Below are 115,343 nucleotides of genomic sequence, written 5' to 3' on the forward strand. Positions count from 1 at the left end.
ATAATAATAAATGAAATGATCTGCAAGATCGTAAATGCCAAATAAAGCCATGGGGATAATGACCAGCCCGGATAGGCCAGAACGACGAGCAAGCACTGCTTGACGATGATGAGCGGTATTGCTGTAATGAGCAAGCGATAAATTCGTTTATTGCGATAGCTGACGTAAAGCCTTACTGACATAAAAAGCATTAAGATGAGAATGACGATAACTGCCGAGGATGAAAGCAATTGACCGTTCGGGCCTGATAGCCATTGTGTAATTGACATGAGTTAACCACCGTTATCTAGTATTGGTTGCAGCAGCTTTACAGAAACATATGTTCTAATATATCATGTTTTACGGTGTACGAACAGCTGAGGATAGACGTTTTATGTTGAAAGGATGGGACACATGAATATTTTACAAGCATTGTTTTTTCCACCGGAGCAGCCGGGCGGAGTTTCTTCCATGATCCCGTACATTCAGGATAGATTTATTAAGATGGGTTGGCAGATGGAATTGTTCTCCTTGCCTAAGCGCGTAAGGAGCAAGGGACAGGACGAGGTCGTATTTGAAACCTTTGACCATACGGTCTACAGCGGGAATACGATGGTAGACAAATATATACAAACCTATAAAGACTACGTATGGTGGACAAAAATGCGCATCAAGAAGCCGTACGATATTATACATGCCCACCATCCGATTGCCGCGCTTGTCATGAAGCAGCTGTTTCCTGATACGCCGCTTGCGGTGACGATTCACTCCAGCTATGAGCGCGAGCTTATTTTGAACGGGAAAATTAAAGAGGGCGGACCGGAGCATCAGTTTCTAATGAGCATTTATGGCGAGCTAGAGGCGAAGGCGGATCATTTGCTGACCGTTTCCGAGTCGTTCCGTACTTATATCTCTCCGCACATTAAGCATCCCGAAAAAATTAAAGTGATTCCAAACGGGTTTGATGAAAAACGATTCAAGCCGATCGCCCATGAAAATGCAGTAACGCAGCTGATTACAGTGTGCAGGCTCGTTCCGGCGAAGGGACTTGACGTGCTGCTTCATGCTTGCGCGGAGCTTAAGAAGAAAGGCCATCCCTTTGTTCTTCATATCATTGGAGACGGTCCGATACGCGAGGAGCTTGAAGCGTTAGCGGTGAAGCTTGATTTGTACGACGATATTATCTTTTACGGCTACATGCTTCATCCAGAGGAGTTCATGCCGTTCTTCGATGTGTTCGTGCTGCCATCGCGCGCGGAAGCATTTGGTTCCGTGTTCGCGGAAGCGGCGTTATGCTGGCTAGCGCTCGTCGGGACGAATGTAGGCGGCATAGCCGAGCAAATCGATGATGGCGTCAATGGATTGCTTGTACCGCCCGAGGACCCAGTAGCGCTTGCGGATGCCCTTGAGAAGGTCGTGACAGATCCGACCTATCGATACAATTTGGCAAGAGCAGGCTGGGATAAAGCGAAGAAGGTCTACTCGCTGCAACGGGTAATCGCACAGCTGAAAAAAGTTTATCTCAATATGAAGCCGGAGTAGCGGTTCATTTTAAAACGGAATAGGCGGTTATGGGATGACGGTATCTTTTCGATTCATTCATGCAGCAGATTTGCATTTGGATAGTCCGTTCCGCGGGTTAGCGAAGGCACCGGATCACGTGAGAGAAGCTTTGACCGAATCGACCTTCGCTGCGCTGCGGCAATTGACGGGAGCCGCAATTCGCGAGCAAGTGGACTTTATTGTATTAGCCGGCGATCTGTTCGATGAGGCAGATCGCTCCCTGCGGGCGCAGCTTATGCTCGTTCGAGAGTGGGAGAAGCTGGAGGAGCATGGCATTGCGGTGTTTATTATTCATGGGAATCATGATCCGCTAAATGGCATGCGGGCTGCTCTTAAGCTGCCGTCTAATGTGCATGTGTTTGGAGCGGATCAGATGGAATATAAGCCGGCTTATCGCAGAAGCGGAGAGCTGGCTGCTTTTATTTACGGCAGATCGTACGGCACGCGGATCATGACTGAAAATATGGCAGCACAATATCAAATTCAGCCGGAGGCGCCGTTTCATATTGCGCTGCTGCATGGCAACGTTGACGGCGATGGTTCGCATGACCCTTACGCGCCATGCACGCTGGACGAGCTTATCGGCGGCAAAGGCTTCGATTATTGGGCGCTAGGCCATATTCATCATCGCAGAGTACTGCATACTTATCCGCATGTCGTTTATTCCGGCAATACGCAGGGGAGAAATCCGCGCGAAACAGGGGCAAAGGGCTGTTATATCGTTGATGTGTCTGCTGCAAGGGCGACCGAGCTGACGTTTTTGCCGCTTGATGAGGTGCGCTGGCTTGAGCATAGCTGCTCTATTGAAGCAGTTGCTTCAGAGCAAGAGCTATTGCAGCAGCTGGATATGGTCATAGAGCAAGTGCTGGCAGAAGCCGAAGGCCGCTCTGTCATGCTTCGGCTTACGCTTACCGGGCGCGGCACGCTGCATCAGAAGCTATCAGATCCTGTGGTCGTTCGGACGCTGCTAGAGCAGCTGCAAGAGGGTAGGCCTTATGCATCCGGGGAAGCCTGGGTGCTGGTGCATGGGCTTGAGGCAAATACGGGAGCCGAGCTGAACTGGCTTGAGCTGGCTTCGGAGGACAGCTTCGCCGGTGAACTATATCGATTGAGCGAGAAGCTGGCAGATGACGAAGCGTTGTGGCGTGATTTTGCGAAGGATGCGCTTGGTACGATTGCGGGGCATGCGAAGCTGGGCAGGCTTATGCAGGGCAAATGGGACGAGCTGCCAAAGCGCTGGCTGGAGCAAGCGCAGGAGCTGACGGTGGGGACCCTTCGTGGCAACGATCGGGACTAATGATGCCAAGCCGGAAAACTTATACGATAACCTTTAGGAGTTGACGATGCAGCATGAAGCTAATGAAGGCTGAGATTGACGGTTTCGGGCAGCTGTTCGGGCGGCAGGTTCCGCTTGATGCGCCGGTAATCATCGTGTATGGTCCGAATGAAGCAGGTAAAAGCACGGTTTTTGGCTTTGTACGCTCGATGCTGTACGGCTTCGCCAAACGCGGGCAGCCAAGCGAGCGGCAGGAGCCGGTGAATGGCGGCAAGCATGGAGGCCGTCTATTTTTTGGCGATTCGCAAGGGAAACAATATGTGGTTGAACGTTATGCGGCTGATGGATCAAGCAAGCTAAAAATTCGTGAAATGAGTCGAACGACGATTGATGGCAGCGGGAAAAGCTTTTTGGAGGATGCTGAAACGGCTTTTGCAGAAGAGGTATGGCTAGCGCAAACGGACTTTGAGCGGCAATTTCTTGGCGGGGTCAGTGAAAGGGTATACCGCCAGCTATTTGCAGTAACGCTCTCCGAGCTTCAGGAGATTGGCGCTTTGCCCAGCGATGAGCTCGGACGTTATTTGTACCAAGCGGGCTGGGACGACGGCAAGACGATTGCGGCAGCGGAGAAGCGGTTAGCTGCAGAGATGGAATCGCTTTTTAAGCCACGCGGGACGAATCAGCAAATCAATCAGCAGCTTAAGTCGTTCGAGCAGCTTGAAGCGGCTCTGCGGAAACGAGCTGATGCTATAACTTCATATAACGATTTGGTGCATCAGACCTCGAGGCTGGATGAGTCGCTGCGCGCACTTGAAGAGGAGTTGCCCGCGCGCGAGTCTCGGCAAACGATGCTGAACAAAGCTTGCTCGGTAAGACCGCTTTGGATGCGAAAGGAGAAGCTGCTTCTTGAGAGGGAAGGAATCGCCTATGCAGCGCGGCTTTCGGTGCATGCGGAGAAAAGCTGGGAGGAGCTTCTACGGCTTAGAGCGGAATACCGCGAGGAGATGGAGAAGCATCGCCAGAAAGCGCTGCTTATGGAGCTTCAGCTGGAAGCGATTAGCTTTGATGATCAGCTTATTCGGCTTGGAGACGAAACGGAGGTATTGCTTCAATCATCGGAGAGCATGCGCAAGCTTGCTCAAGATAGCGCTGAGCGGGAAATGGAGCTCCGTGAGCATGATGAGATGATCGCGAGACTCGTTACGAGCATCGCGCCGGAGTGGACGGAGCGGCAGCTTAGAGAGCTTCAAGTGACGGTTGCCGATCGGGACTATGTACGAGAGGCGAAGCAGCAGGAGCTTGAGCAGTCGCGGACGGAAGAACGATTCGCTGCCGAGCTTGAGACGCTAAGGCAGCAGGAGCGGGAAGCGAGCATGGCCTTGGAGGAAGCGAGGTCGGCCGCTGAACGGGATGAGGCTAGGCGCGAGCAGGCGGGCGGCGCTGGGTTTGTGGTGCTGCCGCGTACGCGGGATGCGCTGAAGGGGGCGTGGAACGCCCTGGATAGCGCGCTCCGCGAGTGGGAGCTCGAGCGGGCGCGCACTGCCGGCGCCGCCGGGTCCGCGAGCGATAGCGATGCGGGCGGCGCGGCAGCTGCGGGCCGGGGCGGAGCCGGCCCGCTTTGGGCTGCAGCGGCTGGCGCGGGCGGTGCCGCGCTTGCGCTGTGGTTTGCGGCGGCGGATAAGACGGCCGGCGGCACGGTGTTTGCAGCGCTGGCGTTAGCGGTCGCAGCGCTTGTGCTTGCAGCTGCGGCGCTGCTGCGGAGCCGCGGCGCGGAACAGGCGGCGGGCAGCCACAATAGCCGGCGCGGCAGAGGGCTTGGAAGCTATGCCGTCGCTGATAATAGAGCGGATTATCTCGCATTAAGCGAACGCGAGAAGCGGATCTATCAGGCGCTGGAGGTTATGGTGCGCGAGCCGCAGGAAGCTGCGGCATCGCTGCTTGCCGCGAAGCATCACAGCTCGGCTGAGCATGTGCTGGCAGCCGAGCAGGCGCGCACGCAGCTGCGCGCCGCAGTCGAAGCCCGCGATGAGGCACTCCAAAACAGCGAGCGCCTCATCGACAGCGCCAGCGAGCTCGCCCGCCGCCTAGAGCGGCTGCGCGCGCATGCCGCAGGCCGCAGCGAGGCGGCTGCCGCCGCTGCGCAAACCAGACAAGCCCTCGCCCGGCAATGGGCCGGCTGGCTTGCAGCACGCTCGCTGCCGGCGGGCATGTCTCCGGCAGCCGCGCTCGAAGCCTTTGACCTTGCCGAGCAAGCTTTGCAGCGGCTGCAGCAATACGACCGGCTGGCGGCGAAGCAAGCCGCAGCAAGCAAACAGCTGGCCGCTTTCGCTAAGCAAGCGGCCGACTTGTGCGGGCATCTCGAAGAAGCAAAGGCGCAGCTCGCCGCCGACCCCGCGCTCGCACTTCGGCTGCTGCATGCCGAGATACGCCGGCATGCAGCAGCGAAGCAGGAGGCGCGCGGCATCCTCGCGCGCCGCGATGAACTGCACATGGCGATGCAAGCGGCGGACTCCCGTCTGCAGGAGCTGCATGCCCAAATCGCAGCGCAAATAGAGGAAGCCGAGCTTACAAGCGAAGCGCAATATGAGCTCGCCATTCAGCATCGCCGCGATTTGCAGGAGCTGGAGCTTGAACTGTCCAAGCTTACGCTTGAAATGACGGCGGGCTTATCGGAGGAGCGGGTTTTTGAGCTTGAGGAGCTTTTCAGAACGTACGACGAAGAGCAGCTTCAAGCGCTGCAATCGGAGTCAAGCTATGAGCTTGAGGCGCTTGAGCAGCGGAAGCGGGAGCAGCTTGAGCAGCGGGGAAGCTTGCGGCAGTCGCTCGAGCATCTGCTTAAGGAAGAGGAGCATCAAAAGCTGCTCTCCGAGAAGGAAATGACGATTGCGAAGCTTGCGGCGGATACGGAGCGCTATGCTGTGCTTTCTATAAGCGCCGCGTTAATAAGCAGGACGAAACGCATTTACGAGGAAGAGCGCCAGCCCGTCGTGCTTCGGAACGCATCACGTTTGATTTCGAAGCTGACGGACGGGAAATACATTCGGGTGCTGACGACGCCAGGAGAGCCGGGCATACGGCTTGAATCATCGGATCACAAGCTCATCGACAGTGCGATGTTAAGCAGAGGGACTGCTGAGCAGGTGTATTTAGCGATGCGTTTCGCTTTGGCGGAGGAAGCCTCGCAGGGAACGAAGCTGCCTCTTATGCTGGACGATGTGTTCGTTAATTTTGACCTGGGCCGGCTGCAAGCTGTGACGAAGCTGCTCGCCGAACTGTCAAGCGATAGGCAAATGATCGTGATGACCTGTCATGAACATGTTAGAGATGCCATGCTGATGCACTGCAAAAATGCACGGCTCGTGCAAATGTAGCTACATAAATAACGGCTTCTCTTAGCTATGCGTTACACGTTTGCGGATAATCAAGATAAGCCAGCCAAAGCTGATCAGTCCAAAAATAGGATAAAGCGTCGATAGCAGCGGGCCAAAGCCGATTTGGCTGGCTACATAACAAATCGCGAGTATAAGCAGGACAATTAAGCTGCGTGCCCATTTCAACCGTTCATGGAGTTGGAGGGTGAGGCCGTAGATGTCAGCGATAAGCGTCGTAAAGATCTCTGCGAAAATAATAAAAACGTAAATGAACTGAACGCTTGGCCCCAGCTGCCTTGCGATCCCGCCCATCGGAATGGCAAATTGCTGAATGCCCGGCATGTGAACGGATAGGGCGATATGGCCAGCCAGCAGCATAAAGCCGATGCCGATCCCGCCAACCCATGACCCGGCAATGATTACTTTGCGATCGCGAATTTCTGCGCCAAGCGGTACGAGCACAGCCTGCGACATCGAGAGGTTAAAGGCGGTGTACAAAAACGGTGAAGCCCAAGCCGCCCAAATCGAATGGTCGCTTGAGAGCGTAATGAACTTGTCCGCACCCGGCGTTCGAAAGGTGTCGATAATAATGAGGATAGTGAACAAAAGCATCACGGGAACGACAATAGCATTAACCGTTAGGATGGCATTCATTCCTTTGCGCAGCAAAAAGTAGCAACCAGCCATCGTAATAAGCAGGCCTGATTGATAGGATATATTCCAATGCTCATAAAAAATCGTACCGGCTCCAGCGAGCATAACCGCTGTTACGCCTAGGAGCACGACGAGCATGAAATGGCTGATGAGTCGCCCGTATCTGTCGCCGAACAACGCTTTGTTCAAGTCCTCGTAAGATTTTGCTCTTATTTCGCTGGCAATGAGCATCATCTTGGTGCCCAGCCAGATGAACAGTACGGTAGTCAAAGCAATCGTGACCGTTCCCCAATAACCGAAGCGGGTAAAAAACTGCAATATTTCTTGCCCGGTGGCAAACCCAGCTCCTACTATTGTGCCCATATAGGTTGAAGCGATTTGCAGCACCTTTCCTGTACGTTTCCACATCGTCTACCGTCCTCCGTTCGATGACCCTCTATATAAGAAGGTATGTCCAATGGGGGACAGGCATGACTTTTTTCAAAATTTTAGGATAAAGAAACGCCATCATGAGGAGTTAGGACATGTCGATGCTCATTGCGATTGCTGTATTTGTTACGTCATTAGTATTAATACTGATAAAACCAAAGGGGATTAACGAGGCGTTTGTCGCTTTGGCAGGCGCGGTCTTGCTGTATGCCGCTCAGCTTATAAAGCCGGAGGATGCAGCTTACATTTGGAGCTTTGTTTGGAACGCAACATTCTCGCTTATCGGCATCATGTTATTTACGTCGCTGCTCGATCATAACGGTTTTTTTCGCTGGGCAGCGCTGCATCTCGTCCAACGCTTTCATCACCGGCAGCTTGTCCTTTTTATCGGTTTGTCGCTGCTTGCAGCCCTTGTTACCGTATTCTTCAATAATGATGGGACGATCTTGATCATGGTGCCGATTGTGCTGGAAGTAACGGCGCTGCTCGGGCTTTCGCGCAGCGGGAGGCTTATTTTCCTGTTAGGGGTAGGTTTCATGGCGGATACGGCGAGTGCGCCGCTCATGATGAGCAATTTGACGAATATTTTGACAGCCGACTTCTTTCACATCTCGTTTGGAGAGTATGCATCCCGCATGCTGCTGCCCGGCTTAATCGCAATTGTTGCCACCGTAGCTGTGACGGTCGCCTTTTTTAGGCAACCGATCAAGCGAGAGGAGACGAGGGAGCTAGCGCCTGAACGGTTCCCGAAGCCTTCCTCCGCTATTACGGATAATCGATTGTTTTATTTATCATGGCTTAACATTGTCATTATGATGATTGGATATTTAGGATCGGAGAAGATTGGAATTCCGGTGGCGGCTGTAGCGCTTGGATGCGCTGCGGTGCAGTGGATCGCTTCGGCCTTAGCGGGAAAAGCACCCTTCAAGCAAACGATAGGGCGGGCGCCTTGGCTGATTATCATCTTTGCTCTGTCGATGAACTTAATCGTTTACAGCTTGCATGTGCATGGGGCGACGGCATGGTTTCCAGCCGTTCTTGAACAGATTAACGAGAAAGACGAGTGGAGCGGCATATTTGGCTCGGGCCTATTGTTTGCACTGCTTGCAGCAGCGATCAATAACTTGCCGGCGGTACTCATTTCCTCCCTTGCGATTGAACAGGTGAACGGTCCGGACTATTTGCCTTATGCTAGCTTGCTAGGAACATCCGTTGGGGCGAAGCTTACGCCAATCGGCTCGCTTGCGACATTGCTTTGGATCCAGCTTGCCCGACAGGGAGGCATCTCCATCAGCTGGCGTGAATATACCAAATACGGACTTCTTCTTACGTTTCCGATCTTGCTGCTCGCCTTGCTAGGCCTATGGGTGCTTGATTGGTCTTAGACGTTAGTGAAGCGCAAGCAGCTTTATCGATACGATTTCGTTATGTACAGGGTCAAGATCAAGCTTTAGCAGCGCTCCTTTGGCCTTGTAGGTCAATAGATAGGTCGTTTGCTTATCGGGCTTTCCAAGCGAGCTAAGCGCTGTCTCAGGGTCATCTCCAATGTGAAGCCCGCCCAGGCCAGCTGAGATGCTTTTGTCGAAAACCTCGATGTATTGGACTTTCTTGTTCGTATTGATGCCAATGGCAAAGCCCTTGTATTCCAGCACTTTAATGGCTTCGGCCTCTTCTTCAAGCTGGTAGCTGTCAACGGGTTTGCCAAAAAGCTTATTGACTGCGGCATCGCTGCTGCCGATCGCTATGCCATTGAGCTTTGGTTCCTCGGCGTTCCAAGCTGCGTCCTCGCTTGCGGTTTTGACCGTTGCTTTCGTATCTTCTTTCTTGCGTACCGTTGATGTCTTAGCGCTCGTATTGCTAGTCGTATCGGCAAAGTTGGAGTGCGGCTCATCCGTTTGAAGGTCATTGTCAACCTGTTCGGAATACGTTTTCTGCGGGCTGTTTGGCTCATCATCCTCTTCGGCTTGAATCGGTGTTGCGTTGCCCGTATAATCGGGTGGAGCTGTCACTGCACTCTGGCAGCCAGCGAGCAGAAGGACAAGCGCTGAGGTAGCCGCAAGCATCGCTGTTTTGGTCGTTTCTTTTTTCTTACGAAGCATGTTCTGCACTCCTTTCGTTATATAACAATAATCGGCAACTATATGGATAAATGTTTGAAAAAAGTCTAGTTCAACAAGCGGATAATCGCTACCAGTTTAGACGTGAAATGGTGGGAAAAGTTGCACTTTTTTACCGTAGATTAGAAATTATTCCTTAGATATACTTGGATGATAGGTTGGTTTCAAGCTAACCCCTTCAAGAGGGTTGCACTTTTTGCCTGACCTATGGTACGTTAACGAAAAGGATTTTGGTGGAGGTAATGAAAGATGGAAAGCTTAAAACAACGCATTTTAGCAGAATCGTCCGTATTGTCGAGTAACGTGCTGCGGATGGATGCTTTGATCAACCACCAGGTCGACCCTGCATTGACGATGGAAATGGGACAAGAATTCGCAAGGCGCTTCGCAGAAGAGCATATTACGAAAGTCATTACGGTCGAATCCTCAGGCATTCCCGCTGCTTATGCAACGGCGTATACGCTTGGAGTGCCGCTCGTATTCGCTCGGCGCAAGAAGACGTTGATCGCAGACCCAGACGCATATTTGGAAAGAGTACCTTCCTTTACAAAGGGAATGGTTACCGATATTATGGTGTCAAAACAGTTTCTAACCGCAGAAGACCGGGTACTGTTTATTGATGACATTATTGCAAATGGCGATGCTGCACGCGGACTCATTAAAATTATCCAGCGTTCGGGCGCAACCTTAATCGGTCTTGGCGTAGTCGTCGAGAAGTCATTCCAAGCCGGCGGGAGAGCTTTAAGGGAACAAGGCATTCGAGTGGAGCCGCTCGTCCGTATTTCATCGCTAGATAACGGTGAAATTACATTTGAGTAAGATGTTCCAGTACAAATGCCCTTTTCCGAGTCGGCATTATCGCTTATAATGATACAGAAGTGATCGAGGGGAGGCACAAGTTATGGGGGAAATGTCTGCAGAGTTTATGTATGCGAAGCTTAGCGACGCGAAAGTCCACTTTGAGCGTGCACTAGATTGCAAACATACGGAATTTGATGATTTGTATCCTTATATGATTGAGCATCCGCAGTTTTTCTGGTACAAACGCTATGTGGCGTGGTCGGAGCTGCTAACGATTGTGAAGCTGTGTGACGAATTATCCATTGAATGGCGGGATCAATTCACTGACCGCCAGAGCGAATATATCGGCAAGCGTGTAATGTCTTCACGCGTGCTGGATGAGTGGTACGAAACCAATGATGCAAAAGAGCATGCAGGTTAATTGAAAGAACAGTAGATGGAGTGAATCATTTTTTTATAAGTTGAATGGAGCCTCAATGTGATGCGCGAGCATGCATTGAGGTTTTTCAATACAGACTTGGCACCATTTTAGGATCGGGAGGGAAAAGCAGTGGTAAGCGAAGAACAATTGGACCAATTCCGCGTTAGCGGCGTGACAGTGAGAGTCGTACGGGACGCGATGGAAGCAAATGATGTGCACGGCATTGTAGTGGCATGGGACGAGTCCTCCGTTGTGATTCGACGTCCTAGTCGCCGAGTGGTGAAGCTGAGCCGGATTTATAGCTACGCTCCGGCATCGGAGGAACGGGCAACGCCTTTTGAGGATGCTACATAAAAAGAGATTGATGTTTTGGGGCCATTCGATTTTAGGATGGTCTTTTTTTTGTTCAGTTATAATGACTATTATTTTTCTTCAACTTCCATCGTTCGACATATATAATCTAAGTATGATCCTTGTAAACGCGGATAACTAAAGGTGGAAGCAACCTATATGGTTGTGGTTATAGAAGCCAGGTATGCGCTCTACATAAGTAACGAATGAGGGGGAGCTTATTCTAATGCGATATGAAATTAAACAGAATATGATTGAACGAAATTGGGATATCGTAGCTGGCCGGAAAGAGATTTTAAAAGGAATGGCTGATCAGAAATTTGCCGAGAAGGTAGCTGAAGAATTAAATAAAGCTTACGAGCAAGGCAGTGCTGACAGAGAGAATATAGATAAGAAGATAGATGATGCGATAAAAAATATTTTTTTCTAAGCGTTGATGTATGAAGGGATGGGATGATAGGACGGGTGCGGCTAATTAAGCGGCGCCCTCAATAATTAAGTGAATATGCAAGCAACAAAAAACACTCGCTATTATGATTTGCATTTCATAATAAGGAGTGTTTTGAATTTACAATATAAAGTCAATCATTGACCATTGGATTATACATCGTCTAAAATAGTTTATAATGCTTTTTTTTAGGATGCGGTCGAGAGGACTCGAACCTCCACGGCTGTTACACCACTAGAACCTGAATCTAGCGCGTCTGCCAATTCCGCCACGACCGCATATTTTGTTTCAACAGAAAATATCGTAGCATGAATAAGGTGGAATTGTCAACAATATTTTATAAAAATGGGGGAAAATGCAGTGAAGCAATTAGAGCAAAAAATTTTGGAGGAAGGAATCGTCCTAAGCGGAAATGTATTGAAGGTGGACTCCTTTCTCAATCATCAGGTTGATCCGCAGCTTATGCTCGGCATTGGTCAAACCTTTGCTTCATTATTTGAAGCACAGGGCGTTACTAAGGTGCTAACGCTGGAATCCTCAGGCATTGCGCCGGCAGTGATGGCTGCGCTGACGATGAATGTGCCGCTGCTGTTCGCACGCAAACGCAAGTCGCTGACGCTTAAAGACGATCTTTATACCGAGAAGATATACTCATTCACGAAGCAAGAGGAGAGCGAGGTAACGGTGTCGCGCAAATTTATGGCTGCGGAGGACCGCGTGCTCATTATTGATGATTTTCTTGCTAACGGTGATGCGGCGCTTGGACTAGCACGGATCGTAGAGCAAGCAGGCGGAACGGTTGCGGGAATTGGCATCGTTATAGAGAAAGCATTCCAGCCCGGACGCGAGAAGTTGATTGAGATGGGCTATCGCGTGCATTCCTTGGCACGCGTCGCTTCCTTGGAGGACGGGAAAGTTACATTCGCTGCTGAGCCCGCTGCGCAAACCGCGTCAAAAGATTGACAATTTTAACACCGTGTAACTATAATGCTTACAAGGCAACTGGCTTAAGCCGCAATTTTTGCAGGCTGCAATATTAATTATTTTTGACGGGTGGTGAGTGCGTTGACTAGCAATCGATTTGCGGTAGCGGTCCATATTTTGACGTTATTGGAGACGAACAAAGCAGCAAGGCTGACTTCAGATTATATTGCTGGCAGCGTAAATACGAACCCTGTCGTCATCCGCAGAATTATGGGATTACTAAATAAAGCTGGTCTCGTCACAACGAGCGCTGGCGTAGCCGGAGCTGTCCTGAATAGAGCGGCGGCCGAAATAACGCTCCTCGACATATACAATGCCGTCCATAACAATGGGCAGGATGAATTGTTTGCTATCCACGAGAAGCCGAATCCGGCATGCCCGGTTGGCCGCAATATCCAGTCATCGCTGGAGATTGCATTTAACGAGGCGCAGAAAGCGATGGAGGATAAGCTGGCAGACATTACGCTTGCTGCCATTACGGAGGATGTCGCAGGCAAAATATAATTTTGCAAGAGAGGCCTGATTTGGGCCTCTTTTTTTTGCCTCTCGACATCTTTCATTCGATGATATTGTCATGATGGACGATTGTTTCCTAATAAGTTTCTTGTTTTCCGTATATTTTCCAGTCCCTTCACAAACAATGATAATAAAAGAGTGAAGGGTGTGCAGCAATGGGCAGACAGCAAGAGTGGGCTAACGGCCGCAACGAGAAAAATGGATTTGGAAAGAAGGAACGCTTCCTCATTAAGACAGCTGTTGCTGCTATATGTATAAGCAGCTTAACCCTAGCAGGAAGCGCTGCCGGGTATGAACGAATATTCGACCAGCCTTCACCTGGGAGCATAGCTGCTGCTGCCGAGAAGCAAGAGCCTCGGACCGTTGCCATCGTGATCGACGACTTCGGCAATGGGATGAACGGAACGGCGGAAATGATGAAGCTTCCGGTTAAAATTACCGCCGCTATTATGCCCTTCATGCCGACGACAAAGCAGGATGCAGAGGAAGCGCATAGGCTCGGGCATGATGTGATCGTTCATATGCCGATGGAACCGAATAAAGGGCTCAAAAAATGGCTGGGTCCCGGCGCATTGACGACGGATTTGAGCGATGCGGAGGTTCGCAAGCGCGTAGAAGAAGCCATTGACAATGTGCCGCATGCGATCGGGATGAATAATCATATGGGCTCGAAGGTGACGGCAGACGAGAGAATGATGCGAATCGTGCTTGGCGTATGCAAGGAACGGGGCTTGTTTTTTCTAGACAGCCGGACAACCTTTAAGACGGTCGTGCCAAAAATTGCGGCAGAGCTTGGCGTACCGCTCGTTTCCAATGATGTGTTTCTTGATGATGTCTATACGGTCCAGCATATTTCAAAGCAAATTGGCGTGCTTCGCAAACATTTGGAACTGCATGCCAGCTGCATCACGATCGGACATGTTGGACCTGCGGGCCTGAAGACGGCAGCCGTCCTTCAGCAGTCCATTCCTGCGATGCAGCAAAGCGTACAATTTGTGAAGCTGACTAAGCTCATTCCGGGAGTTTCAATGAACGATCCACTTATACTGCCTAATCCCTGAAGCGATGGCGGACGCAACCTCCTGCTGACGCTTCGGATCGGTCAGCATCGTGCGATCTCTTTCGCTGCTAATAAATCCCATTTCTACGATAACGGCTGGCTGTTGAACGCGTTTAAGCAAATAAAACGGCTTTCCTTCCCTTGGAAGGAAGGCTGTATTTTGCTGTCTGTTGAGCGCATCCTGAATGCAAAACGCGAGTAAAGAGCTTTCTCCGCTGCTCTGATGCAGAACAAGCGGCCCTTGCGTGGAGCTTTTTTTCGACCAATTGACATGCAGGCTTACGAGAAGCTCGCTTTCAATTTCCTGGGTAAGCTGCTCGCGCTGCGATAAGTCCCTGCGATGTCTGGAGCGTGTAATATGCCAGCGGTTATCGTCACTTAATGCGTAGTCGCCTGTACGATTAAGCACTGCAGGAATGTTTTGGTTGCGTAAAATAAAATATAGCTTGCGCGCGACAGCTAAATTAATATCCTTCTCCAAAATATCGGCAGATGAAGCCCCGCCGTCAATGCCGCCATGACCAACGTCAATAATCACGACCGTAGACGGCAAGGCCCAATCTTGATCGGTTCCTACTGGCAGCAGGGGCCAAGCTTGAGCGCTGGATGAGCTGTTAAGAGCTGCAAGCCATAGCACGATTAAGCCGAGGGCTATTTTACGAAGCATAATAAGGTTTCCTCCACATCACTTTGACTTAGTGTTAGCGTGGCTGTTTGAAGGAAAACTCATGCATGTTTACATTCGAAACCTGCAGGGCAAACTTATAACATCATCTTATACGGACTTGGAGAGGGGAGCGGGACATATGGCAAAAGGCGATGAGTACGTGAAATTCGTTACGGAGCGGTTCGTAAACTATATGGAGACGCCGAGGGAGGAACGTAAGCAAATAAGAACGTCAGCCAAAGCGAGAAGAGAGCCTTGGCTGACGAGATGGTTTGGTTATGGTCCAATGAGTATTATGCTTTGGTGGCGCGGCAGGGCTGAACGTCATCGGTAAAAATGACCAAGCTCGATTAGTAAGGTTAATGGGATATAACGGCGGTCTGAGCCGTTCTCGTCCGCCTCGAGCGCAACGTATATAGGTCCGGTGCTCCATTTGTTATATCCGACAACCGACCACACATACAGCATTTGACCATCGAACAGCTCAGCGGTGTAGCGGAGTTGTTCTTTGTTGTTCAGATGGGCAAATAAATCGGAATAAGAGCTCGAACTTAAGGGCATGGGCTGCTTGGTCAACCATGGCAGCTTAGCAAATGCATTAAATGATGGCAATGTTACCTGTTTCAAAATCGTCGCTTTATCTGCTGCCAGCATCTGTCCCGTATTTTTAAGTTTCATTGCCGAAGCGGCAGCCCAGTCACTTGATTGAACGGGCAGCACCTCGCCGCTTGCTGCATCCGTATAATACGTATCCTTATCCGCGGTTACCTTCCAAGCTGCCAGCAGCGGGTGCACATATAGCGCTTCGGTTTTGGAGGCAGGCTTAAGCAGCTCCAGCTGCTTCATGGATCTAGAGAGTATTTGCTCATCAAATAACGGGTGCGTGCTTGTCCCATATTCGCCTAGTTGATATCCGCCTTTCTCAAGGGCATTCACGACGAGGTATCCTACTGTATCCTGATTTTGCTTCACAAGGACAAGCCAGCTATGAGTACCCGGGCCAATTGGCGATACGACAAGGGATGACTTCTTCCAAGCTGCAAAAGAGGGCGAAGCGGCAAGCTCGTCCACCCAACGCTGCGCTTGCTGCTGAACAGGCTCGTAAGCCGTCGCGCGGTTTGCAATGGCTGCCGCAGATTGCGGCTGTAAGCCTCCGGCATATAGAACAATAGCGGTTAACACGCAAGCCGCTGTAAGCTTAATAAATTTTCTCCGCATCATTAATCACCTCTATGCTATTGTAAGGGACATGCTTTAAGAAGGCTGTTGCAACCTGTCGCGATAAGGCGGACCTGCGACCGCCTTTTTTTGACGTATCAATGGGGAAATCGTCTAATTACCGTTAATCGATGCCTTCGAGATGAAAGATGCCGCAGTTAATGGCGGACGCAGTCACACGAGGCTCGTATTGCCATCGGATTTCGGCTTGCCGCTGCTCGAATTGCTCCTTGATAGCCGGCTTGTTTTCTTCAAGCCCGTTCTTAATAAGCGGCTCGTAGTATCCGCTTATCCGCTCAAGCTCCTCCTCCAGCCTCGCAGTAGCGCTTTCCGCCCAGCTATAATCATAGCTGCGAAGCTTACGCTCCAGTGCTTGCTCGACGATGCCAAGTGCCTTGTTAAAGGAGATGCCATTTTTCGTAATATGAATATTGGCAGGCAGGCGCGGCGTAAGCTTGTGGTTGAGCAAGCGATCATAAAAAAGCTCCACGCAATGGCCTGTCGCAAGTGAAACGCCATAGCAATGAATTTCCTCGCGCTTGCGGTCGCAAGCGAATTCGACCCGCATATTGACGCCTAGCCATGCAGTATATGGTGTCGAGGAAAAGGGATTGCTGCTGCGCTTCTCCGGCTCTTGGAACAAATAAACAAAGCTGCCCTTCGCTTTGGCTGCGTCAAACAGCATATCCAGCTTGCGCGCGCCAAAATACAAATCCTCGCGCGGTACGCGGGCAGGCGCGGCAAGGCTGCCGTGCACGAAGCCGAGCGAGCGGCCGAGTGCGGCGTTTGCCGCTGCATCCTGGGCCGTTTCGCCTGCATCTTGCTGAACGGAAGCGGCATCGATCTTCTTCAGCTCTTCAGCGGCGTCATATTTGTTCTTATCCGTTACAAATAGGAAAGTCATCGTCTCCGGCTCGGCGCCGACCCGGTCGACGAAGCTCCAATAATAGGGGCGATTCGTAAGCTCGCGATCAGCGTGAGGAGAGAGCTTAACCGTAAAATGATTGGGCGACTTCTCGAGTATCGAGCACTCCGTTGCTTCTAAATAACGATTGACGAATTTGTGCACCTGCTTCTCGTTCATGGCTGAACCTCCACCGTTTGTCCAAGCGTATCCAAATTGACGAGCAGATTGGGACTAGCCGGCAGCGGATTTTCACCTGTGATGACCTCATCGCGAATTCGGCTAAGCGAGGAGCCCAAATGATTGATCTTCTGCTTTAAATCCGTTTCATTGCCGGCTTCCAGAAGCATGCGCGCAAGGCGCTGCTCAAGGGAGCCGTCGCCCTTCTCGAAGCGCTCCAATATGTGATCCAGCTCCCCGATCACAAGTTCGAACAGATTGATTTTTTCGTGCAAAAGATTGACGATATGCTCTTCGATTGTGCCGATCGTGCAAAGATTGTAAATTTTGACGTCTTCCTTCTGCCCAAGACGATGTACGCGGCCTATCCGCTGTTCCACCCGCATCGGGTTCCAAGGCAGGTCAAAGTTGATCATATGGTGGCAAAATTGCAGATTTATGCCTTCGCCGCCAGCTTCCGTAGCGATCAGAATTTGGGCGCGTCCGCGGAATAAATCCATCATCCAATCCTTTTTGCCGCGGTTCATGCCGCCTCGATAAGGGACGGCGACCATGTTTTGCGCACGGAAAAATTGCAGCAAATATTCCTGGGTTGCCCGGTACTCGGTGAAAATGATGACCTTGTCATTCATTTCTTTGACGAGCTCCATCGCTTTTTCCGCTTTCGTATTCGCTTTGATATTGCGTATTTTTTCAACAAGCTCCCAAATTTTCGGACGCATCGGAGAGTCCTCCGACGTTTTCTTGAAGAGGTTGACCAGCGTCAAAAATACGGCATCGCGGCTGCTGCACACTTCACGCTGAAGCGTAACGAGGGAGAGCATGCTCGATAAGTCGCCGCCGCTTTCCTCATAGCGCTCCTTAACAAATCCGGTAACCGCATCGTAGAGCGCCTTCTCTTCCTCCGACAAGGTAAGCGGTATATTTTTGACAAAACGTTTCGTGAAATGGATGCCGCCGTCTCCGCGCCGATTGCGAATCATGACGCCGGACAATGCTTCCTGCAGCTGGTCTTCATTTTTAGGAAGCCGCTTGTCGACAACAAAGTTTGCGGCAAAATCGCTTTGCCCACCGAGCTGGCCAGGCTTAAGCAGCGTAATGAGATTAAACAGCTCGTCCATATCGTTTTGGATCGGAGTAGCCGTTAGCAGCAAGCAGTATTTTTTGCGCAGAAGATTGGCGAACTGGTAGTTTGTCGTTTTCTTGTTCTTGAGCTTATGCGCCTCGTCGATAATGATTAAATCGTAGTCGGTGCCAAGGACAAGCTCGCGATGAGGATCGCGCTTAGCAGTGTCGATAGAGGCGACTACAACATCGTAACCCCATGTATGCGCCTTCTTCTGGGCAACGGCCGATATGCCGAACTTCTGATTCAGCTCACGCACCCATTGAAGCACAAGAGAGGCAGGAACGAGTATTAACACACGTTTCGCAAGTCCTCGCACAATATATTCTTTGAGAACGAGCCCGGCTTCTATCGTTTTGCCCAGACCGACCTCGTCGGCAAGTATGGCGCGGCCGCCCATTTCATGCACAACCTTGCGCGCCGTGCTGATTTGATGCGGCATCGGCTCAAAGGAGGGCAGTGATCTTAAACATAGCAATTGCTCGAAGCTCTCGATCCGCTTCGCTTGTTCAGCCTCAATTGCGAGCTGGTATAACGTCCAATCATCCCACGGCCCGTTTTTTGTAAGACGATTTTGCAGCTCCTCAAACCATGTGCGGTCACACTGCAGATCGACTAAAGGATGAAGCTTGCGCGTTACGATTGCTGTGCCGGCTTCGGCTGAGGCAGCCTGCGGCGTTGTTTGGAATGTCATCTTGAGCAGCTCCTTCCGCAGTAAAAGGGATAAGTTGTAATCAGTATTGCCTTTTCATCCAATAATAATAAGAAGGCGATTAAAAAAGAGAATGGACAAGCAAAAGAGTGAGAGAGGCCATGAAAGCGGCGAAGGCTGCTATATTTCGCCAAAAATCAGTCTGAAAATCAATATGTAGTATTGTATAATGATTAAATGACACAATATATTGTGCTATTCGCATATAATTACGTACATATGCCTACAGCGCGGGAATCCGAAGGAGGAAGCGGCAGTGATGGAGACGTCTAACGGGAATCGGCTTGAGGGACTAAGCGAAAAAATATTTTTGGATCGGTACGCCTGGAAAAATGCAGATACGAGCAAAACGTTAGTCGGCGATATCGTACTCGTTCTGACGAAGGACGATCCGAAATTTCCGGCGAAGGAAGTGGGGGAAGTAGTCGCGCGTGAAGGAAATAACGTTACGGTTAAGCTTAGAAACGGGGAGGTTGTCGAGTCCAGCGTAGAGAAGCTGACGCTTACGATTGAGAAGACGCCAGCGGAGATGTGGGATCGCCTCGCGGGTGCGATGGCTTCCGTCGAGACTAGCAATGAGAAACAGAAGGAATGGCATCAGAAATTCAAATATATTTTAGATGATTGGAAGCTAGTGCCCGGTGGGAGAATCGCGGCGGGAGCAGGCGCAAGCGAAGAGTTGACGTTGTTTAATTGCTACGTTATTCCTTCGCCTAAGGATAGTCGGGGCGGCATTATGAAGACGCTCAGCGATATGACGGAGATTATGGCGCGCGGCGGCGGCGTGGGGATGAATCTGTCTTCGCTGCGGCCTCGCCGGGCTATCGTCGCTGGGGTAAATGGATCGTCGAGCGGCGCCGTATCATGGGGAGGGCTGTTCAGCTACACGACGGGGTTAATCGAGCAGGGCGGCAGCCGCCGCGGCGCCTTAATGCTTATGTTAAATGATTGGCATCCAGACGTGCTGGAGTTCATCACCGTCAAGCAAACGATGGGTCAGGTGACAAATGCGAATTTATCCGTTTGCGTAAGCAATAAGTTCATGAAGGCTGTAAAGGAAGATTTGGAGTGGGAGCTTGTGTTCCCGGATACGAAGGAATCGGATTACAATGAGCTGTGGACGGGGGATCTAGAAGAGTGGCGGCGGCTTGGCAAACGGATCATCCCGTACAAGACTGTACGCGCTCGGGAGATTTGGCATGCCATCATCGAATCGGCGTGGAAATCGGCAGAGCCTGGCGTCGTCTTTATGGAGTATTACAATCAAATGTCTAATAGCTGGTATTTTAATCCTATTATTAGTACAAATCCTTGCGGTGAACAAGGCTTGCCAGGCTGGGGCGTTTGCAATTTATCTGCGGTGAATCTATCGAAGTTCTATGATGAGAAGGCGAATGACGTCGATTGGGAAGAGCTGGCGCGAGTGACGCGATGGTCGGTACGGTTTCTCGATAATGTAATCGACAAGACGCCGTATCATTTTGAAGAAAACGAGCGGAATCAGAAGCTTGAGCGCCGAATTGGGCTCGGAACGATGGGGCTGGCGGAGCTTATGATTAAGCTGGGCGTCCGATATGGCAGTAAGGAATCGTTGGCATTTTTAGATAAACTGTATGGTTTTATGGCTCGCGAAGCTTACTTGGCGTCGACTGAAATTGCAGAGGAGAAGGGCTCATTCGAAGCCTTTGATGCTGACAAATATGTGCAGAGCGGGTTTATGAAGCATATGATTGGCGCTTTTCCGGAGATTGGGGAAGCTATTGCCGATAAAGGCATGCGTAATGTTACCGTCATCACCCAGGCGCCTACAGGAAGCACGGGAACGATGGTCGGGACCTCTACGGGGATCGAGCCTTATTTTGCATTCGAATACTTCCGCCAGAGCCGGCTTGGGTTTGATCAACAAGACGTGCCCATTGCTGCGGACTGGAAGGCTAAGCATCCGGGCGAGGAGCTTCCCGATTATTTTGTAACGTCGATGAGCTTGTCGGCGGAGGATCACATTCGCGTTCAGGCTGCGATCCAGCGATGGGTTGACAGCTCGATCTCGAAAACGGCCAACTGTCCGGCGGATTTTACGGTAGAGGAGACAGGCAAGCTTTATGAGCTTGCATTCGAGCTTGGCTGCAAGGGCGTAACGATTTACCGGGATGGCAGCCGCGATGTACAAGTGCTCTCAACGAAGAAGGAAGATTTTGTAGAAGCTAAGGCAGCTGAAGCGCTGCCTGATTCTGCTGCTTCGGCGGAAGCGGGCAGTGACGAATATTTTGATGCGGATTTAGTCGAGGCTGTTGTTCCCGCAGTTCCAACGGAGCTGGTGGTCGATAAGCAATACAAACGGAGGCCGCAGGTGCTGCGAGGTGCGACCTACAAGGTGAATACGCCATTTGGCATGGCTTATATTACGATTAATGACTTGAACGGCACGCCAGCCGAAATCTTTTTGAATGTTGGCAAAGCAGGCTCGGATGTTTTTGCAATGGCTGAGGCTTTGGGCCGCGTCTGTTCGCTGTTTCTGCGATATGGCGACCATGGGAACAAGGTGAAGCTGCTTATCAAACACTTAAAAGGGATCGGCGGATCAGGAGCGATCGGTTTTGGCGTCAACCGGGTGGAGTCCATTGCCGATGCGGTAGCCAAATCGCTGGAGCTGCATCAAGCAAGCGGCGAGGAACAGGCAGTGACGGTTGAAGGAGCAGCGGGTTCAAACAATCTAGCTTTTGAAGAGACAGCCAAAGGCAGCTTGCCTGAGACGCATCCGCCTATGGATATGACTTCGCTGGACCTTTGCCCTTCCTGCGGCTCTGCTTCATTAATTAATATCGAGGGTTGTAAGCAGTGCAGCAATTGCGGGTATAGCAAATGTAATTGATGGTGAATTAAAGTTACGGCTTAAAAACAAATGTTGATGGGGAACACGAAGAAAAAGTTTCTTAATAGCTGCATGCTGCTGGACAAAAGCCTGACCTCTCATGAGGTCGGGCTTTATTGGTTAATTAGTCACGCTTGGGACACTAATTTGATTAAACTAATTGTATGACCAAAGTATATATATGGTCACCGGTGCACCCATGGTAAAATAATGGTCACAGTAGTCCCTAACCCTAATTCTGACTCGATCTGAATCCGTCCGCCATACATTTCGATCAGTTGTTTGCAAATCGACAATCCTATGCCTGTCCCTCTTTCCTTTGTTGTAAAGAAAGGGTCAAATATACGGTTTGAAATGTCCTTCGGGATTCCCTCGCCATTGTCTTTAAACGTTAGCATTATTTCATTTTTCTGCGTGACGGTGGTGGCTATTACATCTATGCTGCCTCTAACTGTGGTGAATGAATCAATGCTATTTTTTAAAATGTTGAGGAACACTTGTTCAAGTTGAGAAGCGTTTCCAAACGTGTGCAATTCTTCTTTGGAATAATCAACGGAGAGAACGATATCATCGCTAAGTATGAGTTGATTCACAATGTTATTAACTCTATGTAAAACCTCTTTCACATCAAAAATATTGCCGTCATTTTTTGAGCTATCGCCTCTTCGGGCCAGAACAAGAAAGTCCGTTACAAGTCCGTTTAAGGAGTCAATTTCTTTAATGGTTATGTCTAAGTATTCTTTTAATTCATCAACCTTGATTTCAGGCTCACGAAGTCTATGACTCACAAGCTGAGCAAATCCTTTGATCGATGCAAGTGGATTGCGTATTTCATGTGCCATACCTGCTGCCATTTGTCCCATGACTGCTATTTTTTGTTCATGCAAATGGTCAATCTGTTTATTTTTATTTGACAAATAACCGCGAGCAAACCCTGTAAAACGGGTCCAGTTGCATTCCATTAATCGATTATACAAAAACAATAGATGAATGGAATCATCCACGATCCCTTTAATAATTTTGAACATAATATTCTGAGCCGTTAAGTTTATGTCCTTGCTCATTTCCAGGATGATATCAACATGATCACCGAATATTTCTGCAGTAAAAACCCCTTGCTCAAAACCTTCTTGTTCTAATGTATTCAGATATACGATGTAATCCGAAGAACTCCAGAACAATGCTTCTATCATATGCATCAATGTCGTCCTAAATACTGAATCTAACAATTCCTTATGAGTCTCTATGAACCAGGCGGACTCTGAATTTTTTAAAGTTACGGAATGAAAATGCGTTTCTAGAATCAATGGAATAGATGGGATTAATAATGAACGCAATCTATTTTCGCTATACGCCATTGTCGTCCTCCCTCTTTGTTAATGGTCTATATTTCTATAAAGAAATGTAATTTCCTGCTATATAAACGGGTTGTTTTTAGGAGATGGAGACTACTGGGTAGCGTTGGCCATACTTTAAGAGGTGTTAAATGAGAAGTTGCGGAAAAAGTTGAACTCTGACTGAGGCTACACTAATTGCTTATGGGGAGCTACCGTCGGGATAGTCCGAATGAAGTCCGCGCAATAGCGGACTTTTTTAATTATCAAAATAAGTTAACCAACGGGCAATTAAAATGTAATCAAGATTGATTGCGGAGTATCATCTGATTCAGCTCGAGCAGTGACCATAACTTATCAGCAATCTCCTCTACAGTACAAGGCATTGCATGGGTAAACCACCATTCAATCACTCCGACAATCGCAGAACTCAAAAATTGCACGAAAATATTTTTACTCAGCGCGAGATTCCGATAAAGTCTTTATTAGAAAATGCGTTTCAACAGGTTAAGTATAAATTAGTATATCATGATGATATGGATGCTTGGCTCAAAAGTCATATCGTCCCTATAGGAGCTTTGCACTCTGTTAGTTTTCTTTACGACGGCGATTTGAAAAAAGCATCTAAGGACAAGGCGCTCTTAAAGCAAGCTATATCCGTAATGGATGAGGGGTTTCAGATATTAGAAAAGCTAGGTTATACGATCACACCAGCAAATCAAGCTAGCTTCATTCGAAAATACAGACAGGGTTCATATTATGCTCTGAAAATAATTCATCATTTACCGTTTATGAAGTGGATTGATGGATCTTTTGGAGAAATTGCAGCATTGTTTGATTCGTTCGATAAGTTGAAACAACGTGTAAACATTGCGACTTCCAATTGGGACGAACTGAAAAAAAAGCTAGTTACATATCCACGAGTGGGTAGAAAACCACGCAGCGTGGTTCTTATTTTATTGATGAATGTATGCCATTATATTTCTAGGGGTGATTGGATGTTTACTGAGTTCAATTTGACGGATGACCGCCCAGCTCATATCCAGGTTAAGGAATACATGAAACGTTTAATGACAATAGGTGTATTGCAAGCGAATCAGAAACTTCCGTCCACGCGTGAACTCAGTTCATTGTTGAACGTCAGTAGAAATACGGTAGTTAGCGCTTACGCTGATCTGCAAGACGAAGGGCTTGTGTATGTAGAAAAAGGAAAAGGGAGCTATGTTGCTCAAATGTTGGGCGAGGCCGTAACTGCACCATCATGGCAGTTTAATTGGAAGCAAAACATTAGTGACCAAGCAAAGATTGCTGAAGAACTGGATCTTATCAAGCATGGAATACGCTCGAACAAAGGGGAAATCAACTTTACCAGTATCGCACCGGATGAAAAACTGTTTGATCTGGGCAATGTCAAACGAGCATTTTTGGATCGGATGTCCATTGAGGGTGAAATCATCTTAAACTACGGATATGCGCAGGGCTACAAACCGTTAATGGATTATTTGCTTCGATACATGGAGAATAAAGGGGTTAATCTGGAGGGTAAGACAATCCTGATTACGAACGGTTTTACAGAAGGGTTAGATATCATTTTGTCGGCTTTAATCCAAAAAAATGGGCGTGTCATTTGCGAGAATCCTACTCATCATGCAGCCATTAAAATGTTCAAGATGCATGGATTGGAGATTACGGGAGTCGAGATGGAGCAAGACGGGATCAATCTTATGGAGCTGGAGAGAGAATTGTCAGAACGTCCGTATGATTTAGCTTACCTTGTGCCTTCTTATCATAATCCAACTGGCATTGTGATGTCTCCCCATAAACGAACGGAAGTTATCAAGCTGCTGCATAAATACCAAGTCCCGCTCATCGAAGACGGTTTCAATGAGGAACTGAGGTATTCAGGATCCCACGTTGCCCCTTTAGTTGCTTGCAATGGTAGTGGAAACAGCGTCATCTATATAGGCAGTTTTTCGAAAATCCTTTTCCCTGGCCTCCGGGTTGGATGGGTCTTGGCCGACGAGGAATTAATTGATTATCTGGAAAGCGTAAAGAGAGCGCGAAGCATTCACACTTCTACGCTAGATCAATCTTTGCTCTATCAATATCTTCATAATGGCAACTTCGAGAAATATTTAAAAAAAGCCAAATCTGAATACAAGCGAAAGTGTGAATTAGTCATTCGGTGCTGCAAAGCGTTTATTCCGTTAAAGCGTCTTTCAGGCGACGGTGGACTTCACGTGTTTATAGAATTCGATCATAACTTTGATACCAATGACCTGTTAGAACGCTGTCGTCACAAAGGGGTCATATTCACACCGGGAACCATTTTTTTTACGGACAACGAGGGCCATCATACTATGCGCCTTGGATTCTCACGAGTTGCAGACGAGGATATTGTAAAAGGGCTTCAAATCATAGGCGATACAGCTAAACAAATGATGAGGGAGGCACGGCAATGAGAGTTGGTGTGATTATGGGGGGTATTTCATCGGAAAGAGAGGTATCCCTTATGACTGGTCGAGAAATGATTGCTAATTTGGATAGAGATAAATATGAGTTGTATCCGATTGAAATCAATAGTAAAGATGAGCTCGTAGAAAAAGTGAAAAACATGGATGTGGCGTTGCTTGCGCTTCATGGAAAGTATGGTGAAGACGGTACGATTCAAGGAGCGCTTGAAACGCTGAGCGTTCCTTATACCGGGTGCGGCGTTTTATCGAGCAGTCTTTGCATGGATAAAAACATGTCCAAAAAACTATTTCGCAACGAAGGCATCCATACCCCTGATTGGATCCATTTGGGCAGTGCAGATGAATTATCCATTGAAGACGTCGAACGACTGGGATATCCGGTTATTGTGAAGCCCAATTCAGGCGGTTCGAGCATAGGAATTAAAGTGATAAAAAACAGAGAATCGTTAATAGCCGAGGTGCATGAAGCCTTTCAATGGGATGATGAAGTGTTGATTGAGCAATATATTAGAGGCGAAGAGATAACCTGCTCCATTTTAAACGGAAAACTTCTTCCCATCGTCGCTATTCGGTCTCAATCTGAATTTTTTGATTACTCTTCCAAGTATGATGACGGCGGGGCCGATGAACAAGTGATCCAATTGCCTCCCGATACTTTCGAGCGAGTCCGTGCTTCTGCGCTAGGCTGCTATCAAACATTGAAATGCAGTGTTTACGCCAGAATCGACATGATGATTAAAGATGGAATTCCTTATGTAATGGAAGTGAACACATTGCCTGGCTTGACGAAAAATAGCCTCCTGCCCAAAAGTGCCAAAGCTGCGGGTATTTCATTCAGCCAACTGTTGGATTTGATCATTAAATACTCACTTAAGGAAAGAAATATATCAAAGAATAGTGCCTTATAACGATAGTTAAATATTATAGCGGCAGCATACCTGGACCGGGACGGCAAAGAGCATGCCTGCTTTATTTTTCTGAAATGCGAACCTAAGCACAAAGCAAGCACTGCCGGGAGACGAAAGCGTCGTAAAGATAAAAAGAGCAAGCGCTGCGACAGCGTTTGCTCTTTTTATTGAAATAACGGGAAGAAAGCATAACAGATCCCGATATTCAATTAATGGATTTCATCAATAGACCGTTTTTTTACGATATCCATCAGAAAAACTCCTAAATCATCATAACTCATTGCATCTAACTTCGCTTTGACAGCTTCCGGAATAGTCTCTATTTCACAAATTCCTTTGATAATATCCATTACCAATTCAACTCTATTTTGATTCCGGTCCTTCGTGTCCATGCTCATTCATTTGTTCTCCTGTTCTAGATAAATGTCCTTCTCTCTTGGCATACCTATAGCGTAAAAAGATGATTGCCGATTTTTTTGGTGGCTGTACGCGAATTGAACCAAGTCGATTTGGAGATAACCGGATTGAAGTAGAACAACGCATTGCCGGTCGGGTCCATTCCTTTCACAGCAGCTTTAGCCGCCTTGAAAGCCGTTTGATTCGGAATAAGCCAGTACTGTCCGTCTTTTACGGCTGAGAAAGCATTTGGCTCCATAATGACTTCTTTTACTGTATTCGGAAACTTGGAAGACCGGAGGCGATTCATTACGACCGCACCGACCGCCACTTGACCTTTATATTCTTCCCCTCTGGCTTCGGCATAGATGACTCGCGCTAGCATGGAAAGCTCTTTTTTGTTGACCGACAATTTTTTGAGCTTCGCCCAAGTTTTCGGACCTACAACGCCATCACTTTGGATCCCGTTATTTTTTTGAAACCGTTGGACGGCGCTGAAGGTGGCCTTGCCAAAATTTTTATCGATGGGCAAGTTGTAATATCCGACCGACTGAAGTCGGAACTGCAGCTCCGGAATATCCTCTCCCTCGCTGCCGAGTTTCAACACAGGTGAAGCATCTGCTTTGTGATTTGTTGCGGTGGCGGTAACTAGTACTAGTAGAGCGAATAGAGTCAGAAGTCTGTACATGATGAATAAATCCCTCCGTGTGCGAATAATAGGAAAATTATTGAATGGCTTAGAGCGTTTATTCTAGCACAGCATGAATAGGATAATCTTGTTAAGATTTTCTCATATACATCGCCCCCTGAAAGAAGGGAAATGCATCGAATTATTATTATATTTACGATGATGGACTACTAATTTTTGGCCTAATCCATTGTTAGGGCCGTTTCATCAACGGTGAGACAGTCCCTTTTTTGTTACAGCAGGTTATATGCAAGGGATTAAAAAAATCTACTTTCGGTAGAGGATATTATGGCGTTTGCGGAGAATATTTTTACTACGATTCAAATTAATGTAATTTATGAGGTCGAGAGAGCCATATATTTGTAAGCAGCAGCTTGTAAGTCTATATGCACGAACAAAATATATCATTGCTGCAGCCCTAAAGTTAAAGCGCTTAAATTATTTAAAAATAGAGAAAAATGATACGTTATCTAACTTTAGATGCCTTTATAACAAATCAAGTAATACGTATAGTTGAAATAGGAATTGATAAGAAAATGCAAATATGTAAATAAAAACAAATTAAAAGAGAGGAGAAAAGCTTTAGTGAAGATTCAGAAGAAGAAATGCGGGCATGTCAAACGTGCATCGCTTTTCTTCGATCTTTCTTATTAATTCTGATTTATTTAAAAACGATTTTAATCAACAATAAGTGAAAAAAACTGGAAAAGAGGTGTTTAGATGATTCATCGTAAAAGATGGTTAGCGCTAGCCGTGAGCATTTGTTTAACCATCACTATGTTGCCATCGTTTGGATTAGCAGCTCCCGGACCTGTGCCAAGTCCTTGGAAAGCTCAAAATATTGGGTCACCTGCAATTCCGGGAAATGCTACGTTTGATCCTGCCAATGGCAAGTTTTCAGTAAGCGGCGCCGGAACGGATATTTGGGGAACCAGCGATCAATTTAATTACGTTTATCAGCCTTGGACGGGCGATGGAGCCATTATAGCGCTTGTATCTTCACAAACGAATACGAACGAATATGCCAAAGCCGGCATATCGATCAGGGAGTCATTAAATGCAAATTCCAAGCATGTGGATTTGCTGCTTACCCCTAAAAACGGTTTGGCGTTTCAATACAGATCGGCCACAGGAGGCACTACGAAAGACGTTAAAGCAGCCTCTACCAGCCCTTATTGGATTAAGCTGGAGCGCACCGGCAATCTCATCAAAGGTTATGTATCCAATAATGGTCTTAACTGGGGTGACTTAGGAAGCGCAACGGTTGCGATGAGTAATTCCTTGTTCGTTGGTTTGGCGGTTTCAAGCCATAACGTCAATGCTTTAAGCACGGCTACCTTTGAAAATGTAAAGGTCAATAACAGCGGGGATGTATATCCACCCACCGCTCCGACGGATTTGAAGGTAGGAAACATAACGAACGCAAGCGTGGGCATTTCATGGACAGCATCGATCGACGATGTAGGAGTGACAGGGTATGACGTCTTTAAAGACGGTGTATTAACACAAGCTAATGTGCCTGGAACAGCTTATACTTTCACTGGGTTAAAAGCGGATACGAGCTATAGCTTTACCGTCAAAGGAAAAGACGCAGCGGGGCAGGTTTCCGCAGCGAGCAGCCCGCTTGTAGTGAAAACCTCGTCTTCGAATGACACGCAAAGCCCAACTGTTCCAACGGGTTTGAAGAGCACGAGCAAAACGTCTTCAAGCGTTAGTCTTGCATGGACGGCAGCTACGGATAATGTTGGCGTATATCAATATGAGGTGTTCAACAACGGGGCAATTGCAGCGATTGCTTCAAGCACTTCCGTAGTTATCAATGGATTGAATGCGAACACGACGTACAGCTTTACAGTGAAAGCAAGAGATATAGCAGGCAACATCTCGGCAGCCAGCAGTGCGCTGTCCGTGAAAACCAATGCAGCTTCAACGGAGCCTTACTCAGTGCAAGTCGTAGGCAACAACCTAGAGGTTCCATGGGCGCTTGACTTTGCGCCGGACGGGCGAATCTTCTTTACAGAGCGCAACAGCGGAAGAATTCGCGTCATTGTTGACGGTCAAGTCAAATCCACACCGGTCATCACACTTGGCGCACCATTTTACTATATGCCTAGAAGTGAAGGCGGATTGCTTGGCATAGCCGTAGATCCGGATTTTAATAAAAATCATTATCTCTATGTATACCACACGTATAGAACGAGCAATAACCAAGTTAAAAACCGCGTCGTTCGACTGGTTGAAAAAGATAATAAGGCAACGGTGGATAAAGTGCTGATCAGCGACCTTCCTGGCGCAGTTTATCACAACGGCGGCCGCATCAAAGTCGGACCGGACAAAAAACTGTATTTTGGCAATGGTAACTATGGTCATTCAGAAGAAACGCTTAACTATCTTGGAGGAAAGATCTTCCGCCTGAATCTAGACGGTTCGATTCCAAGCGATAACCCGTTTGGACCAAACTCGCCGATTTTCAGTCGTGGACACCGCAATCCGCAAGGAATTGCTTTCCAGCCTGGAACGAACCGCCTCTTTGAGTCGGAGCATGGCGAATCGTCGCATGATGAAATCAACTATGTCGTGCCAGGCGGCAATTACGGATGGCCGAAGTTTGAAGGACCAAACCATAATGGCACGGGAATTACGGCGCCGCTCATTTACGCGCAAGGCACAACGTGGGCGCCATCGGGCATTACGTTCGTAACGAAAGGCCCGTGGAAAGGCGATCTTCTTGTAGCCAATTTGAAGGGCAAACAAATCATTCGGATGGGTATCGTCGAGAAAAACGGCAAGCCAACGATCAGCAGCAGCAATTTGAGCTATTTGTACAAAAACCAATATGGACGCATCCGCGATGTCGTGGAAGCGCCAGATGGCTCCATCTACTTTGTTACCAGCAATAACGGCGATAAAAACGGAGACGGATCACCGGACAAAATCGTTCGTTTGGTGCCTAACTTTTAATTGGATCGCGGAGGGAGGTGAAGTTATGTGGGTTAAGCCAAGCTATAAGGTGATTGATGTTTGTGCTGAAGTGACTTCTTACGCTTCTCAAAAGTAGCAGCTGCGTGCCGGAGAAATCCGGCACTATTCTTTATTGGAGGTCATGAAGATGCTTGTGAAAGTGTTGGGATCGGCGGCTGGGGGAGGATTTCCACAATGGAATTGCGCTTGTTGCTACTGTAGCCGTGCTAGGGAAAGAGATTCAAACGTGAAAGCGAGAATGCATAATGCGCTGGCGCTTAGCCTAGATGGGCAGTCGTGGTATTTATTGAACGCGACGCCGGATATTCGGGAGCAGATCGAGGCACATTGCACCTTATGGCCAGGCCCAGGCCTGCGGGATACACCCCTATTGGGCGTTCTGCTAACCGATGCGGAGCTAGATCATACTCTTGGACTCTTAAGCTTAAGGGAAAGCGCGGAGCTGGAGATTTATGCGTCAGCCCCAGTTTTGCATGCGCTTACGCATGCGTTTCCAGTCCGCAAGGTGCTAGAGCCATATGCAAAGCTGCGCTGGCAAGAGGTGAAAATGGGCGAGCCTCTATTCCTATTCGGAGGAAATGTGGTCATACGTCCTTTCTATTTAGGCTGCAAGTCGCCCCGTTACGTGGCTGCTTGCGGCAGTATGGAGAATGACTGGATGAATCGCGAATGGGTAATTGGCTATCGCATCGAAGATCTATTATCCGGCGGCGTTGCGGTCTATGCACCGGGCATAGAGTCTTGGACCACTGAGTTAGAGCAGAATTTGGCGGGCGCACATACTATTTTTATAGACGGAACCTTCTGGCAGGGAGATGAGCTTCGAAATCTGGGCATCTCCGAACTAGGAGCCGCTGATATGGGGCACATCCCTATCACGGGTTCTGATGGAAGTTTGCAAAAGCTTATTTCAATGCCCGCTTCCCGTAAAATCTATATCCATATCAACAATACTAACCCGGTCCTCGACCAAGCTTCCATCGCATATCGCAGACTTCAAGAGCAAGGCATAGAAGTAGGTTACGATGGCATGGAAATGGAGGTTTAAGATGAAAGAGGCATGGTCTAAAGAAGCTTTTATGATGGAACTTAGAAAGGTTGGGGAGGCGCGTTATCACGATAAGCATCCGCTGCATTTGCGCATGCATGAAGGGAAGCTTCTGCCCGCAGAACTTCGGGCATGGATAGCGAACCGATTTTATTATCAGAAAAATATTCCCGTTAAGGATGCGATCGTTCTCTCTAAGCTTCCAAGCAAGGAGGATAGGCGGCTATGGCTCCAGCGGATTATCGACCATGACGGCCGCGAGGGAGACGAAGGCGGAATTGAAGCATGGATTCGATTAGGGGAAGCTGCGGGCATCCCGAGAGAGGATATGGTGAATGAGCGTTTGGTTATCCCGTCTGTTCGGTTTGCGGTCGACGCTTACGTTAACTTTTGCCGCAATCAGCCTTGGGTTATTGCTGTAGCGTCATCTTTGACGGAGCTATTCGCGCCCATTCTGGTTTCGCAGCGCATTGCCGTGTTTGAAGAGCTGTATCCATGGATTCGCCCCGAAGGGCTGGCCTATTTCAGAGGAAGGCTGCATCAAGCGCCTCGTGATGCGGATCATGGCTTGGAGCTGGTGCTGCGCGAGTGTACAAGCCGAAGGGAGCAGGAGCTCGCGATCGCTGCGCTTTCCTTTAAATGCGACGTGCTTTGGGCCATTCTGGATGCGTTAAGCTGGTCAGCGCCAAGGGAGGCGGACCATCGGCATGAGCAATTGGGGGTTGTCTGAACGGCCAAGGCTACGTCCACCGGCGCGTGTCAAATACGACCAAACCCGCCAAACGGATTTATTGCTAATTCCTGAGCGGATTATCCACCTGAATGGCACGGCGGGCGCTATCCTTCAATTAGTGGACGGTAAGCGTACGGTCTCACAAATCGTTGATGAACTGCAAGCCAAATATAATCAAGAAAGTCTGCAAGCGGATGTGGTGGAGTTTCTGTCACTTGCATCAGAGGAGGGCTGGATTGAGCGATGAAGGTAAGCGCGCCGTATGCCTTAACTGCAGAAATGACACATCGTTGCCCGCTTCAATGCGGCTACTGCTCGAATCCCATTGATCTGCAAAAGCGCGAGAATGAGCTCCCTACCGATGATTGGCTCAGATTGCTGGAGGAAGCGAGCGAGCTTGGCGTTGTGCAGGTCCACTTTACCGGCGGCGAACCGCTATTGCGGACTGATTTGGAGCAGCTCATACGAAGGGCACGCGACTTGGGCCTTTATGTAAATTTGATTTCAAGCGGCGTAGGTCTCACGGAAAAAAGAATGCACAAGCTTACGGAAGCTGGAACTGACAGCATTCAGCTTAGCATACAAGCCTCGACGGCGGAGCTTGCTGACCGAATTGGCGGCATTAAGGCGCATGAGATCAAGCGGAAAGCGGCTGAAATCATTCGTTCCGCCGGCATGACATTGAATATGAACGTTGTGCTGCATCGTCATAACTTGCATGAAGTTGAGGAGATGATTGCGCTTTGTGCTTCGTGGGGAGCAGAGCGGCTAGAGCTAGCCAATACCCAATACTACGGATGGGCGCTCGCAAATCGCGACGATCTTATGCCTGCCAAGGAGCAGGTTATGGCGGCAGAAGCCGCATTTTACCGGGCGAGAGAACGGTATGGCAAGCAGATGGAGCTAATCTGGGTACTTCCAGATTATCATGAAAACCTGCCAAAACCGTGTATGGGCGGTTGGGGTAAGCTGTCCTTGACGATTTCCCCAAATGGCATCGCATTGCCGTGCACGGTGGCCGCAAGCATTCAAACCTTAAGCTTTGAGTCTGTCAAGGATCGCAGTCTATCATGGATATGGGAGGAATCGGAATCGTTCCAAACCTACCGCGGATTCGATTGGATGCCCGAGCCTTGCAAATCCTGTGATTTGCGCATTCAGGATTATGGCGGCTGCCGCTGTCAAGCCTTCCTGCTGACTGGCGACGCCAAGAACACGGACCCGGTATGCGAGCGATCTCCCCATCATCATCTCATTACAGAAGCAGTTGCTGTTACCCGCTTATCTCATATTTCTTACCGAGAATAGATGAGGAGGAGCCCCTTGATGAGAATATTCGATGCACACTGCGACGTGCTGAGCAAGCTGCTAGCGAACTCGGAGCTGGACTTTGTGAACGAGGCTAGCAAACTGGATGTCACATTAGAGAGGATACGTGAATCCGGCATAAGCGTTCAAAATTTTGCGATCTACTTATCGGACAAATGGCCGACCGAATTCCGGTATGTACTCGAATGCGTGGATCTCTTTCTTCGGCATATCGTCTCCCAGGGACGCTTGGATTTTATTCGTTCCAGAGAAGATTTGCTAAGGGTTGCAGCAACGGAGCGATGCGGAGCATTGCTGTCGCTCGAAGGGGTTGATGCGCTCCAAGGCAACCTGGCTTATTTGCGTATCTTATTTGAACTAGGTGTACGAAGCATCGGCATTACATGGAATGATGCGAATTGGGCTGCTGACGGGGTGCTTGAGGGGAGAGGAAGCGGGTTTACGGCAAAAGGGCGGAGCCTCGTCCAAGCGTGCAATCGCCTGAATATGATTTTGGATGCGTCGCATCTCTCCGAACGTGGTTTTTGGGAGCTAATGGAGCTCTCCGATAAGCCATTTATCGCTTCACATTCCAATGCGACCCAAATAAGCCCGGTGCTGAGAAATCTGCGGAATGAGCAAATTGCTTCGCTAATTAAGAAAGGGGGCGTAATGGGAATTACCTTTGTGCCTCCGTTTGTTCAAACCGAAGAGCCGGTTACGATGGACAAATTGCTGCTGCATTTGGACCATGTATGCTCGCTTGGCGGCAGCCGGCATGTTGGGTTTGGCTCTGATTTTGACGGGATGGATCGCTGGCTTATCGGTCTGGAGCATGCGGGAAAGTACGCCGGATTGATCGATTTGCTGCTTAAGTATTATCGTGAGGAGGATGTTGAGCATTTTATTTATAAAAATTGGTATAACTTTTATTACGAGCATCTCCCTGGGGCAACTATGGATTTAGAGGCTGGACATTAAGAAAGGTGGGAAGTTTTTGTATAACATCCTTTTTGTAGACGACCCATCGGAACTTTACAGCGCCATGTATACGGATTTTCCATGGGGTCAAATCGGATTTCAGATTGTAGGACAGGTCAGCAACGAGCAGGAAGCGCTGCAGTGGATTGAAGAGAAGGGGAATATTGACGTTGTATTTACGGACATCCGAATGCCGGCACTAAATGGGGTTGATTTGGCAAGGGAGCTTTATGAGCGAAAGTCGGGAATAAAAGTGATTTTTCACAGCGCGTATCGCGATATTGATTATGCCTATTACGCTATTTTATACGGAGTACGTGAATATTTGATTAAACCGGCTCAGTATGAGGCACTTATGAATGTGATTACAAAAATCCGCATGGAACTGGAGGAGGATGGCTCAAGGACAGCAGCAAAAAGCTTATTGAAGGAGGCGGAAGTGAAGGATGCCCTGAGAGGCAACGGAAAGCTAGTGCAAGAGATTATTTCTTATGTGGAGCAGCATTACCAAAACGTTAGTTTGGAATGTGTGGCAGGCCATCTCTATATGAACGCCAACTATTTGAGCCAATTGTTTAAGCAGCGGACAGGGAAAACATTTTCCGATTTTGTCATTAGCGTAAAAATGGAAAAGGCCGCGTGGCTGCTTCAGGATTTTCGAATCAAAACGTATGAGGTGAGCGAAAAGCTTGGCTACAGCAACGCAAAAAACTTTTCCCGCACGTTTAAACAGTTTTACGGCGTTACGCCGAGCGAATTCAGGAATCGATAATAGAGTCAAAGTAAAGTCCTTGATGATGAAATAAGCAAGGCGCGGCAAAAAAGGGATATGTGCATTCATATCCCTTTTTGTTGTTTTCACCTAATTTTTATTCTCCAGCAAGGCAGCAGGATCGGTATATTGTCCATTTTTGACGATTGAAAAATGCAGATGGGTGCCCGTCGATTGGCCGGTACTGCCCATAAGTCCAATAAGCGCACCGGACTTCACGGCTTGTCCTTCTTCTACTACCAGCTTAGACAAATGACGGTACTCGGTTTGCCAATTATTATTATGCTCGATGATTACGGTAATGCCTTTTGCTTTGTCGTAATCAGCTTTAATAATGATTCCATCTGCGGCGGCATTCACTGCCGTTTTCTCGGAATTGACGATATCGATCCCGTCATGCAGTCTTCTTTAAGCTGTTTGGCTGGATTTGATAGTCATATGATGTGGAAATTTGACCGTCAGCGGGACTGCTGAACGTTAGTTTACCATCAGTTGCCTCTGCTGTGCCAGCCGCGAAGGCGGATGGCAATGACAGCATCGCAGCGACAATAAGGATAACAAGACCGATCAGGGAGTAACGGTTCTTATTGTGTTGGAATGAACGAATCATAATAATTCTCCTTGCGATTTGTTTTTTATAGCCAGAGAAAGGAGTGCTGGCCGATAGCATCCGCTCGGCAGCTCCGATCTCCAGCATGTTCACAATACAGGCTGCGTACGTTTCCTTAAGCGATGATGAACGAAGCACGCTTGCATCGCATGCCATTTCTTGCTCGAGCCGCATTCGGTATAAGCCGTACCAAACGACGGGGTTGAACCAATTGCATAGACTCATAGGCTTGAAAAAATCCAAAAAATATTTATTTTAGATCAAACCGATCGTCTCTCCCCAGCGTTATCTCTTCATGTAAAGACCATAAAGGAGGAATTAATAATGCTGACACGATTAAGGAAACTGTTTTTGATTACTGCGATGTGCGTGACATTTGTCGCTGCTCCGCTTGGCTCGGCATCTGCAGAATCTGCGTCTGGCATTCAGTCCGATGCCGATAAAGCATTTGAGCTTGGACTGCTTATCGGTGACGGCAAGGGTGTTGATGCTGCTTATTTGAATAAAACGTCAACCCGGCTGCAAGCTGCTATCATCTCGCTCCGTCTTAATGGAAAACTGAAGGAAGCGCTAGCTTTTAACGGAAAAACGACTTTTGCAGACGCTAAACAGGTGGGTAAAGCAAATCAATCTGTTCTGGCTTATCTCAAGAGCAAACCGGAGCTAGGCTGGCAGGGCTCTGGCAACAATCTCTTTGAACCAAGCGCTGCGATCAGCTCCAAGCAATTTTACAAGGTCATTTTGGAGAACCTCGGATATAAATCCGGAACAGACTTTACATACCAACAATCAGAGGATTTCGCAGCGTCGCATGGCCTGAAGCAGATTGCCGGCAAAGCGTCATTGCAGAATACGCATCTAGCAACCTCACTCGTAGAAGCGCTGTCTGCCAATACGAAAAGCGGCAAGCCGTTTTTTGATACGCTGCAAGCAAGCGGAGTCCTTGCATCCCAAGCTTCCTTGCCGCAAGGCGAGCGAATCGGGCTAGCGAAAAACGACAAGCTGGGTACTTATTTTACGGATAAAAACGGCCGTACGCTTTATTTCTTTACGAAAGATGCGGAGAACGTGAATTCCTGCCAAGGGGATTGCTTGAAAAATTGGCCGATCTATTACGATGCTAATTTGCAGCTGCCGGCTTGGCTTAATAAAGCTGACTTCGGCGTTATTACCCGTACAGACGGCGCGAAGCAGTTAACCTACAAAAATTGGCCGCTCTATTATTTTGCGAAGGATAGCAAAGCCGGCGATGTGACGGGTGAGGGAGTTGGCGGCGTATGGTTTACAGCGAAGTCTGATTACGCGGTCATGCTTGGCACCTCGAAGGAAGCGGGTAATTATTTGACTGACGATTACGGCAGAGCGCTTTATTATTTTGACAAGGATACAGCGGGTAAAAGCGTATGCGAAGGCAATTGCTTAGTGAATTGGCCAGCATATTCATCCTCTAACGTTAGTGTCCCATCTACGGTTAAAGGTACCGATATCGGAGCGATTACCCGTCCGGATGGAAGCAAGCAAGCTTCTTATAAAGGCTTCCCGCTCTATTATTTTATTAAAGATACGGCGCATGGCGATTTGCTAGGGCAAGGTGTCAACGATGTCTGGTACATCGTAGATCCTGCCAAGTTTAATGGCACAGCTGCTTCAACGGCACCCGTTGTACCGACTACGCCAACAACACCGGCTGCTACGGCTAAGACTTACAACATTGACATCAAGGAGTACTCGTTCGGAAAGGAAGCACTTACTATAGAAGCAGGCTCGAAGGTTACCTTTACTAATTTTGATGAGATGAAGCATAATGCGGTAGCGCTGGATGGCGCATTCTCGACTCCATTGCTGGCAAAAGGAGAGTCCTATACGGTAACCTTTGATAAACCAGGCACTTATAATTATTTTTGCGAGCCGCATAAGTCATTCATGACTGGGCAAATCATCGTAAAGTGAGCGTGAAGACATGCGAAAAATAACTTATGGATGCTCGCTGCTTTTCCTGATGCTACTCATCTTATCCGGCTGCGGGGCTCAGGCAAACGAGCCTGCCGCTCACAATGAAATGGCTGTGACAGCTACTCCGACAAGCTCAAGCGCTGCTGATGAGAATGCTCAGGAAACGGAAGAAGCGGCGAATACGGCCACTCCATCAATTAGCCCAACTGAGGCTGCAACCCCGCCATCGGAGAAACCGGTTAAGACGGAAGAGCCGAAGGAGACGGAGAAAACGGCGGCAACGCAGAAGCCCGCTGCTACGGAGAAAGCGATAGAAACAAAGCAGCCCAAGGCTACAGCAGCGCAGCCTAAATCTACGCCAAAGGCACCGGTTAAGACAGAAGCCCCGGTTCAGCCGAAAGAGACTGAGGCAGTAACTGTCCACACGGTTGAGATTACGAACTTCGCTTTTTCCCCGGAGAAGCTCGAAATATCGCAGGGCGATATCGTTAACTTCATTAATAAAGATGAGGTCAAACATACGGCTACGGCGGATGATGGGCAATTCGATACCGACTTATTAGCTCAGAATGCGAGCAAGAAGGTTACCTTCACAGATGCCGGGGAGTTCGGCTATTATTGTACGCCGCATCCCGGTATGCGAGGGACGATCGTCGTGAAGGAAAAATAATAGGTTTAGTTGAGGAGCAGCTGTTTGATATGCTCCCCCTACAGTAGACAGGTGAAATAATAAAACCTGATTACTGTAAGGGGAGCTTTTTCATGGCTAAAGGAAAATATAATGCACTAGAGAAACTTACGATTCTCGAAGAAGTGTCAAATGGGGAAATTGGTTTTTTAGCTGCGACTAAGAAGTATGAGATCAACAAAACAACGTTGATGAAATGGCAGCGTCGCTACAAGCTGTATGGCTATGAAGGACTGGAGCACCGTACACATAATCGAAGTTATAGTGCAGAACTTAAGCTCCAAGCGGTGAAAGATTACCTTGAGGGTGTATGGTCTAAGTACCAGATCATCGATAAATATAAGATTGCAAGTACAACCCAGCTCTCCAACTGGATTAAGAAGTATAATAGTCATAGCAGCTTAAAAGCCTATAAAGGGGAAACAAAAGCTATGACAAAGGGTCGCTCTACGACGTGGCAGGAACGGATAGAAATTGTCCAATATTGTATGACTAATCAGCATGACTACCAAAAGACAGCGGGACAATTTCAGGTCTCCTACCAGCAAGTATACCAATGGGTGAAGAAGTTCGAGGATCGCGGTCAGGATGCATTAAAAGATGGCCGTGGAAGAAAGAAAGCCCCGGAAGAGCTAACGGAAGCCGAACAACAGAAACTTAAGATGAAGCAGATGGAGTACGAAATGGAGCGCCTTCGGGCGGAAAATGCATTCTTAAAAAAGTTAGAGGAACTCGAAAGAAGGCGACGCTAAGTCAAGTAAGACAGGAGACAACCTACCTTGCTATTCAAGCGCTTCAACAGGAGGCATCAATGTGTATTCAGCTTCTCTGTGAAGTTGCTGGAATTGCACGCTCAAGCTATTACAAGTGGTTAAATCGCACACCTAGTTCTCGTGAATTAGAGAATGAACAGTTGATATCGTTGATGATAAACATCTATGAGAAAGTAGAACGTACCTTTGGATACCGTCAATTAACCTTACATGTGCGTAAACAAACTGGGAAAAAGCTCAACCATAAGCGTATATACCGGCTAATGAAACTAAAAGGTATGCAGTCCGTCATCCGCAGGAAGAAAACGAAATATGTACGCTCCACTCCACAGCAAGTGGCTGAAAACCTGTTAAACCGTGAATTTCAAGCCACTGAACCAAATGAGAAGTGGGTGACGGATGTGACCGAATTCAAATATGGACATGGTCAGAAAGCGTATTTGAGCGCTATTCTAGATCTCCATGATAAAGCCGTCGTCTCCTATGTATTGGGGCATTCAAATAACAATCCGCTAGTATTCCAGACTTTAAAGCAAGCCCTACAAGCAGCTCCAGGAAGCAAACCCATGCTTCACAGCGATCGTGGATTTCAATACACCTCACTGGACTTCAAGAAGTTATTGGACCAAAACGAGTTGTCTCAGAGCATGTCCCGAGTTGGTCGTTGCATCGATAACGGACCAATGGAATCTTTCTGGGGAACTCTAAAATGTGAGAAGTATTATTTACACACGTACGAAACCTTTGCGGACCTTAAGAGAGACATCGAAGCCTACATCTATTTTTACAATAACGAACGATTACAAGCAAAATTAAACGGCCTCAGTCCTATGGAATTCAGGAGTAAGGCCGCTTAACTGTTTTTATTATTTGTACTGTCTACTTGACGGGGTGCTGTTCAGTTCTAGGCTGCTCTTCTTTCTGATAACATAAAGAAAAACAAGCCTGTCGTGGAGGCGCTATTCGATGCTTAATCTTACCGATCAAGAACTGATGCAGCTCATTAAAAGCGGTAAAAATAAAGCACTTTCCGTTCTTTATGACCGATATGGTGCTTTGGTCTATTCCTTTGCCATTAAGGCGGTACGGGATGAGCCAACTGCAAGAGATATTTCACAGGCGGTATTTATGCGCTTATGGACAACGGGATCGGATTACGACCCAGATAAAGGACGTTTTACGAGCTGGCTCCTAACGATAACCCGCAATATAACGATGGATCATCTTCGCAAGCAAAGAAGAGATGCCTCAGGTATAGTTCAAATAACGGAGGAACGTTTCAATGCATTGCCTGATCAACTAGGCTTGTCTCCAGAGGAGCATGTCGTCAGGCATTCCTTAAGGGAGCAAATTCAACAGGCATGCAAGCATTTATCGAATTCGCAGCGAACGCTGGTCGAGCATTTTTATTGGCAGGGGTACAGCTTGGCTGAACTGGCGCAGCTGTATGACCAGCCTCTCGGGACGGTCAAGAACAGACTGCATCAAACGTTAAAAATATTGCGTAGGCATCTTGCAGCAAAGGGGGATCTTTAAATGAATGACGGCTTTTACGGCATCGATTGCGATTTCATACTCGATTATCTTTCTGGTTCTTGCTCCGAAGAGGAAAAGGAAGCATTCGAACGTCATTTGACTTATTGTGATTCTTGCAAGCAAGAGCTCGCCGAACTGCAAATCGTATGGGAGGAGCTTCCCCTAGATATGGAACGAATTGAGCCTCCGAAGGATTTAAAGGAGCAGATCATGGCGGCAGCCAAAGCGTCGCCTAAGCGCCCTATAGCATCGAATAAATGGAAGCTATGGAAGACCGTAATGGCGATGGCTGCGGCAGCGCTGATTTTTGTAAGCGGCTCGCTATGGGGAAAACCTTTATTCAACGGAAAGGATACGCGATTGCAGACGATCGAGAATGCCTTATTTGCTCCCGCCTCCGAAATCGTGCAAATTAATATGCTGAAGGCGGAACCGAGCGAGAGGGAGCATGCGTATGGGATCGCGTGTATTGTTGACAATGGGAAGAGCAAACAATTTGTTGTGTATGTGTTCGGTGCCGAGCCAACCAAAAATGAGGAGGCTTACCAGGTTTGGCTTCTCCAAGACGGCAAACGCACGAGCGCAGGCACGTTCCGAGTTGATGAGAAAGGAGTCGGTCTGCTCGCGATGGCGATAGAATCAGAAAAATTAACCTATGATAGCATCGGCATCACATTGGAGCCTGACGAGAAGGGCGATCAGCCGCGCGGGACTAAAGCTTTTGGGACACAAGCCGGTCCCTATTCGGTAAATACACTATAGCGATAAATCGAAGCCGCCTTGGATCAAGGCGGTTTTGTTTGTGCCGAGGGATATGAAACTATTATTCTATAAAACAATCAATTGTCTAGTTACGAATGATAGATTCTCTACATATGTTGTAAGTAGCTTCTAAGAGGAGGTAATACGCATATGCCAAAAGGAAAGAAAAGCGCACAAGGAAAGTCATTAGGAAACCGTACAGGTGGTAACCGTACTGGGGGCAACCGTACTGGGGGCAACCGTACTGGGGGTAACCGTACAGGAGGCAACCGTACAGGAGGCAACCGTACAGGAGGCAACCGTACTGGGGGCAACCGTACAGGAGGCAACCGTACTGGGGGCAACCGTACAGGAGGCAACCGTACAAGAGGCAACCGTACAGGAGGTAATCGTACTGGCGGTAATCGCTCAGGCGGGAACCGCAGCGGACATCGATCAGGTGGAAGAGGACCTGGCATTCGCCCTCTAAATCAAGCGGATTCCGTGCAAGAAACACAATAACGGCATGCAAAAAGCAGCTTGTTCCTCTTTGGAGGATCAAGCTGCTTTTTCATCGTTACAGCAAAGTAATCTTAGCCCTTTCCCTTACGGGTCATTTCCGCTAGGTCATCCCACTGCTTGCTCGTAACCTCAGATAAGCTGTTGAATTGCCCTGCGCCTTGCAGCCATTCGCCGCCGTCAATCGTTACAACTTCGCCGTTCATATAGGATGCAAAGTCTGAAATGAGAAAAGCGGCCAGATTAGCAAGCTCCTCTTTGTTTCCCACCCTCTTTAAGGGGACGCGGCCGATCATTTTCTCTTCCAGCTCAGGTGTAGGGGCGAGGCGTGACCATGCGCCCTCAGTGGGGAAAGGTCCTGGCGCGATAGCAACTTGACGGATTCCGTAGGGTGCCCATTCCACTGCAAGTGACCTCGTTAACGCAAGTACGCCAGCTTTCGCTGCTGCGGACGGTACGACATAACCCGAGCCCGTAGAGGCATAGGTCGTAACGATGTTCAGCATCGTGCCGCCTTTTCCTTGCTCAATCCACCGTTTTCCTACTTCCAGCGTCGTATAAAAGGTGCCGTGCAGCACGATATTCAAGACTGCGTCTACCGCTTTTGGCGAGAGCCGCTCCGTAGGGCTAATAAAATTGCCGGCAGCATTGTTAACCAATATATCCACATGCCCAAAATGGTTCTCTACTGCCGTTATCAGTTCGCTTACTTGAGCGGGGTCGCGTACATCACAGCATTTGTAAAATACGGCGCTGGTCGCAGAGCTCATCTCTTCGGCTGCTTTGGCAAGCACAGCCTCCCGCCGACTGGCAATCGCGAGATTCGCGCCAAGCGAAATAAACCGCTCGCCCATGGCCCGGCCAAGCCCTGTCGCTCCGCCAGTTATGAGTACGACCTTGCTTTTTAATAGATCAGTGGAAAAAGGCTCCATACGCTCACTCTCCTCTGAATCAACATCGCTTTATTTCTTTAATCATATCAGCAATAGCTGATCGTTATGCCCGTACGCGATGTGAGGACGGATATTTTCAGATAGGAGCTGCGATGAAACCCGTCAACAAGCTGTTTTAAGCCATATACCTTCCAATAAAGCCGGTTACCTTTTGCTCATAGGTTTGTTTGTCGGTGGCGTAAGCCATGCCGTGGCCCGCATCGGCAACGATATAAATTTCCTTCTCCGCTGTGCAAGCTTCGTACAATTTCCACACCATTTCGGTTGGCACAAACGTATCCTCGGCGCCATGAATAAAAAGCATAGGCAGCTTGTTCTTCTTCAGTTGGGACAAAGCCGATGCCTCATTAAAATGATAGCCGGCTTTTAATCGGGTCAACAAGCTCGTTGCCGGCAAAATGGGGAAGGCGGGCAGCTTGTAGATTCGCTTCAGCTGGTACAGGAGCTGATCATGGACGGAGGTGTAGCCGCAATCCTCTACAATGGCTTTGACTTGTTTAGGAACGTCCTCGCCGCTTACCATCATAACGGTCGCTCCTCCCATGGAAATGCCGTGCAGAACGATCTGCGCACGATCGCCAACAACCTCTGCGACCTTGCGAATCCAAAGCAGGTAATCCTTCCGATCGGGCCAGCCGAAGCCGATATAATCGCCTTCGCTGCCGCCATGTCCCCGGTCATCCGGCATGAGCACATGGTAACCAAGCTTCTCATAATATAATTTGGCGATGCTGCCCATCTCTTTTCCTTGCGAGGAATAACCATGGGCGAGTATGACAGCCCGAGTGGTTGGCGCTTTAGCCGCAAGGTAATAGCCGACGAGTGCCAAGCCGTCATCTGATTTCAAATGCCACGTCTCGTACTCTTGGCTCTCCACCCATTCTACCCCCATAGGTTCTACAGGCGTAGGCTGTATCTTCTCGGGGAATGCTTCGGCGATCAAATTATCCGTACTATTGCTGCCCTGAATCTGGGCTAAATCCGCGTTGTCGCTCAAAAACGCCTTGGAATTTCGTTTTATGGCAACATGATAGAAATAAAAGCTTACAGCAACCAAAATCAATAGCAGCAGTAAAATCAAGCTGCCCGTCCCAATCCATATCGGGCGGATACTCAGCGTCATAGCGTTTAACTCCTTAGGGTTATTCTGGAAAGCGGTACAGCTATTATTAAAAATAGCAGGCTTGCTGCTGTGATGCAATGATATGCCGGCCAATGGAATAGGTATGGCTGCTCGGAACCTATGGAAATAAGGCTTAACCCGGAAAGTCAAAACCTAAGCGAGCATGAAAGGGAGGCCGCGTAAGTGATCTCCTTGTTTAATAGATGAATCATTTCTATAACAGATCCTAAATTTTCAAATTCTTATTATTTTTTTAACAGACGGTTGATAAATAACGAGTAACATTCAAGGTGGATTAAAAATAGAATTCTCATGGAGGGTATACCAGAATGAACAAATCAATGAAGGGTTTACTGGCTACAGGGCTTTCACTTGCAGTGATCTCAACCAGCTCGCTGCTGATGGCTGCTGATTCGCAAAAGTCGCAGGTGAAGAAATCAGACTCCAAAAATATCATCGTACTGATCGGCGATGGCATGGGTCCTGCACAAGTATCCGCAGCTAGACTGTATTCAAAATCTGTACTTGGTAAACCACATCTTACATTGGATTCCTATTATGTTGGACAGGCGACTACATATGCGGATAAAGGCGAGGATGGCGACAAAATCGTATCCGGTGCTATTACGGATTCAGCGTCTGCAGGTACAGCCTTCGCAACGGGAAATAAAACATATAATGCAGCTATTAGCGTATCAAACGAAGATGTTTCCAAGCCTTACGCATCTGTAATCGAAGCGGCTGAGATGAACGGCAAAGCGACAGGTCTTGTTACGACAGCGCGGATTACACATGCTACACCAGCCGTATTCGGAGCGCATGTTCGCAGCAGAGACAATGAAAGCGCGATTGCATCACAATATTTGGACAGCGGCATTGATGTGCTCTTCGGCGGCGGCGAGCAGTTTTTCCTCAGCAAAGACGAGAAGGGAAAACGTGCGGACAAAAGCATCATCAAGGATTTTACGGCAAAAGGCTATAAAGTAGTAAAAGACAACAAGTCGCTTAATGCTTTGACTTCAAAAAATCAAAAGGCAGTGGGACTATTTGGTTCCTCACATGTTGCTTATGTGCCAGACCGTACAGAGAGCACGCCTAACCTTGCCAATATGACGAAAAAAGCGTTGGAAATTTTGTCGGCGGACAAAGACGGTTTTGCCATTATGATCGAGGGCGGCCGAATTGACCATGCCAGCCATGCAAACGACTTCCCAACGACGATTCAAGAAATGCTGGATTTTGATGCAGCCGTTAAAGTCGCGATGGAATTTGCTAAAAAAGACGGCAACACTTCCGTTGTGGTTACTGCTGACCATGAGACAGGCGGACTTTCGCTCTCCCGCGATAACATTTATGAATTAAACATCGACTTGTGGAACAAGCAAAAGCATTCCTCTGAGTTTTTAATCAATGCTTTGAAAGATGCGAAAACGATCGACGACATCAAAAAAATCGTAAGCACGAACACGTGGATCAACGATTTGTCCGATGAAGAAGCGCAGCAAATCTTGGACGGAGACGGTTCTTCATACGGCAGAGAAGGCGGCTATAACGCGGTCATCTCGAAGCGGGTTCTGGTCGGCTGGTCTGGTCATGGACATTCCGGCGTTGATGTAGGCGTATGGGCATATGGACCGATCGCGAGCCAAGTGAAAGGCCAAATCGACAATACACAGATCGCTTTAGCTTCAGCAAAAGTAATCGGCGTAGATTTGAAAAAAGCGACAGCATCGCTGCAATCGAAGCATCTGTATCCGAAGTTCAAAGTGAACCGCGACGGCGTCGTTTTGTACCCTGCCGAAGCGTTGGCGAAAGCGCTTGGCGGTACTTATAAATCAGGTAATGGCCCTAGCACGCTGACTAAAGGCAAAAATACAATTGAAATCAATAAAACGAGCTTAGCTGTAAAAGTAAACGGCAAAGCTGCTGCTTACAAAGCGGATCTGGATAACGGCAAGTTTTATCTTCCGCTTGAAGCATTTAACAGCTTGACTGGAACGAAGATGACTTGGGACAGCTTGTCCGAGCGCATCGTTCTAAAGAAATAAGCGGTTCTTAATAACAATGAAAACAGGGGAAATCCGTTTCCCCTGTTTTTCCATTAGGAGTGAGATGAATGATTGCTATCGAGCAGCTAGCCAAAGGATTTTCCATTAATGGAGAAACGATTGCTATTCTCGATATTCCGCGTTGGCATGTTGAAGAGGGCAGCAAGATTGCGATCATCGGGCCAAGTGGTTCCGGCAAAAGCACCCTTTTGCATATGATCGGCGCTCTATTGAAGGCTGATACGGGTACGATTCATGTGAATGGCGTGGCGCTTCATGAGCTTTCGGAATCACACCGTGATCAATTTCGCGCTCAGCATATTGGATATATTCTTCAGGACTTTCATCTTATACCGTCCCTTACGGCTAGGCAAAATGTAGAATTGGTCATGAAAGCATCGATGAGCCGCAAGGAAAAAGCGGCTGAACTAGACCAATGGTTTGAGCAAGTAGGCCTTAAAGACCGTATGCAGCACCGGCCTTCGCAATTATCAAGAGGGCAACAGCAAAGGGTAGCGATCATTCGCGCATTGATTAACCGCCCATCCATTTTACTAGCAGATGAGCCTACAGGGAGCTTGGACTGGGAAACAGCAGGCGAAATCACCGATATTTTGCTATCGGAAGCGGTTTCCAAACATACGACGCTGTTGACGGTGACTCATGACCTCAACCTCGCTGAACGATTCCCGGTTCGACTACATATTCAAGATATCAACAAAGCGTACAAGAGCAATCCGAATGTCAAGCATCCCATTCAAAAGGAGAGAGCCGTATGACGCAGTGGACGCTTATTTTCCGAAACCTGGCGCATCGGAAATTTCTTTCCCTTCTGACGGTTATTTCGGTTACTGTTACGGTTGCGTTGCTTGTGTTTCTTATTCTATGCCAGGCTAGCGTCGATGAAGGAGCCAAAAAAGGCTATGGCCCGTTTGAACTCGTCATCGGGGCTGATGGGAGCGATTCGCAGCTCGTGCTCAATACGTTTTATCACGTTGGCGCGCCAACGGGCAATATTCCGCTCGATGTGCTGAATCAAGCCAAAGAGAATGATCAAGTCATGAATGCTTATGGCATGACAACAGGCGACAATTACAATGGATTTCCCATTGTTGGCATAGAAGCCGAATATTTTTTTACGCGCTACGGAGATCAGAAGCTGGCTTCAGGCAAGCTTTATCAAAGCCTAGGTGACGTAGTCGTTGGCGCGCATGTTGCGAAATCGCTTAATCTCCATGTCGGAGATACGTTTAAAGGCGGGCATGGCGTAATCGAAGAAGCAGATCATTCATTTGAAGAGGAAGAAAGCGGTCATCATGATGCGCATGAAACCTTTGCATACCGGATTACCGGTATACTGCCTTTTCTAAACACGCCTGATGACAGAGTGGTCTTTACAACGATGGAGTATGCATGGGCAGTTCATGGGGAAGAGCAGTCACATAAAGAGGTGACGGCGATCCTGATCAAGCCTAAATCGATCGGCGGCTTGCCGTTAATAAAGCAGCAATACGAAGCGATCGATAACGTGCAGGCTGCTTACACAAGCAAAGCAGTGGCGGATGTGCTAAGCGTAGTAGACAAAGGGACGGAAATGATCAGCTTGGTTACCGTGTTATGCATGATTTTAGCTTCCATTTCGATACTGCTGTCTCTAACTGCCGCTGCTAACGAACGGCAAAAGGACGTCGGACTGCTGCGGATTATCGGCAAATCAAAACGTTTTATATTTATGAGCTTTATCGGAGAGGGATTAGTGTTAGTCAGCTTAGGTTTGCTTATTGGATTGGCAGCGGGCCATTTATCCGGCTTCCTATTTAAAGACATCCTGTTTGAATATACAGGAATTCAAATCAAAGCTTTATTGTTCAACGGGCAGCATGTGCTGCTAATCGTTGGCACGATTCTATTTGGATTGCTGGCTATGCTCATCCCATCATTCAAAATGTACCGGATAGATCCTATGCAATTATTCAGAGCTTAGAGGTGATAACGATGAATAAACGTCTAGCGGCTGCTCTATTAACGCTGGCGCTGCTTGCCGGGTGCGGCAACCCTTCAAAGCAGCAAGAAGAAGCCGGCTCATTCGCCATGAACAGCGCTGCATCCACTCCGGCTGCGGGAAATGATGAGGCTGTCGCTACCGAGGCAGCTAGCCTAGAGTCAAGTGAAAAAGAAGTTGCCGTCGTTGCAAACGAAGCAACAAACACGCCTTCTGAAACTGTCGTTCCTGATAAAACAAAAGCTGCAGCATTGCCTGATGAAGGCAAGAACATAGCCGCTTCCGTTCCAGCTGAGAAAAAAACGCCTGCTGCAACAAAGCCGCCTGTCCAACAAGAAAAAAAGCAGAGCGTGCCAGCCAAAGCGGCAGACAAAACGCCAGCTAAGCCACCAGCTAAAACGCCGGTATCAGAATCTAAGGAGCCTCTCAAGGAAGCAACGGACGATGCGAAAAACGTTCCTGCAGCAGGAAAGAAAAATAACGGAAGTGCCGAAATTTCATGGTCCAAGTTTTTTGACAACGAGGATCAGACAACGCCGTCCGATCAATTCTGGGATCTTAGCGGCAGCAACGTGGAAATCAACGGATATATGGGCGAGGTTTTATCGTTTGAAAACAACTGGTTTCTGCTGATTCCAAAGCCAGGCGCAGAATGTCCTTTTGACAACGGAGACGAAACGTATTGGAATAAAATTATGATTGTTTTTGTGCCTGAGGGTACGAAGTTAAGACATCACACAGGCCCGTTAAAAATTTCCGGCAGGCTGGATGTCGGCATTAAAATCGATGAGTCCGGCTATAAAACGATGTTCCGTCTGTATGACGCTTCATTTGAAGAAATAAAGGAATAGTAGACCGCAAAAAAGGAGAAGGCGAGCAGGAGCCTTCTCCTTTTTCATTAACGCAGGTTTAGCTTTTGATTAGGATCGTATCGCTTGCAGCGTTCCATTTGACGGTGGCGCCAAGCGCTTCCGTCACGAAGCGGAGCGGGACAATCGTTTTGCCCTGATCATAACGAGGCGCTTCCGCAACCTGCTTCGTTATTCCGTTGATGGTTGTCTGACGCTTATTTTCCTCTAGCAGGATGGTCGTTTTTCCTTTGCTAATCGTTATTTTGCCGGAGTCGTAATTCACCTTCGCTCCCATTGCCACGAAAACGTCGCGCAGCGGTACAAAGGTTGTTCCATTAATGATAATTGGTGCGGCTTTCAGCGGAATGTAATCATCATTTAGTTGAACGGAGAAGCTCTTTATTACAGCTGCAGGCTTGATTTCGGATAATGTTTTTTTGGGTGCGGCTCCTTGGCTGGCAGAACCATACTTAGCATCGCCCCATGACCATACCGTTCCCCTGTTATCGAGCGCAAGCCCGCTATTGGCTGCTCTTGCTTCCAGATCCACGATACGGCTTAAGCCTTTGATTTGAATCAAATTGCCATTGTCTTCGTGATTCCAAATGGAGCCATCCTGATGCAGCGCTAAATTATAATTGGCGTCGAACGGAGCTGCAGATATTTTGATGAAGCCGCCTTTAGACTTTCCGGCAGTGGGTTCGTAGTAACCTACGGTTCCGTCTTTTCGAAGCAATAAAAGGCTGCCCATATAATCATTGTACATTTCCGAGACAGCGACAATGTCTTTGGTTGCCCAGGGCAAAGTATCCTCACCCATACGCACATTGTCCCAATACCCCCAGCGATTGACGCTCCCGTCTTCTTTTACTATTGATATATTGTTTTGCGATGCCGCGATTGCTACGATGCCTTCGCGTTTAATCAATCCGGGAACATATGCTTTCTCCTCATCGGGATGCTCTTCAAAGGCATTGCAATAGCTTTGTTTAAAAGTGAAATCAGAACGTGTCATCGCCGAGATGCAAGTGCTGCCCCAGATCCATGCGGTATGATCCTTAGCCAAAGCAACATGAAAGGAACCGCCGCTTGCGATAGCGATTACGTTTTTTAACCCTTTAACCTGCGCAGGCTCATGGTTTAAACTTGGCTTTTGCTTATCCGTGGTACCATTTCCGAGCTGGCCAGATTCATTCGTGCCCCAAGTCCATACGGTGCCATCTGATTTCAGTGCGATGTTGCCCACTTCGGCTGAGACAGCTCCCGGAATTTTGGGGCCGCGTTTCGCAAGTCCATTTCCTTCCCATGTCCAGATCGTGCCGTCCGACTGAAGCGCCAGATGTGATTCTAGCATCGAATCTATATCGATAATGCCGTTTAACGCGGTCCCTTTCAGCACCGTATCCGCCGGATTGGCGAAGGCGGTATGAACCTGCATGAAACAAATAGAGAGAAGCAGAAGCGTAAGTCCTGTCCATTTCTTTAATGCTCTCATCCTGTTGGCTCTCCTTCTCACGTGTTAGTAGGGTATTAATAGTTAGACGTAAGCAGATACCGAAAAGTTATTTATACCGTTAAAAATAAACGGCTGCATAGAGGATCAGATGTTCTTTGCCAAAAAATAGGTTATACTAGGCTTGTTCAGCATTTATTCGGGTCTTATAAGGGGTAATCGGGGCATGGAAATTGTAGAAGCAACTATCTCGTCCATTCAAGCCGCTTTGGAAGCAGGGGAGCTTACGTCACGTGAGCTGGTCCTGATTTATTTTGACCGAATCGCATCCCATGATAAGGATGGCCTAACGATCAATTCGGTGCTTGAGCTTAATCCCGATGCTTTATTTATTGCTTCTGCCTTAGACAGTGAACGAGCAGCTCAGGGTCCAAGGGGTCCGCTCCATGGCATCCCGATACTGCTTAAGGATAATATAAATACCGGCGATTTGATGCATACGAGCGCAGGCTCGCTTGCGCTTGCGAACAACTATGCAGGCGAGGATGCTTTTATAGTGAAGCAGCTTCGCGAAGCGGGCGCTATTTTGCTCGGAAAAGTGAATATGACGGAGTTTGCCAACTTCATGACGGACGGGATGCCGTCTGGATACAGCTCGCGCGGCGGACAAGTTTTAAATCCGTACAATATTTCGGCGCCAACCGGCGGTTCGAGCGCTGGCTCTGGCGTCGCGGTTGCGTGTAATTTTTGCATGGCATCAATCGGTACGGAAACCTCGGGCTCGATATTGAATCCGGGTAATCTTAGCTCAACCGTAGGCATTAAGCCGACGGTCGGGCTTGTGAGCCGTTCGGGCATTTTGCCGCTCTCGAACAGTCAGGATACAGCAGGTCCGATGGCAAGAACGGTGACCGATGCCGTGCATGTTCTTAATGCGATCGTGGCGCATGACGCGAATGATGCAGCGATGGGGGCAGGATATTGGGGCAAGCAAAAGGACTATAGCGTATTCCTTGATCCGCGCGGTCTTGATGGAGCTCGAATCGGCGTTCCGAGAGATTATTTTTTTGAGGAGCTAACGGACGAGCAGCTTGCAATCTTCAACAGGGCAGTGGAGCTAATGCGGCAGCACGGCGCGATCATTATAGATCCGGCTGACGTTCGGACCGCTCGCCAAATCAAGTACTCTTCGGTTGTGCTCAACGAGTTCAAAACCGTACTGAATGCTTACTTGTCCAAGCTGCCTGCAGGCTCCAAAATTCGAACGCTGAAGGATATCATCGCCTTTAACAACGAGCATCCAATCGAAACGCTTAAATATGGTCAAACGACGCTGCTTTCTGCCGAAACGACGACTTCGGGAACGATGACCGAAATTACGTATATTCGCGATCGTGCTGCCGATCTCAAATTGTGCAAGGACGAAGGGCTGGATGCAACGATGAAGGAGCATCAGCTGGACGCGCTGCTATTTCCGGCTGATTTTGGAGCAAGAATTACGTCCCGCGCTGGTTATCCGTCCATAGTCGTTCCGGCTGGCTATACGGGCAAGGGAGTACCGTTTGGCGTCACGTTTGCAGCGAGGGCGTACGAGGAGCCGGTGCTCATTAAGCTTGCATATGCCTATGAGCAGCTTAGCTTGGTTCGCAAACCGCCTTCCTTAAAGAGCTTCATTTAATAGAGGTAAAAAAAGGAGAGGGAGTCTGCTTTCTTGACCGTGCTACAACGACTAGGATGGACAAAAAGAAGCTCCTGGCTTATGATCAGCCGGGAGCTTCTTTATTAGGTTAGCCTGCTATTTCTTCGCTTTGAAGTGAACAACCGCGCTATAAAGCATTTTTTCGATTTTAGGATTAAATACGGCATGATGGCTGACGTGGAACACCTCTAACAGCAAGCCTTTATTATTTTCAATTTGCTGGTCGATCTTAAGCTCCAGCGTTCTCAAATCATATGCCTCAAAAAATTCAATCTTGTTTTCAATCAAATCTAACCGGAAGTCCATTCGAGTAGCTCCTAAACATAGATTTATTATCTAAATCTATTATACAGGCATATTACTTCGCCCACAAAGATTCAATTTCCTCAAGCGATTTTCCTTTCGTCTCCGGCACAACCCGCCAAGTAAACAAGCAGGCGAGCAGCGCCATGCTTCCGTAGATCCAGAACGTCGCGGCAGGTCCCGCAGAGCTAAGCAGCGGCGGAAATGACTGTGAGACGAGATAATCCGCCGCCCAAAGCGCCATAGCAGCGATAGCCGTCGCTTTGCCGCGAATGCGGTTCGGGAAAATCTCGGACATAATGACCCATACGACAGGTCCAAGCGAAATCGCGAAGGAAGCGACGTAAAGCAATATAAAAATGAGAACGAGCGGGCCATCGGCATGTCCGGTTTGAAAGGCGATGCCAATCACGAGCAAACAAATGGCCATCGAAGCCGAACCGACGAGCAGCAGCGCTTTGCGTCCAACCTTATCAATCAGCCATAAGGCGACGATGGTGAACAGGAAGTTGATAAAGCCGACCAGTATCGTTTGAATCAAAGAGGCGTTTGTGCCGGCGCCCGTTGCTTTAAATATTTCAGGCGCATAATACATCACCGCATTAATGCCTGTAACCTGCTGGAGCACGGCAAGTCCTACCCCAACGATTAGAGCTATTCGCAATGAAGGGCTGAACAGTTGGCGGATCGAGCCGCTTTCCTGCTCGAAGGACTGTTTGATGTCGAGCACTTCTTGTTTGGCAAGCTCTTCGCCATGGATACGCAATAAGATCGGGAGTGCTGACGCCGCTCGTCCTTGTTTAATCAGCCATCTCGGGCTTTCCGGGACAAACAGCAGCAAAATCAAAAAGAGCAAGCCGGGAATAGCGCCTACGCCGAACATCCAACGCCAAGCAGAGGCTACAGCCCATGCTTCATCGCCCGAGCTGGATATCCATAGATTTACGAAGTAGGTAAGGAAGATCCCGGTTACGATTGCAAGCTGGTTAAGCGCAACAAGCCTGCCTCTATATTTAGCGGGAGCAATCTCAGCATTGTAGAGCGGGCAAAGGGTAGAGGTAATGCCAATTCCGATGCCTCCAATAATGCGAGCGATAATAAAACCGGAGAAGCTGTCCGGAAGCGCTGAGCCGATCGAGCTAATAATAAATAAAATAGCTGCTGTGATGAGCACTTTTTTTCGGCCGAAACGATCGCCTAGAACGCCTGACATGGCGGCTCCGACGATACAGCCAATGATTAAGCTAGAGACAGCCCAACCCACCTGCAGCTTGGATAAGTCGAACCGATCCTCCATAAATCCAACGGCACCCGATACTACTGCGGTATCGAAGCCAAATAATAATCCGCCAAGCGCGGATACGATAGAAACAAGGGTTACGAACTTCATGCTCACTTGTTCTTTTTTGTTAATTATCGCCGTTCCCAATTTCTTTTTCTCCTCTCTGTCAAACCCATCCTGCATTCAAAACGAATTTCATTATATCACGCAAAATGCGTGTCTCCGCGGGTAAACTCCTTCACTAATCAGTGTTGTACACGCATTAATTTTGGGCTATGGATGTACGGTGGCGCCATTTTGGGAAACTAGCATTTTATTGGCCTGACGAACACAAAAAAGTCCATGTCGATGCGACATGGACGCTGTTAGATCCATTTATTTGGTTTGGCTGCGGTAGTCGGAAGGGGTGACGCCGGTCACTTTTTTGAAGACGCGGCTGAAATAATTGGGATCATTGTAGCCGACCTCAAAGCAAACCTCCTTTAGGCTCAGCTCGCCTGAACCCATTAACGCTTTCGCTTTATCAATTCGCAGCGCAGTGACATAGTCGATAAATGTGGTGCCAACCTGCTGCTTAAAAATTTTGCTGAAATAGTGGGGATTAAGATGTACGAAATCCGCGACTTCTTCTAGCGAGAGGTCTTCTGAAAATCGGCTTTGAATATACGTTTGCGCTCGGTCTAGAACCGTTAGGGTCTGCTGCTCGCGCTGCTCGCGAATACGCTGCATGGCGGAGAGGACGTAAGCGTCCGGGATCGCTTCAGCGCTCGCCGGAAGGCTCATTTGAGCGGATGCAGAGTTGCCTGTTCCTTGCTTTAATTCGTCGAAGTGGCAGACGCTGCCGCATTGTTCAAAATAATTGGAGGCAAACACCGCTTCAAAATAAGATTTACGCAGTCCTTCCGCGCCAGAGCGCGTTTGTCCAATTCCGATTAATAGATCAACCTCCAGCTGCCGGGCGGCTGCCGCGCATAAAGCTTCCCCGAACGCGGTGGTCGTCTCCTTCCATTCGGCTTCTGTCAGCGCAGCGGGCTTGTTTATGAAAATCGCCATATGGCGGTCGATCAACGAGCTTACGATGCTGGTCGCCGCATTGGATTTGGCAAATCCTCTAATCGTGTCGTAAATTTTATGCTTGGGATCTGTTTTGTAGCGTTCGGGAAAGGCGATGACAATCGCACAGCCTTGCCCAAGAGAAAAATTAAGCCATTCAGACAATTGCTCAATATCGGTGTAAGTAATATGATCGAGCATAAACATCATCGCCAGCTCGTTTTCTGCCAAGGGCAGCAATTGAGACAGCCTTTGCCTGAGCTCCAGTTCTTCCGAACGTTTCTTTTTTTCCTGCGCGAGATCCTCTAAGAGCCGATTAAGGGTTTGAACGACCTGCTCGCGATTCGCAGGTTTGATTAGATACTCCTTAACGCCTAACGTTAGCGCCTCTTTGGCATAAGCAAAATAATCATAAGCCGTCACCATGACGAACTGGGTCTCCGGCAATTTGTTTTTTATTTCGCGTATCGCTTCAAGCCCTTGAATGCCTGGCATATTGATATCCATCAAAACGATATGCGGACGATGCTCCTCAGCCCGCTCTATCGCGATACGCCCGTTCTCGGCATGAATGATCTGAAAGGTGTTCGGCAGCATCCTTTCGATGATCCACTCCAAGCCTTCGCGCTCAAGCGCCTCATCATCCGCGATCAATAGTCTGTACATGAATGGGTTCAACCTCCTTTTCCTTCGGAATTCGAATCGTAACCTTGGTTCCTTGGCCAAGCTTGCTTTCTATTTCGATCAGCTCGTTTGCGCCATAAAACAATTGCAGCCGTTTAAACACATTTTTGGTACCGAGTCCCGTAGATTGTTTGCTGCTTGCGTCAGATTCGAGGCGCATCAAGGATTGGCGAACTTCCTCGGTCATCCCGCTTCCATTATCTGCTACGGAGATGTGCACGCCGTCCGGTCGCCGTGCGATTTCAAGCCGAATGCCAGCGCCGCTCTCCATTTGCTCGATGCCGTGCAAAAAAGCATTTTCAACGATGGGCTGGAGCGTTAGCGCGGGAATAGGCTGCTGCAGCGCAGATGGATCGATATCCATCACCAGCTGGATGCGATCGCGAAAGCGAGCCTGCTGCAGGATGAAGTACTCCTTCACATGGGCAACCTCATCGCGCAGCGTGACCGGCTGATCCAGATTGCGTAAATTGTATCTGAGCAAATTAGACATGGAGACGATTAGATCGCTCGTTTTCTCGGCTCCTTCGAGAAGCGCCAGCTTGGACAGCACGTTCAGCGTATTGAACAGGAAATGCGGGTTGATTTGGCTTTGCAGCGCCTGCAGCTCCAATTCCTTGACAAGTCGGTCCTTCTCTAGACTTTCTTTATCCTTCTCGATCAATAGGAGCAGGTCACTCGACATTTGCTCGAATGCGCCGGTGAGCAGGCCAAGCTCGTCATTGGGGTGCTGTTGCCCCGGACGGGTACTTTGCTGTAATTGACCCTTTGAAATTTGCTTCGCGCGCGACACAAGCCTGCTGACAGGAGCGGTGATGCTGCGCGAAATCCATATGGCAAGTAAAATGCTCAGCATCGTGTTAGTGATGAATACGGCTGCACCGAGCAGATACATACGTTTGTTTTCGGTTTGAATTTGCCCGTAGATCGGTTGATAGATGATTAATTCCATATCGACCAGCTGCTGCCCGTCCTCTCGAATGAAGCTTACCGTTTTCTCTGCTTTTTCGTATTGGGCTAATGACGCCATTGAGCTTTCGGCTGATACTGCCGCGAAGGCGGCTTGCTGCTGCTCTAAAAACGTATCGAGCAAATGCGTATAGCTTGTTATGGCAGACGAGCGGGCGGAGGTTGCTTGCTGAGCGGGCAGCTGGGCGCGAAGCTCCATTAAATGATTTCGATTTTGCGTATAGAGCTTATGATTAGTATCGGTTGGATTTAGCAAATAGCTGTGAAGCGCTCCTAAGCTGTTCTCGGCAGTCTGTGCGGACTGGTTGTACAAGAGGAGGCGATCCATCATTTGATTATAGCCTTGTTGAACCATTTTTCCACTTTGGAACAAAAAGAAGGTGATCAGATTGACGAGCAATACGAGCAACGGGATAAAAACAAGCAGCTTCGTACGAATGGTCATCGGCTTGTTTCTCCCGTTGCAGGATTTAAGGTTTGGCTGCGCTGGACAGTCATCTTCGTAAAATGCTGCTCGGGAAGCTCCGCGCCATGCAGGAAATCATTCAGCAGCGAAATAGCATCATAACCCATGTTATATGGCTGCTGGACGATGGTAGCTTTGATCTCCCCGCTGCGGATACGCGCAAGCGTCTCCTCCAAGGCGTCAAACGCAAAGATTTGCAAGCCGCTATCCTTCGTTCGCTCAGCAGCCTCGGCTATGCCGATGCCATCCAAGGCGCTAAGTCCAACCATATAATCGAGCTGTGGGTATTTATGCAGCAGCTCCTCGGCTTCACCGACAGCCTGGAGACGAGAAATATTCGATGAACGAACCTCAACCAGCGTCAGTTCAGGGAACTTAGCGATTACCGAGCGAAGCCCTTCCAGCCGCAGCTGCTGATTAGGCGCTTGCTCGTTTCCGATGAGAACGGCAACCTGTCCTTTTTGCGCAGCGGCATCGGCAACGAGACCGCCCATTATTTTACCGGCAGCCAAGTTGTTTGTTCCTACATAAGAAAGCCTTCGGCTGCTCGGCTCATCCGTATCTATCGTAATGACGGGAATATGCCGGCTTACCGCTTGATTGATCAGGTCCACGAATTGCGGATCGTTTATCCCCTGAACGAGCAACGCATCGGCTTTGGCCGCGATGGCTTTCTCCAGCAGCTTGATTTGCTCATTCGGATTTATGCGAACCGGTCCCGTATATTCAAGCTGCATCTCGTATTTAGAAGCAGCTTCCGTTGCGCCTTGTTCAATCGAACGCCAATAAGGATTATCGAGCTCTTGCGAAATGAGAACAACATGGTAGGGGGCTTTCTTGCTGGCTTCGTTTGCGAGTATCGGCTGCAGCAGCTCGCGAATTCGCAGCGTCGAGAACAAAAAGCTTATAAGTATGCAGGAGAAAATAACAAATAGGACAGCGATTCCAATATTCCATTTTCGGTTGGGCATGATACAGCTCCTTAGAACGTCCATTTATAATGGATCATTATACAAGAACCAGCTTGCAATCAAAAGTTGGGGCGGAGAAGGCGGATCTTTCAGGTATACAGGCAATAAGAAAATCATTATAATTTAGTAAAAATTAGGAGGAGAAAGTATGGAGCTGTGGTCTTATCCGATAGGCAAATTTATTCGGGAGGAGCATGCAACCGAAGAGCAGCGCAGAAGCTGGATTCAGGAGATTGCCCGCTTTCCCGCAAGGCTTCGATTGACGGTGCAAAATCTAAATGAAGAGCAATTGCTAACTCCCTATCGGCCTGGCGGCTGGAATGTGAAGCAGGTCGTCCATCATCTGGCTGATAACGATATGAATGCTTTTATTCGTTTTAAAAGAGCTTTAACAGAAGAGGCTCCGCTCGCAGGTACCTACAACGAAAAACTATGGGCTGAGCTAAACGACTATCATGAAACGCCAATCGACACGTCATTAATACTGATCGATTCGCTTCACCAGCGATTTGTCATTTTGCTCCGGCAACTTACGCCTGATCAATTCCAGCGCAATTTTGTAAGTCCAACGCATGGCAAAATGAATTTAGCTGCCGCAACGCAAATATACGCTTGGCATGGGCGCCATCATGCCGCTCAGATTGATTCATTAATGGAGCGAATGGGCTGGGATAACGGATATCATGCTTTTAAGAATGGATGAGGCAGTGTTTGATTAAGAAAGAGCTTCGCTAAGGCGGGCTCTTTTTTTCTTTTAGTGGAATTGAAGCTTATTGAATGAATGAGGCTTTGTGATTAACCTTAAAGTTATGAAATGAGCTGATTTGAAGGGGTTTTCAAAGTATTTGTTGACAAATAAGTTAATGAAGGCGTATTCTTGTTACGAAATGATTGTTTTTATGATTTATGATTAACTTTTGTGTTAATTTAAAGAAAACAAAATGATTAAATAACATGAAGAGAGGCTGCGTGATAACAATGGCTTTAAATACGGTAAACGATAAGCAGGTCAGCATCCCCCGTTCTGAATATCCACGTCCCGATTGGCAGCGTGCTGATTGGTTGAATTTGAACGGAACTTGGTCCTTTTCGTTTGATCATGAGAATAAGGGACTACAAGCGGATTGGCAAAAGTCGAAGGGGCAGTCCTTGCACTCCGAAATAACGGTGCCGTTCTCGTGGTCAAGCCCACTATCAGGTATCGGAAGCAACGATAAAGGGATTGCCTGGTATCACAAGGAGATCGAATGGGCACCGGCTACAGCAAACGCTAGAGTATTTCTTCGTTTTGGCGCTGTCGATTATAAGTCTGACGTTTGGGTGAACGGGATTTCGATCGGTTCGCATGAAGGCGGTTATGGCAGCTTTGAATTTGACGTAACAGAGGTTTGGTCATTGGAGGCAAGCAACTCGGTCGCGGTTCGAGTCGAAGATTTTGACCATAATTATCAAGCGCGCGGGAAGCAAGGCTATGGCGAAATTCGCGGAATATGGCAGCCGGTATGGCTGGAGGCACGTCCTCAAAGCTATGTTCGCGAAACGAAGTTTCATTCGAAATTAGACGGAACCGTTGAAGCGAGCACAACCGTCATTGCCCATAGTTCCGGAGCAGCGCAGCTATCGTTCTCATTTGCGGAAGGCGCTGTGACTCATCAAATCGAGGCGGAGCTGGTGGAAGGCAGCAATACGGTCAACACCGCTTTCGTTATTTCTGACCCTAAGCTGTGGAGTCCCGAATCTCCTTATTTATATGAAGGGGAGGTCAGCTTGACTAGCGACGGACAGACGGATGCCATCCGCACTTACTTCGGCGTGCGCGAGATCGGAACCGCGATTGTAGGCGATCACAGCTATCGGTGGATCACGTTAAACGGCAAACCCATTTACCTAAATGGTACACTGGATCAATCATTCCATCCAACGGGTTATTTTACTTATCCGACTGACCAAGAGATGCAGGATGAAATTTATCTCATGAAACGGCTGGGCTTAAACTTTGTCCGCATCCATATTAAGCCTGAGGAGCCGCGCAAGCTGTATTGGGCAGATAAGCTAGGCATCCTTGTCATGGAAGATATGCCGTGCTTCTGGGGAGATCCGGATGAGAAGGCAAGAAGCTCATACGAGAGCGAAGCGCGTGAAATCATTGATCGCGATTATAATCATCCATCCATATTCTCTTGGGTGATGTTTAATGAGACATGGGGCTTGAAGACGGAGAGCGAGGCGGCTTCGCTTACGACAGACACTACCCAGCCGAATAATTATTTGACGCAAACGCAGGAATGGGTACGAAGCATGTACCGCTGGGCTAAGCAGGCTGATCCGACCCGCATTGTGGAAGATAACTCGCCATGCAACTACGATCATGTAGAGTCGGATATTAATACTTGGCATTTTTATATCAATGGTTATAACGAGCTTCGCAGCCATGTTACCGACGTGGTGGAGAAAACGTACGCTGGCTCTACCTTTAACTACATTGGCGGCAACACGCAAAGCGATGCGCCACTAATGAACAGCGAGTGCGGCAACGTGTGGGGAATCGAAGGCGGCGCAGGCGACAGTGATCTAGCATGGCATTACCGCTATATGATGAACGAATTCCGTCGCCATGATAAAATGTGCGGCTTCGTATTTACCGAATTCCGCGACGTCATCAATGAATTTAACGGCTATTACCGTTTGGACGGAACGGATAAGCATTTTGGTTACGAATGGTTTGTGCCCGGCATGAGCGTGGCCGATTTGCATTCGCCAGACTTTATCGTCATTGATGCTCCGCCTTGCCAGACGTTGGATGCAGGCTCCTTTGTGAACATAGAACTGCTCCGTTCGAGCTTTGCGGATCGTTATCATGGCCAGTCGCTTCAGCTGGAATGGGAGCTTTGGTACGATAATCTAGGCATCCGAGTCGTTTTGGATTCGGGCAGCGAAGCCATCGAATGGAATGGCTACGGCGTTAGCCCGCTTGCCTCTTTATACTCGCAAATGCCTAAACAGGATGCGGTTGCCGTACTTGCGGTTCGTCTCATAGCACCGGAGGGCACAACGATTACTCGAAACTTTATAACCTTTGATGTTCGCAGCAGCAAAACGAATGGGCATTATGATGTCGATGGCAAAATCGTTAGCGTTCCGGTAGCGAGCTTCTCAGAGAGTGAGTGGCCATACAGCTGGAATGCGCTAGGGGAGCAGAAGGCAAATGGCGGAGAGTCGGGCTACTTTACTTATGATGTTCAGCTTCCGTCCGTATCCGAGCAACCGGTTATCTACGATATCGAGCTGTTTTTCGAAGCAAGCTCGAAGCGTCTGCTGAAACGCAATCTCGGGGAGAGCGTACTGCAAAAGCTGGACATATCCTTCATGCACGGCGCGCTGGCTGACCCTGAGTACAATATGAACACTTACTACATGACAGATACGCAGCGGCATGAATCCAAGCTTGACGTACTTATCGACGGCGAGCTAATCGAGTCGATTCTTCTCACGGATAATCCGGCTGACAGCCGCGGCGTGCTGTCCTGGCATTATCAAGCTGCAGCGAACAAGCTGGAGGAAGCAGGCTCCTATGGCTACCTGTGCAACGTTATTTTGCCAAGCACGGTAACTGCAAAGCTGAACGCCAGCCGCAGCTTTAAGCTTCAACTGGCAGCAGAGCAGGGCGGATTGGCGCTATATGGACGCAATGCAGGACGGTACCCGATCGACATCATCGTTCATATTAAAGGTTAATCGGCTTTTTATCATGTAAAAGGAAGAGACAGCTTCGCGCGAGCTGTCTCTTTCTGTTATGGCCAGCTTTACTGGAGACAACTAACGGAAGATAGAAAATTCGCTAATTTGTTCATGGTTAACATGAAAATAAAGCGGAACTATGATATAAAGGAATGGAAGAAAACGAAAGGGGGGTACATATAGATGGGAGTTCCTGCTGGCGTTTGGATTTTTGCGGGCATTATCGTCGTGTTGCTCACTTGGCTGACGTTATGGATCACAAAAAAGGCTTATTCCAAAAAATGGGATGAATCAGATACATAGTATCCGCTGATGAACGAACGAATGCCTAACATAAACGATACAATAGGCTCCTTGGCAATCAGGCAGAGGAGTCTTTTTGTATGAATAATCAAAATGATTCATTAAATCTGGGAATTCGTGTATAATGTGGTTGATCTTTTTATTAAAAAGGAGTGCAACCGATTGAATCCCTATGATCAGGCTCAGCAGTTAATACATAAGAAAGAGAACCGCTATTATGTTTATGCGCTTATTTTTAGTATCGTCGTTTATTTAGCATTGTTTCTATCGATCATTTTTATTTTTGTTATTCCTATTCTGATCGTGCTCCCGCTTTTCGCACAGGCGATTATGCTCGCAACCATTCGCACGAATGGGGTGCGGATTACGCCGCGGCAATTTCCGGAGGTATTCGAAATTACGCAAGAGCAATGTATAAAGATGGGGTTTGCTACCGTTCCTGACATTTATGTAATGGAATCAAGCGGCGTACTAAATGCCTTCGCCTCGCGTTTCTTCGGAAGGAATATGGTCGTCCTGTATTCAGATCTATTCGAAATTCTTCAAACGGGCGGGGAAAAGGAGCTGGCATTTGTCATTTCGCATGAGCTGGCGCATATCAAACGCAATCATTTAACGAAGCAGCTGCTCATCATTCCCGCATTATGGTTTCCGTTTATAGGTGAAGCCTATTCCCGGGCTTGCGAATATACTTGCGACCGAATGGCGGCTTATTATACCGATGATGCAGAGGCCGCCATGAATGGGTTGACGATTATGGCCATTGGCAAAACCCTTTACAAGAGAGTCGACCGCGAGGAATATTTACAGCAGAGCAGTTATGAAAAAGGTTTTTTTGTGTGGCTTTCCGAGAAGCTTTCGACTCATCCGCCGTTGCCAAAACGAATACATGCCATCCAGCAGCATGCTGGCTTCTCAAGCGATATTGTTTTTAGGTCTTCGCGCTTTGGCGGACTCATCGCTCTAATCGCTGTGCTGGTTGTGGCGGGGGCCGTTACAATCGGGATTACTTTCTCCAAATCGATTGACACCTTTTTTACGAGTACAATTGGGGAGACGCCTTCGGCTGAGGAACTGCTTGGGGCAGCCGCAGATTCGGATCTGAAGCGAGTTCAAGCGTTGCTGGCTGCTGGAATCGATCCAGATACAACAGACGAAGAGGGCTGGACAGCGCTAATGTGGGCCGCCCAGCTTAATGAAACGGAGATCGGTGAAGCATTAATAAACGCGGGCGCTGATCTGAATTTGGTAGAATCGAGCTATGAAGAAACGGCGCTTACGGTTGCCTTGTATAATGGCAGTTTAGAAATGGTTGCGCTGTTGCTTGAAGAGGGGGCTTTTCCTGATTTGCAGGATAGCACAGGGTGGACGCCACTTATGACAGCAGCATCAAGCGGTGACTTGGAAGCTGCAAAGCTATTGCTAAAGGCCGGGGCAAATCCGATGAAGTATGATGAGTCAGGTTATACGGCTGAGGATTATGCGTTAGAAAATGGTTTTGACGATATCGTGCTGCTGCTTCACGAAGGCAATCAAATATAAAAAGCAGCAAAATACAAAAAAAGAAGCTTGATTGCTCAAGCTTCTTTATTCTATGTATAACGTTTCGATATGAGTGTGCTTGATGGTCGGGACGACACGATTTGAACATGCGACCCCCTGGTCCCAAACCAGGTGCTCTACCAAGCTGAGCTACGTCCCGCTAAAAAAAGATGGTGCCGTCGAGAGGACTTGAACCCCCAACCTACTGATTACAAGTCAGTTGCTCTACCAGTTGAGCTACAACGGCACGTCGTATTCGTTAAACACAAGATGTATTATTGCATATAACTTGTACTGATTGCAAGTGTTTTTTTTTAAACTTTTTTTGAGAAGGATGATTAAGATGAAAATTATCGTTGCTCCCGATTCCTTCAAAGGTTCCAGAAGCGCCGTTCAAATCGCTGCTTCGATAGAAGAAGGCATCCGCCATGCATTTCCGGACGCTGAAATCATTAAGCTTCCAATGGCTGATGGCGGCGAAGGCACGATGGAAATTATCGTTCAGGCTACTGGAGGCAGCTTTGTAACCGTGCCTGTTCATGATCCGCTAGGCCGCACCATTCAAGCCAGATATGGCATAACGGGGGATGGGCATACGGCAGTGATCGAGATCGCGGAAGCGTCGGGGCTTGCCTTGCTGCAGCGTGAAGAGAGAGATCCGCGAATAACATCGACATACGGTACTGGCGAGCTGATCCGGCATGCCTTGCTGTCAGGCTATCGACAGTTTATCGTTTGCTTAGGCGGCAGTGCGACCAATGACGGCGGTGCCGGCATGCTGCAAGCGCTTGGGATGAGATTGAGCGACGCGGAAGGGAATGAGCTGCAGCAAGGCGGTATCCACTTATCAAAGCTCGCGGTCATGGATGATTCCGATTTGGATAGCGGCATAAAAGAGAGCAGGTTTATTATAGCAAGCGATGTACGCAACCCCTTATGCGGTGAAAATGGCGCATCCGCTGTTTACGGTCCGCAGAAAGGCGCTAGCCCCGAGGTCGTAAAAGATTTAGATCAAGCATTGGTACATTACGCGGATATCATTCACAAGCAGACGGGTGCTATAGTGGCAAGCTTACCTGGCAGCGGCGCAGCAGGCGGAACAGGAGCCGCCTTGTTAGCTTTTTTTGATGCTTCTATGCAAGCAGGCGCTCGCTTAGTGATGGACAGCATCGCCTTTGATAAGCAAATACGTGATGCCGATTGGATAATTACGGGCGAAGGCCGATTAGACGGGCAGACCGGGTCCGGCAAAGCGATAGAGGCCGTATGTGAGGCAGCAGCCTTGCGGAATATCCCTGTTATTGCGGTATGCGGTTCTATTGAAGCGGATGCGGCATATACAACAAAGCTTGGCTTGCGTGCGTGTTTCTCGCTTGTTCCGGGCCCATGCACCGTTGAAGAAGCGATTGCTAAGGCGGATGAATGGATGCGAGAGAGGATGATCCATATTTTCAGCTTGCTTAGGACCAAATAATCGGCAAGGATGGCTATAACCTTTTACGTACATAAATCATTATAAAAAAGCAGCCCTTGCGCGTAGCAAGGGCTGCTTCTTTTGTTGATTGTTAGGTTAAGCGGTTTCGCCTTCGACTGCGTCTTCGTTTTGATGAATAAGCATTTCGACCTTGCGAATCCGGTTTTTGCTCGTTTCACGAATAATGAATTTATAATTTTCGAAAAAATGCTCCTTGCCCGGCTTCGGATCAGCTACTTGGCTGTAAAGCCAGCCGCCTACCGTATCGACATCCTCTTCCTCGAAGTTCATGCCGGTTAAGTCACTCAACTCGCTAAGCGATACTTTACCGTCAAGCAGGTAGCAGTTGTCTGCAAGCTGTTCGATTTCCTTGCGCTCGTCGGCATCGAATTCATCTCGAATTTCGCCAACGATCTCTTCCAAAATATCTTCGATCGTAATGAGACCGGATGTACCGCCGTATTCATCAACGAGAATGGCGATATGAACGCGTTCCAGCTGCATCCGTTTCAATAACATTTTAACCGGGGTAACCTCAGAGACGCTAAGCACCGGATGAACGAGCCTCTTAAAATCCAGGTCACGGTCTGTTTCATATTCAAGGAAAAGCTGCTTCGTATTGATCATGCCGACGATGTTATCTTTGCTCTCAAGAGCGACCGGGAAACGCGTATATTGTTCCTTGCGAATAATTTCCATGTTATCAGCTAACGATTTGTTTGTGTACAGGCAGATCATATCGGTGCGCGGCACCATAATTTCTTTAGCCAGCAGCTCGTCAAAAGCAAAGATGCGGCTCACATATCCGTATTCTGTATTGTTAATCTTTCCGCTTTGGTAGCTCTCATTAAGAATGATTTGAATTTCTTCTTCCGAATGCGCTTCTTCATGCTCCGTGGCAGGCTTCAAGCCGAACAAGCGAACCAGTCCGTTAGCCGAGCCGTTAAGCAGCCAAATGAAAGGATATAAGATCTTGTGGAACAAAATAATCGGTTTTGCGGTTAAAAAGCTAATGAACTCCGCTTTTTGGATCGCCCATGTTTTTGGAGCGAGCTCGCCGACTACGACGTGCAGGAACGTTACCGAAAGAAATGCGATTAAAAAGGATAGAATATGACTGATGTCATCATTTAAGGCAAAACGTTCAAACAAGGGTAAAAGCATTTTTTCAACTGTTGGTTCTCCCAGCCAGCCAAGCCCGAGCGCTGTGATAGTAATACCTAATTGGCAGGCTGACAAGTAGGCATCCAGATTACTCGTAACCCGTTGAACGGCAAGCGCGTTCTTCCGGCCCTCAAGCACTAACTGATCGATCCGACTGGAGCGAAGTCTAATGATGGCGAACTCCGTTGCGACGAAAAAAGCAGTTAATAAAATAAGAAGAGCAATCATGAATAAATTGAATCCTATACCCATTTTCGTTTCTCACTACCCTTTTATATTTATATTTTTGTTATTCTTATGATCTACTATAACGAATGATTACAGGTTATGACAAACGCCATTTGCAACGGTAACAGCCTTATATGCGCTTCTAGAGCGATTTTACGAGATGGAAAAGCTTATTCTCATTGATTTTCGAGCCTTTACAAGTGTCATTCTCCGGCATATGATGAGTTCATATGAACTTGAAATTCAGAATGTATGACGAAAGCGCGAGGAGGAAGCGATATGGAGTCCTTTACGCTTACTCGAAAAGAGATGGCTTGCTTGCTGCTTGCTTTAGATGGAAAGTATAATCTGAAGCCGCTGCAAGTGCTGCAGGCCGCATGGACGAAGACGCATCAATATGATTTGGAAAAGGGAACGGGGCTGCCCGCATTTCTATCCACGCTGCTGCCGCCGATTATTGAGAAGCTAATTAAAGGCAATGAGCTCAAAGGCTTTTCGCTGCATGAAATTGCTGCTCTCGGCCAGCTGATCGAATATTCGAATCTGTCGATTACCTCCATGCAAAACTGGGTAAAGCGAGATTTCAAACCTTATTTCGACTGCCCGAAGGCGGGCAAAAAATATTCTCTAAACCAAGCAGCGTTATTGTTTATTATTGATGATTTAAAGTCAAATCTTGATTTTGAATCGATACGCAAGCTGTTTGAGATCGTATTTAAGAAGCCTGAGGATCAAAAGGATGACCTAGTTGGACCTATTGAATTATATGCATCCTATACGAGTATGTTTGAGGAATTGGACGCGAACAACGATCAGCTGCTTGATATTTCCGGCCACTTGAAGGAACATCCCCATCAGGATTCATTGACCGAGCATGTTATTCGTTCATCGGCGAACCAATTTGCAAGCAGATTGCCTAATTTAACGGAGAAGCAGCGCGAAGCTGTGCGGAATATATTGCTTGTCGCAGTCATTTCGATACAAACGTCCTATTTTCATTCCCTGTCAAGGCGATATTGCAATGCGACTTTATTTCTAAATCCGGAATAAATTAGTTCAAAAGGGATATACACGTTCACTATAATGTCCTATAATTGTTATGTTATAGGTATAACAACAACAGATAAACTGAAAAAGGCAAACTTGTCGAAAGGCAAGGACGCAAAGTTATGGGCCTAAGGTGCTATCACTAAGGCTGCCAGACCGCCGGAAGGATAATAGCTATTAAAGCTGTCCGCCTCCTGGGGCTGGATAGCTTTTTTTTGTTTTTTTCAGAAAACAGAGGAGAGAGAAACAAATGATTTTCAAGAAATGGCTGGAGAGAGCCGGGAAATTAACAAAGAGGTTGAACACAAAAAAGATCACAAGCAGGCTGTTGATCATTTCCGCAATCATTACCGTTTTTAATTTAGGATCAGGCATTTTCATTTATGTGCAAAATCTTTCAGTTGGCAGCTCGGTTAAGGATGCGGAGCAATTGTCAAAGGTGGAGCGCAATTATCAAAACATTTCGAACAAATTGCTGAACGGGATGCTGCTTTTGGTCGATGTCATTGAAAACGGCGACAGCGATTTGGAGGCTATAATGAAGGATCTGCAATCGTTGCCTCCGAAAATTGATGATTTAGAGAAACAGCTTATCGAAATGGATAAAAAATACCCGCCAAAAACGGATAACGGCGCGAAATATGCCAATCAAGTCGGCGTCATTCGCCTTGCGTATGACAACTTGATGAAAACGAATACCGATGTTTCCGGACTGTCTGCGGAAGAGAGATCGCTTCGGATCGGCAGCTTGATTAGCGTCTATACGGTAATCTTAAGCTTCTCCAACGACATCATGAATGAGAGGCTGACGGCCGATACCGGAACGACCCAAAACAACTTAAATAGCGACGTATCAAGCGCAAACATAATCGTGCTGGTCAACGTTATTTTGCTTGCAGTGCTTCCCGCGATTATGATCTTCGGCGTTACGCAATCGATCAAAACGGGACTGCTTGGCATTACGAGACGCATTCGCGCCTATGCAAGCAATGATTTTACGAGTCATGAAAAGCTGGTGCGGACGGATGAATTCGGACAAATCGATGAGGCTCTGGCCGAAATGGGCGACAATCTGCGCGAAACGATTAAAGCGACGCTGCAGGTGAGTGAATCTGTCCTTCTTGTATCGCGCAATATGGATACGATGATCGGAAGCAACCGTCAGGCATCTGAAGATGTGAAGGGCCAGGTCGATCTCGGCAGAGAAGTATTGCTATCGCAATATGATGACGCATCCTCTATTTCGGCTGTAACAGAGGAAATCTCGGCAAGCTCCCAGCAAATTGCGGCATCAAGCGAGTACATAAATAACGATATGCGCCAAATGAAAATATCCTCTCAGGACGGTTCGAAGCAAATGGCGGGAGTTGTCGTCATGGTGAATGAGACGGTTGATCAATTCTCGAAGCTGACGGAAGCTTTTGAGACGATGAATGACCGCTATAACAATGTATCTAAGTTTTTGAATGGCATTCAGGACTTGAACACGCAAACTAACCTGCTTTCACTTAATGCCTCCATCGAATCCGCAAGAGCGGGCGAGCACGGAAGAGGTTTTGCAGTTGTCGCGGAGGAAATTCGAAAGCTGTCCAGCCAGACGGATTCTATCTCCAAACAAATTACGAAGGAATTAACGCTCATCCAAAGCGATGTGGCGCTCAGCAGCAAAACGATCGGCAGCTTCTCTAATGTCATCCATTCGACGCGCCAAGCGTCTGAAACGGCGAGCGGCACATTCCAAACGCTGGAGTCCCAGAGCAGCGTGCTGTCGGATCAAATGAGCGAAATCTCGACTGCGATCAACGAGATTACGGCGGGCATCGCTCACATTGTAACGGCGGTTGATAAGCTGCTGACTACATCCTCGGACGTAAATGGGAAAATGGAGCATATGAGCGAGCTCTCCGTTAAGCAAAATGACATTTCCGATGAATTGCGCACGCTTGCTGAGAAGCTGACTCATTCTTCTCAGGATTTGAAAGAAAAAGCATCTGTATTTACAGTATAATTAAGGATTTATTGTTCCATTTGACCGTTCAGCCTTGTGCTGGGCGGTTTTTTTATGTCATTTCAAGCTCTTGGATAAATCACCAATTTGTGACGTAAAAGAGGGATAACCTAGTGAAATGCCGAATTGAATGGTGGAATTAAACAAATAAAATAGAACCTCTATGGGGGATACGATGAGCAATTTGAATTTTCAAGTTAATTTACAAGGCATGATCGAACTTCTTTCCAAACATTTATATTCGAATCCCGGCGTATTCGTAAGGGAATTGCTGCAAAATGGCGTTGACGCCATAACGGCGCGCAATCGGCTTGGCCATCGATTTGACGCCCGCGTTACGATAGAGCTGTATGCTTCACGCACGATTGCGGTTCATGATAATGGAATTGGCTTAACTGAATCGGAAATCCATCGTTTTTTAGCCCAAATCGGAAGCACCTCGAAGCGTGAGGAGCTGGATGCAGCGGATGATTACATCGGACAGTTTGGCGTAGGATTGCTTTCCTGCTTCGTTGTCAGCGGAGAGATTGTTGTCATTACCCGCTCTGCGCTTGAAGGGGATACTCTGGAGTGGAGAGGGCGGCCAGACGGAACCTACTCCATTCGCAAGCTTGAGAAGGATGCGCCGATCGGAACGACTGTATTTTTAACGAGTAAGGAAGGTTATGAGGATTACTACGAATGGGATCGATTATCGGAGCTGATGACACATTACGGTGAGTTTCTGCCTGTTCCGATAGAATTATCCGAGCAGGACGCCAACATAACGATTAATAAAGATACCCCTCCTTGGTTGATGAATAAACAAGAAGCGCTTGAATTTGGCGAGTATGAAATGAATCAGAACTTTGTGGACGCTATCCCGTTAAAATCGGTCATTGGCGAGCTTGAGGGCGTTGCCTATATTCTGCCTTATGCCGTTAGCCTGCAAGCGGAGAAGAAGAATAAAGTTTATGCGAAGCGAATGCTGCTCTCGGACCAAATCAATAGTTTGCTGCCGGATTGGGCTTTTTTTGTTACCTGCATCATCAATACCAATGGGCTAAGGCCAACGGCGTCCCGTGAAGCTTTTATGGAAAATGAGCTATTTTATACGGTAAAGGATGAGCTGGGCGAATGCATTAAGCGGTATTTGATCGAGCTATCTGAGACTAATTCGGACGTGTTCGAAAAAATGGTCCGGATCCACTATAACTCACTTAAAGCGATGGCGGCCGAGGACGAAGAGCTTTACCGACTGTTTATTGGTTCCTTATCCTTCGAGACGTCGTTTGGCATGATGAAGATGAGAGACATTTTGGCGCAAACCCGACAGATCATCGTCTCCTCTACACTTGATGAGTTCAGGCAAGTCGCGAGGGTAGCTAAAGCGCAAGAGGTGATGGTTATTAATGGCGGCTATGTGCATGATTTTGAACTGGTGCGCAAGCTTTCCGAGCTTGATGAGAACATCGAGGCAGCCGTGCTCGACCCGATCAATTTCTCTAATTATTTTCAAGATGTTTCTGCTGGAGAGCTGGAAGTCGTTCGCTCTTTTTTGGAGCTGTCGGACCGACTGCTGGCCCCGTATCAATGCAGAAGCGTAGTAAAACGCTTTGAGCCTGCTGACTTAGCGGCGCTGTACAACACGAATGATGAAGTGAATTTTTTGCGCATGGCTGAGCAGACGAGGGAAGCGGCGAATGATTTATTTGCAGACATTGTTGATGTCGTCATTCATGAAATGCATGAGCTTCCAATGGCCAGACTTTGTTATAACTTCAACAACCCGCTTATTTATAAGGCGATGACTAGTCAAAATGAAGACATGCAGAAGTTATGCATTGAGACCGTGTACACACAAGCCTTGCTCCTTGGCAATTATCCACTAGGTCCGGAGGAGCTGAAGCTTATGAACCAGTCGTTCCTGCAAGTGCTTGAGATTGGACTTAGTCAGGCAGGTGAGAGCAGGTCATGAAGCAGCGATATGATCAATTGCGAAGCGATGCTTGGAGTTTGCCTGAAGGGAAGCAGAAGCTTGCGGTGCTGGAGGAAGCCATTCGAATTGCTGATCTGTATATGTCCACAGAGGATGCCTACCATGCCCGCATGTCCTATTCATCGTCTGCGCTTGACTCCGGGTTTCAAGAAAGATTTCTCGTGTCGTTTGCATGGTGCCTGACGCAGTTTGAGAAGGAGCCGTCCACGTATTACAGCTTCTCAATCATTTGGCATTATAAATGGTTTGTTAATCAGATATGGCGTTTTCCGCAATTTGGTGCAGCCCAAATCCAAGCCGTTATTGATGATTTCAAGGCAAAATGCCTACAATACGGTCACAGCTTGCGTCCCTATTATCAAACCCTTCATCGATATGCGTTATCCCGTGGCGATATGGAAGCTGCCCAACTGAATTATGACCTATGGCGTAAAACGGCAAGGGATGGCATGTCAGATTGCAGCGCTTGTGAACAGAACGGCTTTGGTTATTATCACTTCACAGCTGGCAGATATCGACGCGGGTTGCAAGCGATGAGACCCATAATGGATGGCCGAATGACTTGCAAATCAATTCCGCAAAATACGTACAGCCATCTTCTGCTCCCATTGCTTGAGACCGGGCAAGCTGAAGAGGCGATGAAGATAGCGAAAAAAGGTGCGCGATTGCTGAAGGGACCAGGCTATTTAGAAGAATACGGCAACTTTCTCGCTTACTATGCGGCTACGGACATCCATAAAGCGGCAAAGTGGTTCGAGCAAACATTCGCTTATGCCGTGGAAACTAAAGTAGGATGGGATCGTTTCTTATATATGAGCTCGGCGCAAGCTTTTCTAATGAAATGGCATGGACAAAAACGTCGCAGAAAGCTGAACGTGGGCAGCAAGATTACTTATGAAATGATCGAGCAAGATGCTAAGTCATTAGCGCATGCTTTTGATAGGAGAAACGAAAATAATTATTGCACGGAGCTGCTAAAACAGAGAATGAAGCAAGTCCAAAAGTTGAGCAACAGTTAACCCATCGGTTGACGGAAAGCAAATGGAAGTGGTTCAATTGAACTAACGATTTTAAGTCATCAGAGAGGCAGTGGCACATTTATGTTCAAGCAATTTATGAAAGCCGCAAGGGTAAGGGTCATTCCGGTCATGCTTATTCCGGTGGCGCTTGGCGCTCTTGGGGCTTATGTTTGGGATGGCATTTTCAATCCATTATTATTTGTCATTACGCTAATTGGCGCGGGAACGGCCCATTTGTTCTCCAATATGATTAATGATCTGTGGGATTATTACAATGGTACGGATACAGCCGCTCAATCGACAGAAGGGGCGATTGCGACAAACTCCGGTTATTTGACCAAAGGGACTTGGAGCATTCGTACCTTTGCCGCCGTTACATGGGGGTTGTTCGGCATTGCGGCGATCTGTGGCGTTATTCTCAGCTTGCTAAGCGGATGGCCCGTGCTCGTATTTGGCGTACTTGGGGCGTTGATCGCTTATTTCTACGTAGCGCCTCCGATCCAGTTCGGCTATCGCGGCAAGGGGTACAGCGAGGTGGCTATCCTCCTTTCCTTTGGCGTGCTGCCAGTGGTTGGCGCCTATTTTGTGCAAACGTCGCATCTTGATTACAGGGCCTTGCTCTTGTCGCTTCCGATTGGGCTTCTTACGACGCTCATTTTGTTCAATCATCATTTCTTGCACTGGCAGGCTGACAGGCAGGCCGGCAAGCGGACTTTAGTCGTCGTATGGGGCGAGCGGCGTGCACTGTTATTTTCAAGGGTGCTGCTTGCGCTTGCCTATTTCTCGCTTGTGGTGAGCGTAATGGCGGATGCTCTTCCTATCTATGCCCTTCTTGCTCTGCCTACGGCGATCCCGCTCTATCTCGTTTACGGAAGGCTCTCTTCCCATAACGAATCACCTGCCTACTTGCCGCTGATGGGAGCTTCCTTGCAAGCAACCGTTCGCTGCGGCGCTATTTTAATCGCTTCTTTAATAATCCAAGGTCTCATATAACATTAACAACCAAGAGAGAGGTCATGACGATGGACAAGCAAGTGATATTAGGTGATTTTCATACGATATTAAATGAAGGGGAAGTATGGAAAATCGGCGGTTTCCCGCTGCAAGACGGCTCCTTCTGGCAATACCGCGAGCCGAATGCAGTCGTTATCGTCCGCAACGGAATGCTGTATGTTCGCGCTCCGCTCAGCCGCTCGAACGATCAAATTCAAATTCTCGATAATGCCAAACATATGTATTATTCAGCCGAGCCCGTTGCCGTTCCAGAGGCAGGCGAAATCAGCTTCGAGCTGCAAATACGCGCACGTTCCCAAAATACGGCGCCGAACGATTTGTATGACGGCTTTGTATCATTAAACCTTCTTGATTTCTCTACAGGCGGAGCTTTGGATTTCTTCGCGGGGAATGACAAATACGCAAGCGTATACGCCGTGCTGCCTTTTCCAGGGGTGAAGGTGCCGGAGACGGACAAAACCCGTTATTTTTGCGTGTTTAAGGAAGATACGGATTTTGAGGCGAGAGAATTTAATACGTATAAGATTACGTATAATCACGCTGGGGACGAAGTTGTTTTTTATGTGAATGGCCGCGAGGTGCGCAGAGAGCATAATGTGCCGGTTAAATTCAATCAATTTACGGTTGCCCTCGGCATTATGACGGAGAAGGATTTGTCGCCGGAGGGCAGCGTGTCGGTGCACGGCCAGACGGTCATTGCCGAGTGGTCTCCCATTACGATCGAAATAAAAGAGTAAGCTGTTGTGAAGGAGCTGCGATATGTTATTCGTTCTTGTTGCGTTGTGGGCTATTGCGGCCATTATTTGGCTGTCAGATCGGCAAGCATCCATTAATCATTGGTTAGGCGCCGTAGCATTTAGCGGAGGGGCGGGGGCGCTTGCTGCTGTCCTTGATCTGCAATGGCTTCCTGCTGCAGCGGACGCGGGAATGAATGAGGTAGCGCAGCAGCTCCTCTACCGTTTGCAAGCGGTCTCTTCATTAGCCTCCTATTACGGTTTGCCTTATTCCTTCGCGCTGTTTGCTGTTGCTTACCGTCCGGTTCGAATGACGAAGCGGCTGCAGCAGCTGTTGCCATTGTTGCTGCTCATACCGATCCTATTATGTATAGTGTTCACGCCTTTCTATACAGAATTGTACCCGATCTCCTTCAAAATAGTAGTCTGGTGGGCGGTGCCCTATATTCTCTATGGCGCGGTGCAAATACTTCTCAAGCGGCAGCTGCACGCGTCCTTCTCGCGCACGCATTGGATCATTTGCTCGGCGGTTCTGCCTCCGGTTATGTTCTGCATGGTTATGAATTACGTGCTGCCAAGCTTCGGGATGCTGCGCATGTGGGTTTATAATACGTGGATTGTTGGTTTAGGGGTAACGGTATTCGTCATTGGGCTGTTCACATACGGCTTTATGGGTGTGCGGGTTAATATCGACCGGAGGAGATATGACTCTACGCTTCGAGCGGTCACGTCGGGAACGGCCATTCTCAATCATGCGATTAAGAATGATGCCGGCAAAATGCGGCTGTTCTCGGAGAAGATGAAAGCGTACGCCTTAGAAACAAATCAGCAGGAGCTGCTTGCCGATATTGAAACGGTGCTTCATGCCTCCCGCCATATGCAGGAGATGCTGCAGCGCGTTCATCGTCGGACGGAGGATTTAGTGCTGCGCGTCGAGACAACGGATTTGGCAGTGTTAGTCGAGCAAACGATAAAGGGGTATGAGCCTGCCCTAGGCAATATTAAGCTGCATACTTCGCTAAGCGAGGGCTGGAGCTGCCGCGTCGATCCGGCTCAGGTAGGCGAGGCGCTTGGCAATGTCGTTTCAAATGCTTTAGAGGCAATGAAGAACAAGGGAGAGCTGTATATCCAGCTCAGCGAGACGAAGCGAGAGCTCGTTATTGAAGTGCGTGATACCGGTCCCGGCATGGTCAAAAGCGAAATGGCTAAGGTGCTCGAACCGTTCTATACGACAAAAAGCGGAAGCGACACCAATTTTGGCCTTGGCCTTCCCTATGCCTATCATGTGATGCGCAAGCATAAGGGAATGCTTGATATGCGAAGTAAACCAGGTGTAGGCACATCCATCTATATGACGTTTCCTAAACGAAGCGTTCAAGCGGCAAAGACAGTAGTAATGGAAGCGGAAAGGAGTGAAGCCCATGGATAATATTCGGGTTTGGATCGTTGAGGATGATCCCGACTGGCTTCGCGGCCTCGTGGCCTATTTGAACAAGGAGCCTGATATCGAAGTAGTCTGGACGTCGAGCAAAGCAGAGGACGTAAGGCAGGCGCTGCTTGCCGGCAAGCAGCAGCCGACGCCAGCGGACGTTGTGCTAATGGACATTATGCTGGATGGCCGTCCGGAAGGCGTTCTGCTCGCCGAGGAGGCTGCCGCAGCCACAGGCTCGCGTGTCATTATGCTTACCTCTATGGAAGAGAAGGAGCTCATCTTCCGTTCGTTTCAGGCAGGAGCAATCGATTATCAAATCAAGTCCGATTTTGAAAATTTGCCTGAAGCCGTAAGGTCGGCTTTCCGGAGCCAGTCGCCGATCAACGCTGCTGTGGCGGAGCGGATGCGTGAGGAATTTCGCAGGCTAAAGCTGCTCGAGCGCGAGTTCGAGGTTAAGAAGCTGGGCGATCTCATCACGCCGTCGGAGCTACAATTGCTTGATTTGATCGATCAAGGCTATACGCAGCCGCAGATTGCCGACAAGCTTGTCGTTTCGATCCGCACAGTCAAAAACCACGTTAATCATATTTTAAAAAAGCTGAATTTAACCGGTTCGCGAGAGGCGGCTAATAAAGCGAAAGAAATGGGCTTATTTCATAAGAAAAATGACGAGGATAGTACCATATAAAGTTGGTACTATTTTTTTTATGTCATTTTTTTCAAAATGAAGGGGAAGGGAGGGGTTAAGGATGGCGTTTGAAATGTTTTCGATTGCCCACTTTGCCGGTTTGGCCGCAGCTGTGATCCTATTTGCAGGCATTATCGTTTTTCGCAAACAGATGAGGGAGCCGGGCGTGAATCGAACCGTGCGTTATGGGCTGGCGAGCTTGTTGATCGTCTGCGAAGCTTCCCTACAGCTATCCTACTTGCTTGAGCATCAATGGGATGTAGGCTCTTTGCCCTTTCAGCTATGCAGCCTAATGGTTTTGGTCAGCGCGGTGTTGCTGTTGACGAATAGAAAAAAGCTGAATGACATCGTTTTTTTTCTAGGGAGCATGGGCGCGCTTCAGGCACTGTTAACCCCAAACTTAGATGAAGCCTTTCCTCACTTCCGTTATTTTCATTTTTTTATCGCGCATATTGCAATCGTTGGCGCTGCATTGTTTATACTTGCTGTGGAGCGATACCGGCCGACTTTTCGATCCGTAATGCGTGCAATCATTTGGCTGCATGTGCTTGCCATACCTGCGGCCATTACGAATACGATCTCAGGCACTACTAACTTTATGTTTTTGGCGCAAAAGCCAGGTACCGCATCTTTGCTTGATTTGCTGGCGCCATGGCCATGGTATTTGCTGCAGCTGGAGGCCATTGTTTTTGCCTTATGCATGCTGTTATATGCGGTCATATGGCTTCTGGACCGTTGGTTGAAAAGAGAGGGACAGACAGCCCGGTCATAATTACTTTTCGCGATGGGGATAATGAACGGGTCTGGCTTGACAACCTATACGATATATAATAAAGTTACTAAAGTTAAGTAATTAATTATAGCTTTCGATTCGTGCAGCTAATTTTTATGACACATGACATTTGAGAGGCAGGAGAAACAATGACATCAGAAGCATTTTTGGACGCAGTCAAATCAAGACGCACTTTTTACGGTATTAGCAAAGAGGCAGTTATCTCTGACGACAAAATTGTAGAAATCGTGCAAGAGGCGGTTAAGCATACGCCATCCTCCTTCAATTCACAAAGCGCGCGAGTAGTTGTATTGCTCGGCGACAATCATGATAAGCTTTGGGATATTGCAACGAACACGCTTCGCGCTATCGTTCCGGCAGATCAATTCGAGGCGACTGAGCAAAAAATGGGTTCTTTCAAAAGCGGATACGGAACGGTTTTATTTTTTGAAGATAAAAACGTGGTTGACGGCCTAATGGCAAGCTTCCCTTCTTACGCGCAAAACTTCCCGATCTGGTCGCAGCAATCCTCGGGTATGCATCAGCTGGTTGTGTGGACTGCGCTTGAGAAAGAAGGCTTTGGAGCTTCGCTGCAGCACTACAATCCACTAATTGATACAGAAGTGAAGACAACTTGGTCTTTGCCTGATTCATGGCAGCTTGTTGCTCAAATGCCTTTCGGCAAACCAACGGCAGCACCTGGCGAGAAAGCTTTCCAACCGATCGACGAGCGCGTAAAAGTATTTAAATAAGCTTGAATGACAGATGGCGATCCTATGGGTCGCCATTTTTTTATATGAGGTGGTTAAATGCTGGCGCTGGAATTATAATTTACATACGAAACTATGGCGAGTGGAGATAGGGGAGAGCAATTGATAAAAGCAGTATATTTTGACTTGGACGACACCTTGTACGACCAGCTCCAACCGTTTCAGCTGGCGGTGCAAAGCACGGATTTGATCCACCATATCAACGAACAATTGCCTATAGAAGATCTATATAGGCGCATAAGGCGACATAGCGATCTTCTGTGGGAAAAACATATAAGCGGGCAAATGACGCTGGAGCAGCTCCGGATAGAGCGGACGGTTGCGGCGTTTAATGAGCTCAGCATAAAAGTAAAGGATGAAGCTGCTTTGCAGCTGCAGCGGAATTACGAGCTGGAGCAAACGCGCCTAACGCTCAGAGACGGCGCTGCTGCTTTGTTTGAGCAATTGAGAGATGGCGGCATGGATATCGGCTTAATTACGAACGGTCCCACCAAGCATCAAATGAACAAAATAAAAGCGCTGGAGCTTTTAAACTGGGTAGACGAGAAGGCTGTCTATATTTCGGATGGAATCGGCATGGCGAAGCCTGACCCCGACGTCTTTCATCATGTTCAGCAGCGCGCAGCCTATCTGCCAGAGCAAATGGTGTATGTCGGAGATGCATGGCATAACGATATTGCGCCTTCCTCGCAAGCGGGTTGGTCTCCTATATGGCTGAATCCAAGAAGGCAGCAGCCAAATGCTTCGGACAGCAACGTGAAATATATGGAATGTCGTGCCCTAAACGAAGTCATGCCGCTGGTCATGGCGTTAAATAATAGGGATACTGGCTGTTTGCTCTAAAAACATGTACAATAAAAACCGATATACTTAGAGTAAATACGACTACATACTTGAAATCGTACAGCTAGGAGGAAATCATGAGTATTGACCCTCGGATTATAAAAACGTTACTGCAGCTTCAGCTTTCTCCGAGCCTGGATTTGCAAGCCGCATCAAACCCCTTGCAAGCAACGACCGGCGACGGCTCTGGTTCCTTATTTGATACGTTATTAAATCAATATATGTCAGACATCTCATCTGAAAATGGCGCGTCAGCTCCGATTCTTCCGGCAGATGCGCTTGCACAGCTTTCTTCGCTGAACGGCCTGCCGAACGTTTCTTACATCGGTTCTGGGGATACTAACCGCACGCCAAGCGAATATGACGAGCTGATCCAGCTAGCCTCCGCCAAGTACGGCGTAGATGCTGCCTTGATCCAAGCGGTCATCCAGACCGAGTCCGGCTTTCGTCCGGATGCAGAGTCCGGTGCAGGCGCAAAGGGCCTTATGCAGCTAATGGACGGTACCGCAAGAGGGCTTGGCGTCACCAATTCATTTGATCCCGCGCAGAACATTGAGGGCGGGACTAAATATTTGTCGATGCTCTTAAAAAAATATAACGGGAACGAGCAGGTTGCCCTGGCAGCTTATAACGCCGGTCCTGGACGTGTGGACCGGACAGGCATTCGAACGAATGAGCAGCTCATACAAAATCTTGAAGCGCTGCCGGAAGAGACGCAGCGATATGTTGCAAAAGTGATTCAAGCTAAGTAAAACGGCAGTATTAAGATCACGATTTTGTTTTCTGCCACGCAGGCGGAAGCAATCGATGATCTTTTTCTTTTTTGGAAAGGAGATCATTCCGCGATGTTATATTTTGATCACTGTGCTTCAACGCCGCCTTATGATGATGTCGTGCAGACGATGATGGAGGTTATGAAGTCGCAATATGCGAATCCTTCATCCCTTCACCGTGCCGGCACCGATGCTGATAAATTAATCGAACGCTCAAGGGCGCTCCTCGCGGAGCGTCTGCAAACGAAAAGAGGCAAATGGATATTTACATCAGGCGGGACCGAATCCAACAATTTAGCGATAAAGGGCGCCGCTCGCCAGTATGCGGGCCGTGGCAAACATCTTATTACGACCCAGATTGAGCATGCTTCCGTGTACGAATCGTTCGCCCAGCTAGAGCAAGAGGGCTTTCGCGTCACTTATTTGCCTGTAAGCGAGTCAGGCCATGTACGATTAGAGCAAGTAGAAGAGGCTCTTACGGAGGAGACCATCCTGGTCAGCGTCATGCACATCAACAATGAAATCGGATCGATGCAGCCAATAGAAGCCATCGGACGTCTGCTCAAGCGCTATCCGAAAACCTTGTTCCACGTCGACGCGGTGCAAAGCATCGGTAAGCAGCCAATTCTTATCGAGGATTGGGGAATCGATCTGCTCAGCGGATCAGCTCATAAGCTTAGGGGACCAAAAGGGGTAGGTTTTCTTTATGTCAGCGACGGCATAACGCTGCAACCGATGCTTTCGGGAGGCTCGCAGGAGTATGGCAGCCGCCCCGGCACGCAAAATGTGCCAGGCATCGTTGCATCCGCTAAGGCGCTGCGCATGTCGCTTGAGTCGATGGAGCAACGGGAGAAGCGAATGAAGCTGCTTAAGCAAAAGCTCATTCGGCTTATAGGCGAACTGCCGGAGCTTAAGCTTAATGGCGGAGAGCCGACCGCTTCGCATATCGTCCATTTTTCTTATCCCGGCATGAAGCCCGAGGTTATCATTCATATGCTGGAGCAGCATGATATAATGGCTTCAACCAAATCTGCTTGCTCCTCTAAGGACGACAAGCCTAGCCGCGTGCTGCTGGCAATAGGAGCAAGCCGCGAGCAGGCAACAGGAGGAGTGCGGATAAGCTTTGGGGATGAACATGAGGAGCGGGATATCGATGCCTTAGGCAAGGCGCTGCGCGCCGTTGTCTTGCAATTGAAGCCGCTTGAGAGGAGATTGACTTAAACTTGCTTTATGATCAAATTGTGCTCCGTTACGGAGATTTAATGGTAAAGGGAAGAAACCGCAATAAATTCGAGAAGCGAATGCTTGATCAAGTGAAGCAAGCTTTGCTCCCTTATGAGCATATTACTTATTTCAAATCTTTTGGACGGCTGTTTGTCAAATTGAACGGACATCCCTATGGGCCTGTTGCGGATCGCTTGAAGGATTTGTTTGGCATCGTTTCATTAAGTCCGGTCATGAGCACGGAGCTTGACCTTGAGAAAATAAGAGCAGCGGCGCTTGCCCTTATGCAGTCATTGCCGGAGCAGCCGGCTACGTTTAAAGTAAGCGCCAAGCGAGCTTGGAAGCCATTCCCGCATAACTCGCAGGAAATGAATCATTTGGTTGGGGGCTACGTGCTGCAAGCGATGCCGGGTCTTAAAGTAAATGTAAGCAAGCCTGAGGTTGAACTGCGGGTGGATATCCAAGAGGAAGCGACTTACGTATTCTACGATGTTATACCGGGCGCAGGCGGATTTCCGTTCGCATCGAACGGCAAAGCGATGCTGCTGCTCTCTGGCGGCATAGACAGCCCCGTAGCAGGCTGGCTTGCGCTGCGCAAAGGGCTTGAGGTGGAAGCCGTCCATTTCCACAGCTACCCATTCACAAGCGAGCAGGCAAAGGATAAGGTGATCGAGCTTGCAAAACGTTTGTCGTATTTTAGCGGGGAGCCGATCAAGCTTCATCTGGTTCCCTTTACTGAGATTCAAACGACTTTGGTGCAAGCAAAAAGCGACAACCTGATCATTACGTTAATGCGAAGAGCGATGCTGCGCATTACGGAGCAGCTAGCGGAGCGCAATGGGGCAAACGGCATCGTTACGGGAGAAAGCTTAGGACAGGTGGCGAGCCAAACACTCCCAAGCATGAACGCGATCGGCCGGGCAACAGAACTGCCGCAGCTCAAACCGTTAATTATGATGGACAAGCATGAGATCATTCGGCTCGCGGAGAGAATCGGTACGTACGGGACGTCGATTTTGCCCTATGAGGATTGCTGTACGTTATTTTTGCCAAAATCGCCAAGCACGAATCCAAACCTTAGAATTGTTGAGAAGCTCGAGGCATTAATTCCGAATTATTCGCAATTGCTTAAGGATGCAGTAGAAGGCACCGAGCAGCTGCTCCTATCGCCTGAATTACAAACGACGGTGCAAACGGCGGGCGAGGATAGTTGGTTTTAGCGTTATACAACGAAAAAAAAGCAGGAATCCCGTTAATGGGATTCGCTGCTTTTTTGTTGAGCTTGTTTTTTCTTGCTCTTATTGGTTAATAAACCAGCGACAATCGTAATGATAATGACAAGAATTACGAATGCCCAGAAGATTAGCTGGTTTTCGAAAAATGCTTTGAACGCTTTTTCATGCGTTATCATCTTGGCAGCCGTATAAGCGAGTACCGCGGAACCGAGATATACGATCCATTCAAACCGATTGATCAGCTTAATGAAGATCGTGCTTCCCCATACAACGACGGGTACGCTAATTATTAGTCCTAGAACGACGAGCAGCGTATCGCCATGTGCTGCGCCCGCAACCGCGATGACGTTATCGATTCCCATTGCTGCGTCGGCAATAATGATTGTCCGTATCGATTGCCAAAGCGTGTTGCCTGATTTGATGCCATCATGAGCATCTTCCTGCACGAGAAGCTTGTAAGCGATCCATACTAAGAGGAGGCCTCCTACAAGATTTAACCAAGGAACGTTCAGGAGCTGAACGACGAGCAGGGTGGCGATGATCCGAATGCCGACTGCACCTGCAGTTCCCCAAATAACGGCTTTCTTTTGCTGTTCCTTCGGCAGGTTTCGTGCTGCTAGCCCTATAACGATGGCGTTGTCTCCGGCCAAAATAAGGTCGATGAAAACGATGGTCAGCAGGGCGGAGAAAAACTCGACTGAAAATAGTTCCATAAGTAATCTCCCTCCTTCCAAATACAAGCAAGCTTCAAGTCAACACTCAATACGAATGCTGATAAAGATGGATTCATTTTTTTCTTTTTTATTTCGGACATATTCCCGACAGCTTGTTCATACAGCTGATAAGAGGGGGGATGCAGCTTGGACAGCGTCATTATATTTATCGAAATCGTCTTAATTAATGTATTGCTTAGCGGAGATAATGCCATTGTCATTGCCATGGCAAGCGGCCAGCTCCCGCCTGAGCAGCGCAAGCGCGCCGTATGGTGGGGGGCATTAGCTGCCGTAGGACTCAGGTGCATTTTAACCTTGGTAGCCATCAAGCTGCTGCAGGTGCCTTTTTTGCAAGCGATCGGAGCCGTTTTATTGTTTTATATCGCCGTTAAGCTGCTTGCGGAGGCTGGAGGACAACAGGATTCGCATACGGTAAAAAAAGCGAAAACGATCGGTCAAGCGATCTGGACAATCGTCGTGGCTGATTTCGTTATGAGCCTGGATAACGTGCTGGCGATCGCTGCTGTCGCCGATGGCGACCCTGTTCTTATTTTGCTCGGAATCGCGCTCAGCATACCTATGATCATTTGGGGAAGCCAGATGCTCGGCAAGCTTTTGCAAAAATTCCCTGCTCTCTCTTATATAGGAGCTGCCTTGCTTGCTTATGCCGCCGGAGGCATGCTCATGCATGATCCCGGCCTCGATAAATGGCTGTTTCATGGCTCCAAAACGCTTGCAGAAGCGATTCCGCTGCTCTGCGTACCGCTTGTCATTGCACTGGCAGTTGTCAAAAAAAAGCCTATATTATAATGTTTATAGCCTGCCCCGTTTACTCAAAATATTGAGGAACGGTTTTTTTTTGCGGATAGCCTCGCTACGTACTGGTATTTTTGCCTCAGTTCCATTAAACTAATATAGATAAAAACTGTCGTCTTTCGTCAAGATATGCGATTGGCGTTGTAAGGAGCGGAAGCGCAAATGCCTAATAACAAATATTCCGCTGGAATTATTTTGCTGTTAGCCGGGGTCGTTATTTTGTTGGGCAAGTTAGGTGTATTCAGCTTTTTGGGCGCAATCTTCTGGCCGCTGCTCGTCTTGATTCCCGGAGTGCTGTTGCATGTTCTTTACTTCGGGCGACTAGTTCCTGCGGTCGTGCTTGTACCAGGCGGAATGCTCGTCGTATATGCCCTGCTGTTTGTCGTATGCAACCTTTTTGGATGGGATAGCTTGAAATATTTGTGGCCGCTGTTTATTTTTGGCGTAGCAGCAGGCCTTTACGAATATTATTTGTTTGGTTCATCCAGACCGCGTGTTGTGCTCACGGCATCGATTGCGCTAGCTGCCGCATCGGCCGTGTTCGTTATTTTAGTACTTTTGTGGAGCTGGGGGATTTATGCGATTGCTGTTGCATTAATTGCAGCAGGTGTTTGGATGATGCTAGGCAAGCGCAGACGTTGGTAAGGGTATAAACAGGCTTTAAATAAAAAACAAATGGAGTGGATTACAAGTTATGCAAGCAAGAGAGAATTTACGGAATATCGCAATTATTGCCCACGTTGACCACGGTAAAACGACATTGGTTGACAAGCTGCTTCAACAATCAGGCACGTTTCGCGATCATGAAGCAGTACAGGAACGCGCAATGGATTCAAACGATCTTGAGCGTGAACGCGGTATTACGATTTTGGCAAAAAACACAGCAATTAACTACAAGGATTATTTGATCAACATCGTAGATACGCCTGGACATGCTGACTTCGGCGGCGAGGTTGAGCGTATTATGAAAATGGTTGACGGCGTACTGTTGGTCGTTGATGCGTTTGAAGGCTGCATGCCGCAAACGAAGTTCGTTTTGCGCAAAGCGCTTGAATCGAACCAAACGCCAATCGTTGTAGTGAACAAGATTGACCGTCCGAACGCTAGACCTCAAGAGGTTGTTGATGAGGTTCTGGATCTATTTATCGAGCTAGGCGCGAACGATGAGCAGCTTGAGTTCCCGGTTGTTTATGCATCTGCGCTTATGGGTACTTCCAGTCTTGATCCTGAGAAACAAGATGAGAACATGGAAGCACTATATGAAACCATCGTTAGCAACATTCCTTCGCCAACTGAAGATACGGAACAACCATTGCAATTCCTTGTTACTTTGCTTGATTACAATGAATACCTTGGCCGTATTGCTGTTGGACGCGTTAACCGCGGTATCATTAAGCAAGGTCAAACCGTTGCGGTTATGACACGCGAAGGCGGCAATAAACAAGCTAGAATCGAGAAACTATTTGGTTTCGTTGGTTTGAAGCGCGTTGAGATCGAAGAAGCAGGCGCTGGTGATATCATCGCGATTGCAGGTATCCGTGAAATCAACATTGGTGAAACGATTGCTGATCCACAGAAGCCGGAAGCTTTGCCTGTTCTCAAAATCGACGAGCCTACGCTTCAAATGACGTTCCTCGTTAACAACAGTCCTTTTGCAGGACGTGAAGGCAAATGGGTTACATCCCGCAAGCTTCGCGAGCGTCTATACAAAGAGCTTGAGACTGACGTTGCGCTTCGCGTAGACGAAACAGACAGCCCGGATGCATTCGTCGTATCTGGCCGCGGTGAGCTTCACCTAGGCATTCTGATCGAGAACATGCGTCGTGAAGGCTTTGAGCTTCAAGTATCCAAGCCGGAAGTTATCATCAAGGAAATTGATGGTTCGAAGAAAGAGCCTTACGAGCGTCTACTAATTGACACGCCTGAAGAAAGCATGGGCGCTGTTATGGAGAGCCTTGGAACGCGCAAAGCAGAAATGCTTAACATGATCAACCACGGCAACGGCCAAGTTCGTTTGGAATTCAGAATTCCTGCACGCGGCCTGATTGGATACCGTACACAGTTCTTGACATTGACTCGCGGCTACGGCATCATGAACAATGCTTTTGACAGCTACGGCCCACTTGCCGGTTCCGGCGTAGGCGGCCGTCACCAAGGCGTTCTTGTTGCAAGCGAGAACGGTACATCGACATTCTACGGCATGATGGGCGTAGAGGATCGCGGTATTCAGTTCCTTGAGCCGGGCACTGAAATTTATGAAGGCATGATCGTTGGCGAGCATACTCGTGAGAATGATATCATCGTCAACATCTGTAAAGTAAAACAACTGAACAACATTCGTTCCGCTGGTAAAGACGATACCGTTACATTGAAAAGCCCTCGTCTATTCTCGCTTGAGCAAGCGCTCGAGTACTTGAACGATGACGAGTATTGTGAAATTACGCCGAAGACGATTCGTCTGCGTAAGAAAATTTTGAACAAAAGCGAGCGCGAACGCGCGGACAAAAACCGCAAAAACGCACAAGCCAGCGTTTAAGAGCCGATCATTTAACAAACGTAAGGTTTTGCTCGCGCAAAGCCTTACGTTTTCTTTAAAATATAAGTGGGATTATAAGTTAAAACTTATAATCCCACTTATATTTCACAGTGAAACGATGCTGTGCAACTAAAAAGCGGCGCAGGCCGTTTACAATGGAGAAGGAGGTTTGCTGCATGCAGGCTTGGCTAAGCGATCATAAGCTGATTTCTTATTTGATCATTCTGGGCTTTACGATATACATATTCAATAAAGTGTTTCGTGCTCAGCAGAAGCTGCCGTTGTTGAAAGAAATAATGGTCTATGTATTGATAGCGTTCGGATCTTTCGTATTGATGATCTTACAGGTGGATAAGCTGCCTATCATTCAATGTATGGGAGTAGCGGTTTTAATGATGCTCATGCTTCGGGGGCGTCAATTATATGACAAATGGAAAGGCAACAAAGCCGGCGAAAATGCTCCTCAGAATGCGGAATCAGGCAAATGAAGCTAGAGGACGCTCTTTTTAACTGGCTGCAAATTAAGCTGGTTGCGGAGGCTAGGCAAGATGATCAGGCAGCCCTCGACACGCTGGTTTTTTTTGAGCAAATATTGACAGAGGATCATGGCTTGTCGAGCTTTGCCGTAACAAAGATAGACGATACGATGATTCATCTGAAATATGAGAAGGATGGCCGTTCTAAGCTGCAGCTATATCCTCGGGAGCTTGGCGAACAGCTTTTGACGGACATTGAATCAAATCCAAAATACAACTGAACTTGAAGGTGGCACATATGAGCAAGGGTTCAACAGAATTACCTCCAAGAGCGGGCTCTCGTCAACCAGTCAAAACAAAAAAGCAAAAGCCTCGTAAGAAACGCTCGATATGGAAAACATTTTTTATATTGTTATTTGCTGTACTTCTGCTCGTTGCGGCAGGTTTAGCTTATTTGGTGTTTAAGGCCGATAATGCCGTTGATCAAATTGCTGCCCCAAATGATAATGAGGTAGTCATACCTGCCGGAGAGTCTGTTAAGGAAAAAGCGGTAGCTATGCTGTTAATGGGGATTGACTCGCGTTCCCATGGCGGCGGCTTGAATACGGACGTAATGATGGTTGCCGTCTTTAATCCAAAGACAAAGTCCGCCACGCTCGTTACGATTCCACGGGATTCAAACATTGATGTGGATGGCTACAGAGCGCGTAAAGCCAATAGCTTTTATGCTGATTTTTATATGAGCGCACTTAAGAAGGATATGAGCAAAGAAGCGGCTTATGCAGATGCCAAACAAGAGGTTCGCACCGTAATGGGCAAGCTGTTCAACATCGACATTAAATATTCTGCCGTTATTAATTTCCAGGGGTTCGCAGACGTCGTGGATGCGCTGGGCGGCGTGGATGTAAATGTAGATATGCGAATGAAGTATAAGGATTCCGCTGACGGCACGAATATTGACCTGAAGGAAGGCTTTCAAGAGCTGAGCGGAGAGAAGGCGCTTGATTTTGTCCGCTACCGCAAATCGAACAACGGCAAAAATATGTCAAGCGACTTTGAACGAAATGCAAGACAGAGCCAAGTCATTGGCGCTCTAACAGACAAATTGAAATCGTTTGACGGCGTAACGAAGCTTGGTTCTGTTATTGAGGCAGTTGGCAATAACTTAACGATGGATATGCCTTCGAAAGAAATTAAAAACATGATGGCTAAATATGTGGGTATGGGCCGCGATGATATTACAATCATTCCGCTTGAAGGAACATGGAAAAGTCCTTATGTATATTTAGATGAGACGAAGCTTAACGAAGCCCGGGCTGCACTGCAAGCAAAATTGGCTGAATAACCGTAGACTGCAACTAATATTATAGCTATAATAAAGCTACAGAGGCCAGTTTATAAAACTGTTCAGAAGGAGGTCATGCGAATGACCAATGCCGAATCCATAAGATCCGAGCAACCGATCGATCAATTGCTGAAGCAGCCAATCGTTCTACTGCATGAGCTAAATGCGGTATCTGACAGTGTGACCTCGAACATTATTGGGAGCGGGGACGCGATGGACCATGACGCGTGCTTGTCCACTGCCCTTGTGTGTATCAAACCAAATAAGAACGTTGCTGCGAACAGCTTGGATGTACAAGTTTTCGCAGCCATGAAGAAAGCCTAGTGATCGCTCACTAGGCTTTTTGTGTCTTCAAGGGGGTCTTTACAATTTCTTATTCAACGCAGGAGCTTGCTGCGATTCTGGCCCAATCGGCTTAACGTCACGCGGTATCTGCGGAATGAGTCTTCCTATGATATCGGCCATTTCTTCTGCAAAGCCGGTGATTGGTTTGCCGCGCTTGATGTCAGCGCCAATTTCATTGATTCTCTGAGAGAGATCCATATCCGCAGTAACGAGAGCGTCAATGCCGTATGGATCTTTGTGGAAGGCTTCGGCGACGGAGTATTTAATCGTACCGACTCTTGATCGATCCAGCTTGCTATCCACATCGATGCCAACGATTGCAGTATTGCCGAACACGACGCAATGTGCGTTCGTTACACCGTGAACTCCTTTGGCCAACTGCTCCAGATGTGCCGCAACCTGCTTCGAGTCTTTTATTTCCTTTTTCCTCGGCGCAGTTTGTTGTACATGGACTTTGCCATTATTTCGTGGAGAGGGTGATGTCTCATTACGTGCGACGGTGCTGCAGCCTGTCGCTACAATCGCAACAATGATCGCTGAAGTTAGCCATTTGAACATGTTTGCCACCTCTTTTTTATCGTTGAAAAATCTAAAAGTCACCTGTCAATCATAGTCTACCCGCAGCAGCGAATTGCTATGTATGGCCTCTAATGAATATCCAACGCCGGGAGGGTTCTCATGAAAAAAATATTCGTGCTCGATACAAATGTGCTGCTTCATGATCCGCAAGCGATTTTTGCTTTCGACGATAATGAAGTCATAATTCCCGCGGTCGTGTTGGAGGAAATTGATTCCAAGAAGAGGTTAGCAGATGAATTAGGGCGTAATGCCCGTTCAATCTCCCGTCTGCTCGATAAGATGCGTGAAAAAGGCCATCTGCATGAAGGCATCGAGCTTCCGAGCGGCGGCATACTCAAGGTGGAATTGAATCACCGCAGCTTTATGCGCGTGCAGGAAATGTTTGGAGAAATGTCAAACGATAATCGGATTTTGGCGGTCGCGCTGAATTACCATATAGAGCAAGAGAATGAGCCGGAAAAGCAAAGCATTGTCCTCGTAAGCAAGGATGTGCTCGTTCGCATTAAGGCCGATGTGCTTGGATTGCAGGCACAGGATTATTTATCGGATCGAGTCGTCGTCTCATCCGACTTCTATACGGGGTATATGACCCTTTACGTACATCCGGCAGTCATTGATGAATTTTACACCTACCGCTTCTTGACGGTGAACAACCTGCATTTGAACATCCGATTAAATCCGAATGAATTTGTTATTTTACGCGATGAAATGGGTACTTCAAAATCAGCGCTGCTTAAGGTAAGCCAAGATGGAGCGAGGCTTGAGCCGTTATTTTTAAGCAATGATCCGATTTGGGGCATTACGGCCCGCAATGCTCAGCAGCGCATGGCGCTTGAGCTGCTCCTAAATGACGATATCCCGCTTGTAACCCTCACAGGCAAGGCTGGCACCGGAAAGACGCTGCTGGCGCTTGCGGCGGGCCTTCTGAAGACGGAGGATGAGCATAAGTACAAGAAGCTGCTTATCGCAAGACCGGTAGTGCCAATGGGCAAGGATATCGGCTATTTGCCAGGTGAGAAGGAAGAGAAGCTGCGTCCTTGGATGCAGCCGATATATGATAATTTGGAATATTTATTCGATACGAAAAAAGCAGGCGACATCGATAAAATTTTGATGGGAATGGGAAGCATTCAGGTCGAGGCGCTTACCTATATTAGAGGAAGGTCCATTCCTGGACAATTCATCATTATCGACGAGGCGCAAAACTTAACGAAGCATGAAGTAAAAACGATCGTATCACGGGTAGGCGAGGGCAGTAAAATCGTCCTCATGGGCGACCCGGAGCAAATTGACCATCCGTATTTAGATTCCATCAGCAATGGACTTACGCATATTGTGGAACGGTTCAAAAACGAGGGAACAAGCGGCCATATGACACTTGAGAAGGGCGAGCGCTCTAAGCTTGCACAGCTAGCCGCTGATTTACTGTAACTAGCTCAAAGCAAAAAGCAAAGAACGAGTCTTAGAAGCGATTCTAAGGCTCGTTTTGTCGTTTTAAGCCATATAGGACATAAGTGCTCCTTTTAGCGTGAAAATTTCCTGTATAAAGGTCCATTTGCTGTTACTATAGTAAATGACATCGATATTTTCCCGTCCGCTTGGTTCAAACGGCTCATTCGCTGTTGCTTTTGTATATTTCCGCTAATTACCAGCAGCCTATAACAGGTTCATTTGGACAAACTTTGAAATTATTGTTATCCTATTTTTAGTAGATTCAAGGATGAAAGGAAGAACGCTGTGACTCCCAGAAAATATGTGCCGTTTATTATCGGTGCGTTACTGTTAGCAGCACTATTGCTTATCCCATTCTCGCGTGATGCAAATCCGACAAGCGTCGGAAAGCCGGACGGGAAATCGAATATACAGCCCGCGCCGGGAGAGCTTGTCATCGATCAGCTTACCGAAATTTATGTAAACGTTTCCTTGCCTAATTCGCAGTTTCTGCAGCTGCAAGATTTAAATCGGAATTTTATGATGAAATATCCTCATATACAAGTAATACTAACGAATGATCCGTCCAACGGCCATGCATATGACGAGTGGGTGGTTCAGAGCGAGCAGGGGGAAGCGGCAGACATTATGCTTCTCGATAATGGCTGGGTAAGGCCGTTTGCCGTGCGCGGGTTTCTAAAGCCGGCAGACAGCATGATGACGGGTGACACGCTCTCCGATCAGATGCCTGGGCTGCTGGAACCGCTCAAATGGAACGGTTATTTATGGGGGGTTCCGAGGGATGTGAATCCATATGTGGTTGCATGGAGCGGATCTCTGCTGACGGAAGCAGGGTTAAAAGCGCCGCCAAATGATTTTGGAGCTTACCAAGCTGCTGCTGCGCGCATTATCGAGCTCCATCCCGAGGCAAGCATAGTTAACTGGAGCGCAGGGGATTTAATGCAGCAGCTGATATGGCTTGCCGCATTTGATCCGAATCAATCAAACCTGCTGAACATGCAGCCGTTAAATGAGAAGCAGGCCGCGCAGCTCGAATGGATGCAAAAGATGGAAACGTATATTAGCCGCTTCGAGAATAGTGCAGTCGATCAATTAACGGTTTCATTTCAGGGCAACAATTTGCTGGCTGCCATTATTCCTTGGGATGATTACGAGAACCTGAGCGAAGGGCTAAGGAATAAGCTTGTCGTGGATCGAGAAAACATATATTCCCCATGGCTGAATGGTCACAGCTACGCGATCTCCGCCAACAGCGAGGCGGAAGAGGAGGCGATGCTGTGGATCAAAGAAATTACGGATGTGAACAACCAGCAGACGACCTACGACCGATCGGGCCAGCTGCCGGCAAGAGCGTCTTTGTATTCGTTCAACAGCTCGCTGCAGACGGATCAGGTCCAAATACCGCCTGCATGGTGGAAGAAGGTGCTCATTGCGAAGCGGGAGGGAAATGAAATGCCGCTGCCTGATCCGATGTGGCCTGAGAAATGGCAGCACAGGGAGCAGATGTGGAAACATTTTTCCGAAGGGACATTCCAGCTGACTGCCTATATCGAATCGCTCAAAGCGCAAGTAGATTAAACGAAAAAAGCCTGCCCCGTTTTGACCCGGGACGGGCTTCATTGCTTTTAAGAGGTGGAATCAGCGACTTGGTCAAAGCTTAAGATTCAGCTTTATCGTCAGCTCGCCGTCAGACATTTCGACGGAGTCCGCCTTTAGGAAGGATACGATTAGATCTGGATAAAAGCCAAGGTCAAATTCCTTCTCCAAAGCTCGACGGGTAGTGTCAGGCAGCGCGAAGCCGTTAAAAAGCAGCTCATCCACATGAAAGAGGATTGCGTTTTTTGGTTCATTTTCTACCGTATAATGACCGGCGACTTTTATTTCCATATTGCCTTGCTTGCCTTGGGCAACGACTTTGCCGTAAACGAATTCAAACGCAAAATTGTTGAAAATGTCATTTTGCTCGCGCAAAAACGCGTTCAAATCATTCTCAGGCACACGTATCGTGTATTGAAAGCCCTTGATTTCAAGCAGCTGCTTGTTATCCTGAATCCAGGTCGGCAGCTTCTTCATCGCTTTGGAAAGCGCGCGGAAATATTGTTTGACCACGTCGATTCCTGCGGTATCCCAGTAAGAGGTAAGCTCCTTCATCAAAATACGGATGCGGTCGGCATCGGACCGGCCTGACAGCTGTGCATCCAGCTGTTTTTCTAGAGCCACTACACGTTCTCTTTGCGTCCGCAGCTGCTCCTCGATCGTGTTCAGCTCGTCTTGCCTTGTCTCAAGCTTCTGGTAGCCTTCCTTCACCTTCTTGTATTGCTCGACGTATGTATTCAAGGTATGCTTGTCTTGCGTAAGTATAATTTCTGCATAGTCCAGCATTTGAAACAGCTCCGATAATGAATCAAACGATAAAAGCGCACGGAACAAAAAATCGCGATCTCCCATATAATAAGCGCGCAAAACGCTTCCAGCCTCGTCCTGCTTGTCCGAGATTTGCTGCTCCTGTAGATGAAGCTGCTTCTCCGTATCCGTCATTGTAAGCGTAAGCTGCTGCTTTTGCTCTTGAATGCGGACGATTTCTTTATCGATTTCCACGACGGATAAACTTTTTTCAAGCAGCGAATGCATGTCCTCCTCATCAACCGGCAGAGGCTCTGCCATAACGGGAAGCCGAATCAGGAGCAGTGCAATTAGGAGCATCACCGTGGCTGCTATGGAATTACGATTACGCTTGGCTGTCAATGTCAACGGCATCGTCCCTCCTCAGCATTCATTTTATGCGGCAATCCATTCTATTATATCTTACATTTGGAAAAGGATGAACCTTATGATGAAGGAAAACCCGCTTGCTGTCTCTATTGCGGCAGCTATTGCAGATTCGGAATTCAAAGGCTGGCCTATCGACCGTGAAGGGAAAAAGCAGCTGGTTAGCTGCATTCCCTTTCATCGTTACATGAGCACTTGTTTATATGATACGGATTACGGTTATTACCGCTCGGGGCCAATCCGCGTAGGCAAGGAGGGCGATTTTTATACAAGCTCGGGAATTGGACATGTTCTGGCTGAGGTTGTTGCTGGCTGCGCAATTAACTACAGCGAATCCGTAGGCGAGCCTCTGAAGCTTATCGAGTGGGGGGCGGGTACGGGGCGGCTTTCTGCACAAATTGCGGAGGCTGGCGCCAAAAGAAGCAGCGAGTGGGCAGAGCGATTCCAATCCATATTGATTGAGGATCATCCGGCGCATGGACAAGCAGCAAAGGAAGCTTTTGCCGAAATAAGCGATACGCTGAGTGCTGAGCCCTTGCTTGCTTCATCGGACGAGGCTTGGGACGCAAGCTGGCTGAAGCAGCCGGCGCTTGTGCTCGCAAACGAGCTGCTGGACGCTTTTCCCGTACACCGCGTGCAGCGGGTAGACGGTGAGCTGCTTGAAATAGGCGTTGCTGGCGATGAGGTGCAGGGTTTTTATGAAGTCTGCATGCCGCTTACAGATTCACGGATATGCGGTTGGCTTGAGCGAGACGGCATTCAGCTGAGAGAAGGACAAATGACGGAGGTTCATGCAGCGGCAGCAGCGTTCCTTAAGCGGCTCGGAGCGGCAATGAGGACCGGACGCCTAATTCTAATCGATTACGGGCATGAAGCAAGCGAATATACCGCGGAGCATCGCATGCTCGGTACGCTAATGTGCTATTGGCGTCATCAGGCAAGCGACAATCCCTATGTACGGATCGGGGAGCAAGATATGACCTCACATGTCCCGTATACGTTTATTCGTCATGAAGCGGAGGAGAACGGCTGGCGCGTTGCCAGCTATTCGACTCAAAAACAATTTTTGATCGAAAATGGCGTTCTGGAGCTCCTCCAAAACGATTACAGCACCGATCCCTTCAGCAAGGCGGCGAGAATGAACCGATCCGTCAGGCAGCTTCTGCTGAGCGACCAGATGAGCGAAACGTTTAAAGTGATGATTTTGGACAAAATATAACGCGGACAAAAGAACGGTGCCACTCCTAATGGAGCTGACACCGTTCTTTTGCATGGCTTAAACGCGAAACGAGCTTTGCCGTCAATGACAGCAAAGCTCGTTTTCACTTAGCTTAAGTATATGACCTGCCTAGGCGAATCTTCTGTGGCGCCTTTGTTAGAACGGCAAGTCCATCTTGAAGACCGACCAATACGTGAAACCCACGAATGAAATGATCATATATCCCCAGAACATTACGATGTAAGTTCTTTCGGAGAAATTCAAGTAGCCCAGAAATACGAAAGCGACGGCTTGTGCAAAAAATAAAAGCGCAAATTCCGTCATATGGCCTGCAAAAGCCATTAGTCCGATTACCAGGGTCCAAAAGCCAAGTACCCGATACATGCGTGCCATGATGACATCCCCCTTTCGCTGCGACCCGATTTTCTAATGATCATTATAACGTTTGGCGAAATAAGTGTAAACCAAAAACGGTGACGAAATCGCAAATTTTTTATTTAAGGCCATTCCTACATACGAAGTCTAGATATAGTTTGCTCAATAATAAGAGCTAACATGTATGAGTAATTGAAAATTTGGTTATACAATTTAGTATCCAATAGATTCTATGAACTCTACCAAGGGCATAGAGATAAAGTAAGCGCCTTTACGTTAGGAGGTTTTTGTTGCATGACAGCAGTCAGACAAGATGCGTGGAGTCCGGACGACGATCTAATACTCGCCGAGGTTACACTACGCCATATTCGCGAAGGAAGTACCCAGCTTGCCGCTTTTGAAGAAGTAGGCGAACGAATCGGGCGGACGTCCGCAGCATGCGGCTTCCGTTGGAATAGCTGCGTTCGTAAACGGTATGAGGATGCAATCCAAATTGCAAAGCAGCAGCGCCAGAAACGAAATTATTTGAAAAAACAAACGATTGTCGCAACGCCGCATGTATCATCGATTGCCGTTTTTGAAACGGATGAGCGTGGTTTCAAGCAAGAAAGCAGCTCGATCGAGGAAGGGTTGTCCGTAGATGCTGTTATTCGTTTTCTCCGTGGATGGAAGACGACCTATCAGGATTTGACGCGGCAAATCAAATGGTTTGAGAAGGAACTGAAAGACAAAGAGGATGAGTTATATCGTTTGCGCGACCAGAATGAGAGATTGTCCAAAGAGGTCAATAATGTTCAAACGGACTACCGCGCAGTAAACGATGATTACAAGACCCTTATTCAGATTATGGATCGTGCAAGAAGGCTGACCGTGTTAACGAATGATGACGAGGCGAAGCCTAGATTTAAAATGGATGCAAACGGCAATTTGGAACGTATTGAATAAGTTATAAACCGAAAATGTGAGAGGCTGGCCATTTGTAATGGCTGGCCTCTCTTTTTAATGAATATAAAAAAATAAGATTTAGTCGCTTCATGATCAGTTGATTTTTTTTCGCCAGATTTGATACGATGATTGGAAAATAACGGGCAGCCGGGCTCGGGAGGAATGAAATTTGCGAATTGATGTAGTAGGCGGGGGATCGCTTGGTCTGCTCTATGGGGCGAAGCTAGCAGATGCGGGCGCTGATGTCACGATATGGACGCGCAGCGAGGAGCAAGCCTTGTTGGTTGCGGAGCAAGGAATCAGGTTGATTGAGCTTGGCGGGACTAGCGAACGGTTGATACGCGTGCGAAGCGAATGGATGGAGCGCGCGAGCGAACGGAGATGGATGAAAGACCAAAATCATAAAAAAGCGGATTATCGTTGGGTGCTGCTGACGGTCAAGCAAACGGATTTGGATGATCGGCTGTTAGAGAGACTAGCCCAGCTGACAAACAGCCCGATAAATGACGGAACGGCAATGCTGTGTTTGCAAAATGGGATCGGCCACTTGGAGCAGATCCAGAGCAAGCTTCCGAACATGCCGCTGCATGCGGCAGTGACGACGGAGGGAGCTAAACGTCTTGATTCTCGAACGGTGGAGCATACCGGCAGGGGACAGCTTTGGCTGGGCAAGTGGGGAGAAAACGGGCGTAAAGAGGATGAATCTCTCGTTTTCCCGCAAAATATGTTGGTTTCTATGCTGCAATCGGCAGGATTTGCCTCTTTTCTGTCGAATGATTTGGAGAATCGGATTTTCCATAAACTTCTTATTAATGCGGTCATCAATCCGTTAACGGCGATTTTTGATGTGGAGAATGGACAGCTTCCAGAGCATCCAATCCGTGAAAAGCTAATGCGCGAGCTGTATGCGGAATCCGAGCTTATCCTTGTAAACGCGGGTATGAGCATGCCTGAGGACGGTTGGCAGCTCATTATCGATGTTTGCAGGCAAACCAGTCGTAACATTTCCTCCATGCTAAGCGATGTTCGGGCAGGCAGGGTGACAGAAATAGATGCGATTAATGGCGGAGTTGCCAGGCTAGCTGGGAAACAAGGCCTTGAGGCACCGCTTAACAGAGCCATAACGGAACTTGTACAGGCTCTGCATCCGAAGCTGAATGGGAGGGAGTGAAAGACGTTGGAGATGATAGTGAATAGCATCAAACATGCATACGCGTATTTGGCGGTCATTCCAGTCATACCTTTCGCAATCATCTTATTTGGTTATGGGGCTTATATTCAGGATCGAAAGAAAGCATTCCGACTGGCCATGGACGTTACGACGGCATTATTAATCGGGTGCGTAGCTGTATTGTTCGATATTTTATTTGGCAGCAATTTTGGTCTCTACGGCATATTGTTATTTATGCTGCTAGGAGGCGGACTGCTCGGCAATGCGCAGTTCCGCAAGCGAGGCGCGATCGACGGCAAAAAGATTTTCCGAACGATTTGGCGGCTAAGTTTCTTCTCGATGAGCTTGCTCTACGTCGTATTCATGTGTATTTTCATTGGCAAATTGATGCTGACCGCATAATCTACATAACATCCATTAAAACGCCTCTTATAAAGAAGAGGTGTTTTTGCTTTGACGGACGGCTTCACCTTTGTGTACAATTAAAATATTCAGTTTACTACATTTTAAGTCGCATAGACGACTATCAAGCAGGAGGTTACAGGCTGCGCTATGAGAACAGAAACTTATTCATTGCCAAGCGCTCAGCCTTTGACAGAGGCTTATATACACCGCACTGATGACCGTATCGAAGCATTGTACGGCTATCACGCGGGAGCGGAGCAAGATTGGGATAGACGGTTTAAACGTTTGGAGCAAAGCAGCCATGTGAGAGCTGAGGCTGCCGAAGTTGCGCGAGCGCTTCGTGCTTACAATGAGGCGGCAGGCGCCGCGCCTGAAGTGTTCGCATCGATATCAGCGATTGCAGAAGGTGCGCCGGTTGTCGTGGGAGGTCAGCAAGCCGGCTTATGGACCGGTCCGTTGCTCGTCATACATAAGGCGGTTTCCATTATTGGAGCGGCTAAATCTGCGAGCGAGCAGCTAGGACGGACAGTCGTACCGGTTTTTTGGGTCGCTGGCGAGGACCATGACTGGGATGAAGCCAACCATGCTTATGTACTGACTGCCGAGCAGGAAATGCGGAAGCTATCAGCCGCACGGCCAGAAGGGGCGCGCACCTCAGTAAGCCGCACCACGATTTCAGAGGAAGCGTGGACGGAGCTGCTGGCTGAGCTCGAGCAAGCGCTGCCGCATTCGGAATTCAAGCCGTTGCTGCTTGAGGAATTGCGCCAGATGTCGCAGAAAGCGAAGTCGTTATCGGATTTATTCGCTATGATTTTAAGCCATCTATTTGGTAAGCAAGGCCTTGTTCTTCTGGATGCTGACCATGCTGTGATCCGCGGCTTGGAAGCGCCTATGTTTAGAAAGATCATAGAAAAGAACGACGATTTGGAGAAGGCTTATCTCGCTTCCGCATCTAAAGTCAAAGAATTCGGGTACAGCTTGCAGGCTGACGTAACGCCCGGCAGCGCGAATCTCTTTCTGTTCCACTCGGCAAACGGCGATGAAAGAACGCTTCTTCATAAGAAGGACGGTCTATTTCAAGACCGCAGAGGCCAGTTGTCGTTAACGGAAGACGAGCTGCTGCAGATTGCGGATGAGCAGCCAGAGCAGCTCAGCAATAACGTGCTGACACGGCCGCTTATGCAGGATTATTTGTTCCCAGTGCTCGCTACGGTGCTTGGTCCCGGTGAAATTGCCTATTGGGCTTTGACTGGCGAAGCATTCCGTACGCTTGATATGGAAATGCCGATCATCGTGCCTCGTATGTCCTATACGTTAATAGAAGGAACGGTAGCTAAGCATATGGACAAATACGAGCTTTCCTTCGAGGATGTCATGGAGCGCTTTGAGGAACGCAAGAGCGCATGGCTGAAAGAGCAGGACGGATTGTCCATCGAACAGCAATTCGAAGATGCAAGGCAGCAATTCGAGCAGCTATACAAACCATTGCTTGATTTGGCAACAACCGTTCAGCCTTCACTTGCTAAGCTCGGAGACACGAATATGCAAAAAATCGTCGAGCAGATCAATTACATGGGCTCGAAAACCGTTGACGCCTTCAACAAACAATTCGAAGCGTCCACTAGGCAGCTTGATCGTATCCATCACTCCATTAAGCCGCTGGGTAAGCCGCAGGAGCGGGTGCTTAATATGACCGCCTATTGGAATCGATATAGCTTGAATTGGCTAGATAAGCTGCTAGAAGCGCCGTACAGCCGCGAAGGCGGACATGAAATCGTTTATTTGTAAAATAACAGGAGGTTATACGGAATGAGTGCAATTGAAAAAAGCATCGTAGCCGATATGTCATTGGCACCGGATGGACATTTGAAGATTGACTGGGTTGCAGCGCATATGCCGGTTCTGAATACGATCCGCGAGCAGTTCGAGAAGGAACAGCCTTTCAAAGGGCTTAAGGTTACGATTGCGCTTCACTTGGAAGCAAAAACGGCATACCTGGCTAAGGTTGTCAAAGCGGGCGGGGCTGAAGTAACGATTACCGGAAGCAATCCATTGTCAACGCAGGATGATGTTTGTGCCGCACTGGTGGAGGATGGCATTACTGTATTCGCCAAATATAATCCAAGCGCTGAAGAGTTCAAGGCGCTTAACATTAAAGCTCTAGAGTGGAAGCCTGATCTTATTATTGATGATGGCGGAGACCTTGCTACGATTCTGAACTCGGAGCATCCAGAACTTGGCGAGAACCTTCGCGGCGGAGCGGAAGAAACGACGACTGGAATCATTAGGCTGAAAGCGATGGAGAAGGACGGCTCCTTGAAATTCCCGATGGTTGCGGTAAACGATGCGTATTGCAAGCATTTGTTCGATAACCGTTATGGTACGGGCCAATCGGTATGGGATGGCATTAACCGGACTACCAACCTAATGGTCGCGGGCAAAACGGTTGTCGTTGTCGGCTATGGCTGGTGCGGCAAAGGCGTTGCGATGCGGGCGAAGGGGCTTGGCGCGAATGTCGTAGTAACCGAGATCGATGCGATCAAAGCGGTTGAAGCTTACATGGACGGCTTTGCCGTTATGCCGATGATTGAAGCTGCTAAGGTCGGAGAGTTTTTTGTGACGGTTACCGGCAACCGTGACGTTATCCGCGGCGAGCACTACGAGGTTATGAAAGACGGAGCGATTATCTCAAACGCAGGGCATTTTGACGTTGAGGCGAACAAGCCAGAGCTTGCTGCATTATCGGCTAGCGTGCGTACGGTCCGTCGCAACATCGAAGAATATAAGCTGCAGGATGGCCGCAGCATCTATTTGTTAGCAGAAGGACGTCTTGTTAATTTGGCTGCCGGCGACGGACATCCAGCGGAAATTATGGATATGACATTCGCGCTTCAAGCCGTTGCTCTAAAATATGTGAACGAGCAATACAAAGCGATCGGAAGCAAGGTCGTTAACGTGCCTTATGAGCTTGATGAGCAGGTAGCGCGCCTCAAGCTGCAATCGCTTGGCTTTGGCATCGATAAGCTCACTGATGAGCAGGCCGCTTACTTGGACAGCTGGAAAGAAGCAGAATAATGAATTGGGAAGCCGCGAGCAATCGCGGCTTTTTTTTGTTTTGTAACCTTTTATTCCCAAACCGCGTCTAGAAGTGAAACGGTAAGGGGGGATTATTTTGTACAAACAGACAAAAAAATATTGTACTTGGGTTATTTTTATTTTGTTGATTGGGTTGTTGGCAGGCTGTGCCTCGTCAAACTCCAATGTTGCAAGCGACAAAGCGGCAACGGAGTCAGCGCCAATGGAGGGCGCCAATGCTGAAAGCAGCAGTGAATCCATCGGGGATAAAGCTGCGACTGATACTGCCGTGACAACTGGAGGAGAAAGCGATACGGCTGCAGGCGGCGGCTTTTCTTCTGAGACTGCAGCGGGTGCAGAGGGCTTTAACCAGAAAATTATTTATACCGCTGCGTTAAGCATGCAGGTGGATGAGCTGGCAGAAGCCGCAGCTTCGCTTCGCAATGCGATTCACCAAAGCGGCGGATATATTTTGCAATTTCAAGATACAAGGCATGAAGGGGAAATCGGTTCTACTTATACTATAAAAGTTCCGGCAGCCGGATTTATGTCATTTATCGACCGGATCGAGCTTATCGAGCATAAAACATTTGAAAGAAATATCGGCGGCAAAGACGTATCGGATGAATATGTGGATCTTGAATCCAGGCTAAAGGCAAGGCAGCTAGTGGAGACAAGGCTGCTTGCGATGATGGATGGGGCTGTTAAAGCGGATGATCTATTGAAATTTTCAGCGCAGCTCTCGGAGGTACAGCTCGAAATTGAGCGCATCAAGGGACGAATTCGTTATTTGGATAATAACGTAGCCTTCTCTACTGTGGAGCTGCGCCTGTACCAAACAAACCAAGAGCTGAAAAAAGAAAATGTAGAGAAGCCGAGCTTGGGCGGCAGAATGTCAGATGCGATAACAGGCAGCACGAAGGTCGTATGGGATGCCATAAACCTATTGCTCATTGTACTGGCGGGGGCAGTACCGGTGGCAGCAGTTATTGCAGTCATTGCTATACCTGCCGTTTGGATTTACCGGAGGAAGAAGAAGGTGACCAAGACGAACAAAATGCCGAATTCAGATGAGGAAGGGCAGCCGCCAACCGTTTAAAGATTAAGAATCATTAATACTATGAAATATTTTAGAAAAATCCTGCTCTTGGAGCAGGATTTTTATTTTAGGTGGCGAACTATTGTATCTTAGTGGGGAAAAGTGGGGCAAAGTGGTGGATACGGGGGAAGGGGTGGGTCGAAGTCATGTTTATGGGTGAATATCAACATAGCATTGATGAGAAAGGCCGCATCATCATACCTTCGAAATTCCGCGAATCACTAGGAACCTCGTTCATTGCTACCCGCGGTTTAGACAATTGCTTATTCGTATATCCCATGAGTGAGTGGAGCGTTTTGGAGCAAAAATTAAAATCATTGCCGCTAATGAAATCAGATGCGCGTGCTTTTACCCGGTTTTTCTTTTCCGGTGCTACCGAATGTGAGCTTGATAAACAGGGAAGGGTAAACATACCGGGCCATCTTCGCGAATATGCGAAGCTGGACAAAGATTGCATGGTGCTAGGCGTCTCCAGCCGCGTAGAAATTTGGAGCAAACAGAACTGGGACGGCTATTATGAGCAGTCGGAGCAAACTTTCAACGAAATCGCTGAGAAGCTCGTCGATTTTGATTTCAACTTCTAGAATGGACAACAAGAATGGGAGGGCTGAGGCGTGTTTCAGCATATTACAGTACTTTTGGAAGAAGCGGTTGACGGTCTAGCTATTAAGCCGGACGGCATCTACGTCGATTGTACGCTTGGAGGGGCCGGGCATAGTGAGCTTATCGCGTCCCGATTAGGCGAAGGAGGGCGGTTAATCGCATTCGATCAGGATGACTGGGCGCTGGAAAATGCTCGCGTTAGGCTTGCTCCATATATGGATAAAGTAACGCTGGTAAGAAGCAATTTCCGTGATTTAGAACAGGAGCTAAGAGGATGCGGCGTTCCTATGCAGGACGGCATCCCGCAGGTGGACGGCATTTTGTTCGATCTAGGCGTATCAAGCCCGCAGCTTGACGAGGCGGAGCGCGGCTTCAGCTACAATCATGACGCCCCGCTTGACATGCGCATGGATCGGGAGGGTGACCTCACGGCTCATGAAATCGTCAATACATGGGATGAACGTGACATTTCCCGCATATTGGACCGCTACGGCGAAGAGAAGTTCGCCCGCTCCATCGCAAGAAACATTGTGAAAGCGCGAGAAAAGGCGCCAATCGAGAAAACAGGCGAGTTAGCCGAGCTAATCAAAATATCGATTCCGGCAGCAACTAGGCGTACGGGCGGACATCCGGCCAAGCGCTCCTTCCAAGCGCTACGCATCGCAGTAAATGATGAGCTAGGCGCAGAAGAAGAAGCACTGGAGCAGGCGATTCGCTGCTTAGCGCCCGGCGGCCGAGCATCCGTTATTACCTTCCATTCGTTGGAGGATCGCATCTGCAAGCAAATGTTCGCGAAGTTTGTGGAGAAATGTACTTGTCCACCCGACTTTCCGCTATGCGTTTGCGGCAACAGCGGGACGGTAAAATTAGTGAACCGCAAGCCGGTAGTGCCTTCCGAGAGAGAGCTTGAGCTTAATCCGCGCGCAAGGTCTGCAAAGCTTAGAGTAGCAGAAAAATTGTAAGAGGGGGATTTGAATTGGCGTATGTGAATGGCAATTTGGCGCTGCAACCTAAGCGGAAGCAGGATCAGCAAACCGTTATTAAAGAAACGAAACGATTGGTTAAAACTCGCAAATCCTTACCGGTTCAAGAAAAGCTGTTGTACATGTTCACCGTATTAATGTGCGTTGTAGTTGCTGGTGTCATTATTTTTCGCTACGCGCAAATCTATGATATGAACCTCGACATTAAGAAGCTGAACAGCGACTACCAAACGATGAACATTGAAATGGAAGATTTGAAGAAGCAGGTTGAAATGCTAAGCGATCCTGAACGCATCCGTAAGCTTGCCGAGTCGCAAGGAATGGTTAGCTCGCTTGAGGGCGGAATAACGGTAACGACTAACGACAAAGAGTTGAAAACGGCAATGAGTGATCAGGGTGAATGATGATGAAAAAGAGAATTAGATTGCGGACACTGTTGTTTGGAGGGGTAATGACCCTCCTTTTTCTCATTTTAATAAGCAGAATCTATTTCGTGCAGGTGGTAGAGGGCGCGAAGTACTATGATCTGGCGAAGAAGAGATGGTCAGCTGCGGAAGAGATTGTCGCCAAACGCGGCACGATTGCCGATCGAGCGGGAAATGTGCTGGCGATGGACACGATCGCCTATAATGTCTCGGTTAATCCCAAATTGATTAATGAAGAGGATCTGACGGAGGATATTGTTGACGGCTTGAACGAAATACTTGGCATTTCGAAGGATGAGCTTCGGAAAAATGTAACCGCCAAAAAAGACGATGGTACATACGTGGTTAACCGGGAGGTGCGTAAAGGCGGCTGGCAGATCGACAAAACGCATGCCGATAAAATCAAAGAGTTTCGTGAGAAGTTGTCCAAAGAGAAGAAGGTGACTGATGTCGGCATTGAATTGGCGGAAAGTTTGAAACGCTATTATCCTAGAAAAACTTTAGCTTCGCAGCTAGTTGGATATTTGGACCGGGAAGGCGCAGCGATGACTGGCGTAGAAGCTTTTTTCAACGATCAGCTAAGCGGCACTAACGGCTTTATAAAGTACGAGAAAGACGGAAAGCGCGTGCAGCTCGCTGGGGGCGATGTGGAATATCAGCCTGCCAAGGACGGCCAAAATATTAACTTGACTATCGATAACGATATTCAGTTCTACGCGGAGGAAGCTCTGCTGGATATTGTGAAAAAGTATGCGCCTAAGAGCGCGACGGTTATTGCAGCAGATCCGGATACGATGGAAATATTGGCCATGGCCAATACGCCGCAATATGATCCGAATGAATTTTGGAAAAACAATTCGAACTCCTATAATCATGCGATCAAATCCTTGTACGAGCCAGGTTCAACGTTCAAAATCGTAACATTGGCAGCGGCAGTGGAAGAAGGCGTATTTAATCCGGAGGAGATGTACAAATCAGGCCAGATTAAAATTAAAGGCATTCCAAAGCCTATTCGCGATATTAAGCGCGAGGGCTGGGGGACGATCTCCTTTTTGGATGGCTTGAAATATTCCAGTAACGTTGCATTCGTCAAGCTGGGATATGAGAGATTAGGAGAGCAGAAGCTGAGAGATTATTATACGAATTTCGGCTTCGGACAAAAAACGAACATACAGCTTGGCAGTGAGCTTACCGGCTCCATTCGCTTTCAGTACGCGAGCGAGATTGCGAATGCAACGTTCGGACAAGGGGTATCCGTTACGCCGATCCAGCAAGTGGCAGCCGTTGCGGCTGTTGCGAATGGCGGCAAGCTCCTTCAACCGCAAATCGTTAAGAGCATCACGGACCCGACAACCAAAACGACAAAGACAATCGAACCGAAGGTCGTTCGTCAGGTGATCTCGGAGGAAACATCGCGCAAGGTCGGCGAATATTTGGAGCAGGTAGTATCCGATCAAGAGAAGGGTACCGGTAAAAACGCCTATATCGAAGGCTATCGGGTTGCGGGAAAAACAGGTACAGCTCAGAAGGTAATCGACAATAAATATTCCACAACAAAGTTCGTCGTTTCGTTTATCGGATACGCGCCTGTTGATGATCCTAAAATTGTCGTATATGTCGTTGTGGATGAACCCAATGACCCTACCGTCGGTGGAGGAAGGGTTGCTGCTCCGGCGTTTAAGCAAATCGTGCTGAAGAGCTTGCGCAAAATGGGCGTAGCGCCTAATTACCCTACGCAGACGGATGACGTGAAGAAGGAAGTTTCGATAACGGTTCCTAAAGTAACCGCGCTTCCTATTGCGCAGGCAAAGGCTGAATTAAAAGCAAAAGCGATGACGTTCGAACAGGTTGGAAACGGAAAGACGGTCTTGCAGCAAATTCCAGCGGAAGGCTCATCCGTTCATCCGACTCAGAAAATCTATTTGATTACCGAGCAGAAAGAGAAGCTGGCAATTCCGGATTTGAAAGGCGTGTCGCTCCGTGACGCGCTGGAAATCACCTCGCTCATAGGCATACGCCTTATTCCGGATGGGGAAGGCTTTGTTGTATCCCAGAAGGAAGAGACGTTAAATAACGTAAGGGTATTGAGCGTCAAGCTCGCTCCGCCGCTTGGCGCAGACGGGCAAAAGGATACGGCAGGGCAAGACTCGGATGCCGAAGGGAAAGCAAATGAGGACGATGCAGATACCCCTCAGGGTGATTCCGAACCGGGCGGGAAAGCATCAGATGATGCCGCCAACTCTGGCGGAACGACGAATGCAAGCAGCAACGCCAGTACCAACAACAACGCCTCTGGCGAATAAGCAATAATTAAACACGGACGAAGGCGGCTGCCTTCGTCTAAAGCTTGTTCTATCCTTCGCTTGTCCCGAATAATCTGGGAATGAGCGTCATCGAGCGCTCCTTTCGAAACAGTCAAGCGGAGGGGGAACAAGTTGTGAAGGTATCCAATGTAACGGTCAGGCGACGTTTATTTATCGTACTTATATTGGCGGGAATTTCATTTCTCGCCTTATGTATCAGACTAAGCTATGTACAGTTGTGGCAAGGCGAGGAGCTGGCAGATAAAGCGGAGAACTCATGGCGGCGCGATATTCCGTACGTTGCTAAACGCGGAGAGATTGTCGACCGCAACGGGATACAGCTCGCCTACAACGTCAGCTCTCCAACTGTCTACGCGATTCCTGTGCAGATCAAAGATCAGCAGGCGGTTGCAGCCGCGCTTGCCCCGCTGCTCGACATGTCGCAGGAGACGCTCTTCAACAAGATCAAAAGAGGGAAAATGATCGTAAAGCTTGGGCCAGGCGGCCGAAAGATTACGATAGACAAGGCGGAACAAATCCGCGCGCTGGATCTTCCTGGCATCGTTGTTGCCGAAGATAACAAACGGTTTTATCCGTATGGCAGCCTTGCTGCGCATGTGCTCGGTTTTACGGGAATCGACAATCAAGGCTTAACGGGCATTGAAGCCAAATACAATACCGAGCTTAGCGGCATCGGCGGCAGCGTATCTTTTTTGTCTGACGCAGCCGGCAGGCAAATGCCGAATTCGTCGGATACCTACGTCGAGCCGAAGGACGGGCTTACGATGCAGCTTACGATCGACAAGCAAATTCAGACCGTCATGGAGCGAGAGCTTGATCAAGCGATGACGAAGCTGCAGCCGGACGGCATTATCGCCATAGCGATGGACCCGAATAACGGAGAGATTCTCGGAATGGCAAGCCGTCCTACGTTCGAGCCGGATAAGTACCGCGAGGTGCCGACGGAGGTTTACAACCGCAACTTGCCGATTTGGATGACCTACGAGCCGGGCTCCACCTTTAAAATCATTACGCTTGCCGCTGCTCTGGAGGAGAAGAAGGTAGATTTGAAAAACGAACGCTTCTTCGATCCCGGCGCTATCGAGGTTGGCGGTGCAAGGCTCCGCTGCTGGAAGAAGGGCGGACATGGCAGCCAGACGTTTCTGGAGGTAGTTGAAAATTCATGCAACCCCGGCTTCGTAACCCTTGGCCAGCGGCTTGGCAAAGAGAAGCTGTTCGATTATATTAAGAACTTCGGCTTTGGCACAAAGACAGGCATCGATATAGGCGGCGAGGAAAACGGGATTTTGTTCAAGCTCAGCCAGGTCGGACCGGTTGAGCTAGCCACGACAGCGTTCGGCCAAGGGGTGTCGGTTACGCCGATCCAGCAAATTACAGCGGTATCTGCCGCCATTAACGGCGGAACGCTATACAAGCCTCATGTAGCGAAGTCTTGGATTAACCCAGAAACCGGCGCGACCGTAGAGACCGTCAAATCAGAGGCCGTGCGCAAGGTTATTTCGGAGGATACTTCGAAGCAAGTGCGCGAAGCGCTTGAGAGCGTAGTGGCGAAGGGAACCGGTAAAAATGCTTTCATCGACGGTTACCGCGTAGGCGGCAAGACGGGTACTGCGCAGAAGGTTATTAACGGCCGTTATTCACCGAATGAGCATATCGTTTCCTTCGTAGGATTTGCTCCGGCGGATGATCCGCAAATCGTTATTTACGTAGCGGTCGACAATCCGCAGGGAATTCAGTTCGGGGGCGTTGTCGCAGCGCCGATCGTCCGCAATATTATGGAGGACGCATTGTCGATCTTGGAAGTGCCTTCCCGCGAGAAGCAGATCGACCGGATCTATAAGTACGGCGAAACTCCGATCGTGACGGTGCCTAATCTGGTGGGCAAAACCGTGTCGGATTTGTATGAGGATCTGAACATGAATTTTAATCTAACGTCAGCAGGCTCGGGAAAAACGGTTATCAGGCAAGCTCCAGCTGCCGGAACCCGCGTTGACCGCGGTTCAACGATTCGGATCTATTTGGGCGAAGACGATAATATATCCCACTCCCATTGACTATAATGGTAGTTAACGAGGGTGCTGAGGGCGGCATATCGATGCTCCGTCAGCGCTTAAGGGAGGAGTGGGGCAGATGCGTTTAAAGGATGTTGCGGAGCTGCTTGCAACCGCGCGGCTCATGGGCGATGGGGAAACGGAATTAAGCGGCATCGAAACCGATTCACGGAGCATCAGCGAGGGTCAATTGTTTATCTGCCTAAGAGGTCACACCGTTGATGGCCATTTGTTTGCGCCTCAAGCAGCCGCGGCCGGGGCTGCTGCGCTTATTGTGGAGCGGCCGCTTAATTTGTCGCTTCCGCAAATTGTAGTTAGGGATTGCAGGCTTGCAATGGCAGTCATCGCCAATCATTTTTACGAATATCCAAGCCACACGCTCAAATTAATCGGTGTCACGGGCACGAACGGCAAGACGACAACCACGTATTTGATTGAGCAAATTTTGAATGATCAGCATAAGCCAACCGGCGTGATCGGCACGATAGAGCGTCGTTACGCAGGGCTTTCGTTTCCGATGACGAGCACGACCCCCCAGACGCTGCAGCTGCAGCGTTATCTTGGGGAAATGCGCGATGCGGGCACGAAGTATTGCGCAATGGAAGTATCGTCTCACGCGCTGGAGCAAGGCAGGGTGAAGGGCTGCCGTTTTCGGACGGCGGTGTTTACGAATCTGACGCAGGACCATCTAGATTACCATGAAACGATGGATCGATATGCGGCAGTGAAAGGCTTGTTTTTTTCGAGGCTGGGCAATGAGTATACGGCTGAGGAGAGCGAGCGTTCCTATGCTGTTCTAAACGCGGATGACGCCGCTGCCGCAGAATACGCGGAGCTGACGGCATCGGAGGTGGTGACCTACGGGATCGATAAGGAGGCGGATGTTCGCGCCTCGAATATTCGTATTACGGCGCAGGGAACTTCTTTCCATGTCCAAACCTTTCGGGGAGAGACGGACGTAACGCTTCAAATGGCGGGCAAGTTCAATGTATACAATGCGCTTGCCGCAATTAGCGCCGTGCTTCTTGAAGGGGTGGAGCTGGAGGCGATTGCACGCAGCTTAAGCGCGATTCCCGGCGTTCCCGGACGCGTTGAGGCAGTTAATGCCGGGCAAGCGTTCGCCGTGATCGTCGATTACGCACATACGCCGGATGGTCTGGAAAATGTGCTGCGGGCGATCGAGCAGTTTGCCGAGCAGCGAATTATCTGCGTATTTGGCTGCGGAGGCGACCGGGATCGGTCGAAGAGGCCGCTAATGGGAAAAATTGCCGTTAAATATGCAGACTACGCGATTATTACTTCGGATAATCCGCGCACGGAGCCGCCGGAGCTTATACTTAAGGATATTGAGGATGGTCTTATTAAAGGTAAAATCGATCCTTCCACATATGAATTACTTGCCGACCGGAAGGCGGCAATTCAAAAAGCGGTTGAAATGGCAAGCCAAGGCGATGTAGTATTGATTGCGGGGAAAGGTCATGAAACCTACCAAGATATCAACGGAGTCAAATATCCTTTTGATGATCGAAAAGTAGCGAAAGAAGCGATAAGGGGAATCATACATTGATTAAACGTACGATCAAGCAAATGGCCGAAATGAGCGGCGCAAGATGGAATGGAAGCAATAAGGAACTAATGATAACGGGTGTAACGACTGACTCGCGGCAGGCTGCTGCGGGCCAGTTGTTCATTCCGCTCGTTGGCGAGCAGTTCGACGGGCATGCCTATTTGGAGCAAGCCGTTCATAACGGAGCGGTAGCTGCGCTATGGCAGAAGGGGCGCGAGGTGCCGGAATCGATGTCCGACGTGCCTCTCCTCATCGTAGGGGATACGCTCGTTGCTTTGCAGCGGCTTGCGTCCGCCTACCGAAGCGAGTTAGTCGTGCGCGTCGTTGGGATAACGGGAAGCAACGGCAAAACAACGACAAAAGATATGACGGCTGCTATTCTCGGAACCTCTTATAAGGTTCACAAGACGGAAGGCAACCTGAACAATCATATCGGCTTGCCGCTGACCGTGCTTCAGCTTGAGGAGGACACGGAGGTAGCCGTCCTTGAGATGGGCATGAGCGGCTTCGGCGAAATCGAGCTACTTACGAAGATAGCGCAGCCGGATGCCGCGATCATTACTAACGTTGGCGACGCCCACCTGCTGCATCTGGGCTCGCGCGCTGGCATTGCCAAAGCGAAGCTGGAAATCGCTCTCGGCTTAAGCGAGGATGGCTTGCTGCTTTATAACGGCGACGAGCCGCTGCTCGAAACCGAGCTTGAGCGCTCCGTGCTGCCGGCTGGCATCGTGCGCCGCACCTTTGGCTTAGCTGCGCATAATGAATGGTCCGCTGCCGACATCGTCATTGAATCGGAAGCCGCTTCGTTTACAGCGATTTATAACGGAACGCCAAGCGGAATCGGGACCGTGCGAATTCCTGTGCCCGGTCAGCATAATGTCAGCAACGCGCTTGCCGCGATCGCAATTGGACGCTTCTTCGGCGTTCCGGCTGCAAAGATCATCGAAGGCTTAAGCCACTTGAAGCTGACAGGCATGCGTATTCAGCCCGTACGAGCTTTTAATGGCGCGATGCTTTTGAACGACGCCTATAACGCAAACCCTACAGCTGTTCGCGCGGCGATTGATCTTGTCGAGCAATTGGAAGGTTATACACGCAAATGGATCGTGCTTGGCGACATGCTGGAGCTCGGGCCGGATGAGCAGAAGATGCACTTCGATGTCGGAGCTTACATTACGCCTAGCAAAGCCGATGCGGTCCTTACGTTCGGACCGGTCGCGCAGCATATCTCGCAGGGTGTGAAGTCGCAATTTCCAAGCGCTTCTGCGAATGATGCGATTCGTCATTTTGAAGAGAAAGATGAGCTTGTACAGTGGCTGCGCAATCAGCTTTTGCCAACGGACATCGTCCTTGTAAAAGGTTCGCGCGGCATGCGGATGGAACAGATTGTCCAAGCTTTGGAAGTGGGGTGAGGAAATGGACATGATGGTCATTTTATTTTCGATAGGCGCCTCCTTCTTGCTAGCGGTTTTGCTCGGACCATTGTTCATTCCGCTGCTACGCCGCTTGAAGTTTGGCCAGCAAATTCGTACGGAAGGCCCGCAAAGCCATCTGAAAAAAAGCGGAACGCCAACGATGGGCGGCATCATTATTATGATTGCGCTCATGATTGCCTTTCTGAAGTTTTCCGATAAAACGGCGGAGTTTTGGGTGCTGTTGACGGCTTCGCTCGGCTTTGGCTTAGTAGGCTTTCTGGATGATTACATTAAAATTGTTTTCAAAAGATCGCTTGGCCTCACTGCTAGGCAAAAGCTGTTCGGCCAGCTGCTGTTCTCCATAATCGTGTGCGCGATGCTCTACAATATGCACCACAGCACCGAAATTACGATGCCGGGCACAAGCTGGGGCTTTGACCTAGGCTGGTTCTACTACCCGCTAGTCGTCATTATTATGTTCGCAGCAAGCAACTCGGTTAATTTCACCGACGGTCTTGATGGCCTGCTCGCGGGCACAAGCGCAATCGCCTTTGGCGCATTCACCGTTGTCGCGCTGCAAACGTCGGCACATGAATCAGCGGTGTTCTCTGCCGCTATGGTCGGCGCTGTGCTAGGCTTTCTCGTATTCAATAAGCATCCGGCAAAGGTGTTCATGGGTGACATGGGCTCGCTCGGCATTGGCGGCGGGATTGCGGCAGTGGCGATTTTGACGAAGACCGAGCTTCTGCTTATCATTATTGGCGGTGTTTTCGTACTCGAAATGCTTTCGGTTATTTTGCAGGTAGGTTCATTCAAGCTCAGAGGCAAGCGCATTTTCAAAATGAGTCCGATCCATCACCATTTCGAGCTGGTAGGCTGGTCCGAATGGAAGGTCGTTACCGTGTTTTGGCTCGTTGGATTAGTGCTTGCAGCAATTGGACTTCTTTTTGTTATATAATTGAGACAAATGTAATGAAAAAGCGGCTGCCGATTTATTTGGGGCCGCTTCATGTATCCATAGAAGGGACTGTCAGTTATGAATCATCCGGCATCTTATCAAGGCCGCCGAGTTGTCGTACTAGGCTTGGCTAGAAGCGGGGTTAGCGTAGCGAAAGTATTTCATCAATTAGGCGCTGACGTCGTAGTGAACGACATGAAAAAACGCGAATTATGCCCCGAAGCGGACGAATTGACTGCTTTGGGCATTTCTGTGCTATGCGGCTACCACCCAGACGATCTAATTACAGAGGAAACGGCGCTGTTGATTAAAAACCCCGGCATCCCGTACACGTCTCCGCCTGTGCAGAGAGCGGAGGAGCTTGGCGTTGAAGTCATTACAGAGGTAGAAGCGGCTTACTGGTTATCTCCTGCCCCGATCATAGGCATAACAGGCTCAAACGGCAAAACGACGACGACGACTTGGATCGGCGAAATTTTAAGCACTGCGGGCTTGAAGCCCATCGTTGCAGGAAATATCGGCCGTCCGCTCTGCGAAGCAGCCCAGGAGGCAACGCCGGACCAATGGATCGTTGCAGAGCTCAGCAGCTTTCAGCTTAAAGGGACGAATGCCTTTCGCCCCCATATCGCGCTATTGCTAAACATTGCAGAGACGCATCTGGATTATCATGGCGATATGGATGACTACGTCAATTCCAAAGCCAAGCTGTTCGATAACCAAACCGAGGATGATGTGGCTGTCGTTAACTGGGATGACCCGGAATGCAGAGCGCTATCCGAATTTCTCGTCGCGCAGCAGCTTCCGTTTTCCCTTTATGAGCGGCTGGACACAGGTATTTATATTGAGCCGCCATATGAGCTGGATGTCGTTGATTCGCAAGAGCAGGAAGCGGCAAAAAATAGACAGATCGTATTCCGACAAGGAGAAGATTCGGAAATAACGATTTTGCCAGTCTCCGAGCTTGGCATACCAGGGCGTCACAACGCTGCTAACGCGCTTGCGGCTATTGGAGCCAGCTTAGCTGCAGGAGTTGCCCCGGATCAGCTTATAGCGCCGCTCAGGGAGTTTGATGCCGTAGAGCATCGGCTGGAGTTCGTGCGCGAAGTAAACGGAGTCAAATATTACAACGATTCCAAGGCGACAAATCCAGTCGCGACTACGATTGCGGTTCAATCCTTCGCAGCGCCGATCGTGCTGGTAGCTGGCGGGCTTGACCGCGGCTCTGATTATATGGAGCTTGTTCCTTTATTCCGCGAACGCCTCAAAGCGCTCGTTACATTTGGCCAGACAAGCGAGAAGCTGGCCCGGGTTGCTGAGCTAGCAGGTTTAGGCAAGATAGAAATCGTCGAACCTAGTGAGGACGCCGAGTCCGTCCTGCGACAAGCGGTGAAGCAAGCAGCAGCTATAGCTGAGACAGGTGATATCGTGCTATTATCGCCTGCATGCGCTAGCTGGGATATGTTTGCCTCATATGAGCAAAGAGGGCGCATTTTTAAAGATTCGGCGCATACCTTGTAAGTAGGGGGCATGTCCCTACTTTCCCATGCTAAGAGGTGTGTTCGCTATGGCCAAAGCGCGTTCTGCCCCGGATATTTGGATGTTGTCTGCAATTGGGCTCATTCTCGCAATCGGGTTGATTATGGTATACAGCGCTAGTGCAGTGCTAGCTTTTCATGAATTCGGCGATCGTTTCTATTTCGTGAAGCGCCAGGTTATATTTGCCGCTTTAGGTGTAGGTGCGTTACTATTTACAATGAATACGCCCTATACCGTATGGAAAAAGTGGGCGCCGATGGCGTTAATTGTTTGCTTTGGACTGCTGCTGCTCGTTTTGGTTCCCGGTGTCGGGGTCGTGCGCGGCGGTGCCCGCAGCTGGCTCGGCATCAGCTCCTTCGGCATTCAGCCTTCGGAATTTATGAAGCTGGCCATGATCCTGTTTCTATCGAAGTGGCTCTCAGAGAAGCAGCAGACGATTACGCAATTCACGAAAGGGCTAATGCCGCCGCTTGGTTTAGTGGGACTAGCCTTCGGCTTAATTATGCTTCAGCCCGATCTTGGAACCGGTGCGGTTATGGTAGGCGCATCCTTGCTGCTTATCTTTACGGCTGGCGCTAGAATGGCTCATTTGGGCGGGCTGGCGATGATCGGTGTTGTAGGTTTTATCGGACTGGTTATCGCAGCGCCGTATCGCTTGAAAAGAATAACGAATTTTCTTGATCCATGGGCAGATCCGCTAGGCGGGGGCTATCAAATCATTCAATCTCTGTACGCGATTGGGCCTGGCGGATTAGTAGGGCTTGGCCTTGGCATGAGCCGTCAAAAGTTCAGCTATTTGCCGGAGCCGCAAACCGATTTTATTTTTTCGATATTAGCGGAGGAACTCGGCTTTATTGGCGGAGTTACGCTCATCTTATTATTTTTAATCGTTATTTGGAGAGGCGTTCGTGCAGCCATTGCCGCGCCGGATACTTTTGGCAGCTTGCTTGCTGTTGGCATTACCGGCATCGTCGGCGTGCAAGTGCTCATTAACATAGGCGTCGTCATCGGCATGATGCCAGTAACGGGCATAACGCTGCCGCTCGTCAGCTACGGCGGTTCGTCGCTTACGCTTTTATTAACGGCACTGGGCATTTTATTGAACATCTCTCGATATTCGAGGTGAGGGTGGATGCCTGATTGGATTGGCCATTTAGAACATAATGAATTCAAATGTCCGGCTTTTGATCGGTTTGCAGCTAGCTTTCACGCGGCTGCGGCCTTTCAAGCCGGATATTGCTGTCGATATGGAAGGTTAGATTTTCATACGGCTTACATTCGAAAAGTACAGGCTGTTCTCGTTAGCTCGAATTCGGCAGCGGGTATTGCTTGAGAAGTATAAACGGGATAGACGCAAAACTTTAGCCAGCACGATTTGCCTCAAGCAAATCAGATATCATCCGATTCGGGAACGGTCCGTTCAATATGGGCCATTGTCACACAAGAGCCTATAAGGGCATAGGATACACTATATTCGTGACCGTCGCCCGAAAGGAGCGGTTGTTGCAACAAAACGATCCGGCTGCAGCGTTTTAGAGCTTGCATACGGAGATCAGCGAATCGTTTCATTATCATTTATTCAGCAAGTCATGTGCATGCGATCGGGTTTTGCTCTGCAATTCCTAAACGATGCGTACAAGGCAGGTTTTGCCCTGCAATCCTTAAGGAGGTTCAACTAATGGAAGCATTTAAAGCGGAATTGGAACAAGCCAATCTTGGCGAAGTTTTGTATAACGTACCGCTCTCGAACTATACAACATGGAAAATCGGCGGTCCCGCTGATATATTAATCCTCCCTCGGAGCAAAGAAGAATTAGTTGCTGCGGTTCGTTTGGTGCAAAAGCATCAACTGCCCTGGACTAATTTGGGCAGAGGCTCAAACATGCTGGTGAGTGATAAAGGCATTCGCGGCGTTGTAATTAAACCGCACAGAGGGTTAGATTACGTGCGATTTGAAGGATCGCTGGTGATAGCCGGCGCTTCGTATTCATTAATTAAGCTATCAGTCATGGCGGGTAAGGAAGGTCTGACCGGACTTGAGTTCGCGGGGGGAATTCCAGGTACGGTAGGCGGAGCCGTCTATATGAATGCTGGCGCGCATGGATCGGATGTGTCACGTATTTTTAAGTCAGCTGAGATTGTACTGGATACAGGAGAGTTGGTACGCTACGAACGAGATGACATGCATTTTTCTTACCGCCATTCGATTCTGCATGAGCAAAAGG

105 protein-coding genes, 3 tRNA genes and 1 riboswitch (2 of these 109 only partly in view) are annotated in these 115,343 nt (G+C 48.4%); of the genes, 79 read left to right on the plus strand and 29 right to left on the minus strand.

Annotation, left to right across the window (positions count from 1 at the left end):
• A protein-coding gene (locus A7975_RS01310) for a GGDEF domain-containing protein (protein WP_053375403.1) crosses the window boundary here: on the minus strand, positions 1 to 269 show its 5' end (the start). It extends 904 nt beyond the left edge of the window; the window shows 269 of its 1,173 coding nt (coding positions 1-269); its start codon is at positions 267 to 269; its stop codon lies beyond the left edge, outside the window.
• A 124-nt stretch (positions 270 to 393) separates the two neighbouring features.
• On the opposite strand from A7975_RS01310, the gene A7975_RS01315 reads away from it, so the two are divergent.
• Genes A7975_RS01315 through A7975_RS01325 form a run of 3 tightly spaced genes read left to right on the plus strand, consistent with a single transcriptional unit; the run spans position 394 to position 6,189 of the window.
• Entirely contained in the window at positions 394 to 1,521 is a 1,128-nt protein-coding gene (locus A7975_RS01315) for a glycosyltransferase family 4 protein (RefSeq protein ID WP_053375404.1), read from the plus strand.
• Between the two features lie 34 nt (positions 1,522 to 1,555).
• Positions 1,556 to 2,839 carry a metallophosphoesterase family protein gene (locus A7975_RS01320; protein WP_065383915.1) on the plus strand — a complete coding sequence of 428 codons (1,284 nt, stop codon included), beginning with the start codon at positions 1,556 to 1,558 and terminating at the stop codon, positions 2,837 to 2,839.
• Between the two features lie 53 nt (positions 2,840 to 2,892).
• Entirely contained in the window at positions 2,893 to 6,189 is a 3,297-nt protein-coding gene (locus tag A7975_RS01325) for an AAA family ATPase (RefSeq protein WP_065383916.1), read from the plus strand.
• A gap of 21 nt (positions 6,190 to 6,210) precedes the next feature.
• Here the strand turns inward: A7975_RS01325 and A7975_RS01330 are convergent, their stop codons facing one another.
• The gene (locus tag A7975_RS01330; RefSeq protein ID WP_065383917.1) at positions 6,211 to 7,251 is read right to left on the minus strand and encodes a YkvI family membrane protein; all 1,041 of its coding nucleotides are present in this window, start codon (positions 7,249 to 7,251) and stop codon (positions 6,211 to 6,213) included.
• A gap of 116 nt (positions 7,252 to 7,367) precedes the next feature.
• On the opposite strand from A7975_RS01330, the gene A7975_RS01335 reads away from it, so the two are divergent.
• A complete protein-coding gene (locus A7975_RS01335; protein WP_082197920.1) occupies positions 7,368 to 8,657 on the plus strand; it encodes an ArsB/NhaD family transporter in 1,290 nt (429 codons plus the stop codon).
• A 3-nt stretch (positions 8,658 to 8,660) separates the two neighbouring features.
• Here the strand turns inward: A7975_RS01335 and A7975_RS01340 are convergent, their stop codons facing one another.
• A complete protein-coding gene (locus tag A7975_RS01340) occupies positions 8,661 to 9,371 on the minus strand; it encodes a hypothetical protein (protein ID WP_065383918.1) in 711 nt (236 codons plus the stop codon).
• Between the two features lie 267 nt (positions 9,372 to 9,638).
• Here A7975_RS01340 and A7975_RS01345 point away from each other — a divergent pair, with 267 nt between their 5' ends.
• The 4 genes from A7975_RS01345 to A7975_RS01360 all read left to right on the plus strand — a co-directional run bounded on the left by A7975_RS01345 (position 9,639) and on the right by A7975_RS01360 (position 11,392).
• A complete protein-coding gene (locus A7975_RS01345) occupies positions 9,639 to 10,208 on the plus strand; it encodes a xanthine phosphoribosyltransferase (RefSeq protein ID WP_065383919.1) in 570 nt (189 codons plus the stop codon).
• Positions 10,209 to 10,290: 82 nt separating this feature from the next.
• Complete coding sequence (locus tag A7975_RS01350) at positions 10,291 to 10,611, plus strand: hypothetical protein (RefSeq protein WP_053375411.1); 321 nt, start codon at positions 10,291 to 10,293, stop codon at positions 10,609 to 10,611.
• A gap of 129 nt (positions 10,612 to 10,740) precedes the next feature.
• A complete protein-coding gene (locus A7975_RS01355) occupies positions 10,741 to 10,965 on the plus strand; it encodes a hypothetical protein (protein ID WP_053375412.1) in 225 nt (74 codons plus the stop codon).
• A gap of 223 nt (positions 10,966 to 11,188) precedes the next feature.
• Positions 11,189 to 11,392, plus strand: coding sequence for a hypothetical protein (locus tag A7975_RS01360; protein WP_065383920.1), 204 nt, complete (start codon positions 11,189 to 11,191; stop codon positions 11,390 to 11,392).
• A gap of 212 nt (positions 11,393 to 11,604) precedes the next feature.
• Here A7975_RS01360 and A7975_RS01365 read toward each other — a convergent pair.
• A tRNA-Leu gene (locus A7975_RS01365) sits at positions 11,605 to 11,688 on the minus strand.
• An 82-nt stretch (positions 11,689 to 11,770) separates the two neighbouring features.
• Between A7975_RS01365 and A7975_RS01370 the strand changes: the two genes are divergently transcribed.
• From A7975_RS01370 to A7975_RS01380, 3 genes are all read left to right on the plus strand, one after another.
• Positions 11,771 to 12,373, plus strand: coding sequence for a xanthine phosphoribosyltransferase (locus A7975_RS01370; RefSeq protein WP_053375414.1), 603 nt, complete (start codon positions 11,771 to 11,773; stop codon positions 12,371 to 12,373).
• Between the two features lie 102 nt (positions 12,374 to 12,475).
• The gene (locus tag A7975_RS01375; RefSeq protein WP_065383921.1) at positions 12,476 to 12,898 is read left to right on the plus strand and encodes an Rrf2 family transcriptional regulator; all 423 of its coding nucleotides are present in this window, start codon (positions 12,476 to 12,478) and stop codon (positions 12,896 to 12,898) included.
• Positions 12,899 to 13,065: 167 nt separating this feature from the next.
• Entirely contained in the window at positions 13,066 to 13,971 is a 906-nt protein-coding gene (locus A7975_RS01380) for a divergent polysaccharide deacetylase family protein (RefSeq protein WP_082197921.1), read from the plus strand.
• On the opposite strand, the gene A7975_RS01385 is transcribed toward A7975_RS01380, so the two are convergent.
• Positions 13,936 to 14,637: an N-acetylmuramoyl-L-alanine amidase family protein gene (locus A7975_RS01385; RefSeq protein ID WP_065383922.1), complete on the minus strand. Its 702-nt coding sequence runs from the start codon at positions 14,635 to 14,637 to the stop codon at positions 13,936 to 13,938. The two genes, A7975_RS01380 and A7975_RS01385, sit on opposite strands and share 36 nt — an antisense overlap.
• Positions 14,638 to 14,776: 139 nt before the next feature.
• Here A7975_RS01385 and A7975_RS01390 point away from each other — a divergent pair, with 139 nt between their 5' ends.
• On the plus strand, positions 14,777 to 14,971 hold the full coding sequence (locus tag A7975_RS01390; protein WP_053377744.1) for a YqzE family protein: 195 nt from the start codon (positions 14,777 to 14,779) through the stop codon (positions 14,969 to 14,971).
• On the opposite strand, the gene A7975_RS01395 is transcribed toward A7975_RS01390, so the two are convergent.
• The 3 genes from A7975_RS01395 to A7975_RS01405 form a co-directional block, all read right to left on the minus strand.
• On the minus strand, positions 14,962 to 15,858 hold the full coding sequence (locus A7975_RS01395) for a hypothetical protein (RefSeq protein ID WP_065383923.1): 897 nt from the start codon (positions 15,856 to 15,858) through the stop codon (positions 14,962 to 14,964). The two genes, A7975_RS01390 and A7975_RS01395, sit on opposite strands and share 10 nt — an antisense overlap.
• Before the next feature lie 121 nt (positions 15,859 to 15,979).
• Positions 15,980 to 16,939, minus strand: a complete 960-nt coding sequence (locus tag A7975_RS01400) for a YqhG family protein (RefSeq protein ID WP_065383924.1) — start codon at positions 16,937 to 16,939, stop codon at positions 15,980 to 15,982.
• The gene (locus A7975_RS01405; RefSeq protein WP_065383925.1) at positions 16,936 to 18,759 is read right to left on the minus strand and encodes a DEAD/DEAH box helicase; all 1,824 of its coding nucleotides are present in this window, start codon (positions 18,757 to 18,759) and stop codon (positions 16,936 to 16,938) included. Before A7975_RS01405 ends, A7975_RS01400 begins: the two co-directional genes overlap by 4 nt.
• A gap of 277 nt (positions 18,760 to 19,036) precedes the next feature.
• Here A7975_RS01405 and A7975_RS01410 point away from each other — a divergent pair, with 277 nt between their 5' ends.
• Entirely contained in the window at positions 19,037 to 21,649 is a 2,613-nt protein-coding gene (locus tag A7975_RS01410; protein WP_065383926.1) for an adenosylcobalamin-dependent ribonucleoside-diphosphate reductase, read from the plus strand.
• A gap of 185 nt (positions 21,650 to 21,834) precedes the next feature.
• Here the strand turns inward: A7975_RS01410 and A7975_RS01415 are convergent, their stop codons facing one another.
• Together A7975_RS01415 and A7975_RS35320 are read right to left on the minus strand one after the other, a co-directional pair.
• The gene (locus tag A7975_RS01415) at positions 21,835 to 23,007 is read right to left on the minus strand and encodes a two-component system sensor histidine kinase NtrB (protein WP_065383927.1); all 1,173 of its coding nucleotides are present in this window, start codon (positions 23,005 to 23,007) and stop codon (positions 21,835 to 21,837) included.
• 278 nt (positions 23,008 to 23,285) lie between these two features.
• A complete protein-coding gene (locus A7975_RS35320; protein WP_176707651.1) occupies positions 23,286 to 23,426 on the minus strand; it encodes a TetR-like C-terminal domain-containing protein in 141 nt (46 codons plus the stop codon).
• Positions 23,427 to 23,981: 555 nt separating this feature from the next.
• On the opposite strand from A7975_RS35320, the gene pdxR reads away from it, so the two are divergent.
• Both pdxR and A7975_RS01425 read left to right on the plus strand, forming a co-directional pair.
• The gene (gene pdxR, locus A7975_RS01420; RefSeq protein ID WP_065384784.1) at positions 23,982 to 25,445 is read left to right on the plus strand and encodes a MocR-like pyridoxine biosynthesis transcription factor PdxR; all 1,464 of its coding nucleotides are present in this window, start codon (positions 23,982 to 23,984) and stop codon (positions 25,443 to 25,445) included.
• Positions 25,442 to 26,365 (plus strand): D-alanine--D-alanine ligase, encoded by a 924-nt coding sequence (locus A7975_RS01425; RefSeq protein ID WP_065383928.1) that lies wholly within the window; start codon positions 25,442 to 25,444, stop codon positions 26,363 to 26,365. Before pdxR ends, A7975_RS01425 begins: the two co-directional genes overlap by 4 nt.
• 209 nt (positions 26,366 to 26,574) lie before the next feature.
• Here A7975_RS01425 and A7975_RS01430 read toward each other — a convergent pair whose 3' ends face one another.
• Together A7975_RS01430 and A7975_RS01435 are read right to left on the minus strand one after the other, a co-directional pair.
• A complete protein-coding gene (locus A7975_RS01430) occupies positions 26,575 to 26,763 on the minus strand; it encodes a hypothetical protein (protein WP_065383929.1) in 189 nt (62 codons plus the stop codon).
• 47 nt (positions 26,764 to 26,810) lie between these two features.
• A complete protein-coding gene (locus A7975_RS01435) occupies positions 26,811 to 27,449 on the minus strand; it encodes a cell wall hydrolase (RefSeq protein WP_053375425.1) in 639 nt (212 codons plus the stop codon).
• A gap of 720 nt (positions 27,450 to 28,169) precedes the next feature.
• Here A7975_RS01435 and A7975_RS01440 point away from each other — a divergent pair.
• From A7975_RS01440 to A7975_RS01470, 8 genes are read left to right on the plus strand one after another with little or no spacing between them, the layout of a single operon-like run.
• The gene (locus tag A7975_RS01440) at positions 28,170 to 30,410 is read left to right on the plus strand and encodes a PQQ-dependent sugar dehydrogenase (protein ID WP_065383930.1); all 2,241 of its coding nucleotides are present in this window, start codon (positions 28,170 to 28,172) and stop codon (positions 30,408 to 30,410) included.
• Positions 30,411 to 30,435: 25 nt separating this feature from the next.
• Positions 30,436 to 30,507, plus strand: coding sequence for a pyrroloquinoline quinone precursor peptide PqqA (pqqA, locus tag A7975_RS35325; protein WP_369688908.1), 72 nt, complete (start codon positions 30,436 to 30,438; stop codon positions 30,505 to 30,507).
• Between the two features lie 51 nt (positions 30,508 to 30,558).
• Positions 30,559 to 31,479: a pyrroloquinoline quinone biosynthesis protein PqqB gene (gene pqqB, locus A7975_RS01445; RefSeq protein ID WP_065383931.1), complete on the plus strand. Its 921-nt coding sequence runs from the start codon at positions 30,559 to 30,561 to the stop codon at positions 31,477 to 31,479.
• Position 31,480: 1 nt separating this feature from the next.
• The gene (pqqC, locus tag A7975_RS01450) at positions 31,481 to 32,209 is read left to right on the plus strand and encodes a pyrroloquinoline-quinone synthase PqqC (RefSeq protein ID WP_082197922.1); all 729 of its coding nucleotides are present in this window, start codon (positions 31,481 to 31,483) and stop codon (positions 32,207 to 32,209) included.
• Entirely contained in the window at positions 32,187 to 32,459 is a 273-nt protein-coding gene (gene pqqD, locus A7975_RS01455) for a pyrroloquinoline quinone biosynthesis peptide chaperone PqqD (protein WP_065383932.1), read from the plus strand. The genes pqqC and pqqD overlap by 23 nt, the downstream gene beginning before the upstream one ends.
• The gene (gene pqqE / locus A7975_RS01460; RefSeq protein ID WP_065383933.1) at positions 32,456 to 33,520 is read left to right on the plus strand and encodes a pyrroloquinoline quinone biosynthesis protein PqqE; all 1,065 of its coding nucleotides are present in this window, start codon (positions 32,456 to 32,458) and stop codon (positions 33,518 to 33,520) included. The genes pqqD and pqqE overlap by 4 nt, the downstream gene beginning before the upstream one ends.
• A gap of 18 nt (positions 33,521 to 33,538) precedes the next feature.
• On the plus strand, positions 33,539 to 34,501 hold the full coding sequence (locus A7975_RS01465; protein WP_082197923.1) for a dipeptidase: 963 nt from the start codon (positions 33,539 to 33,541) through the stop codon (positions 34,499 to 34,501).
• 16 nt (positions 34,502 to 34,517) lie between these two features.
• On the plus strand, positions 34,518 to 35,273 hold the full coding sequence (locus A7975_RS01470) for a response regulator transcription factor (protein ID WP_065383935.1): 756 nt from the start codon (positions 34,518 to 34,520) through the stop codon (positions 35,271 to 35,273).
• A gap of 90 nt (positions 35,274 to 35,363) precedes the next feature.
• Here the strand turns inward: A7975_RS01470 and A7975_RS01475 are convergent, their stop codons facing one another.
• Positions 35,364 to 35,633, minus strand: a complete 270-nt coding sequence (locus A7975_RS01475) for a M23 family metallopeptidase (protein WP_065383936.1) — start codon at positions 35,631 to 35,633, stop codon at positions 35,364 to 35,366.
• A gap of 34 nt (positions 35,634 to 35,667) precedes the next feature.
• Positions 35,668 to 36,108, minus strand: coding sequence for a M56 family metallopeptidase (locus tag A7975_RS01480; RefSeq protein ID WP_141680176.1), 441 nt, complete (start codon positions 36,106 to 36,108; stop codon positions 35,668 to 35,670).
• 99 nt (positions 36,109 to 36,207) lie between these two features.
• On the opposite strand from A7975_RS01480, the gene A7975_RS01485 reads away from it, so the two are divergent.
• The 6 genes from A7975_RS01485 to A7975_RS01515 all read left to right on the plus strand — a co-directional run bounded on the left by A7975_RS01485 (position 36,208) and on the right by A7975_RS01515 (position 42,064).
• Positions 36,208 to 37,833 (plus strand): plastocyanin/azurin family copper-binding protein, encoded by a 1,626-nt coding sequence (locus A7975_RS01485; RefSeq protein ID WP_065383938.1) that lies wholly within the window; start codon positions 36,208 to 36,210, stop codon positions 37,831 to 37,833.
• 10 nt (positions 37,834 to 37,843) lie between these two features.
• Positions 37,844 to 38,506, plus strand: a complete 663-nt coding sequence (locus A7975_RS32745; protein ID WP_082197925.1) for a cupredoxin domain-containing protein — start codon at positions 37,844 to 37,846, stop codon at positions 38,504 to 38,506.
• 92 nt (positions 38,507 to 38,598) lie between these two features.
• Positions 38,599 to 40,154, plus strand: a protein-coding gene (locus A7975_RS32750) for an IS3 family transposase (protein ID WP_141680177.1) whose coding sequence is annotated in 2 segments (ribosomal slippage) — positions 38,599 to 39,229 and positions 39,229 to 40,154 — 1,557 coding nt in all. Because the reading frame shifts where the segments join, the coding sequence is not laid out codon by codon here.
• A 109-nt stretch (positions 40,155 to 40,263) separates the two neighbouring features.
• Positions 40,264 to 40,833 carry an RNA polymerase sigma factor gene (locus tag A7975_RS01505; protein WP_065383940.1) on the plus strand — a complete coding sequence of 190 codons (570 nt, stop codon included), beginning with the start codon at positions 40,264 to 40,266 and terminating at the stop codon, positions 40,831 to 40,833.
• Positions 40,834 to 41,595 (plus strand): anti-sigma factor, encoded by a 762-nt coding sequence (locus tag A7975_RS01510; protein ID WP_065383941.1) that lies wholly within the window; start codon positions 40,834 to 40,836, stop codon positions 41,593 to 41,595. It begins immediately after the preceding gene.
• Positions 41,596 to 41,797: 202 nt separating this feature from the next.
• Positions 41,798 to 42,064 (plus strand): hypothetical protein, encoded by a 267-nt coding sequence (locus A7975_RS01515; protein WP_065383942.1) that lies wholly within the window; start codon positions 41,798 to 41,800, stop codon positions 42,062 to 42,064.
• Between the two features lie 103 nt (positions 42,065 to 42,167).
• Here the strand turns inward: A7975_RS01515 and A7975_RS01520 are convergent, their stop codons facing one another.
• Together A7975_RS01520 and A7975_RS01525 are read right to left on the minus strand one after the other, a co-directional pair.
• A complete protein-coding gene (locus tag A7975_RS01520; RefSeq protein ID WP_065383943.1) occupies positions 42,168 to 43,025 on the minus strand; it encodes an SDR family oxidoreductase in 858 nt (285 codons plus the stop codon).
• 136 nt (positions 43,026 to 43,161) lie between these two features.
• Positions 43,162 to 44,169, minus strand: coding sequence for an alpha/beta hydrolase (locus A7975_RS01525; RefSeq protein ID WP_065383944.1), 1,008 nt, complete (start codon positions 44,167 to 44,169; stop codon positions 43,162 to 43,164).
• A 329-nt stretch (positions 44,170 to 44,498) separates the two neighbouring features.
• Between A7975_RS01525 and A7975_RS01530 the strand changes: the two genes are divergently transcribed.
• The 4 genes from A7975_RS01530 (at position 44,499) to A7975_RS01545 (ending at position 49,070) form a co-directional block, all read left to right on the plus strand.
• Positions 44,499 to 46,217, plus strand: a complete 1,719-nt coding sequence (locus A7975_RS01530) for an alkaline phosphatase (RefSeq protein ID WP_065383945.1) — start codon at positions 44,499 to 44,501, stop codon at positions 46,215 to 46,217.
• A gap of 68 nt (positions 46,218 to 46,285) precedes the next feature.
• Complete coding sequence (locus A7975_RS01535; RefSeq protein WP_065383946.1) at positions 46,286 to 46,996, plus strand: ABC transporter ATP-binding protein; 711 nt, start codon at positions 46,286 to 46,288, stop codon at positions 46,994 to 46,996.
• A complete protein-coding gene (locus A7975_RS01540) occupies positions 46,993 to 48,201 on the plus strand; it encodes an ABC transporter permease (RefSeq protein ID WP_065383947.1) in 1,209 nt (402 codons plus the stop codon). The genes A7975_RS01535 and A7975_RS01540 overlap by 4 nt, the downstream gene beginning before the upstream one ends.
• An 11-nt stretch (positions 48,202 to 48,212) precedes the next feature.
• Entirely contained in the window at positions 48,213 to 49,070 is an 858-nt protein-coding gene (locus tag A7975_RS01545) for a hypothetical protein (RefSeq protein WP_065383948.1), read from the plus strand.
• 58 nt (positions 49,071 to 49,128) lie between these two features.
• On the opposite strand, the gene A7975_RS01550 is transcribed toward A7975_RS01545, so the two are convergent.
• Positions 49,129 to 50,565 carry a stalk domain-containing protein gene (locus tag A7975_RS01550; protein ID WP_065383949.1) on the minus strand — a complete coding sequence of 479 codons (1,437 nt, stop codon included), beginning with the start codon at positions 50,563 to 50,565 and terminating at the stop codon, positions 49,129 to 49,131.
• Positions 50,566 to 50,749: 184 nt separating this feature from the next.
• Between A7975_RS01550 and A7975_RS01555 the strand changes: the two genes are divergently transcribed.
• Positions 50,750 to 52,201, plus strand: coding sequence for an amidase family protein (locus tag A7975_RS01555; RefSeq protein WP_065383950.1), 1,452 nt, complete (start codon positions 50,750 to 50,752; stop codon positions 52,199 to 52,201).
• A 117-nt stretch (positions 52,202 to 52,318) separates the two neighbouring features.
• Here A7975_RS01555 and A7975_RS01560 read toward each other — a convergent pair whose 3' ends face one another.
• From A7975_RS01560 to A7975_RS01580, 5 genes are all read right to left on the minus strand, one after another.
• Positions 52,319 to 52,528 carry a YrzA family protein gene (locus tag A7975_RS01560; RefSeq protein ID WP_053375447.1) on the minus strand — a complete coding sequence of 70 codons (210 nt, stop codon included), beginning with the start codon at positions 52,526 to 52,528 and terminating at the stop codon, positions 52,319 to 52,321.
• A gap of 52 nt (positions 52,529 to 52,580) precedes the next feature.
• Positions 52,581 to 53,954: a sugar porter family MFS transporter gene (locus tag A7975_RS01565; RefSeq protein WP_255314134.1), complete on the minus strand. Its 1,374-nt coding sequence runs from the start codon at positions 53,952 to 53,954 to the stop codon at positions 52,581 to 52,583.
• Positions 53,955 to 54,182: 228 nt separating this feature from the next.
• On the minus strand, positions 54,183 to 55,526 hold the full coding sequence (locus A7975_RS01570; RefSeq protein ID WP_065383951.1) for an AraC family transcriptional regulator: 1,344 nt from the start codon (positions 55,524 to 55,526) through the stop codon (positions 54,183 to 54,185).
• Positions 55,501 to 56,958 carry a sensor histidine kinase gene (locus A7975_RS01575; protein ID WP_065383952.1) on the minus strand — a complete coding sequence of 486 codons (1,458 nt, stop codon included), beginning with the start codon at positions 56,956 to 56,958 and terminating at the stop codon, positions 55,501 to 55,503. The genes A7975_RS01570 and A7975_RS01575 overlap by 26 nt, the downstream gene beginning before the upstream one ends.
• Complete coding sequence (locus tag A7975_RS01580; RefSeq protein ID WP_065383953.1) at positions 56,955 to 57,950, minus strand: substrate-binding domain-containing protein; 996 nt, start codon at positions 57,948 to 57,950, stop codon at positions 56,955 to 56,957. Before A7975_RS01580 ends, A7975_RS01575 begins: the two co-directional genes overlap by 4 nt.
• Before the next feature lie 148 nt (positions 57,951 to 58,098).
• On the opposite strand from A7975_RS01580, the gene A7975_RS01585 reads away from it, so the two are divergent.
• The 3 genes from A7975_RS01585 (at position 58,099) to A7975_RS01595 (ending at position 63,533) form a co-directional block, all read left to right on the plus strand.
• Complete coding sequence (locus tag A7975_RS01585; RefSeq protein ID WP_065383954.1) at positions 58,099 to 58,653, plus strand: YfiT family bacillithiol transferase; 555 nt, start codon at positions 58,099 to 58,101, stop codon at positions 58,651 to 58,653.
• A 275-nt stretch (positions 58,654 to 58,928) separates the two neighbouring features.
• Positions 58,929 to 61,685: a glycoside hydrolase family 2 protein gene (locus A7975_RS01590; protein ID WP_082197927.1), complete on the plus strand. Its 2,757-nt coding sequence runs from the start codon at positions 58,929 to 58,931 to the stop codon at positions 61,683 to 61,685.
• Positions 61,686 to 62,153: 468 nt separating this feature from the next.
• Entirely contained in the window at positions 62,154 to 63,533 is a 1,380-nt protein-coding gene (locus A7975_RS01595) for a M48 family metallopeptidase (RefSeq protein ID WP_053375454.1), read from the plus strand.
• An 83-nt stretch (positions 63,534 to 63,616) separates the two neighbouring features.
• Here the strand turns inward: A7975_RS01595 and A7975_RS01600 are convergent.
• Together A7975_RS01600 and A7975_RS01605 are read right to left on the minus strand one after the other, a co-directional pair.
• A tRNA-Pro gene (locus tag A7975_RS01600) sits at positions 63,617 to 63,693 on the minus strand.
• Positions 63,694 to 63,704: 11 nt separating this feature from the next.
• Positions 63,705 to 63,780, minus strand: a tRNA-Thr gene (locus A7975_RS01605).
• Between the two features lie 96 nt (positions 63,781 to 63,876).
• Here A7975_RS01605 and A7975_RS01610 point away from each other — a divergent pair.
• Entirely contained in the window at positions 63,877 to 65,007 is a 1,131-nt protein-coding gene (locus A7975_RS01610) for a glycerate kinase (protein WP_065383956.1), read from the plus strand.
• Positions 65,008 to 65,103: 96 nt separating this feature from the next.
• On the opposite strand, the gene A7975_RS01615 is transcribed toward A7975_RS01610, so the two are convergent.
• Positions 65,104 to 66,423, minus strand: a complete 1,320-nt coding sequence (locus A7975_RS01615; protein WP_065383957.1) for a hemolysin family protein — start codon at positions 66,421 to 66,423, stop codon at positions 65,104 to 65,106.
• Positions 66,424 to 66,678: 255 nt separating this feature from the next.
• Between A7975_RS01615 and A7975_RS01620 the strand changes: the two genes are divergently transcribed.
• The 14 genes from A7975_RS01620 (at position 66,679) to thiI (ending at position 81,921) form a co-directional block, all read left to right on the plus strand.
• On the plus strand, positions 66,679 to 67,449 hold the full coding sequence (locus A7975_RS01620) for a DUF1836 domain-containing protein (protein ID WP_053375457.1): 771 nt from the start codon (positions 66,679 to 66,681) through the stop codon (positions 67,447 to 67,449).
• 76 nt (positions 67,450 to 67,525) lie between these two features.
• Positions 67,526 to 67,610: riboswitch (cyclic di-GMP riboswitch) on the plus strand.
• 1,211 nt (positions 67,611 to 68,821) lie between these two features.
• Positions 68,822 to 69,454: a methyl-accepting chemotaxis protein gene (locus tag A7975_RS35600; RefSeq protein WP_483295899.1), complete on the plus strand. Its 633-nt coding sequence runs from the start codon at positions 68,822 to 68,824 to the stop codon at positions 69,452 to 69,454.
• A gap of 175 nt (positions 69,455 to 69,629) precedes the next feature.
• On the plus strand, positions 69,630 to 71,411 hold the full coding sequence (locus A7975_RS01630; RefSeq protein WP_065383959.1) for an HSP90 family protein: 1,782 nt from the start codon (positions 69,630 to 69,632) through the stop codon (positions 71,409 to 71,411).
• A complete protein-coding gene (locus A7975_RS01635) occupies positions 71,408 to 72,451 on the plus strand; it encodes a hypothetical protein (RefSeq protein ID WP_065383960.1) in 1,044 nt (347 codons plus the stop codon). The genes A7975_RS01630 and A7975_RS01635 overlap by 4 nt, the downstream gene beginning before the upstream one ends.
• 81 nt (positions 72,452 to 72,532) lie before the next feature.
• Positions 72,533 to 73,444, plus strand: a complete 912-nt coding sequence (locus A7975_RS01640) for a prenyltransferase (protein ID WP_065383961.1) — start codon at positions 72,533 to 72,535, stop codon at positions 73,442 to 73,444.
• Between the two features lie 29 nt (positions 73,445 to 73,473).
• Complete coding sequence (locus A7975_RS01645) at positions 73,474 to 74,202, plus strand: DUF6081 family protein (protein WP_065383962.1); 729 nt, start codon at positions 73,474 to 73,476, stop codon at positions 74,200 to 74,202.
• 22 nt (positions 74,203 to 74,224) lie between these two features.
• Positions 74,225 to 75,628, plus strand: coding sequence for a sensor histidine kinase (locus A7975_RS01650; RefSeq protein ID WP_053375462.1), 1,404 nt, complete (start codon positions 74,225 to 74,227; stop codon positions 75,626 to 75,628).
• Positions 75,621 to 76,319 (plus strand): response regulator transcription factor, encoded by a 699-nt coding sequence (locus tag A7975_RS01655; protein WP_053375463.1) that lies wholly within the window; start codon positions 75,621 to 75,623, stop codon positions 76,317 to 76,319. The genes A7975_RS01650 and A7975_RS01655 overlap by 8 nt, the downstream gene beginning before the upstream one ends.
• Positions 76,320 to 76,380: 61 nt before the next feature.
• Positions 76,381 to 77,091, plus strand: a complete 711-nt coding sequence (locus tag A7975_RS01660) for a YwaF family protein (protein WP_065383963.1) — start codon at positions 76,381 to 76,383, stop codon at positions 77,089 to 77,091.
• A 149-nt stretch (positions 77,092 to 77,240) separates the two neighbouring features.
• A complete protein-coding gene (locus A7975_RS01665) occupies positions 77,241 to 77,843 on the plus strand; it encodes a nitroreductase family protein (protein WP_053375465.1) in 603 nt (200 codons plus the stop codon).
• A 120-nt stretch (positions 77,844 to 77,963) separates the two neighbouring features.
• Positions 77,964 to 78,704 carry an HAD family hydrolase gene (locus A7975_RS01670; RefSeq protein WP_065383964.1) on the plus strand — a complete coding sequence of 247 codons (741 nt, stop codon included), beginning with the start codon at positions 77,964 to 77,966 and terminating at the stop codon, positions 78,702 to 78,704.
• Between the two features lie 77 nt (positions 78,705 to 78,781).
• Positions 78,782 to 79,456 (plus strand): lytic transglycosylase domain-containing protein, encoded by a 675-nt coding sequence (locus tag A7975_RS01675; protein ID WP_053375468.1) that lies wholly within the window; start codon positions 78,782 to 78,784, stop codon positions 79,454 to 79,456.
• Between the two features lie 93 nt (positions 79,457 to 79,549).
• Positions 79,550 to 80,698 (plus strand): cysteine desulfurase family protein, encoded by a 1,149-nt coding sequence (locus A7975_RS01680; RefSeq protein WP_065383965.1) that lies wholly within the window; start codon positions 79,550 to 79,552, stop codon positions 80,696 to 80,698.
• A 2-nt stretch (positions 80,699 to 80,700) separates the two neighbouring features.
• Positions 80,701 to 81,921, plus strand: a complete 1,221-nt coding sequence (gene thiI / locus A7975_RS01685; RefSeq protein ID WP_065383966.1) for a tRNA uracil 4-sulfurtransferase ThiI — start codon at positions 80,701 to 80,703, stop codon at positions 81,919 to 81,921.
• 32 nt (positions 81,922 to 81,953) lie between these two features.
• On the opposite strand, the gene A7975_RS01690 is transcribed toward thiI, so the two are convergent.
• Positions 81,954 to 82,649, minus strand: a complete 696-nt coding sequence (locus A7975_RS01690; protein ID WP_053375471.1) for a TerC family protein — start codon at positions 82,647 to 82,649, stop codon at positions 81,954 to 81,956.
• A 147-nt stretch (positions 82,650 to 82,796) separates the two neighbouring features.
• Between A7975_RS01690 and A7975_RS01695 the strand changes: the two genes are divergently transcribed.
• The 7 genes from A7975_RS01695 (at position 82,797) to A7975_RS01725 (ending at position 88,146) form a co-directional block, all read left to right on the plus strand.
• Positions 82,797 to 83,459 carry a TerC family protein gene (locus A7975_RS01695; protein ID WP_053375472.1) on the plus strand — a complete coding sequence of 221 codons (663 nt, stop codon included), beginning with the start codon at positions 82,797 to 82,799 and terminating at the stop codon, positions 83,457 to 83,459.
• 168 nt (positions 83,460 to 83,627) lie between these two features.
• Positions 83,628 to 84,110, plus strand: a complete 483-nt coding sequence (locus A7975_RS01700) for a hypothetical protein (protein ID WP_053375473.1) — start codon at positions 83,628 to 83,630, stop codon at positions 84,108 to 84,110.
• Between the two features lie 49 nt (positions 84,111 to 84,159).
• Positions 84,160 to 86,001 (plus strand): translational GTPase TypA, encoded by a 1,842-nt coding sequence (gene typA, locus A7975_RS01705; RefSeq protein ID WP_053375474.1) that lies wholly within the window; start codon positions 84,160 to 84,162, stop codon positions 85,999 to 86,001.
• Between the two features lie 176 nt (positions 86,002 to 86,177).
• Complete coding sequence (locus A7975_RS01710) at positions 86,178 to 86,489, plus strand: YlaH-like family protein (protein WP_065383967.1); 312 nt, start codon at positions 86,178 to 86,180, stop codon at positions 86,487 to 86,489.
• On the plus strand, positions 86,486 to 86,758 hold the full coding sequence (locus tag A7975_RS01715) for a hypothetical protein (RefSeq protein WP_065383968.1): 273 nt from the start codon (positions 86,486 to 86,488) through the stop codon (positions 86,756 to 86,758). Before A7975_RS01710 ends, A7975_RS01715 begins: the two co-directional genes overlap by 4 nt.
• 17 nt (positions 86,759 to 86,775) lie before the next feature.
• Complete coding sequence (locus A7975_RS01720; RefSeq protein WP_053375477.1) at positions 86,776 to 87,822, plus strand: LCP family protein; 1,047 nt, start codon at positions 86,776 to 86,778, stop codon at positions 87,820 to 87,822.
• Positions 87,823 to 87,903: 81 nt separating this feature from the next.
• Positions 87,904 to 88,146: a hypothetical protein gene (locus tag A7975_RS01725; RefSeq protein ID WP_065383969.1), complete on the plus strand. Its 243-nt coding sequence runs from the start codon at positions 87,904 to 87,906 to the stop codon at positions 88,144 to 88,146.
• Positions 88,147 to 88,185: 39 nt separating this feature from the next.
• On the opposite strand, the gene A7975_RS01730 is transcribed toward A7975_RS01725, so the two are convergent.
• Positions 88,186 to 88,725 carry a YhcN/YlaJ family sporulation lipoprotein gene (locus tag A7975_RS01730; protein WP_053375479.1) on the minus strand — a complete coding sequence of 180 codons (540 nt, stop codon included), beginning with the start codon at positions 88,723 to 88,725 and terminating at the stop codon, positions 88,186 to 88,188.
• A 120-nt stretch (positions 88,726 to 88,845) separates the two neighbouring features.
• On the opposite strand from A7975_RS01730, the gene A7975_RS01735 reads away from it, so the two are divergent.
• Positions 88,846 to 90,177 (plus strand): PhoH family protein, encoded by a 1,332-nt coding sequence (locus tag A7975_RS01735; protein ID WP_053375480.1) that lies wholly within the window; start codon positions 88,846 to 88,848, stop codon positions 90,175 to 90,177.
• Between the two features lie 306 nt (positions 90,178 to 90,483).
• Positions 90,484 to 91,776: an ABC transporter substrate-binding protein gene (locus tag A7975_RS01740; protein WP_065383970.1), complete on the plus strand. Its 1,293-nt coding sequence runs from the start codon at positions 90,484 to 90,486 to the stop codon at positions 91,774 to 91,776.
• A 72-nt stretch (positions 91,777 to 91,848) separates the two neighbouring features.
• On the opposite strand, the gene A7975_RS01745 is transcribed toward A7975_RS01740, so the two are convergent.
• The gene (locus tag A7975_RS01745; RefSeq protein WP_065383971.1) at positions 91,849 to 92,955 is read right to left on the minus strand and encodes a coiled-coil domain-containing protein; all 1,107 of its coding nucleotides are present in this window, start codon (positions 92,953 to 92,955) and stop codon (positions 91,849 to 91,851) included.
• Positions 92,956 to 93,028: 73 nt separating this feature from the next.
• On the opposite strand from A7975_RS01745, the gene A7975_RS01750 reads away from it, so the two are divergent.
• A complete protein-coding gene (locus tag A7975_RS01750; RefSeq protein ID WP_176707652.1) occupies positions 93,029 to 94,186 on the plus strand; it encodes a class I SAM-dependent methyltransferase in 1,158 nt (385 codons plus the stop codon).
• Between the two features lie 156 nt (positions 94,187 to 94,342).
• Here A7975_RS01750 and A7975_RS01755 read toward each other — a convergent pair whose 3' ends face one another.
• A complete protein-coding gene (locus A7975_RS01755) occupies positions 94,343 to 94,579 on the minus strand; it encodes a DUF2626 domain-containing protein (RefSeq protein WP_053375484.1) in 237 nt (78 codons plus the stop codon).
• A 276-nt stretch (positions 94,580 to 94,855) separates the two neighbouring features.
• Here A7975_RS01755 and A7975_RS01760 point away from each other — a divergent pair, with 276 nt between their 5' ends.
• The 17 genes from A7975_RS01760 to murB form a co-directional block, all read left to right on the plus strand.
• Positions 94,856 to 95,506 (plus strand): RsfA family transcriptional regulator, encoded by a 651-nt coding sequence (locus A7975_RS01760; protein WP_053375485.1) that lies wholly within the window; start codon positions 94,856 to 94,858, stop codon positions 95,504 to 95,506.
• 169 nt (positions 95,507 to 95,675) lie between these two features.
• On the plus strand, positions 95,676 to 96,677 hold the full coding sequence (locus tag A7975_RS01765; RefSeq protein WP_065383972.1) for a ketopantoate reductase family protein: 1,002 nt from the start codon (positions 95,676 to 95,678) through the stop codon (positions 96,675 to 96,677).
• A 12-nt stretch (positions 96,678 to 96,689) separates the two neighbouring features.
• Positions 96,690 to 97,079, plus strand: a complete 390-nt coding sequence (locus tag A7975_RS01770) for a DUF3397 domain-containing protein (RefSeq protein WP_053377748.1) — start codon at positions 96,690 to 96,692, stop codon at positions 97,077 to 97,079.
• A gap of 150 nt (positions 97,080 to 97,229) precedes the next feature.
• Complete coding sequence (gene bshC, locus A7975_RS01775) at positions 97,230 to 98,870, plus strand: bacillithiol biosynthesis cysteine-adding enzyme BshC (protein ID WP_065383973.1); 1,641 nt, start codon at positions 97,230 to 97,232, stop codon at positions 98,868 to 98,870.
• A gap of 21 nt (positions 98,871 to 98,891) precedes the next feature.
• Positions 98,892 to 100,157: an adenosylhomocysteinase gene (locus A7975_RS01780; RefSeq protein WP_053375488.1), complete on the plus strand. Its 1,266-nt coding sequence runs from the start codon at positions 98,892 to 98,894 to the stop codon at positions 100,155 to 100,157.
• A gap of 97 nt (positions 100,158 to 100,254) precedes the next feature.
• Positions 100,255 to 101,256, plus strand: coding sequence for a DUF4349 domain-containing protein (locus A7975_RS01785; protein ID WP_065383974.1), 1,002 nt, complete (start codon positions 100,255 to 100,257; stop codon positions 101,254 to 101,256).
• A 146-nt stretch (positions 101,257 to 101,402) separates the two neighbouring features.
• A complete protein-coding gene (mraZ, locus tag A7975_RS01790) occupies positions 101,403 to 101,840 on the plus strand; it encodes a division/cell wall cluster transcriptional repressor MraZ (RefSeq protein WP_053375490.1) in 438 nt (145 codons plus the stop codon).
• Between the two features lie 30 nt (positions 101,841 to 101,870).
• Positions 101,871 to 102,821 carry a 16S rRNA (cytosine(1402)-N(4))-methyltransferase RsmH gene (gene rsmH, locus A7975_RS01795; RefSeq protein WP_053375491.1) on the plus strand — a complete coding sequence of 317 codons (951 nt, stop codon included), beginning with the start codon at positions 101,871 to 101,873 and terminating at the stop codon, positions 102,819 to 102,821.
• A gap of 23 nt (positions 102,822 to 102,844) precedes the next feature.
• Positions 102,845 to 103,246, plus strand: a complete 402-nt coding sequence (gene ftsL, locus A7975_RS01800) for a cell division protein FtsL (protein WP_231637628.1) — start codon at positions 102,845 to 102,847, stop codon at positions 103,244 to 103,246.
• An 89-nt stretch (positions 103,247 to 103,335) separates the two neighbouring features.
• Positions 103,336 to 105,570 (plus strand): penicillin-binding transpeptidase domain-containing protein, encoded by a 2,235-nt coding sequence (locus A7975_RS01805; RefSeq protein ID WP_255314135.1) that lies wholly within the window; start codon positions 103,336 to 103,338, stop codon positions 105,568 to 105,570.
• 134 nt (positions 105,571 to 105,704) lie between these two features.
• Positions 105,705 to 107,645, plus strand: a complete 1,941-nt coding sequence (locus A7975_RS01810; protein WP_065383976.1) for a stage V sporulation protein D — start codon at positions 105,705 to 105,707, stop codon at positions 107,643 to 107,645.
• 76 nt (positions 107,646 to 107,721) lie between these two features.
• On the plus strand, positions 107,722 to 109,209 hold the full coding sequence (locus A7975_RS01815; RefSeq protein WP_065383977.1) for a UDP-N-acetylmuramoyl-L-alanyl-D-glutamate--2,6-diaminopimelate ligase: 1,488 nt from the start codon (positions 107,722 to 107,724) through the stop codon (positions 109,207 to 109,209).
• The gene (locus A7975_RS01820; protein ID WP_065383978.1) at positions 109,206 to 110,621 is read left to right on the plus strand and encodes a UDP-N-acetylmuramoyl-tripeptide--D-alanyl-D-alanine ligase; all 1,416 of its coding nucleotides are present in this window, start codon (positions 109,206 to 109,208) and stop codon (positions 110,619 to 110,621) included. Before A7975_RS01815 ends, A7975_RS01820 begins: the two co-directional genes overlap by 4 nt.
• Before the next feature lie 4 nt (positions 110,622 to 110,625).
• Entirely contained in the window at positions 110,626 to 111,582 is a 957-nt protein-coding gene (mraY, locus tag A7975_RS01825) for a phospho-N-acetylmuramoyl-pentapeptide-transferase (protein WP_065383979.1), read from the plus strand.
• 78 nt (positions 111,583 to 111,660) lie between these two features.
• Complete coding sequence (gene murD / locus A7975_RS01830; protein WP_053375497.1) at positions 111,661 to 113,100, plus strand: UDP-N-acetylmuramoyl-L-alanine--D-glutamate ligase; 1,440 nt, start codon at positions 111,661 to 111,663, stop codon at positions 113,098 to 113,100.
• A gap of 46 nt (positions 113,101 to 113,146) precedes the next feature.
• Positions 113,147 to 114,244 (plus strand): stage V sporulation protein E, encoded by a 1,098-nt coding sequence (gene spoVE / locus A7975_RS01835; RefSeq protein WP_065383980.1) that lies wholly within the window; start codon positions 113,147 to 113,149, stop codon positions 114,242 to 114,244.
• 552 nt (positions 114,245 to 114,796) lie between these two features.
• Positions 114,797 to 115,343: the 5' portion of a UDP-N-acetylmuramate dehydrogenase gene (murB, locus tag A7975_RS01840; protein ID WP_053375499.1), read on the plus strand. The gene runs 359 nt beyond the window's last position; 547 of the gene's 906 nt are visible here — the first part of the coding sequence; its start codon is at positions 114,797 to 114,799; its stop codon lies beyond the right edge, outside the window.

It is taken from the genome of Bacillus sp. FJAT-26390, assembly GCF_001682865.1.
Lineage (GTDB): Bacteria > Bacillota > Bacilli > Paenibacillales > Paenibacillaceae > Pristimantibacillus.

Excerpts from the sequence above, each read along its gene's own strand:
- A7975_RS01315 (WP_053375404.1), top strand. The coding sequence starts at position 394 with ATGAATATTTTACAAGCATTGTTTTTTCCACCGGAGCAGCCGGGCGGA.
- A7975_RS01320 (WP_065383915.1), top strand. The coding sequence starts at position 1,556 with ATGACGGTATCTTTTCGATTCATTCATGCAGCAGATTTGCATTTGGAT.
- A7975_RS01325 (WP_065383916.1), top strand. The coding sequence starts at position 2,893 with ATGAAGCTAATGAAGGCTGAGATTGACGGTTTCGGGCAGCTGTTCGGG.
- A7975_RS01330 (WP_065383917.1), bottom strand. The coding sequence starts at position 7,251 with ATGTGGAAACGTACAGGAAAGGTGCTGCAAATCGCTTCAACCTATATG.
- A7975_RS01335 (WP_082197920.1), top strand. The coding sequence starts at position 7,368 with ATGTCGATGCTCATTGCGATTGCTGTATTTGTTACGTCATTAGTATTA.
- A7975_RS01340 (WP_065383918.1), bottom strand. The coding sequence starts at position 9,371 with ATGCTTCGTAAGAAAAAAGAAACGACCAAAACAGCGATGCTTGCGGCT.
- A7975_RS01345 (WP_065383919.1), top strand. The coding sequence starts at position 9,639 with ATGGAAAGCTTAAAACAACGCATTTTAGCAGAATCGTCCGTATTGTCG.
- A7975_RS01350 (WP_053375411.1), top strand. The coding sequence starts at position 10,291 with ATGGGGGAAATGTCTGCAGAGTTTATGTATGCGAAGCTTAGCGACGCG.
- A7975_RS01360 (WP_065383920.1), top strand. The coding sequence starts at position 11,189 with ATGCGATATGAAATTAAACAGAATATGATTGAACGAAATTGGGATATC.
- A7975_RS01380 (WP_082197921.1), top strand. The coding sequence starts at position 13,066 with ATGGGCAGACAGCAAGAGTGGGCTAACGGCCGCAACGAGAAAAATGGA.
- A7975_RS01385 (WP_065383922.1), bottom strand. The coding sequence starts at position 14,637 with ATGCTTCGTAAAATAGCCCTCGGCTTAATCGTGCTATGGCTTGCAGCT.
- A7975_RS01390 (WP_053377744.1), top strand. The coding sequence starts at position 14,777 with ATGGCAAAAGGCGATGAGTACGTGAAATTCGTTACGGAGCGGTTCGTA.
- A7975_RS01395 (WP_065383923.1), bottom strand. The coding sequence starts at position 15,858 with ATGATGCGGAGAAAATTTATTAAGCTTACAGCGGCTTGCGTGTTAACC.
- A7975_RS01400 (WP_065383924.1), bottom strand. The coding sequence starts at position 16,939 with ATGAACGAGAAGCAGGTGCACAAATTCGTCAATCGTTATTTAGAAGCA.
- A7975_RS01405 (WP_065383925.1), bottom strand. The coding sequence starts at position 18,759 with ATGACATTCCAAACAACGCCGCAGGCTGCCTCAGCCGAAGCCGGCACA.
- A7975_RS01410 (WP_065383926.1), top strand. The coding sequence starts at position 19,037 with ATGGAGACGTCTAACGGGAATCGGCTTGAGGGACTAAGCGAAAAAATA.
- A7975_RS01415 (WP_065383927.1), bottom strand. The coding sequence starts at position 23,007 with ATGGCGTATAGCGAAAATAGATTGCGTTCATTATTAATCCCATCTATT.
- pdxR (WP_065384784.1), top strand. The coding sequence starts at position 23,982 with ATGTTTACTGAGTTCAATTTGACGGATGACCGCCCAGCTCATATCCAG.
- A7975_RS01425 (WP_065383928.1), top strand. The coding sequence starts at position 25,442 with ATGAGAGTTGGTGTGATTATGGGGGGTATTTCATCGGAAAGAGAGGTA.
- A7975_RS01430 (WP_065383929.1), bottom strand. The coding sequence starts at position 26,763 with ATGAGCATGGACACGAAGGACCGGAATCAAAATAGAGTTGAATTGGTA.
- A7975_RS01435 (WP_053375425.1), bottom strand. The coding sequence starts at position 27,449 with ATGTACAGACTTCTGACTCTATTCGCTCTACTAGTACTAGTTACCGCC.
- A7975_RS01440 (WP_065383930.1), top strand. The coding sequence starts at position 28,170 with ATGATTCATCGTAAAAGATGGTTAGCGCTAGCCGTGAGCATTTGTTTA.
- pqqB (WP_065383931.1), top strand. The coding sequence starts at position 30,559 with ATGCTTGTGAAAGTGTTGGGATCGGCGGCTGGGGGAGGATTTCCACAA.
- pqqC (WP_082197922.1), top strand. The coding sequence starts at position 31,481 with ATGAAAGAGGCATGGTCTAAAGAAGCTTTTATGATGGAACTTAGAAAG.
- pqqD (WP_065383932.1), top strand. The coding sequence starts at position 32,187 with ATGAGCAATTGGGGGTTGTCTGAACGGCCAAGGCTACGTCCACCGGCG.
- pqqE (WP_065383933.1), top strand. The coding sequence starts at position 32,456 with ATGAAGGTAAGCGCGCCGTATGCCTTAACTGCAGAAATGACACATCGT.
- A7975_RS01465 (WP_082197923.1), top strand. The coding sequence starts at position 33,539 with ATGAGAATATTCGATGCACACTGCGACGTGCTGAGCAAGCTGCTAGCG.
- A7975_RS01480 (WP_141680176.1), bottom strand. The coding sequence starts at position 36,108 with ATGAGTCTATGCAATTGGTTCAACCCCGTCGTTTGGTACGGCTTATAC.
- A7975_RS01485 (WP_065383938.1), top strand. The coding sequence starts at position 36,208 with ATGCTGACACGATTAAGGAAACTGTTTTTGATTACTGCGATGTGCGTG.
- A7975_RS32745 (WP_082197925.1), top strand. The coding sequence starts at position 37,844 with ATGCGAAAAATAACTTATGGATGCTCGCTGCTTTTCCTGATGCTACTC.
- A7975_RS01505 (WP_065383940.1), top strand. The coding sequence starts at position 40,264 with ATGCTTAATCTTACCGATCAAGAACTGATGCAGCTCATTAAAAGCGGT.
- A7975_RS01510 (WP_065383941.1), top strand. The coding sequence starts at position 40,834 with ATGAATGACGGCTTTTACGGCATCGATTGCGATTTCATACTCGATTAT.
- A7975_RS01520 (WP_065383943.1), bottom strand. The coding sequence starts at position 43,025 with ATGGAGCCTTTTTCCACTGATCTATTAAAAAGCAAGGTCGTACTCATA.
- A7975_RS01525 (WP_065383944.1), bottom strand. The coding sequence starts at position 44,169 with ATGACGCTGAGTATCCGCCCGATATGGATTGGGACGGGCAGCTTGATT.
- A7975_RS01530 (WP_065383945.1), top strand. The coding sequence starts at position 44,499 with ATGAACAAATCAATGAAGGGTTTACTGGCTACAGGGCTTTCACTTGCA.
- A7975_RS01535 (WP_065383946.1), top strand. The coding sequence starts at position 46,286 with ATGATTGCTATCGAGCAGCTAGCCAAAGGATTTTCCATTAATGGAGAA.
- A7975_RS01540 (WP_065383947.1), top strand. The coding sequence starts at position 46,993 with ATGACGCAGTGGACGCTTATTTTCCGAAACCTGGCGCATCGGAAATTT.
- A7975_RS01545 (WP_065383948.1), top strand. The coding sequence starts at position 48,213 with ATGAATAAACGTCTAGCGGCTGCTCTATTAACGCTGGCGCTGCTTGCC.
- A7975_RS01550 (WP_065383949.1), bottom strand. The coding sequence starts at position 50,565 with ATGAGAGCATTAAAGAAATGGACAGGACTTACGCTTCTGCTTCTCTCT.
- A7975_RS01555 (WP_065383950.1), top strand. The coding sequence starts at position 50,750 with ATGGAAATTGTAGAAGCAACTATCTCGTCCATTCAAGCCGCTTTGGAA.
- A7975_RS01560 (WP_053375447.1), bottom strand. The coding sequence starts at position 52,528 with ATGGACTTCCGGTTAGATTTGATTGAAAACAAGATTGAATTTTTTGAG.
- A7975_RS01570 (WP_065383951.1), bottom strand. The coding sequence starts at position 55,526 with ATGTACAGACTATTGATCGCGGATGATGAGGCGCTTGAGCGCGAAGGC.
- A7975_RS01575 (WP_065383952.1), bottom strand. The coding sequence starts at position 56,958 with ATGACCATTCGTACGAAGCTGCTTGTTTTTATCCCGTTGCTCGTATTG.
- A7975_RS01580 (WP_065383953.1), bottom strand. The coding sequence starts at position 57,950 with ATGCCCAACCGAAAATGGAATATTGGAATCGCTGTCCTATTTGTTATT.
- A7975_RS01585 (WP_065383954.1), top strand. The coding sequence starts at position 58,099 with ATGGAGCTGTGGTCTTATCCGATAGGCAAATTTATTCGGGAGGAGCAT.
- A7975_RS01590 (WP_082197927.1), top strand. The coding sequence starts at position 58,929 with ATGGCTTTAAATACGGTAAACGATAAGCAGGTCAGCATCCCCCGTTCT.
- A7975_RS01610 (WP_065383956.1), top strand. The coding sequence starts at position 63,877 with ATGAAAATTATCGTTGCTCCCGATTCCTTCAAAGGTTCCAGAAGCGCC.
- A7975_RS01615 (WP_065383957.1), bottom strand. The coding sequence starts at position 66,423 with ATGGGTATAGGATTCAATTTATTCATGATTGCTCTTCTTATTTTATTA.
- A7975_RS01620 (WP_053375457.1), top strand. The coding sequence starts at position 66,679 with ATGGAGTCCTTTACGCTTACTCGAAAAGAGATGGCTTGCTTGCTGCTT.
- A7975_RS35600 (WP_483295899.1), top strand. The coding sequence starts at position 68,822 with ATGGTGAATGAGACGGTTGATCAATTCTCGAAGCTGACGGAAGCTTTT.
- A7975_RS01630 (WP_065383959.1), top strand. The coding sequence starts at position 69,630 with ATGAGCAATTTGAATTTTCAAGTTAATTTACAAGGCATGATCGAACTT.
- A7975_RS01635 (WP_065383960.1), top strand. The coding sequence starts at position 71,408 with ATGAAGCAGCGATATGATCAATTGCGAAGCGATGCTTGGAGTTTGCCT.
- A7975_RS01640 (WP_065383961.1), top strand. The coding sequence starts at position 72,533 with ATGTTCAAGCAATTTATGAAAGCCGCAAGGGTAAGGGTCATTCCGGTC.
- A7975_RS01645 (WP_065383962.1), top strand. The coding sequence starts at position 73,474 with ATGGACAAGCAAGTGATATTAGGTGATTTTCATACGATATTAAATGAA.
- A7975_RS01650 (WP_053375462.1), top strand. The coding sequence starts at position 74,225 with ATGTTATTCGTTCTTGTTGCGTTGTGGGCTATTGCGGCCATTATTTGG.
- A7975_RS01655 (WP_053375463.1), top strand. The coding sequence starts at position 75,621 with ATGGATAATATTCGGGTTTGGATCGTTGAGGATGATCCCGACTGGCTT.
- A7975_RS01660 (WP_065383963.1), top strand. The coding sequence starts at position 76,381 with ATGGCGTTTGAAATGTTTTCGATTGCCCACTTTGCCGGTTTGGCCGCA.
- A7975_RS01665 (WP_053375465.1), top strand. The coding sequence starts at position 77,241 with ATGACATCAGAAGCATTTTTGGACGCAGTCAAATCAAGACGCACTTTT.
- A7975_RS01675 (WP_053375468.1), top strand. The coding sequence starts at position 78,782 with ATGAGTATTGACCCTCGGATTATAAAAACGTTACTGCAGCTTCAGCTT.
- A7975_RS01680 (WP_065383965.1), top strand. The coding sequence starts at position 79,550 with ATGTTATATTTTGATCACTGTGCTTCAACGCCGCCTTATGATGATGTC.
- A7975_RS01690 (WP_053375471.1), bottom strand. The coding sequence starts at position 82,649 with ATGGAACTATTTTCAGTCGAGTTTTTCTCCGCCCTGCTGACCATCGTT.
- A7975_RS01700 (WP_053375473.1), top strand. The coding sequence starts at position 83,628 with ATGCCTAATAACAAATATTCCGCTGGAATTATTTTGCTGTTAGCCGGG.
- typA (WP_053375474.1), top strand. The coding sequence starts at position 84,160 with ATGCAAGCAAGAGAGAATTTACGGAATATCGCAATTATTGCCCACGTT.
- A7975_RS01710 (WP_065383967.1), top strand. The coding sequence starts at position 86,178 with ATGCAGGCTTGGCTAAGCGATCATAAGCTGATTTCTTATTTGATCATT.
- A7975_RS01715 (WP_065383968.1), top strand. The coding sequence starts at position 86,486 with ATGAAGCTAGAGGACGCTCTTTTTAACTGGCTGCAAATTAAGCTGGTT.
- A7975_RS01720 (WP_053375477.1), top strand. The coding sequence starts at position 86,776 with ATGAGCAAGGGTTCAACAGAATTACCTCCAAGAGCGGGCTCTCGTCAA.
- A7975_RS01725 (WP_065383969.1), top strand. The coding sequence starts at position 87,904 with ATGACCAATGCCGAATCCATAAGATCCGAGCAACCGATCGATCAATTG.
- A7975_RS01730 (WP_053375479.1), bottom strand. The coding sequence starts at position 88,725 with ATGTTCAAATGGCTAACTTCAGCGATCATTGTTGCGATTGTAGCGACA.
- A7975_RS01735 (WP_053375480.1), top strand. The coding sequence starts at position 88,846 with ATGAAAAAAATATTCGTGCTCGATACAAATGTGCTGCTTCATGATCCG.
- A7975_RS01745 (WP_065383971.1), bottom strand. The coding sequence starts at position 92,955 with ATGCCGTTGACATTGACAGCCAAGCGTAATCGTAATTCCATAGCAGCC.
- A7975_RS01750 (WP_176707652.1), top strand. The coding sequence starts at position 93,029 with ATGATGAAGGAAAACCCGCTTGCTGTCTCTATTGCGGCAGCTATTGCA.
- A7975_RS01755 (WP_053375484.1), bottom strand. The coding sequence starts at position 94,579 with ATGGCACGCATGTATCGGGTACTTGGCTTTTGGACCCTGGTAATCGGA.
- A7975_RS01760 (WP_053375485.1), top strand. The coding sequence starts at position 94,856 with ATGACAGCAGTCAGACAAGATGCGTGGAGTCCGGACGACGATCTAATA.
- A7975_RS01770 (WP_053377748.1), top strand. The coding sequence starts at position 96,690 with ATGATAGTGAATAGCATCAAACATGCATACGCGTATTTGGCGGTCATT.
- bshC (WP_065383973.1), top strand. The coding sequence starts at position 97,230 with ATGAGAACAGAAACTTATTCATTGCCAAGCGCTCAGCCTTTGACAGAG.
- A7975_RS01780 (WP_053375488.1), top strand. The coding sequence starts at position 98,892 with ATGAGTGCAATTGAAAAAAGCATCGTAGCCGATATGTCATTGGCACCG.
- mraZ (WP_053375490.1), top strand. The coding sequence starts at position 101,403 with ATGTTTATGGGTGAATATCAACATAGCATTGATGAGAAAGGCCGCATC.
- A7975_RS01815 (WP_065383977.1), top strand. The coding sequence starts at position 107,722 with ATGCGTTTAAAGGATGTTGCGGAGCTGCTTGCAACCGCGCGGCTCATG.
- mraY (WP_065383979.1), top strand. The coding sequence starts at position 110,626 with ATGGACATGATGGTCATTTTATTTTCGATAGGCGCCTCCTTCTTGCTA.
- murD (WP_053375497.1), top strand. The coding sequence starts at position 111,661 with ATGAATCATCCGGCATCTTATCAAGGCCGCCGAGTTGTCGTACTAGGC.
- spoVE (WP_065383980.1), top strand. The coding sequence starts at position 113,147 with ATGGCCAAAGCGCGTTCTGCCCCGGATATTTGGATGTTGTCTGCAATT.